Consider the following 110,288-nt stretch of genomic DNA (forward strand, 5'->3'; position numbering starts at 1 on the left):
GCGCGGCTTCTCATCGAGGGCCGGGCGCCAGTGATGCGTGCCCATCGAGAGCCCGAATACATTGGCGCAAGCCCACTTTGTCAATGTCGTAGATCCACGTTGCAAAAGCCAGGCTGACCATACATTTCGTATGCATGGGGCAGACCCCGCTTTTTATATGTGGGGCCGCACTGCGTGCGGTCCGGCCGCTCGCAGGCTCGCGTCGTTCGTCACCCCTTGCAGCTTCGCTGCAAAAGCTCGGGGTGACTCACCCCCATGCGACTACCCTGTCGGGAACAGGGGAGAACCGCCGCAGGCGGGCCTTGAGGAACGAAGGGCGAGTCTCAGGGATGAGACGAGTAGAAACATTGTTACCTTGGTGGCGTCATCCGGCAGTCTTCAGGGGCAGAGCGGCGGCCTGGGCGGGCGCAGTAGATCAGAAGGTCGGCCCGTCCGTCAGGTATCGATTCAAAAGAAGGCCCAATTCCGAGAGGAGTTGGGCCTTCTTTTGTGTAAAGAGTCGTACCCGCGCCACCGGTGAGCGCCATCGCCTGGACGTTTGCGTGCCGGATGCGCTGCACCCGGGACAGGGCTACCTCGATAGCCTGTTCGCCATCAGCCCCTAGCTGTGAGGGGGCGACGGCTAACTGCCGCCGCGGATTGAGCGGTGCATCAACGACTATCAGGCACGACTTGTACAGGCCTGTCTTCCCAGTTCGTGCTGTTTGGCGGCGAGGACCAGGGCAGTGTGGGGTGGCCAGCAGCATGTCTAGTCATCGAGCAGCTAAGCCATCGCTATCACCGGAATCTTCCACCAGAAGGGGAGAGTCGGCGACCGACAAACTTGATTTAGGCTTGTGCGATACGCGGGTTGAAGCACGGCGGCTGGACCTCCATCTTGTACAAGCACGTGACAGATAGAGTCGATTGTCTAATTTATCGATCCATGGAGGATGTCATGACGCAGCAAGTGGAAGGCAAACGTGTCGCGATTCTCGCCACCCACGGTTTCGAGGAGTCGGAGCTGGCGGTACCCAAGGCGAAGCTTCAGCAGCAGGGCATCGTGGTGCACGTGGTCTCCCCGGAGGCCAAGGGCATCAAGGCCTGGGCAGAAAACGACTGGGGCGACACCTACGACGTCGACGTGGCCCTGGATGATGTCAGCGAACATGACTATCACGCCTTGGTGTTGCCTGGCGGCCTGTTCAATCCCGACGCCCTGCGCCAGGACGAGAAGGCCTTGAGCTTCGTCAATGCTTTCTTCCAGGCACACAAGCCGGTGGCAGCGATCTGCCACGCCCCCTGGATCCTGATCAACGCCGGAGTGGTGGAAGGTCGCAGGCTGACCTCCTACCCGAGTGTCGAACAGGATCTGCGCAATGCAGGCGCCGACTGGGTCGACGAGCAGGTGGTGGTGGATAACGGCCTGGTGACCAGCCGCAAGCCCGATGACCTGGATATCTTCTGCCATAAGCTGGTCGAGGAGATCCACGAAGGGCGCCACGAGAAGCAGCACGCCTGATTTCGCTCAGCACGGCAAGCTGGCCGAAGAAAAGAGGCCCCCGGCGATATGGTCGCCGGGGGCCTGTTGCGTGTCGAGGTGGTGTTGGCTGGTGATGTAGCCGAGCCAGTTCGACGGGCTAGTTCGAAGGGCTGGTTCGATGGGCCTATTTGACGGTGGAAGAAGCGTTCATTGATGGAGTGACCGAATCGGTCTGTTCCTCGCCAGTGGGCTCGATGCGCTTTACGCCGAACCAGCCGGTCCAGGGCCCGATCATCGCCAGCAGGATCGAGAAGACGATGCCCAGGTAGTTGAACAGCGCCCAGGGAGCGTAGTCGAGGGTGGCGACACCCAGGGTGCCAGCCATATAGACCGCGGAGACGGTCCAGGGGGCCAGCGGCTCGGGAATCATGCCGCCGTCTTCCATGCTGCGCGACAGGTTGAGCTGATGCAGACCTCGCTTGCGATACTGCTCGGCGAACAGCTCACGGGTCAGGAAGAAGGTTACATAGCTGTTGCCGGTGGCCAGGATGATGGTGCTGCTGGCCGCCAATGAGGCCAGGATGGTGCCGCGGGCGGAGCGCACGTAGGCCAGGCTGCGATCAAGCACGACCTTGAGGATGCCGGCGGCCTCCAGCGCCGAGGCAAAGAAGAAGGCACACAGCGCGAACAGCACTGCCCCGTGCATGCTGTAGAGCCCGCCACGGTTCAGCAGGCTGACCAGTGCCGGGGGCAGGGTGGCGACGTCCAGGCCCGGGTTGAAGCCGGCCAGCAGGCTGACGTTGAAGCCCGAGACTGCGGCCTTGGCCACCGCCTCGGGACTGGCGCCCTGGAGCAGTATCGCCAGCAGGGCGGCGCAGGCCGAGGCCAGGAACAGTACCACCAGGGTCGGTTTCTTGCGCACCGAGCCGAACAGCACGATGGCCACCGGCAGCAGCAACAGGAAATTCAGCTGATAGAGCCCACCGATGGTCTCGGCGCTGGCGGCGATGGCCTCGGGGGTGCCCTCTGCCAGGTCCATGTTGAGACCGAGGATCAGGTAGACCACCGCGGCCACCACGCTGGCGGGCAGCGAGGTGTACATCAGGTGACGGATGTGTCGGTACAGGTCCTCGCCCACCACCATGGAGGCCATGATGGTGGTGTCCGATAGGGGCGATAGCTTGTCGCCGAAATAGGCGCCTGAGAGCACCGCGCCGGCGGTGATCGCCAGGTTGATGTCCATGGCCGCAGCGATGCCCATGATGGCCACCCCCAGGGTCCCGGCGGAGCCCCAGGAGGTGCCAGTGAAGGTGGAGACGATGGCGGTGCCGAAGAACGCCATGACGTAGAGGTAACGGGGGTCGATCAGCTCGAGACCATGGTAGATGAAGTAGGGAATGGTGCCCGAGATCATCCAGGTGCCGATGATGATGCCGATGCTGTAGAGCACCAGCAGGGCGGACAGGGCGGTGCGGACCTTGTTGCCCATGATGTCCATGACACCATCCCAGGTCCCGCCGTGCAGCAGGCTGAACAGGGTGGCGGCAGCGCCCAGGGTGATCAGCACAAGTTCGGTGGGAAGGCCCGCCACCACGATGCCGTAGACGATGGCAAAGGCGATGGCGGTCAGCAGTATCAGGGATGGAACAAGACCAGGTTGTCGTTGTGTCGCTGGCATGGGATGTCCTCCTCGTGGTGATCAGCGGTCGAGCGCGGCGAACCCCCGCTCGAGATCGGCGATGATGTCGTCGATGTCTTCAAGCCCGATGGCCAGACGAATCAGCGGCTGGCCGCTGCCGTCGGGGCGCATGGGAGACAGTGCGAGACTCTCGTAGCCGCCCCAGCTGACGCCGATGCGCATCAGTTTGAGGGCGTCGATGAACCCCGCGATGCGCGGGTAGCTGGGCTGGTGAAGTGCAAAGCTGAGCAGGCCAGAATGTCCGCGCAGCTGGCGGGTGGCCCAGTCGGCGGCGACGCCTTCGGCGAGGCTTGGGTGATGCACCGCTGCGACCTGCGGATGGTCAGCGAGAAAACGTGCGACCGTCAGGGCATTGCGCTGATGCTCGGCCATGCGCACCGGCAAGGTGCGTAGACCGCGCAGGATCAGCGAGGCGCTGTGGGGCGACAGGGCCGCACCGAGCAACTGGTGGCCGTTGGCGAAGAGGCGGTCGATCAACTCGGCGTCGGCGATGACTGCGCCGCCGACCACGTCGCTGTGCCCGCCGATGTACTTCGACAGCGAATGCACCACCACATCGATGCCGTGGGTGAGCGGCTTCTGGAACAGCGGGGTGGCCCAGGTGTTGTCGATCAGCGTGAGGATGCCGCGTTCCCGGGCGATGGCGGAGATGGCCTCGAGGTCGGCCAGCTCCATGCGCAGCGATGACGGACTCTCGATGTAGATCAGGCGGGTCTCTGGCCGAAGATGATCGCTCACGTCCTGATCACCGCCAATGCCTTCGTGGCTGACGCCGTAGCGGGCCATATGGTCGAGCAGTTCGACGCTGGGGCCGTAGGTCTGGTTGATGCGCAGAACGTGGTCGCCGTGCTTCAACAGCGAGAATAGCGTGGCGGAGATGGCGCCCATGCCGGAGGCAAAGGCCTTGCAGGCCTGGCCGCGTTCCAGCGCCGCCAGCTTGTCTTCCAGAAGCTTGATGGTGGGATTGAGCCCGCGGCTGTAGATGAAATTTTCGCGCTCGGCCAGCTGGGCACGGCTGAAGCTCTCGAGGTTCGGGAAGGTGAAGATGCTGGTCTGGTAGACGGGAGGTGCCACGGCGCCGTGATGATCCTGGCGCTGTTCGAAGGCGTGACTACAGATATGGCGATCCTGTGGGTCCACGGTGCGGTCTCCGCAAGCAGGGTGGATTGAGCTATCAGCCTGTCTGATAGCTAAGCTAGCACGGCCCTGCCGGCCCCACAATTGATCCAGAAGAGGTTTGCCGTTACCGTCGATCAAGCCCCAAGACGCCTTTCCTGCCTGGATGCCAACGTCATGAAACGACTCTACTTATCGGACACCGTCGCCGGAGAGATCAGCGCCTATATCGCCAAGGAGCAGTTGGCGCCGGGGGCGCGCCTACCTTCGGTGGGGGAGTGGATGGAGCGCCTTGAGGTAGGCCGATCTACCCTCCGGGAGGGCCTCAAGAAGCTCCAGGCCGAGGGCATCATCGAGGTGGTCAACGGCAAGGGGATCTTCGTCAGCGAGCAGCGGACCTTTCAACTGCTGGCGAGTCTTGGCATCCACGACGCCAGGGCGCATCTGCTGGAGATGCTCGAGGTTCGCCAGGCGCTGGAGGCCCAGGCCATCCTGCTGGCCGTGAGGCACGCCGAAGAGGCCGCCTTCGAGGCCATGGCCGGCCACCTGGATGACTATCGACGCGCGCGGGAAAAGGAGGACTTCCTCGCGGTCAGCGAGGCCGACGCGGCTTTTCACCTGGCGATCTATCAGGCCTGCGGCAATCGCGTACTGGTCGGACTGATCCAGATGATGCACGACGAGCTGTACCTGTCCTGGGACTCGCCGGACGATCGTCATGGAGTGTTTGACGCAAGCTTTGCCCACCACGAAGACCTGCTCGAGGCCATGCGTAGGGGGGATGAAGCGGCCGCCCTGGCTGCCTTCGAGAACCTGATCGGTGCCACGCGCAAGAGCGTCGAAGCCATGGTGTCCTGAGAGCGCCGGCCTGGTGGCTGGTTCGTTGCGCTTGCAGCAATAGCGTACAGGGCGGGCTTCGCCAATCAGCTCTTGCTGCTTCGATGCAGCGAGCGCCAAGCAGTGGTCGGTCAGCAGGCCGCCGGCATTGGCGTTGTGGACGACTTTCGAGACCAGGCTCGGGCATTTCCACGTGGCGCCATTCGAACAGAGTGGCGGAAGCTTGCATGGTGCCTTTTTCCTGTTGCTCGCCACCGCCCGCCGGTGCTCGTAACACCTGGAGGAGTTGCTCAGAGGCACACCCACAGGAGTGTTGCAGGCGCGTGGATTTCCGGCGACAGGCGACATTCGATAGACTATGCCCTTTTCCCGTGGAAGGGGCGAGGGATGACCATTGGTGAGCTGATCCGGCTGTTGAGTGACGGTGAGTTCCACTCCGGCCAGCAGCTGGGGGAAAAGCTGGGCGTGTCGCGGGCAGCGGTGTGGAAACAGCTGCGCAAGCTGGAGGATCTCGGCATTCCCATGGAGGCGGTCAAGGGACAGGGATATCGTCTGGCCGAACCCCTTGAGCTGCTCGATGGGCCCTCGGTGGTGGCCGCGCTGTCACGCGAGTCGCGTCGGCACCTCTCGCGCCTCTTCGTGGAAGATACCTTGCCCTCGAGCAACGAGTTCCTGCGCGAGCGTTTTCGTCAGGGAGCGGGGCACGCTGAGGCCTGCCTGGTCGAGCAGCAGAGCGCCGGCCGTGGCCGGCGCGGGCGTACCTGGACGACCCCCTGGGGGCGCACGCTGATGTGCTCCGTGGGCTGGCGCTTCGATGCGGGTGTCGCTGCCCTGGAAGGGCTTAGCCTGGCCATCGGCGTGGTGCTGGCCCAGGTGCTGGAGCGCCATGGACTCAAGCCTGGGTTGAAGTGGCCCAACGACGTGCTGTTGCCCTTGGGGCCGCAAGGATCGGCTCAGCAGGGATTGGATGAGCAGGGGGTGGGTCAGCAGGGCTTTGGCAAGCTGGCCGGTATTCTGGTCGAGATGAGCGGTGACGCCGCCGGTCCCTGCGAGGTGGTGCTCGGCATGGGCATCAACGTGGATTTGCCGGAGAGCTTCCGGGCGAAGATCGATCAGCCGGTCGCTTGTGTGCATGATCAGGCTCCTGGACTATCCCGTAACGTGCTGGCGGCCGAATTGCTGGACGGCCTGCTGGCCATGCTGGCAGGTTTCGAGGAGCAGGGGTTCGATGCCTGGCGCGACGCCTGGAACGCACGTCACGCCTTTGCCGGTTGGGACATCGAAATCATTCGAGGGGAGCAGCGCGAGCTGGCTCGGGCAGGAGATGTGGATGGCAGTGGCAATCTCTGGGTGCGCAAGGGGGCTGACGGAGAGCGGCAAGAGCGTCTGGTGGGAGGAGAGATCAGCGTGCGGGCTCGCCCATGATTCTTGATCTGGATATCGGCAATACCCTGTCCAAGTGGCGCCTCAAGGACGCTGACAGCAGCGAGATTCGCTCCCGGGGCGCGGTGTGGACCCGGGAGGAGTGGAAGCCCGGGTCGGACATTCCCGACCTCGACGTGGTCGAGACGGTGCGCATTTCCAGCGTGGCCAGGCGTTCGGTGCTGGCGCAGACCGAGTCGCTGCTCAAGGACCGGGTGCGTTCCGTGCACGTGGCGCGCTCCTGCCACGAAGCGCTGGGTGTCACCAACGGCTATCACGAGCCGGGTCGACTGGGCGTGGATCGCTGGATGGGGGTACTGGCCGGCTATCAGCTCGCCGGTGCCAGTTGCACGGTGGACTGTGGCAGCGCCATCACCATCGACTTCGTGCTGCCAGGCGGGCGTCATCTCGGGGGGTACATCCTGCCGGGGCTGCGTCTGATGAAAGAAAGCCTGAAGCTGGGCACCCGCAACGTGGCCATCGACCCGGACAGCGAGGCAGACGAGCTGCTGGCTCCTGGACGGCGCACGGTGGAGGCGGTCAATCACGGTATCTACATGGCCGCTGTCAGCGCGGTCAATCGGATCTATAGCGAGGTCTGCGACCGTGAAGGGGTAGCGCTGCCGATGCTGGTCACCGGCGGTGATGCCAGGGTGGTGTCTCGTGGTATTCGCGTACCCCACGCGATCTGGCCGGACATGGTCTACGCAGGCCTGGAAGCGTGCTTTCCGCTGACCGCGGCCGAACGTGCCGGCAAGATGGCGGGGGCGCCGGTGCCGCCGGCGCCCGTAGCGCTGGAAAAGATCCGCGCGGGTTTGGCGTTTTCGATGCTGCTGTAGGGCTCGGCTTGGCATGGTCAGGCTGGCTGGCGCATGGCTCTGCTGGAAGCGGCTCTCTGTCCCGACCCTGACCGCGGCGGAGCGTGCCGGCAAGATGGCGGGGGCGCCGGTGCCGCCGGCGCCCGTAGCGCTGGAAAAGATCCGCGCGGACCTGGCTTTCTCGATGCTGCTGTAAGGCTCGGCTTGGCATGGCCAAGCTGGCTGGCGGCATGACCGTGCTGGAGGCGGCGCTCTTTTCCGGCCCTGACCGCGGTAGAACGTGCCGGCAAGATGGCGGGGGCGCCGGTGCCGCCGGCGCCCGTAGCGCTGGAAAAGATCCGCGCGGGTTTGGCGTTGTCGATGCTGCTGTGACCATGGTTTTCCGGTGCGTAGGAAAAAAAGCCTATGGAAGCCTTGCGTTATCCATTCTGCTTTGACACAATGCGCCGCGTTCCGAGGTACAGCGACCCACGGGTTGCAGGCTGCCGTCGAGACAGGTTGCAAGAATTTCGCGTACAGCTTGATTCTTTTAAAACAACCACTTGACTTCTCGGAGCAGGGCGATAAAATACGTCGCCAGTTGGAGGGGTTCCCGAGTGGCCAAAGGGAGCAGACTGTAAATCTGCCGCGAAAGCTTCGAAGGTTCGAATCCTTCCCCCTCCACCAGATTTTGATCGATCAGAGATGTGGTTTCTGGTTGATATGGAGCAGGCGGTCGGACGCTGCCAGGCTGGTTTGGGTTCGGTGGGCTTTGCTTCAGCAAAGAAGGTTTAGTACCGATTTTGCGGGCATAGTTCAATGGTAGAACCTCAGCCTTCCAAGCTGATGATGCGGGTTCGATCCCCGCTGCCCGCTCCAGAGTTCAGGCAATGTGAAGTAGTTGGATTGCCGAAGAGTGCGCTCATGTAGCTCAGGGGTAGAGCACACCCTTGGTAAGGGTGAGGTCGACGGTTCAAATCCGTCCATGAGCTCCATCTAAGAAAAGCGAGCCTAGGCTCGCTTTTTCTTTCTCCGCCGCGTCTGCAGGGCGGAGGGGGTTGCCAGGCGAGATCCGTTTCGCTATCATGGCGCCCGCTGTTGCAGAGGCTGCCCGCAAAGGGTGGTTTGCATCGAGTACAGGCCAGTAGCTCAATTGGCAGAGCAGCGGTCTCCAAAACCGCAGGTTGGGGGTTCGATTCCCTCCTGGCCTGCCAGTCTTCCCCAGGCTGGCAGTTTTTTATATACTTTCGTGTTTCGATTGCCGCGCCCTGAGGAGTCTCGTTTTCATGAAGCATAACGCCGAGGTGCAGGAGTCGCGCCACGACGGGCTCAAGTGGGCGGTTGTCGTCGTTCTTCTGGTGCTGGCCGTCGTTGGCAACACCTACTTTGCCGACCAGCCGCTTCTGTATCGTGTTCTGGGCGTTGTTGCCCTGTCTGTCGTTGCTGCCCTGGTCGCATTGACCACCACCAAGGGGCGTGAATTGGTGGAGCTGGCGCAGAGCGCCAGGAAGGAAATTCAACGTGTCGTCTGGCCGACGCGCCCCGAGACCATCCAGACCACCGCCATCGTGCTGGTGGCTGTGCTGGTGGTCGGGCTGCTGCTCTGGTTGATCGACACGCTGCTCAGCTGGGCGATGTCCGGCGTCATCGGTTAGGAGTCTTCATGTCCAAGCGTTGGTACGTCGTCCACGCCTACTCCGGCTTCGAGAAGCACGTCATGCGCTCGCTGATCGAGCGTGTGAAGATGCACGGCATGGAAGATCTCTTTGGTGAGATTCTGGTGCCGACCGAAGAAGTCGTCGAGATGCGTGACGGCAAGCGCCGCAAGAGTGAGCGCAAGTTCTATCCCGGCTATGTGCTGGTCGAGATGGAAATGGTCGACGAGACCTGGCACCTGGTCAACGAGACGCCCCGTGTCATGGGCTTTATCGGCGGGACCAAGGAGAAGCCGGCGGCGATCACTCAGCGCGAGGCCGACGCCATTCTCAGTCGCGTCAGGGATGGGGCCGAAAAGCCGCGTCCCAAGACCATGTTCGAGCCCGGTCAGTCGGTGCGCGTCATCGATGGCCCCTTCGCCGATTTCAACGGCGTGGTCGAAGAGGTCAACTACGACAAGAGTCGTCTGCAGGTCAGCGTGCTGATCTTCGGGCGCGCCACTCCCGTCGAGCTGGAGTTTTCCCAGGTCGAGAAGGAGTAGGTCGACAAGTTTCTTACGGTGGGTCTGCTCAGGCAGGCCCGCCGTCATGTGCTGAAAGTTTTCAGTGCGTAGGGGTCGCCTCGAGAGGCGGCCGTTTTGTCCGGGGAGCCGCAAGGCGCTACTACCCAACTGGAGTCCATCATGGCCAAGAAAGTACAGGCTTACATCAAGCTGCAGGTTGCAGCTGGTAAGGCCAACCCGAGTCCCCCCGTGGGTCCCGCGCTGGGTCAGCACGGTGTCAACATCATGGAATTCTGCAAGGCGTTCAACGCCGAGACGCAGAACATCGAGCCGGGTCTCCCGACTCCCGTGGTCATCACCGTCTACTCCGACCGCAGCTTCACCTTCGTCACCAAGACACCGCCCGCCGCGGTGCTGCTGAAGAAGGCCGCTGGCATCAAGTCCGGCTCTGGTGAGCCGAACAAGAAGAAGGTCGGTACCGTGACCCGCGAGCAGCTCGAAGAGATCGCCAAGACCAAGGAGCCGGACATGACGGCTGCCGATCTCGACGCCGCGGTGCGTACCATTGCCGGTAGCGCCCGCAGCATGGGCCTCAACGTGGAGGGTCTCTGATCATGGCAAAGCTTACCAAGCGCGCAAAGCAGATTCGCGACAAGGTTGACGCCACCAAGGTCTACTCCATCGACGAGGCCGTGGCTCTGCTCTCCGAGCTGTCCACCGTCAAGTTCAAGGAGTCGCTGGACGTCGCCATCAACCTGGGCGTCGATCCGCGTAAATCCGACCAGGTGGTGCGCGGTGCGACCGTGATGCCCAACGGTACCGGCAAGGACGTGCGCGTTGCCGTCTTTACCCAGGGTGCCAACGAAGAAGCCGCCAAGGAAGCCGGTGCCGACATCGTCGGTATGGACGACCTGGCCGAGCAGGTCAAGAAAGGCCAGCTCGACTTCGACGTGGTCATCGCCTCGCCGGACGCCATGCGTGTCGTCGGCCAGCTGGGTCAGATCCTGGGTCCGCGTGGCCTGATGCCGAACCCCAAGGTCGGCACCGTGACCCCCGACGTCGCTACCGCCGTCAAGAACGCCAAGGCCGGTCAGGTGCGCTTCCGTACCGACAAGAACGGCATCATCCACACCACCCTGGGCAAGGTCGATTTCGAAGCCGACGCCATCAAGGGCAACCTGGATGCGCTGCTCGCCGACCTGAAGAAGCTCAAGCCGAGCACTTCCAAGGGCGTGTACTTCAAGAAGATGACCCTGTCCACCACCATGGGCCCGGGTCTGACCGTCGATCACTCCGCGCTGGTGTGATGCGACACAACAGGCAAGACACTTTGCGGTCCCCGTGCCGGGTGATTCACCCGGCCGGCGGGGCACCGTCAAAGACCGCAGGCGCCGCCGCCTGACCTTCGGGTCTGCCGGCGGCTTAATCGCCCCCGGGCACCTGCGCAGATGGTGTTGCCGCCAGGCATCTGGTGAGCACCATCATTGAAGCCCCTCTTCTACGGAAGGGGAGATGGTAACCATCGGAGCCCTCGGGTTCCGGCACGAAGGAGTGATCACAGTGGCACTAGCACTCGAAGGCAAGAAGGCAATTGTTGCCGAGGTCAGTGAAGTCGCCAAGGATGCACTCTCCGTCGTAGTTGCCGACTCTCGCGGCGTCGCGGTCCACAAGATGACCGAACTGCGCAAGCAGGCTCGCGAGAATGGCGTCCAGGTGCGTGTTGTGCGCAACACCCTGGCACGCCGCGCCCTGACCGGTACTCCCTGGGAGTGCCTGTCAGAGACCTTCGTTGGTCCGACTCTGCTGGCCTTCTCCAACGAACATCCGGGCGCTGCCGCTCGTCTGTTCAAGGAGTTCGCCAAGGATGAGAAGAACTTCGAAGTCAAGGCGCTGGCCTATGAAGGTGAGCTGATCCCGGCAAGCGATATCGACCGTCTGGCGACCCTGCCGACCTACGATGAGGCGATCGCCAAGCTGATGTCCGTCATGAAGGAAGCTTCTGCCGGCAAGCTGGTTCGTACTCTCGCTGCGCTGCGCGACCAGAAGCAGGAAGAAGCCGCTTAAGGCGTCGTCCTGTCGACCGACCACGATCCATTTCGCGTTCTCGGGTAACCGAGACGCCCGCAAAGTTAGGAATCTAGACAATGGCACTGACCAAAGAAGATATCATCAACGCCGTCTCCGACATGTCCGTCATGGAAGTCGTCGAGCTGATCGAAGCCATGGAAGAGAAGTTCGGCGTTAGCGCCGCTGCTGCTGTCGTGGCTGGCCCGGGCGCTGGTGGCGAAGCCGCCGCTGCCGAAGAGCAGACCGAGTTCGACCTGGTGCTGACCTCCGCTGGCGACAAGAAGGTCAACGTCATCAAGGCCGTCCGCGAGATCACTGGTCTCGGCCTGAAGGAAGCCAAGGGTGCCGTCGACGGCGCGCCGGCGACCATCAAGGAAGCGATGAGCAAGGACGACGCGGAAGAAGCCAAGAAGAAGCTGGAAGAAGCCGGCGCGTCCGTGGAGCTCAAGTAATCCTTGTGCCCATGGCTTTACGCGCTGCGTAAGCTTCCACGGCTGGTGGCGGGACGCCCGCTACCGGCCTTTTTCTGTTGTCACTAGCTGCCTGCCCCCAAGGGCCTGTAGCTTGCAGAATTCCGACGGCGAGTCACTCATCCGAGGACTTGCCGTCAGCGCCTGACGGAGACCGTCCGTCGGGTGGCGCCGACACGCATCGGTCACCCATGGTGAACAAGCTGGGGAATACAGATGGCTTACTCATACACTGAGAAAAAACGCATCCGCAAGGATTTCGGCAAACTGCCCCAAGTGATGGATGTGCCTTACCTGCTGGCCATCCAGCTTGATTCCTACTACGACTTTCTCCAGCAGGACCGCTCTCCCGAAGAGCGCATGGAAGTCGGCCTGCACGCCGCCTTCAGGTCCGTGTTCCCGATCGAGAGCTTCTCCGGCAACGCTGCGCTCGAGTACGTCAGCTATCGTTTCGGCACTCCGGCCTTCGACGTCAAGGAATGCCAGCTGCGCGGCGTCACCTACTCCGCTCCTCTGCGTGTCAAGGTTCGCCTGATCATCTACGACAAGGAGTCGTCGAACAAGGCCATCAAGGACATCAAGGAGCAGGAAGTCTACATGGGGGAAATCCCCCTGATGACCGAGAACGGTACCTTCGTGGTGAACGGTACCGAGCGCGTCATCGTGTCTCAGCTTCACCGTAGTCCCGGCGTGTTCTTCGATCACGACAAGGGCAAGAGCCACAGCTCCGGTAAGCTTCTGTACTCCGCTCGCGTGATTCCTTACCGCGGCTCCTGGCTGGACTTCGAGTTCGACCCGAAGGACAACGTCTTCGTGCGTATCGACCGTCGCCGCAAGCTGCCGGCGTCCGTGCTGCTGCGCGCGCTGGGCATGAGCGCCGAGGAGATCCTCGACGAGTTCTTCGACACCAGCACCTTCCACATCGAGAAGTCCGGCTTCTCGGTGGAGCTGGTGCCATCTCGCCTGCGCGGCGAGACCGCGACCTTTGACATCAAGGGCGCCGACGGTGAGGTCATCGTCGAAGAGGGTCGTCGTGTCACCCAGAAGCATATCCGCCAGCTGGAGAAGGCGGGTCTTGAGCGTCTGGAAGTGCCGATGGATTACCTGTTCGGCAAGACCCTGGCCAAGGACCAGATCAACCCCGCCACCGGCGAGCTGATCTGCCCCTGCAACTCCGAGATCACCCCGGAGCTGCTCGAGGCCCTCGGTCAGGCCGGCATCACCACCATCGAGACGCTCTACACCAACGATCTGGACTGCGGTCCCTTCGTCTCCGACACCCTCAAGCTGGACACCACCGGTTCCCAGCTCGAGGCGCTGGTCGAGATCTACCGCATGATGCGCCCCGGCGAGCCGCCCACCAAGGAAGCCGCCGAGACGCTGTTCAACAATCTGTTCTTCAGCGAAGACCGCTACGACCTGTCCGGCGTCGGCCGGATGAAGTTCAACCGTCGTCTGCGTCGTGATGCCGACACCGGCTCCGGTGTGTTGGATCGTGCCGACATCCTCGACGTGCTGCGCGAGCTGATCAACATCCGTAACGGCTTCGGCGATGTCGATGATATCGACCACCTGGGCAACCGCCGCATTCGCTGCGTCGGCGAAATGGCAGAAAACCAGTTCCGTGTCGGCCTGGTGCGCGTCGAGCGCGCGGTCAAGGAACGTCTGTCCATGGCCGAGAGCGAAGGCCTGATGCCTCAGGACCTGATCAACGCCAAGCCGGTGGCCGCTGCGGTGAAGGAGTTCTTCGGCTCCTCCCAGCTGTCCCAGTTCATGGACCAGAACAACCCGTTGTCCGAGGTGACCCACAAGCGTCGTGTGTCCGCTCTCGGCCCGGGTGGTCTGACTCGTGAGCGCGCCGGCTTCGAGGTGCGTGACGTTCACGCCACCCACTACGGCCGTCTGTGCCCGATCGAGACGCCGGAAGGTCCGAACATCGGCCTGATCAACTCGCTGGCGACCTACAGCCACACCAACAGCTACGGCTTCCTCGAGACACCGTATCGTAAGGTCGTGGATGGCGTGGTCACCGACGAGGTGGTGCATCTGTCGGCCATCGAGGAAGGTGACTTCGTCATCGCCCAGGCCTCGGCCACCGTCAACGCCGACAAGAAGCTGGTCGACGACCTCGTTCAGGTGCGTCACCGCGGCGAGACCACCTTCATGCGTCCCGAACAGGTGACGCTGATGGACGTGTCTCCGCGTCAGGTGGTGTCCGTCGCCGCCGCACTGATTCCGTTCCTCGAGCACGATGACGCCAACCGCGCCCTGATGGGTGCCAACATGCAGCGTCAGGCGGTGCCGACCCTGCGTGCCGACAAGCCGCTGGTCGGTACCGGCATGGAGCGCTTCGTCGCCCGTGACTCCGGTGTCTGTGCCGTGGCCCGTCGTGGCGGCGTGATCGACTCGGTCGACGCCAAGCGCATCGTGGTGCGGGTCAATGAAGACGAGATCATCGGCGGTGAGGCCGGTGTCGACATTTACAACCTGACCAAGTACCTGCGTTCGAACCAGAACACCTGCCAGAACCAGCGTCCGATCGTTCGCCCCGGCGACAACGTCGCGCGCGGTGACATCCTGGCCGACGGTCCGTCCGTCGACATGGGTGACCTGGCGCTTGGCCAGAACATGCGCATCGCCTTCATGCCGTGGAACGGCTACAACTTCGAGGACTCCATCCTGCTGTCCGAGCGGGTGGTCCAGGAAGACCGTTTCACCACCATCCATATCCAGGAACTGACCTGTGTGTCCCGTGACACCAAGCTGGGGCCGGAGGAGATCACCTCCGATATTCCCAACGTCGGTGAATCGGCACTGGGCAAGCTGGATGAGGCCGGTGTGGTGTACATCGGTGCCGAGGTCGGTGCCGGCGACATCCTGGTCGGCAAGGTCACGCCCAAGGGCGAGACCCAGCTGACCCCGGAAGAGAAGCTGCTGCGTGCGATCTTCGGTGAGAAGGCGTCCGACGTGAAGGACACCTCCCTGCGTGCCCCCACCGGCATGAAGGGCACCGTCATCGACGTTCAGGTGTTCACCCGCGACGGCGTCGAGAAGGACTCGCGCGCTCTGTCCATCGAGCAGATGCAGCTCGACGAGGTGCGCAAGGACCTGCAGGAGACCTACCGCATCGCCGAGGACGCCACCTTCGAGCGTCTCAAGCGCACCCTGTCCGGTCAGCCGGTCAACGGTGGTCCGCGCCTGTCCAAGGATGATGTGCTGTCCGAGGACTATCTCGAGGAGCTGCCGCGTCAGCAGTGGTTCAAGCTGCGCATGCAGGACGAGAAGCTCAATGAACTGCTGGCTCAGGCCGACGAGCAGCTCGAGAACCGTCGCAAGGAAATGGACGAGCGTTTCGAAGACAAGAAGCGCAAGCTCACCCAGGGCGACGATCTGGCGCCGGGCGTGCTCAAGATCGTCAAGGTCTACCTGGCGATCAAGCGTCGCCTGCAGCCGGGTGACAAGATGGCCGGCCGTCACGGTAACAAGGGTGTCATCTCGGCCATCATGCCGATCGAGGACATGCCGTTCGACGACAACGGTGAGCCCATCGACGTGGTGCTGAACCCGCTGGGTGTACCGTCGCGGATGAACGTCGGTCAGATCCTCGAGACCCACCTGGGCATGGCGGCCCGCGGTCTCGGCGTGAAGATCGAACACATGCTGCGTGACGCCCGCGAGCAGCAGCTCACTCAGCTGCGCGAGTTCCTCGGTGAGGTCTACAACTCCACCCAGGGTACCCGCGTCGAGGAGATCGAGTCGCTGTCCGATGACGAGATCATCGCGCTGGCCAAGAACCTGAAGAAGGGCGTGCCGATGGCGACGCCGGTGTTCGACGGTGCCAAGGAGCACGAGATCAAGCACCTGCTGAAGCTGGCCGATCTGCCGGATTCCGGCCAGATGACCCTGTACGACGGGCGTACCGGCGAGTCGTTCGATCGTCCGGTGACGGTGGGCTACATGTACATGCTGAAGCTCAACCACCTGGTCGACGACAAGATGCACGCGCGTTCCACCGGCTCCTACTCGCTGGTCACCCAGCAGCCGCTGGGCGGCAAGGCGCAGTTCGGTGGTCAGCGCTTTGGTGAGATGGAGGTCTGGGCCCTGGAGGCCTACGGCGCCGCTTACACTCTGCAGGAAATGCTCACGGTCAAGTCCGATGACGTGGAAGGTCGTACCAAGATGTACAAGAGCATCGTGGATGGCGATCACACCATGCAGGCGGGCATGCCGGAATCCTTCAACGTATTGGTGAAGGAAATCCGCTCGCTGGGCATCGATATCGAACTGGAGAGCTGAGGCGGCCCGAAAGGCGCTTCAATGAATGACGGTCCGCGGGGAGCAATAGCTCCCCGCCCATGACAACTCCGCAACGGAGCCGACCTAATGAAAGATTTGGTGAAAGTCCTCAAATCGCAGTCACAGTCCGACGAGTTCGACGCGATCAAGATCACGCTCGCGTCGCCGGACATGATCCGCTCCTGGTCCTTTGGCGAGGTCAAGAAGCCGGAGACCATCAACTACCGGACTTTCAAGCCCGAGCGTGATGGCCTGTTCTGCGCCAAGATCTTCGGTCCGGTGAAGGACTACGAGTGCCTGTGCGGCAAGTACAAGCGCATGAAGCACCGCGGCATCATCTGCGAAAAGTGCGGCGTCGAAGTCACCAAGGCCGCCGTGCGCCGCGAGCGCATGGGGCACATCGAGCTGGCTAGCCCGGTCGCCCACATCTGGTTTCTGAAGTCGCTGCCGTCTCGCATCGGCATGCTGATGGACATGACCCTGCGCGACATCGAGCGCGTGCTCTATTTCGAGAGCTTCATGGTCGTCGATCCCGGCATGACCACCCTCGAGCGTGGCCAGCTGCTCAACGACGAGCAGTACTTCGAGGCCCTCGAGGAGTTCGGCGATGACTTCGACGCCCGCATGGGTGCCGAGGCCGTCCAGGCGATGCTCAAGGATATCGATCTCGAGGAAGAGATCGAGCGTCTGCGCGAAGAGATCCCGCAGACCAACTCCGAGACCAAGATCAAGAAGCTGTCCAAGCGTCTGAAGCTGCTCGAAGCCTTCCAGGGCTCCGGCAACGATCCGGCGTGGATGGTGATGGAAGTGCTGCCCGTGCTGCCGCCGGACCTGCGTCCGCTGGTACCGCTGGATGGCGGCCGCTTCGCGACCTCGGATCTCAACGATCTGTACCGTCGCGTGATCAACCGCAACAACCGCTTGAAGCGTCTGCTCGACCTCAACGCACCGGACATCATCGTGCGCAACGAGAAGCGCATGCTGCAGGAGTCCGTCGATGCGCTGCTCGACAACGGTCGTCGCGGTCGCGCCATCACCGGCTCCAACAAGCGTCCGTTGAAGTCGCTGGCCGACATGATCAAGGGCAAGCAGGGGCGTTTCCGTCAGAACCTGCTGGGTAAGCGCGTCGACTACTCCGGCCGCTCGGTCATCACCGTGGGCCCAACCCTGCGTCTGCACCAGTGCGGTCTGCCCAAGAAGATGGCGCTTGAGCTGTTCAAGCCGTTCATCTACTCCAAGCTGCAGGCCAGCGGCCAGGCGTCCACCATCAAGGCCGCCAAGAAGATGGTCGAGCGCGAGCTGCCGGAGGTGTGGGACATCCTCGCCGACGTCATCCGCGAGCACCCGGTGCTTTTGAACCGCGCCCCGACCCTGCACCGTCTCGGTATCCAGGCGTTCGAGCCGCTGTTGATCGAAGGCAAGGCGATCCAGCTGCACCCGCTGGTGTGTGCCGCCTACAACGCCGACTTCGACGGTGACCAGATGGCCGTGCACGTGCCGCTGACGCTGGAAGCCCAGCTCGAAGCGCGCGCGCTGATGATGGCCACCAACAACGTGCTGTCACCGGCCAACGGCGAGCCGATCATCGTGCCGTCCCAGGACGTGGTGCTGGGTCTGTACTACATGACCCGCGAGCGCATCAACGCCAAGGGCGAGGGCATGGTGTTCTCCGACCTCAACGAGGTCGAGCGCGCCTTCGGCACCCAGAACGTGTCGCTGCACGCCCGCGTCAAGGTGCGCCTGGACGAGGTCGACATCGACGAAGAGACCGGCGAGCGCTCCGAGCACCGCCGTTTGCGTGACACCACCGTCGGCCGTGCGCTGCTGTTCCGCATCCTGCCGCAAGGGGTGCCCTTCGATCTGGTCGACCAGGCCATGAAGAAGAAGGCCATCTCCAAGCTGATCAACGAAGTGTATCGTCGCGCCGGTCTCAAGGCCGCGGTCATCTTCGCCGACCAGCTGATGTACACCGGCTTCCGTCTGGCCACCTGGTCCGGCGCCTCCATCGGCGTCAACGACTTCGTCATCCCGGACGCCAAGGCCGAGATCGTCGAGGCGGCCGAGGAAGAGGTCAAGGAAATCGAAGACCAGTTCTCCTCCGGTCTGGTGACCGCGGGCGAGAAGTACAACAAGGTCATCGATATCTGGGCGCGTGCCAACGACCAGGTCGCCAAGGCGATGATGGCGGGCATCTCCAAGGAGACCGTGATCGACCGCGAAGGCAAGGAAGTCGAACAGGACTCCTTCAACAGCGTGTTCATCATGGCCGACTCCGGTGCCCGTGGTAGCGCCGCCCAGATCCGCCAGCTGGCGGGTATGCGTGGTCTGATGGCCAAGCCGGATGGCTCGATCATCGAGACCCCGATCGTCGCCAACTTCCGTGAAGGTCTGAACGTACTCCAGTACTTCATCTCGACCCACGGTGCGCGTAAGGGTCTGGCGGATACCGCCCTGAAGACCGCCAACTCCGGTTACCTGACTCGTCGTCTGGTCGACGTCGCCCAGGACGTGGTCATCACCGAGGTCGACTGTGGCACCGAGCGTGGCCTGACCCTGCACCCGGTCATCGAAGGCGGCGATATCATCGTCTCGCTGGCCCAGCGTGTACTCGGCCGTGTGGTCGCTCAGGACGTCATCGACCCGAGCACCGACGAAGTGCTGATTCCGCGTGGCACCCTGCTGGACGAGGCCTGGTGCGAACAGCTCGACACCATGGGCGTCGACGAGATCATCGTGCGCAGCACCATCACCTGTGAAACCAGTCACGGTGTGTGTTCGTCCTGTTACGGCCGCGATCTGGCCCGTGGCCACCAGGTCAACATCGGTGAGTCGGCCGGCGTCATCGCCGCCCAGTCCATCGGTGAGCCGGGTACCCAGCTGACCATGCGTACCTTCCACATCGGTGGTGCCGCCTCGCGGGCCTCTGCAGTGGACAGCGTCCAGGTCAAGCATGGCGGCAAGGTGCGCCTGCACAACATCAAGTACGTGGAACGCGCCGACGGCAAGCTGGTCGTGGTGTCGCGCTCCAGCGCCCTGGCGGTGGCCGACGAGCATGGCCGCGAGCGTGAGTACTACAAGCTGCCTTACGGTGCCGAGCTTTCGGTGCGTGACGGTGATGCGGTCGATCCCGGCCAGGCCGTGGCCAAGTGGGATCCGCACACCCACCCGATCGTCGCCGAAGCGGAAGGCCAGGTGCACTACGTCGACATGGACGAAGGCCTGACCATGCACCGCAGCGTCGACGAGATGACCGGTCTGTCCTCGATCGAGATCATCGAGTCCGCGGCGCGGCCGATGGCCGGTCGCGACAAGCGCCCGATGATCATGCTCAACGACGCCGCCGGCAAGCCGGTGACCGTCTCCGGCAGCGACACTCCGGTGCAGTACCCGCTGCCCGGCAAGGCGATCGTCACCGTCGACAATGGCTCGTCCATCGGCATCGGTGAGATCGTCGCGCGTATCCCGGTGGAGGCGTCCGGCAACAAGGACATCACCGGTGGTCTGCCGCGCGTCGCCGACCTGTTCGAGGCGCGCAAGCCGAAGGAGCCGTCCATCCTGGCCGAGATCAGCGGTGTGATCAGCTTCGGCAAGGAAACCAAGGGCAAGCGTCGTCTGACCATCACCCCGTCCGAAGGCGACCCCTTCGAGATGCTGATTCCCAAGTGGCGTCAGATCGCGGTGTTCGAGGGCGAGACGGTCGAGAAGGGCGAGGTGATCTCGGATGGTCCAAGCAACCCGCACGACATCCTGCGACTGCTCGGCATCGCCGAGCTGGCCAAGTACATCGTGGCCGAGGTGCAGGACGTCTATCGTCTGCAGGGCGTTGGCATCAACGACAAGCACATCGAAGTGATCGTGCGTCAGATGCTGCGCAAGGTCGAGATCACCGACGCCGGTGACTCCGACTTCATTCCGGGTGATCAGGTCGAGCTGGTCCGTGTGCTGGAGCAGAATGCCGTGCTCCAGGCCAATGACAAGTTCCCGGCCAAGTACCAGCGCCTGCTGCTGGGTATCACCAAGGCCAGCCTGGCCACCGAGTCGTTCATCTCTGCGGCCTCCTTCCAGGAGACGACCCGCGTGCTGACCGAAGCGGCGGTCACCGGCAAGCGCGACTACCTGCGCGGCCTGAAGGAAAACGTGGTGGTGGGACGTCTGATCCCGGCCGGTACCGGTCTGACCCACCACGAGGAGCGTCGTCGCAAGCGTGAAGACACCGAGCGACTGCTCCAGCCGTCGGCCTACGACGTCGAGCAGGAGCTGGGCGCCCAGCTCACCGCGCTGGACTCGGACGACGACGAGATCTGATGTCGGCAAAAGCCTGGAGCCTTTGCGGCTCCGGGCTTGACGCGCCTTGGCATCAGCCAGTAGAATGCGCAGCCTTTAACAGTGGGGTGGGTGTATCCGCGCCACTGTGAAAAGGCTTAGGCAACCCATTGGAGTCAGCTAACAGCTATGGCAACGATTAATCAGCTCGTGCGCAAGCCGCGCAAGCGTCAGGCCGCGAAGACCGACGTGCCTGCGCTTCAGGCCTGCCCGCAGAAGCGCGGCGTCTGCACCCGCGTCTACACCACCACCCCGAAGAAGCCGAACTCCGCACTGCGGAAGGTCTGCCGTGTGCGCCTGACCAACGGCTACGAGGTGTCCTCTTACATCGGCGGTGAAGGCCACAACCTCCAGGAGCACTCTGTGGTCCTGATTCGTGGCGGTCGAGTAAAGGACCTTCCGGGTGTGCGTTATCACACCGTTCGCGGCGCTCTCGACACCTCCGGTGTCCAGAATCGTCGTCAGGGCCGTTCCAAGTACGGCACCAAGCGTCCGAAGTCCTAAGGGCTGCGTCGCTTTCCATTACCAAGTTTGACCCGGTCTGATAAGAGTAAGGTCGAGCCGCCAAGCGCGAGTCTCGGGTTTACCTGAAGGACCCTTCAACCGAGGGCTTATCATGCCTAGAAGAAGAGTTGCGGCCAAGCGCGAGATTCTGCCGGATCCCAAGTTCGGATCCGAGCGTCTGGCCAAGTTCATGAACCACCTGATGATCAGCGGCAAGAAGTCCGTAGCTGAGCGTATCGTCTATGGTGCGCTGGACAGGGTTGCCGAGCGTTCCAATGAAGAGCCGCTGGAAATCTTCGACAAGGCGCTGGAAACCATCCAGCCCATGGTCGAGGTGAAGTCTCGCCGCGTCGGCGGTGCGACCTATCAGGTGCCGGTCGAAGTCCGTCCGTCCCGCCGCCAGGCGCTTGCCATGCGCTGGCTGGTGGACGCCGCTCGCCGTCGTGGCGAGAAGACCATGGTGCAGCGTCTGGCTGGCGAAATGCTGGATGCAGCCGAAGGCAAGGGTTCGGCAGTCAAGAAGCGTGAAGACGTGCATCGCATGGCAGAAGCCAACAAGGCCTTCTCTCACTACCGCTTCTAAAGCGCATCGCCAACCAACGGGAGTTACATCGTGGCTCGCAAGACTCCGCTTAAGCGTTACCGCAATATCGGTATCGTGGCCCACGTCGACGCCGGTAAGACGACTACTACCGAGCGTGTCCTGTTCTATACCGGTCTGTCCCACAAGGTCGGTGAGGTCCATGAGGGCGCCGCCACCATGGACTGGATGGAGCAGGAGCAGGAGCGTGGTATCACCATCACCTCCGCGGCGACCACCTGCTTCTGGCAGGGCATGAACAAGCAGTTCGATGAGCACCGCATCAACATCATCGACACCCCTGGACACGTTGACTTCACCATCGAAGTCGAGCGTTCCCTGCGTGTGCTTGACGGTGCCGTCGTCGTGCTGTGTGGCTCCTCCGGTGTGCAGCCGCAGACCGAGACCGTCTGGCGCCAGGCCAACAAGTACGAAGTTCCGCGCATGGTGTTCGTCAACAAGATGGACCGCAGCGGCGCTGACTTCTTCATGGTCGTCAACCAGCTGAAGGATCGTCTCGGCGCCAACGTCGTGCCGATCCAGATCAACTGGGGCTCCGAGGACGAGTTCAAGGGCGTCATCGACCTCATCCAGATGAAGGCCATCCTGTGGGATGAAGACAACTTCGGGATGAACTACGACCTCGTCGATATCCCGGCGGAGCTCCAGGAGACCGCCGAAGAGTATCGCGAGCAGATGGTCGAGGCCGCCGCCGAGGCGTCCGAAGAGCTGATGGACAAGTACCTCGAAGAGGGCGAGCTGACCAACGACGAGATCAAGGCTGGTCTGCGTCGTCGTACCCTCGACAACGAGATCGTGCTGGTCACTTGTGGCTCTGCGTTCAAGAACAAGGGCGTTCAGGCCGTTCTCGATGGCGTCATCGAGTACATGCCGTCTCCCACCGAGGTCAAGGCGATCGAAGGTGAGCTCGACGACAAGGACGGCACCATCGCGACCCGTGAGGCCGATGACAGTGCGCCTTTCGCCGCGCTGGCGTTCAAGATCGCGACCGACCCCTTCGTTGGCACCCTGACCTTCATCCGCGTCTACTCCGGCGTGCTGAAGTCAGGCGACAGCGTCTACAACTCCGTCAAGCAGAAGAAGGAGCGCGTCGGTCGTATCGTCCAGATGCACTCCAACTCGCGCGAGGAGATCAAGGAAGTTCTGGCCGGCGACATCGCCGCCTGTATCGGCCTGAAGGACGTGACCACCGGTGATACCCTGTGCGACCTGAACGACAAGATCGTTCTCGAGCGCATGGAGTTTCCGGATCCGGTTATCTCCGTGGCCGTGGAGCCGAAGTCCAAGGCTGACCAGGAAAAGATGGGTATTGCACTGGGCAAGCTGGCCCAGGAAGATCCGTCCTTCCAGGTCAAGACCGACGAAGAGACTGGCCAGACCATCATCTCCGGCATGGGCGAGCTTCACCTCGACATCATCGTTGACCGCATGCGTCGCGAGTTCAAGGTCGAGGCGAACATCGGCAAGCCGCAGGTGGCCTACCGTGAGACGATTCGTCAGAGCGTCGAGCAGGAAGGCAAGTTCGTTCGTCAGTCCGGTGGTCGCGGTCAGTACGGTCACGTACACCTGCGCATCGAGCCGTTGACGGCCGAAGACAAGGGCGACGACGAAGAGATGCACTTCAAGTTCGCTTCCGAGATCGTCGGCGGCGTGGTTCCGAAGGAATACGTGCCGGCCGTCGAGAAAGGGGCCTATGAGCAGCTCCAGAACGGTGTCATCGCGGGCTACCCGATGATCGACGTCAAGGTAACGCTGTTCGACGGTTCCTACCACGACGTGGACTCCAACGAGACCGCGTTCAAGGTCGCCTCTTCCATGGCGATCAAGCAAGGCGCTCCCAAGGCCAAGGCAGTTCTGCTCGAGCCGGTGATGAAGGTCGAGGTCGTGACCCCTGAAGAATTCATGGGTGACGTCATGGGCGACCTGAACCGCCGCCGGGGCCTGGTCCAGGGTATGGATGACTCTTCCTCCGGCAAGGTCATTCGCGCCACCGTGCCGCTGGCTGAGATGTTCGGTTACGCAACCGACCTGCGCTCTCAGACCCAGGGCCGCGCAAGCTACACCATGGAGTTTGCGGACTACGAAGAGGCGCCGTCCAGCGTCGTTGAAGCCGTCATCAACCAGAACGGTTAACCGTTAGCTAACGAAAGAGGTCATAGCAGTGGCTAAGGAAAAATTCGAACGTTCCAAACCGCACGTCAACGTCGGCACCATCGGTCACGTCGACCACGGCAAGACTACCCTGACGGCGGCCCTGACTCGCGTTTCTGCCGAGGTGTTCGGCGGTGACTGGCGTGAGTTCGACACCATCGACAATGCTCCGGAAGAGCGTGAGCGTGGTATCACCATCGCCACCTCTCACGTCGAGTATCAGTCCGAGGAGCGTCACTACGCTCACGTCGACTGCCCGGGACACGCTGACTACGTCAAGAACATGATCACCGGTGCTGCCCAGATGGACGGCGCTATCCTGGTCTGTTCCGCTGCTGACGGCCCCATGCCGCAGACTCGCGAGCACATCCTGCTGTCTCGTCAGGTTGGCGTTCCGTTCATCGTCGTGTTCCTGAACAAGGCCGACATGGTCGACGACGAAGAGCTGCTCGAGCTGGTCGAGATGGAAGTTCGTGAACTTCTGTCCGAGTACGACTTCCCGGGCGACGACACTCCGATCATCACCGGCTCTGCCCTGATGGCTCTGGAAGGCAAGGACGACAACGGCATGGGTACTACCGCCGTTGCCAACCTGATCAAGGCTCTGGATGCTTATATCCCCGAGCCGGAGCGTGCTGTCGACCAGCCGTTCCTGATGCCGATCGAAGACGTGTTCTCCATCTCTGGTCGCGGTACCGTTGTGACCGGTCGTGTCGAGCGCGGCATCGTCAAGCCGGGCGAAGAGATCGAGATCGTTGGTATCAAGGACACCACCAAGACTACCGTTACCGGTGTCGAGATGTTCCGTAAGCTGCTCGACGAAGGTCGTGCTGGCGAGAACGTCGGTGCCCTGCTGCGTGGTACCAAGCGTGACGAAGTCGAGCGTGGTCAGGTTCTGGCCAAGCCGGGCACCATCACTCCGCACACCCAGTTCGAGGCGGAAGTGTACGTGCTGAGCAAGGACGAGGGTGGTCGTCACACTCCGTTCTTCAAGGGCTACCGTCCGCAGTTCTACTTCCGTACCACCGACATCACCGGTACCTGTGAACTGCCGGAAGGCGTCGAGATGGTCATGCCGGGCGACAACGTCCAGATGGTCGTCAACCTGATCGCTCCGATCGCCATGGACGAAGGTCTGCGCTTCGCCATCCGCGAAGGCGGCCGTACCGTCGGCGCTGGCGTCGTGGCCAAGATCCTGGTCTAAATCAGACCGGTGATCACCGAAGGGGGCTCCGCAAGGAGCCCCCTTTTCTGCGCATCGTCATTGAGGGTTTGACTCTCGATGGCGCGGCGCATATAATGCGCATCCTTTGAATGCGTGGGTTGACGGCTCGCGCCGTCAAGTTCCATTGGAGTTAGGGCAAATGCAGAACCAGAAGATTCGCATTCGGTTGAAGGCTTTCGACCATCGCCTGATCGACCAGTCCGCCGCGGAGATTGTTGAAACCGCCAAGCGTACCGGCGCCCAGGTTCGTGGTCCGATCCCTCTGCCGACCAATCGCGAGCGTTACACCGTGCTGGTTTCCCCGCACGTGAACAAGGACGCCCGTGATCAGTACGAGATTCGTACCCACAAGCGTGTGCTCGACATCGTCGAGCCGACCGAGAAGACCGTTGATGCCCTGATGAAGCTCGACCTCGCCGCTGGCGTGGACGTGCAAATCAAGCTCGACTGATATCACTAGACACTCGCGGCCCAGCGTCCCTCTCATCCAGTAGAGGTTCAGCAGCCGCCACGCCGGGATGGCGTTACACAACGTGCTAGTGGAATGCTCTGGAAAGGGCAGCCATAGCGGGTGATAGCCCCGTACACTAAAGGAGACTAAGCATGACTATCGGTTTGGTCGGTAGGAAGGCCGGCATGACCCGTGTCTTCACCGAAGACGGCGCGTCTGTGCCCGTAACCGTTATCGAGGTTGATCCCAACCGCGTGACCTGCGTGAAGTCTGTCGAATCCGACGGCTACGCCGCGGTCCAGGTGACAACCGGCTCCCGCAAAGCCAAGCATCTGTCCAAGGCCCAAGCTGGCCTGTACGCCAAGGCAGGTGTCGAGGCTGGTCGTTCCCTGATGGAGTTCCGCCTGAGCGAAGGCGACGAAGCTCCGGAAGTGGGCGGCGAACTCACCGTATCCCTCTTCGAAGCTGGTCAAAGCGTTGACGTGACCGGCACCTCCAAGGGTAAGGGCTTCCAGGGCGCAGTGAAGCGCTGGAACTTCCGTACCCAGGACAACAGCCACGGTAACTCTCTGTCCCACCGTGCTCCGGGTTCCATCGGCATGTGCCAGACCCCGGGTCGCGTGTTCAAGGGCAAGAAGATGGCCGGCCAGATGGGCAACGCACGTTGCACCGTTCAGAGCCTGGAAATCGTCCGTGTCGATGCCGAGCGCAACCTGCTGCTGATCAAAGGCGCCGTTCCTGGTGCTACCGGCAGTGATGTCATCGTGCGCAGCGCCGTCAAAGCTGGCTGAAGGGGAACTTTCCAATGAATCTGAATCTTGCAGGTGCAAGCGCCGGGACCGTTGAGCTGTCCGACGCTACCTTTGGCAAAGAATTCAACGAAGCGCTCGTGCACCAGGTCGTCACCGCCTATCTGGCCGGTGGTCGTCAGGGTACCCGCGCCCAGAAGAACCGCTCCGACGTCCGTGGCGGCGGCAAGAAGCCGTGGCGCCAGAAGGGCACCGGTCGCGCTCGCGCCGGTACCATTCGCTCGCCGATCTGGCGCAGCGGTGGTGTGACCTTCGCGGCCCGTCCGCAGGACCACTCCCAGAAGGTCAACCGCAAGATGTACCGTGCGGCCATGCGCTCGATTCTGTCCGAGCTGGTCCGTCAGGAGCGTCTTGTTGCCGTTGATGCCTTCTCTGTCGAGTCACCCAAAACCAAGCAGCTGGTCGCCAAGCTTTCCGACCTGGGCCTGGAGAAGGTGCTGATCGTCACCGAAGAAGTCGACGAGAACCTGTACCTGGCAGCCCGCAACATCCCCAACGTGGATGTGGTGGACGTCGCCGCCGCCGACCCGGTCAGCCTGGTCGCCTTCGACAAGGTCCTGGCTACCGTCTCCGCACTGCGCAAATTCGAGGAGAAGCTGGCATGAACCAGGAGCGTGTATTCAAGGTTCTGCTTGGTCCGCACGTGACCGAGAAGGCCGCCATGGCCGCCGAGCGTAACCAGTACGTGTTCAAGGTGGCGAGTGACGCAACCAAGCCCGAGATCAAGGCTGCCGTCCAGGAGCTGTTCGGCAAGAAGGTCGATCGCGTTTCTGTTCTGAACGTGAAGGGCAAGACCAAGCGCACCGCGCATGGTGTTGGTATGCGCAAGGGTTATCGCAAGGCGTACGTGACACTGGCCGCCGGCGAGACGCTTGAAGACTTCTCTGGCGCCGAGTAAAGGCAGGAGTACGGATCATGGCAATCGTCAAGACAAAACCCACATCCGCCGGTCGTCGCCACGTCGTCAAGATTGTTGGTGAGGAACTGTACAAGGGCCGCGCTTACGCGCCGTTGCTCGAGAAGCAGTCCAAGTCCGGTGGTCGTAACAACCAGGGTCGCATCACCACTCGCCACGTCGGCGGTGGTCATCGCAACCACTATCGGATCATCGACTTCAAGCGCACCAAGGATGGCGTTCCGGCCATCGTCGAGCGCCTGGAGCATGACCCGAACCGTAGCGCCCACATCGCGCTGCTGAAGTACATCGACGGTGAGCGTCGCTACATCATCGCCCCCAAGGGCGTGAGTGCCGGTGATCGCCTCGAGTCCGGCGTCAATGCGCCGATCAAGAAGGGCAACGCACTGCCGCTGCGCAACATCCCGCTGGGTTCCACGGTGCACTGCATCGAACTGAAGCCTGGCAAGGGTGCTCAGATCGCACGCAGCGCCGGTACCAGCGCCCAGCTGGTGGCTCGTGAAGGCAACTACGCCACCCTGCGTCTGCGCTCCGGCGAGATGCGCAAGGTGCTGGCCGAGTGCCGCGCGACCCTGGGTGAGGTGAGCAATTCCGAGCACAGCCTGCGTCAACTTGGCAAGGCCGGTGCAAAGCGCTGGAGAGGTGTGCGCCCGACTGTTCGCGGTGTCGCGATGAACCCGGTGGATCACCCGCACGGTGGTGGTGAAGGCCGCACCAGCGGTGGTCGTCATCCGGTGTCCCCGTGGGGTATGCCCACCAAGGGCCACAAGACCCGCAAGAACAAGCGCACCGACAAGCTGATCGTCCGCCGCCGCAAGGCTCGCGGTTAAGATCCCACGCCAAGACATTAAGAGGTAACGGCTGTGCCACGTTCACTGAAGAAAGGTCCTTTTGTAGACCTTCATCTGCTGAAAAAGGTTGAGACTGCAGCGGAAAAGAACGATCGCAAACCGATCAAGACCTGGTCGCGTCGTTCAATGGTCCTGCCCAACATGGTCGGGCTCACCATTGCAGTCCATAACGGTCGCCAACACGTCCCGGTGCACGTCTCCGAGGAAATGGTTGGCCACAAGCTGGGCGAATTCGCTGCTACCCGCACCTATCGCGGCCATGCGGCGGATAAGAAAGCCAAACGGTAAGCCAGAGAGGATTAAGAGATGGAAGTCACAGCAAAGCTGCGTGGCGCCAGTTTATCCGCCCAGAAGGCCCGTTTGGTGGCTGATCAGGTGCGCGGTAAGCCTGTCGCCGAAGCAATCGACCTGCTGACCTTCTCACCGAAGAAGGCGGCCAAGCTGGTCAAGAAGGTGCTGCAGTCCGCCATCGCGAATGCGGAAGAAAACAACGGCATGGACATCGACGAGCTGCGCGTCTCGACCATCTGTGTCGATGAGGGTACGACGCTCAAGCGCATCCGTCCGCGCGCCAAAGGCCGTGCGGATCGCATTTTGAAGCGCACTTGCCACATCACCGTCAAGGTAGCCGAGAAGTAGGAGTCGACCAGATGGGTCAGAAAGTCAATCCGACAGGCATCCGACTGGGTATCGTCAAAGACCATACCTCTGTCTGGTACGCCGAGCGCGGCGCCTATGCCGATAAGCTCAACAACGACCTCGCGGTGCGTAGCTTCCTGGAAGAGCGTCTGAAAAACGCCTCCGTTAGCAAGATCACCATCGAGCGTCCCGCGAACAACGCGCGCATCACCATTCACACTGCCCGTCCGGGCATCGTGATTGGCAAGAAGGGCGAAGATGTCGATCGCCTGCGTCGCGACGTCACCGAGATGATGGGCGTGCCTGTTCACGTCAACATCGAGGAAGTTCGCAAGCCCGAGCTGGATGCTCAGCTCGTCGCACAGAACATTGCCGGCCAGCTCGAGCGCCGTGTGATGTTCCGTCGCGCCATGAAGCGCGCTGTCCAGAACGCCATGCGTCTGGGCGCTGGCGGCATCAAGGTGCAGCTCTCCGGTCGCCTCGGCGGCGCGGAAATTGCCCGCACCGAGTGGTACCGCGAAGGTCGTGTTCCGCTGCATACCCTGCGTGCGGACATCGATTACGCCACCTACGAAGCCAAGACCACCTACGGCATCATCGGTGTCAAGGTCTGGGTCTTCAAGGGTGAAATCCTCGGGGGCATCGAGGAGGTCCGCGCCAAGGCGAAGCAGAGCCAGGCAGCGCCCTCCAAGAAGAAAGGTTCCAGGTAAGGGGAGAGCGATTCGATGTTACAACCCAAGCGTACAAAATTCCGTAAGGTGCAGAAGGGCCGCAACCGTGGCCTGGCGCATCGCGGAAGCAAAGTGAGCTTCGGCGAGTTCGGCCTCAAGGCCACCGGCCGCGGTCGTGTCACCGCCCGTCAGATCGAAGCTGGCCGTCGTGCCATCACCCGTCACGTCAAGCGTGGCGGCAAGATCTGGATCCGTGTCTTCCCGGACAAGCCGATTTCCAAGAAGCCCCTGGAAGTCCGGATGGGTAAAGGTAAGGGCTCCGTCGAGTACTGGGTCGCACAGATCCAGCCCGGTCGTGTCCTTTACGAGATCGAAGGCGTTTCCGAGGAACTGGCCCGCGAAGCTTTCGCACTGGCCGCCCAGAAATTCCCGGTCTCCACCACCTTTGTGAAACGGACGGTGATGTGATGAAAGCCCAGGAAATTCGTGAAAAGTCCGCCGAGCAGCTCAATGAGCAGCTCCTCGAACTCCTCCGCGAGCAGTTCAACCTGCGCATGCAGAAGGCCACCGGCCAGCTGAGCCAGACTCATCTGCTCAAGCAGGTTCGTCGGGATATCGCCCGCGTGAAGACTGTGCTCAACGAGAAGGCAGGTGTCTGAGATGGCCGAAGAGAAAAAAGCCCGTACGCTCACCGGCAAGGTGGTGAGCGACAAGATGGACAAGTCCATCGTTGTAATGATCGAGCGTCGTGAGCGCCACCCGATCTACGGCAAATACGTTAAGCGCTCCACCAAGCTGCACGCCCACGACGAGACCAACCAGGCCAAGGCCGGTGACACGGTATCCATCCAGGAATGCCGTCCGCTGTCCAAGAAAAAGGCCTGGACCCTGGTCGAGGTTGTCGAACAGGCCAAGGGTTAAGGCCACGGCCTTAACCTCGTGCAGTCAGTTTAGGTTTGGAGAAAACCGATGATTCAGACTCAGACAATGCTGGATGTCGCCGACAACAGCGGAGCGCGCCGGGTGCAGTGCATCAAGGTGCTGGGTGGTTCACACCGCCGCTACGCTCGCGTTGGTGACGTCATCAAGGTCACGGTGAAGGAAGCTATTCCGCGCGGCAAGGTCAAGAAAGGCCAGGTGCTGAAAGCGGTAGTTGTCCGGACCCGCAGTGGCGTCCGTCGCAGCGACGGTTCGCTGATTCGCTTCGATGGAAATGCGGCCGTCTTGTTGAACAACACCAACGAGCAGCCGATCGGTACCCGTATCTTCGGGCCGGTGACGCGTGAACTTCGCAACGAGAAGTTCATGAAGATCATTTCCTTAGCGCCTGAAGTGCTGTAAGGGAGCGAGGCGACATGCAAAAGATCAAACGTGATGATGAAGTGATCGTCATCGCCGGCAAGGACAAGGGTAAGCGCGGTACCGTGAAGCGCGTCCTCAAGGACGAGCGGTTCGTGGTAGCGGGTGTGAACATGATCAAGCGTCACACCAAGCCGAACCCCATGGCCGGCAATCAGGGCGGTATCGTCGAGCGCGAGGCTCCGATTCACGCGTCCAACGTAGCCATCTTCAATCAGGAGACCGGTAAGGCGGATCGCGTCGGCTTCCAGATCAAGGAAGACGGTACCAAGGTACGTATCTACAAGTCGACGCAAGCGCAGATCGACGCCTAACGCGAGTCGGGTAGCAAAATGGCGAACTTGAAAGAACGTTATCAAAACGAGGTGGTGGCTCAACTGAAAGAGCAGTTCAGCTACGCCAACGTTATGCAGGTACCCCGGATCACCAAGGTGACTCTGAACATGGGTATCGGCGAAGCGACCAGCGATAAAAAGCTGATCGACGCTGCCGTCGGCGACCTGGAGAAGCTCTCCGGTCAGAAGCCGATGGTGACCAAGGCACGTAAGTCCATCGCGGGCTTCAAGGTGCGTGAAGGCTGGCCGATCGGCGTGAAGGTCACACTGCGCAGTGAGCGCATGTGGGACTTCCTCGATCGCCTGGTGAATATCGCGATCCCCCGCGTTCGTGACTTCCGTGGTCTCAACCCGAAGTCCTTCGACGGTCGTGGCAACTACAGCATGGGGGTGCGTGAGCAGATCATCTTCCCGGAGATCGAGTATGATAAGATCGACCGGATTCGTGGTCTGGATGTCACCATCACCACCACTGCCAACACCGATGACGAAGGTCGTGCGCTCTTGAGTGCACTGAACTTCCCGTTCAAGAAATAGGGGTGGGATCATGGCAAAGAAGAGCATGATTGAGCGTGAGCTGAAGCGCACGCAACTGGTTGAGAAGTATGCTGCCAAGCGTGCCGAGCTCAAGGCGATCATCCAGGACGTGAACAGCTCCGATGAGGAGCGCTTCGATGCGCAGCTGAAGTTGCAGTCGCTGCCGCGTGACTCCAGCCCCGTGCGTCAGCGTAACCGCTGCCGCGTGACTGGCCGTCCGCACGGCTACTACAACAAGTTCGGCCTCGGTCGTAACAAGCTGCGTGAAGCCGCCATGCGTGGCGACGTGCCCGGACTGAAGAAGTCCAGCTGGTAACGCCACGTAGAATCATCAGGAGCGCAAGTTAAATGAGCATGCAAGACACTCTGGCGGATATGTTTACCCGTATCCGCAATGCGCAGCAGGCCACCAAGGAGACGGTCACCATGCCGTCCTCCAAAATCAAGGTTGAAGTGGCCCGCGTGCTGAAAGAAGAGGGTTACATCACTGACTTCGCCGTGAGCGAATCAGCCAAGCCCGAGCTGACCGTCAGCCTCAAGTACTTCGAAGGCAAGCCGGTCATCGAGCATCTGCAGCGGGTTTCCAAGCCGTCCCTGCGTAGTTACAAGGGCAAGGATGCGCTGCCGAAGGTCGCCGATGGCCTGGGTGTCGCGATCGTCACCACCTCCAAGGGTGTGATGACCGATCGTGCCGCGCGTCAGGCTGGTGTCGGCGGCGAAGTCCTCTGCACCGTATTCTAGGAGTTTGGAATGTCCCGCGTAGCCAAATATCCGGTTAAAGTGCCCGCTGGCGTCGAGGTCAAGATCGACGGCGCCACGCTGACCGCCAAAGGCGGTCAGGGCACCCTCTCCATGCCCGTTCACGACGATGTCGTGGTCGCGCAGGAAGATGGCCAGCTGACCTTCCAGCCGAGCAAATCTGCTAAGAGCTGGGCCATGGTCGGCACCACCCGTGCCCTGGTTCAGAACCTGGTCACCGGCGTGTCCGAGGGCTTTACCAAGTCTCTCGAAATCATCGGCGTCGGTTATCGCGCTCAAGCGAAAGGCCAGACGCTCAACCTGACACTGGGCTTCTCTCACCCGGTCGACTATCAACTGCCTGAAGGTGTCACGGCGGAAACGCCGAAGAACACCGTCATCGTGCTGAAGAGCGCGGACAAGCAGAAGCTCGGCCAGGTCGCAGCGGAAATCCGCGCTTTCCGTCCGCCTGAACCCTACAAGGGCAAGGGTGTGCGTTACGCGGATGAGCAGGTCCGCCGTAAAGAAGCCAAGAAGAAGTAAGGCAGGGTTATGAACGCGAAGAAAGAATCTCGTCTCCGTCGTGCCCGCCGCGCTCGCGCGAAGATCCGCGAGCTGGGCGTGTCTCGCCTGTGCGTCAATCGTACCCCCCGTCACATCTACGCGCAGATTATCTCGCCGGATGGTGGCAAGGTCCTGGCCAGCGCTTCCACGCTGGACAAGAGCCTGCGCGAGGGTTCGACCGGCAATGCAGACGCCGCAGCCAAAGTTGGTGCGCTGATCGCTGAACGCGCCAAGGAAGCGGGCATCACCCAGGTGGCCTTCGATCGCGCTGGCTTCAAGTACCACGGTCGTGTGAAGGCCCTGGCCGACGCCGCACGTGAAGGCGGCCTGGAATTCTAAAGGGTTTTACGATGGCGAAGAACGAACAGCAAAACGGCGATCTGCAGGAAAAGCTCGTGCAGGTCAACCGTGTCGCCAAGGTGGTCAAGGGTGGCCGTATTTTCGGCTTCACCGCTCTGACTGTCGTGGGCGACGGTAACGGTCGCGTCGGCTTCGGTCGTGGCAAGGCACGTGAAGTGCCGGTCGCGATTCAGAAGGCGATGGACCAGGCGCGCCGCAACATGATCAAGGTGAACCTGGTCGGCGGTACCCTCCAGTATCCGGTCAAGGCTCGTCATGGCGCCTCCAAGGTGTACATGCAGCCGGCCTCTGACGGTACTGGTATCATCGCCGGCGGCGCCATGCGCTCCGTGCTGGAATTGGCCGGCGTGCACAACGTCCTGGCCAAGTGCTATGGCTCCACCAATCCGGTGAACGTGGTCCGTGCGACCGTGAATGGCCTGGCTTCCATGCAGTCGCCGGAAGACGTGGCCGCCAAGCGCGGTCTCTCAGTCGAAGCGATCACGGGGTAATACACCATGGCAGCTACGATCAAGGTTACCCAGACCCGCAGCACCATCGGCACGTTGGCCAAGCACAAGGCCACCATGAAGGGCCTCGGCCTGCGCCGCATCGGTCACACGGTTGAACTGGAAGACACCCCTGCCGTTCGCGGCATGATCCACAAGGTCAACTACCTTGTGCGTGTTGAGGGAGAGTAATCCATGAAACTTAACAGCCTGAGCCCGGCACCGGGCTCCAAACACGCTGAAAAGCGCGTCGGTCGTGGCATCGGTTCCGGTCTGGGCAAGACCGGCGGCCGTGGCCACAAGGGCCAGAAGTCGCGCAGCGGTGGCAGCGTGAAGCCCGGCTTCGAGGGCGGTCAGATGCCCCTGCAGCGTCGTCTGCCGAAGTTTGGTTTCACCTCCGCCAAGTCTTTGGTTTCCGAGGAAGTCCGCCTGGCCGAGCTGGCCAAGGTCGCGGGTGACGAAGTCACCCTGGAAAGCCTCAAGGAAGCCAATGTGCTGAAGGATTCCACGCAGCATGCGAAGGTGATCCTTTCCGGCGATCTGAACAAGGCGGTCACCGTTCGCGGTCTGCGGGTCACCAAGGGTGCCCGCGCAGCGATCGAAGCCGCCGGTGGCAAGGTAGAGGACTAAATGGCCAAGTCAGGAAACATGCCGGCGATGGGCAGCGGTCTGAGTGAACTGTGGGCGCGTCTGCGCTTCGTGCTCCTCGCCATCGTGGTCTACCGTATCGGTGCCCACATACCCGTTCCCGGTATCAATCCTGACCAGCTTGCTGCCTTGTTCAGGGAGCAGCAGGGCACCATCCTGGGCATGTTCAACATGTTCTCGGGCGGTGCCCTGGAGCGCATGAGTATCCTCGCCCTCGGCATCATGCCGTACATCTCGGCGTCGATCATCATGCAGCTCCTGACCGCCGTCTCGCCCCACCTCGAGCAGTTGAAGAAGGAGGGCGAGAGCGGCCGCCGCAAGATCAGCCAGTACACGCGCTACGGCACGGTGGTGCTGGCCCTGGTTCAGGCCACCGGCATGTCCGTGGGTCTGGCCAGCCAAGGCATTGCCTATACGGCCGATCTCAGCTTCTATTTCACCGCGATCATCACCTTCGTGAGTGGCGCGGTGTTCTTGATGTGGCTGGGTGAGCAGATCACCGAGAAGGGCATCGGCAACGGCATTTCGCTGCTGATCTTCGCGGGTATCGTCGCCGGCCTGCCCGGAGCTGTGGCTCAAGCCTTCGAGCTTGCCCGCAACGAGGGCGCGTGGAATGTGTTGCCGCTGTTGGCGCTTAGCCTTCTGGGTATCGCCACCGTGGCGTTCGTCGTGTTCATCGAACGCGGCCAGCGCCGGATCACGGTGAACTACCCGCGCCGCCAGGTAGGCAACAAGATGTATGCAGGGCAGAGCAGCTACCTGCCGCTCAAGGTCAACATGGCGGGTGTCATTCCGGCCATCTTTGCCTCGAGCATCCTGTTGTTCCCCGCCTCACTCGGTCAGTGGGTAGGTGCGGGCGACGGCATGGAATGGTTGCAGCGCGCGTCCCAGGCGTTGGCCCCAGGTCAGCCCCTTTATATCTTGCTTTTCGCGGCGGCGGTGGTATTCTTCTGCTTCTTTTACACAGCGCTGGTCTTCAACCCCAAGGATGTGGCCGACAACCTCAAGAAGTCGGGTGCCTTCCTGCCGGGGATTCGTCCTGGCGAGCAGACCGCTCGTTATGTCGACAAGGTCATGACTCGTCTGACCCTGTTCGGCGCTCTCTACATCACTGCGGTTTCCCTGATGCCCCAGTTCCTGATCGTAGCGTGGAACGTGCCGTTCTTCTTTGGCGGTACCTCGCTGCTGATCGTGGTCGTGGTCATCATGGACTTCATGGCCCAGGTGCAGTCGCACCTCATGTCGCACCAGTATGAGTCGGTGATGAAGAAGTCCAACCTGAAAGGCTACGGTAGCGGCGGCATCATGCGCTAAGGCGCCGCAGGCCGATTTGGCACGCCGCAAGCCGATTTTGGAGAGAACGATGAAAGTTCGAGCTTCCGTGAAGAAAATGTGCCGCAATTGCAAGATCATTCGTCGCAATGGCGCTGTTCGCGTCATCTGCACCGAGCCGCGGCACAAGCAGCGCCAGGGTTAATCCTGGCCTGAATTGAACCGGGTGCTGGCATACCCCTTGCCCTAATGACGGGAAGGGGGTATGCTATTGCGCCTTTTGTAGTTGATTAACCGAGCAAGCCGCTCAAACTTCGGAGTAAGCTGATGGCCCGTATTGCAGGCGTCAATATCCCGGACAACAAGCATGCGGCGATCTCGCTGACCTACATCTTCGGGATTGGCCGTACTCGCGCACAGGAAATCTGTGAAGCGACCGGCATCGCGCCGACCACCAAGATCCAGGATCTGTCATCTGAAGAGATCGACAGCCTGCGTAGTGAAGTCGGCAAGTATACCGTTGAAGGCGACCTTCGTCGTGATGTGACGCTGAACATCAAGCGTCTCATGGACTTGGGTTGCTACCGTGGTCTGCGTCATCGTCGTGGTCTTCCGATGCGCGGTCAGCGCACCAAGACCAACGCGCGTACCCGTAAGGGACCGCGTAAGCCGATCCGCAAATAACACGCACGTTCTGGCGTAAAGACAGGAATTGACATCAACATGGCTAACCCGCGTAGCAACCGTAAAAAGGTTAAAAAGCAGGTAGTGGATGCCGTTGCGCATATCCATGCCTCTTTTAACAACACGATCATTACGATCACAGACCGCCAGGGCAACGCTCTTTCCTGGGCGACAGCCGGTGGTTCGGGTTTTCGTGGTTCTCGCAAGAGCACCCCGTTCGCTGCTCAAGTGGCAAGCGAGCGTGCAGCAACTGCTGCAGCCGAGTATGGTGTGAAAAACGTCGACGTGCTGGTCAAGGGCCCCGGTCCTGGCCGTGAATCCGCCGTGCGTGCACTCAACGCCGCCGGCTTCCGCGTGCAAAGCATCACCGACGCGACGCCCATTCCCCACAATGGCTGCCGTCCGCCGAAGAAACGCCGCGTTTAAGGAGACAGATTCATGGCTCGTTACATTGGACCGAAGTGCAAACTGTCTCGCCGGGAAGGTACCGACCTCTTCCTCAAGAGCGGTGTCACTCCCTTCGAGAAAAAGTGCAAATCCGAACAGATTCCGGGTGTGCACGGCCAGCGCCGTCAGCGTCTTTCCGACTACGGCTTGCAGCTTCGCGAGAAGCAGAAAGTACGTCGCATGTACGGCGTACTCGAAAAGCAGTTCCGCAACTACTACAAGGAAGCCGCCCGCCTGAAGGGTGCGACCGGTGAGTTGTTGCTGCAGCTGCTTGAGTCCCGACTGGACAACGTCGTCTACCGCATGGGCTTTGGCGCCACTCGCTCCGAGGCTCGTCAGCTGGTAAGCCACAAGGCGATTGCCGTCAACGGCAAGACCGTCAACGTGGCCTCCTACCAGGTCAAGCCCGGCGACGTGGTATCCGTTCGTGAAAAGGCCAAGCAACAGGCGCGTATCCAGAACGCCCTAAGCATCGCCGCCAACCGTGGCGACGTGGCCTGGATCGAACTCGACGCCAAGAAGATGGAAGGCACCTTCAAGGCCCTGCCTGAGCGCGGTGACCTGACTGCCGACATCAACGAGCAACTGATCGTCGAGCTGTACTCGAAGTAAGCGGTCCGTCCGCGCCGCCCTCCTCCGGGAGGGCGGCGGTTATTACCGAGTATTCGTTTGGCAGCCTGAAAGGTGTTCATATGCAGCGTTCAGTGACAGAGTTTCTCCGTCCTCGCGACATCAAGGTCGAAGAGATCAGCGCACACCACGCAAAGATCGTGCTCGAGCCGTTCGAGCGTGGCTTCGGCCACACGTTGGGCAATGCTCTGCGTCGTATCCTGCTCTCGTCCATGCCCGGCTGCGCCGTGGTGGAGACCGAGATCGCCGGCGTCGACCATGAGTACAGCGCGATCGAGGGTGTCCAGGAAGATGTCATCGAAATCCTCCTGAACCTCAAGGACGTGGCGATCAAGATGCACAGCCGCGACGAGGCGATGCTCTCGCTGAACAAGCAGGGCCCGGCCGTCGTCACCGCTGGTGACATCGCCGTCGATCACGACGTCGAAGTGGTCAACCCCGAGCACGTCATCGCCCACGTCAATGAAGGCGCCGAGCTCAAGATGCAGCTGAAGGTGGCCCGTGGTCGCGGCTATGAGCCTGCGGATGTCCGCAGCGAAGCCGACGACGAGACACGCGCCATCGGCCGTCTGCAGCTGGATGCGACCTTCAGCCCCGTGCGCCGCGTTTCCTACAGCGTCGAAGCCGCCCGCGTCGAACAGCGCACCGACCTCGACAAGCTGATCATCAACCTGGAAACCGACGGCACCCTGGATCCGGAAGAGGCGATCCGTCGCAGCGCGACCATCCTGCAAGAGCAGCTGGCAGCGTTCGTCGACCTGGAAGCCGACAAGGAACAGGAAGTGGTCGAGGAAGAGGATCATATCGATCCCATCCTGCTGCGCCCCGTAGACGATCTCGAGTTGACCGTTCGTAGCGCCAACTGCCTGAAAGCCGAGAATATCTACTACATCGGCGATCTGATTCAGCGCACCGAGGTGGAGCTGTTGAAGACCCCGAACCTCGGCAAGAAGTCCTTGAACGAGATCAAGGACGTGTTGGCTGCTCGTGGTCTGTCCCTTGGCATGCGGCTTGAAAATTGGCCGCCGGCTAGCCTGAAGGACGACAAGGCCACCGCCTAAGCGTCGGCTCGAGTCCCAGTTTGGTAAGGAATCACAACCATGCGTCATCGTAAGAGTGGTCGTCACCTCAATCGTACCAGCTCGCACCGCCAGGCCATGTTTCGCAACATGAGCGTGTCGCTGGTCGAGCACGAAGTGATCAAGACAACCCTTCCCAAGGCCAAGGAGCTGCGTCGTCATATCGAGCCGCTCATCACCCTGGCCAAGGAAGACAGCGTCGCCAACCGGCGTCTGGCCTTCAGCCGTACCCGCTCGAAGGAAGCGGTCGGCAAGCTCTTCAATGAGCTGGGTCCGCGTTACGTCGAGCGTCCGGGCGGTTACGTCCGTATTCTCAAGTGCGGTTTCCGCACCGGCGATAACGCCCCTATGGCCTACGTCGAGCTGGTCGATCGCCCCGTCGTTGAAGAAGAGGCCGTCGGCGAGGAGTAATCCTTTCGACAGCGCTTCGACACGACGCGAAACCGACACCTCCGGGTGTCGGTTTTTTTATGTCTGTCATTTGTCGGCGGGGCCTCCGCTCTTCATCCTGAGCAGTGACGGCCAAAGGGCGTCGGTGTGTCTACGCCTTCAAGTGTGTCGGCACCGTTGGCATGGCGGCGGGTGGAGATGGGCGCGAATACTACTGCTTGGAGATATCTTCCACGCCGATTTCGTAGGTCTGCTGGGTGCGGCCGATATGGGCGTCCAGCAGCGAGCGCAGGGCTGCGGTATCGCTGACCTGGACGGCGTCGACGATCTCGGTGTGCTCCTTGAGCGATAGCCGGGTATGGTCCGGGCGGGTGGCCAGGTGGGTGCGCAGTGCGGCGATCTTGCCGGCGTACTGTTCGTAGGAGCTCTTCAGGTAGGCGTTGCCACAATGGTTGAAGAAGGCCATGTGGAAAACCGAATCCAGGTCCAGGTAGTCGGTGATGCGCCCGGAGCCGTGGGCTACCTGCATCTGGCTTTCGACCTGCCGAAGTTCCTGGTAGAGCCCTGGCTGGTCGAACTCGATCGCCAGCTCAAGCGCGGCCGGCTCCAGGGTGCGGCGGAAGGTACAGATGTTGCCGACCTCGCGAGCGCTGAGGGTGAAGACCTGGGCGCCCGACTGCGGCTTGATGATCACCAGGCCCTCGTGCTTGAGTCGGGTCAAGGCTTCGCGGACCGGGGTCTTGGAGACGTTCAACAGCGCCGATATGCCGCGTTCGGAGATGGCTTCGCCCAGGGCCAACTCGCCCCGTATGATCATGTTGCGCACGTGATCGGTGACCAGGGCGCCGAGGGAAGGGGGGCGTTCAAAGTCCTGCATCTCGATCCTTTGGACTGGCGGTGTGAGGCCTGAGGCGGGCCATGGGAACTTGCCACAGGGTAGCACAGTCGACTGGAATACCAGATGCCCGCGGCATAAGGGAAACCTGGCCCGAAGCCAAGACCGGTCCTTCACCCCGAGCGGCAGTTCCTGGCAGTGCGTATGAGCCCGATGTGCGTGCCCTGTGTCAGTAGGGCCGTATCAGTAGGGCCGCGCGTGTTCGTGAAGGAAGTCCCTGTCGATGGTAAAGCCGAGACCCTCGCCTGTGGGGACGCTTACCCAGCCATCGCTCTGAGTGACCGGTGTGGTGACCAGCTCGGAGCGGAAGGGATGGCTCGAGGTGTCGTACTCAAAGATCGGGCCGCTGGCCGATAGGGTGGGATTGACCAGTGGCGTCGCCGCGATGGCATGCAGTGAGGCGTACTGGCCGATGGCAGTCCCCCACACATGCGGATTCACCTGGATGCCGTTGGCGAGCGCCAGGGTGGTGATATGCGCCATGGCGGTCAGACCGCCGGCCATGGCCACATCGGGCTGGGCAATATCGATGCAGCGCCCGGCCAGCAGGTCACGGAAACCGTAGAGGGTGAATTCCGCCTCACCACCGGCAAGAGGAATCAGTGTCTTCTGTTTCAACAGGCGGTAGCCTTCCTTGTCATCTGGATTGACCGGCTCCTCGAACCAGCGTAGGCCGAAGTCCTTGAGACCTTCTGCCAGCAGCGCCGCCTCGCTGGTGGTGTAGGCGTGGTTGGCGTCGATCATCAGTTCGATGTCATCGCCCAGGGCGTCGCGTATATCGGTCATGACCTTGATGTCGTTGGCCACACCGAAGCCCAGCTTGATCTTCATGCTGGCAAAGCCCGCGTCACGGTGGCGGCAAGCTTCCTCGACCAGGCCGTCGGTATCGGCGCCAAGCTCAGTGCGAAAGAAGCCGGTGGCGTAGGCGGGGAGGCGCTCTCGAAAACCGCCGCCAAGCAGCTCAAAAACCGGGCGCTGGGTGGCCTTGCCCTTGAGATCCCAGAGCGCGATATCGAGGGCGCTGATGGCTGCGATCACTACCCCCTTGCGCCCGTAATCTCGGGTGTGGTTGTAGAGCTCGTGCCAGATGACCTCGCTATCGAACACCGAGCGGCCGACGACCAACGGCGTGATCACGTGCTTGAGGACCGCAGCGGCCAGCTCGGGTTCCAGCAGCCCAGCGCAAAGCGCCTCGCCCCAGCCACTCTGGCCATCCTGAGTTACCACCTCGACCAGCGTCGCGGAGCGCCGGGTGACCCATTGCTGGGAGAAGGCGAAGGGGCGGGGCAGCTCGGACGCCATGGTGTAGACATTGATGCGCTCGATGATCATCGATGGGCTCCAGTGGGGCAGAAGGTATTGGGGGCTGAGCGTCGTGCCGCCTATGGGGTGGCGGTCGCCGCCCAGTCGGCGTGAGCCTCGATAAATGCCCGGGCTCGTCTGGCGACTTCGGCAGGACCGAAACCCGGTTGATAGAGCGCGCCACCGAGGCCGAATCCACGCGCTCCTGCATCAAGGTAGCCCGCCATGCTGGCCGGTGTGATGCCACCCACCGGCAATAGAGGCGTCGTCTCGGGCAGAACGGCGCGCATGGCCTTTACCGCCGCGGGTGAGATCGCCTCGGCAGGGAACAACTTGAGAAAGGCGGCGCCGGCCTCGATGGCCGCGAAGGCTTCACTGACGGTGCCCACGCCGGGGCCGTAGACCAAGCTCCGCGCCGAGGCTTCCCGGGCGATCCGGGTATCCAGATTGGGCGCGATGATCAGGCGTCCACCGGCCTGTTCGACCTCAGCTACGCGATCGGTTGCGGTGACCGTACCCGCCCCCACCAAGGCATCTTCGCCCACATGGGCTGCCAGGCGCCGAAGGCTTGTCAGCGGGTCGGGAGAATTGAGCGGCACTTCGATCAGCCGGAAGCCTGCCTCAAGCAGCGCATCGGCCATTGGCACCACCTCATCGGGCGTAATGCCGCGCAGGATGGCGACAAAGGGGCAGGCACCGAAGGCCTGTTGCCAGTTCAGCATGGGATCAGCTCCGCAGCGCGTGCGATGGCCAGCTGCCCGTGGCGTGACAGGCCGGGCGTGGCCAGGGTGGAGGGTAGCGACAGAAGGTCGGTGGCAATGCGATAACGTTCGGCCAGATCAGGGCGACCGATGATGGTGACCTGCTCCGGCGTCGGCCCCTGGCGCAACTGACCGAGGCATTCCTCGCCGATCAGCAGGCCCGAGAGGTAGTCGGCGCTCTGCTCCGGGGACAGCTGATCGAACAGGTGGAGAGAGCGTGTGGTGAACAGGGTCGCCAGCAGCTCTCCTGGATGGCGGCGGGCGGTCTCTACTCCGCGTACAAAGGCCTCGGGGGAGAGCTCGCCCTGGCGCATGGTGCGACCGAGCAGCGAGTGCTCACGCAGCAGCGCGTAGAGCTCGCCGGTCATGCAGGTGACAAACCGGGTGATCCTGCCCTGCTCGACCGTCAGCCACTTGTTGTGGGTGCCGGGCAACAGGAAGGTGCCATCGCTGACCCCCTGGGTGGCCAGATAGCCGAAGACCTCGGTTTCCTCGCCGCGAATCACGTCAGGGCGCTCGCCCTCGGGCGACTGCACCGCGCCGGTGACAAAGTGTACCTGGCCGAGGTCTGGGACATCTTCGCTGACCAGCGCGCCGGCCAGTTCCTCGATCCCCAGGGGAAGCGGCTGGTAAGGGGTCTCGACCCAGCCATTGCGACTGGTGATCATGCCCGAGGCCAGAATTGGCAGGCCAGGATGGGCGTCCAGCCAGTCATGGATGGTATGGCGGAGAAAACCGGCAAAGTCCCTGTCGGGAACCGCAAGAATCCCGTGGGGGCTCTCGCGGCTTTCGAGGGCCTCGCCGTGGCGATCGACGAGGCTTGCACGAAACGATGAGGTCCCCCAGTCGATGCCGATCATCAGGGGAGACGGCATCCTAGATCCTCCCGAACTCGGCCAGCAGGTCCTCGACGGTCTTGCCCTGCTGAACCCATGCGCGGGTGGCTTCCTCGCGCTCGGCCTGCTCCAGTGCCAGCTCGACCACCTCGGCGGCCCTGGCCAGCGGAATGACGGTCACGCCCATCACGTCGGCGACGATAAAGTCACCGGGATTGACCGGCACCCCGCCGCAGGCGATGGGCACGTTGATCGACAGCTCTTCCTTGCGCTCGGAGAACATGGTGTGGGTACCGCGCGGAGTAATGGCGCGGGTCCAGATCGGCCAATGTATGTCTTCCAGTTCATCGGTATCGCGGCCGGCGCCATCCACTACCATGGCGCGAATGCCACGATTCTTGGCCAGCGCTCCCATCAGGCCGCCACACACCGAGGTATTGGGGTCACCGCCAGCGTCGACCACGATGATGTCGCCGGGTTGGCCCATCTCCAGCGCCTTGAGCGGGTCGACCAGGTCGCCCTTGGACAGCTGCACGGTGATTGCCTGGCCACAGACCTTGGCGCGGAAGGCCGGCTTGATGCCGCTGTCCATCACCCCGGTGCGGTATTGGGAATCGGCGAAGACCGCCGTGGCGGAGTAGTAGGACAGCACCTTGTCGAATTTCTCGAGCAGTGCCGCGTCGCGCTTGAAGTCGTTGAATTGCTTGAGCATGGATAGGTTCCTCTGGTCGGTGTGGTGGCGTGGTTCAGTGAGACGGCGTGTTGACGGGATTGAGGGGCGCCTGGCCGGACAGCACCCGGGCAACTTCCTGGGCGGCGATGGTGCGGGCCGCGCGCAGGGATTCCTCCGAGTAGTAGGCGGCGTGGGGCGTCACGATGACGTTGGGCAGCGAGAACAGCGGGTTGTCGTCGGGAGACCAGTGCTTGCGCTTGGCCGGCTCCTCCTCGGGGTCATCGAGGCCCGCGCCGGCGATCCAGCCTTGCGACAACGCCTGGTAGAGCGCGCGGTTGTCGATGGTGGGGCCGCGACCGGTACACACCACCAGGGCGTTGGGCTTCATCGAGCGAAACTCCTTTTCGCCCAGGAAGTGACGGGTCTGCGCCGTCATCGGCACCTGCATCATGACCACGTCGGATTCGGCGACCAGGGTGTCCTTGTCCACCGCCGCCACCTGATGGGCGGCGATGGTGGCATCGTCGACGTAGGGGTCGTGGATGATCACCTGGGCGCCGAAGGCCTTGGCGCGTTGGGCAATGGCCTGGCCGATGGCACCAAAGGAGACGATGCCGACGGTCTGGCCACGCAGGCGATGCAGGGGGGCAGCACTCTGCCAGCGCCATTCGCCTCGATGGGTGGCCCGGTCGTAGGGGAACAGACCGCGGGCCAGGGCCAGCCACAGGCTGATGGCGTGATCGGCGACCTCTTCGGTGCAGTAATTGCGCACGTTGGTGACCTGAATGCCCTTGGCGGTGGCCGCCGCGACGTCGACGATGTCGGTGCCGACGCCGTAGCGGGCAATAACCTGGCAACGTTGCATGGCAGCGATGGTGGTGGCGCCGATGTAGGCGTACTGGTTGATCATGGCGGCGCAGTCAGATGCGTGGTCCAGCAGGTCCTGCTCCGACTTGGCCTGCAGCGCCACCACCTCCGCTCCTGCCTGCTCGAGAATGTCTCGCTCAAGCTCGACATCGGCGAAGTCGTGATCGGTGATGATCACCTTCGGTCTGGTGGACATGGCACTTCCTCGTGGTGATTCATTGTCGTGTTTTTGTTCAACTGGTGTACCAGGCACCAGATAGGTTGGAATATACAAGCTGACGTCACGCTGTCAAAGATGATTGATCGCCACCGTTATTAGACATTGGTCTTGCTTGGTGTCGTAACTATTGCGCCGAATCAGCCACCGAACGGCCTTGTGTCGAACCCTGCTTGTTTCTTTCTGAGTTTCTTATAAGCATTTAAAAACAGACATATAAGTCTAGAAGATAGTGGCGGAGTCGGGATCGCTTCGGCGGCAGGGAATGATGGCGGAAAGCAAGGGTGGGCGTGGCCGAGTGCGAGAGAGCCTTGGCGCTTTCTTGACAGATCCTTTTGGCATCAATCAATCTTCAAGTCGAAATCTGGAATACCAGTTGATGGAAGCCCCTCTCCTCCATCAACACTGTCTTCAACAACAACAGCGAGAATTTGACATGACCAAGAAATGGCTACTTCTCGGCATGCTGGTCGCCGCCGCGCCGGCTCAGGCCGCCACCGTCATCAAGCTGGGACACGGCGCCAACGAAAACTTCCACATGTCGCGGGCGATGGTGGAGTTCGAGCGTCTGGTGGAAGAAGGTTCCGATGGCGAGATCGACGTGCAGATCTTTCCGTCGTCCCAGATGGGCCCCGACCGGGCCATGATCGAAGGAGTGCAGACCGGTATCCTGGAAATGGCGGTGTCGCCGTCGTCGTTCTTCAACAACTGGGATCCCGCCTTCGGCGTGGTCGAGCTGGCCTACATCTACCCGGACAAGGACACCGCCCTGGACGTGCTCGATGGCCCCGAGGGCGATGCTCTGCTGGAACGGCTCGATCGGCTTGGCCTGAAGGGGCTTGGCTGGGTCGAGAGCGGCATGCGCCATCTGACCAACAATGTGCGCCCGATCGGCTCACCGGAGGACCTCGACGGGATCAAGCTGCGCACCATGAAGGTGCCGGCCCACGTCGACACCTTCAAGGCGCTGGGGGCCAACCCGACGCCGATGAACTTTGGTGAGGTCTATTCCGCCCTGCAGCAGGGGGTCATCGACGGCCAGGAAAACCCGCTTTCGCTGATCGACACCCAGCGCTTCCACGAGGTGCAGAAGTACCTGACCCTGTCGGGACACATCTTCACCGTCTACACGCCGGTCATCTCCAAGGCCTTCTTCGAGTCCCTGCCCGAAGACCAGCAGCAACTGATCCAGCAGTCGATGGACCAGGCTATCGCCTACGACCGCGAGTTGGTGGCCGCGGAAGATGCCGACCACCTGGCGCGTATCCAGGAGCAGGGTGTCGAGGTATCCGAACTGTCCGATGAGCAGTACCAGGCCTTCGCCGCCATCGCCGAAGACGTCAACGCCCAGTATCGCGAGCGTATCGGCGCGGATGTCTTCGATGGCTGGATGGCCGCCATCGACAGCGCCGCCGCCCAGTGATCAAGCACAAGACCGGCACGCTGACCGCGCCGGGGACGCCGCCATGGCGGCTGTCTCCCGGCTGGCGCCCGAAGCCGGCTAGCCGAGGACACGCCGATGATTCGTTGGCTGAATGAAAGACTGGAAGAGTGTCTGTCAGTGGTGCTGCTGGCGCTGATCGTTGCTCTGGTGTGTGCCAATGTGCTGGCGCGCTATGTGCTGAACGCGTCCCTGTCCTGGGGCGAGGAACTGGTGGGCTGGCTATTTATCTGGTTTATCTGGATCGCAGTGAGCTATGTCTTTCGCCAGGACAAGCACATCGAGATCGCCTTCCTGAAGGAGCGCTTGCCCGAGGCGGCCCAGCGCCGCCTGACCCTGGTGGTCCGGCTGACCGTGGTGGCGTTTCTGGTCACCATCAGCATCCACTGCATCGAACTGATGCTCAACCCCATGGTGCGAAGCCAGGTGTCGGTGGTGCTGCAGATGCCGGTGCCGCTGTACTACGCCTCGGCCCCGGCCGGTGCCCTGCTGTCGGCGTTTCGCATCCTGCAACACTGCTGGTCGTCGTGGCAGTCGCCTCGCACCAGCGTTGAAGGAGGTGCCCTATGATCGCCGTTTCCCTGATCGGCATGCTGTTCGCCTTTATCGCCATCAGCATGCCGGTGGCCATGGCCATGGGGCTCGCCACCCTGCTGGTGATGCTGCTGGTCGATGGTGCGCCGCCGGTGGTGCTGCTGGCGCGTTCGCTGGTGACCGCGGCAGACTCCTTTCCGCTGATCGCGGTGCCGCTGTTCGTGCTGGCCGGCGACCTGATGCAGATGGGCGGCATGTCGCGGCGAATCGTCGGCTTCGCCCACTCGCTGGTGGGGCACGTCAAGGGTGGTCTGGCCTACGTCAATGTGCTGGCTTGCTGCTTCTTTGCGGCGATTTCCGGCTCGTCTCCGGCCACCGTGGCGGCGATCGGTTCGAACATGGTGCCGGAGATGGAAAAGGTCGGCTATCCACGTCGCTTCTCGTCTGCGCTGACCGCCGCCGGCGGCATGGTGGGGGTGATGATTCCGCCGTCGATCCCCTTCATCATCTATGGCGTCTCGGCCGAGGTCTCGATCGGCAAGCTGTTCATGGCGGGGATCGTACCCGGCGTCATGTTCGGCCTCGCCTACATGCTGACGGCGCGCCTGATGCTCAGGCACAACCGCAAGCTGCTGGAAGACCGTACCCGCTTCTCCGGCAAGGCGGTGGCCACCTCACTGCGTGAGTCGATCTGGGCGCTGCTGGTGCCTGTCATCATCCTGGGAGGCATCTACGGAGGGATCTTTACGCCCACCGAGGCCGGCGGTGTGGCGGTGATCTACTCGATCATCGTCGGGGTCTTCGTCTACGGCGATATCCGGCTGTCGGAGCTGCCCAAGGTGTTTGCGCGCAGTGCCTCGACCAGCGGTCAGATCCTGATCCTGGTGGTGGTGGCCGGTGGCTTCGGCCAGCTTTTGACCATTGCCCAGGTGCCCAATGACCTGGCCGCCGCCATCACCGACTTCTCCACCAACCCGCTGGTGCTGCTGCTGATGGTCAACCTGCTGTTGCTGATCGTCGGCATGTTCATGGAGACCATTGCGGCGATCATCATTTTGACCCCGCTGCTGCTGCCGGTGGCCGCCGCCGCCGGGGTCGATCCGATCCACTTCGGGGTGATCATGACCGTCAACCTGGCCATCGGTTTCTGTACTCCGCCCTTGGGCGTCAACCTGTTCGTTGCCTCGTCGGTGGCCGGGGTGAAGATCATGGAGGTGTCGGCGGCGATCATTCCCTACTTCGTGGCGATGATCGCGCTGCTTCTGGCCATCACCTACCTGCCGGGCATCTCGCTGTTCCTCACCGGCGGCTAGGCATATTTACCCGCGATCACACGTGCACTATCGCGCGTAGCATCGATCGGCGCTTCGATCCCGTATCGCAGCGCCGGTTTCTCGTGTCTGGTGGCTGGCGCCTCCCCTATGCTGTCAGTCAGGGACAAGGTATCGGGGGAAAGGCATGCAAAGGACGTGGCAGAGGCTGTTGTCGATGCTGGTGCTATCGCCACTCATCGCCGTGGCGCAGACGCCGGGCGATCCAGAAGAAGCGGGCAAGGAGGCTGCCCAGGCGTCATCATTGGCCGAGGTGGGGGGCAGTGCGGCGCCCACGGTCGACGCCGCCGAGGTGCGCGACTGCTTTGTACAGATGGGCCAGGGGGCGGTGGGTGACTGCATCGGACTCGCCGCCGACGCCTGCCAGCAGAGCCCGGGCGGGGCTACGACCCTGGGCATCGTCGATTGCCTGGCCCAGGAGACCCGGGTCTGGGATGAACTGCTCAACGCCCAGTATCAGGAGCTGCGCGCGCTGATGCGCGAGCAGGACGAGGGGAATCCTGACGTGGGTATCTCCCGGGTGGACGCGCTAAGAGACGTGCAGCGTGCCTGGATCACCTTCCGCGACGCCGAGTGCGGCTACGCCTACGCCCGCTACCAGGATGGCACCATCCGCAGCGTCTTCGCCGCCGCCTGTCAGCTTGAACAGACCGCCCGGCGGGCGCTTGCCTTGAAGGGCATCCTGCACGAGAGCAGTCTTTAGGTAGGGTGTGGCTGACGCTGCTGTGTCCTCGCGCTTCTGTGTGAAATAAAGCGCGAACCATCAGGAACAGAAAAGGGGAAGGCCTTGGCCTTCCCCTTTCGCTGCTTCTTTCATCAGTGTTTTCGATTGTCGCTGCGGCTACACGCGTTCCACCCGCGGGCCTCAGGCGGTCGCGGTTTCCTTGTCGCCCTTGCGCGAGGTGGGGGCGGCGCGTTTGAGCAGCGGCTTGAGGAAGCGCCCGGTGTGGGAGACCGCCATCTCGGCAAGCTGTTCCGGGGTGCCCTCGGCGATGATGCGTCCACCGCCGGACCCGCCCTCCGGGCCCAGGTCGATCAGCCAGTCGGCGGTCTTGATCACGTCAAGGTTGTGCTCGATGACCACCACGGTGTTGCCGTGGTCGCGCAGCCGGTGCAGGACCGTCAGCAGCTGGCGGATGTCCTCGAAGTGCAGGCCGGTGGTGGGCTCGTCGAGGATGTACAGGGTCTTGCCGGTATCGCGCTTGGCCAGCTCCCGGGCCAGCTTGACCCGCTGGGCCTCGCCGCCGGACAGGGTGGTGGCGCTCTGGCCCAGGCGGATGTAGGTCAGGCCCACGTCGACCAGGGTCTGCAGACGACGGGCGATGGCGGGCACCGGGCTGAAGAACTCCAGCGCCTCCTCCACGGTCATCTCCAGCACCTCATCGATGGTCTTGCCCTTGTAGTGGATATCCAGGGTCTCGCGGTTGTAGCGCTTGCCCTTGCACACGTCGCAGGGCACATAGATATCCGGCAGGAAGTGCATCTCGACCTTGATCATGCCCTCGCCCTGACACGCCTCGCAGCGCCCGCCCTTGACGTTGAACGAGAAGCGGCCGGGCTTGTAGCCGCGTGAGCGCGCCTCCTGGGTGCCGGCGAACAGTTCACGAATGGGGGTGAAGATGCCGGTGTAGGTCGCCGGGTTGGAGCGCGGCGTGCGGCCGATCGGGCTCTGGTCGATGTCGATGATCTTGTCGAGCTGATCGAGCCCCTCGATGCCGGTGTAGGGTGACGGCGTCAGGGTAGTGGCCTTGTTCAGCTCGCGCGCGGCGATCGGCATCAGGGTCGAGTTGATCAAGGTCGACTTGCCCGAGCCGGACACCCCGGTAACGCACACGAACAGCCCGAGCGGCAGCTCCAGGGTGACGTCCTGGAGGTTGTTGCCCGAGGCGCCGGTGAGCTTGAGCATCTTTTCCGGGTTGCCGGGGATGCGCCAGGGCGGTACCTCGATGGCGCGGGTACCGGACAGGTACTGACCGGTCAGCGAGGCCGGGTTGGCCATGACCTCCTCCGGGGTGCCTTCGGCGACGATCTCGCCGCCATGGACACCGGCGCCGGGGCCGATGTCGAGCACGTGGTCGGCGGCACGGATCGCGTCCTCGTCGTGTTCGACCACGATCACCGTGTTACCCAGGTCGCGCAGGCGTTCCAGGGTCTGCAGCAGGCGGTCGTTGTCGCGCTGGTGCAGGCCGATGGAGGGCTCATCGAGGATGTACATCACGCCCACCAGGCCGGCACCGATCTGGCTGGCCAGGCGGATGCGCTGGGCCTCGCCACCGGACAGGGTCTCGGCGCTGCGCTCCAGGTTGAGGTAGTCGAGGCCGACGTTGACCAGAAACTCGAGTCTGGCCGAGATCTCGTTGAGGATCTTCTCGGCGATCTCGCCGCGCCGACCAGGCAGGCTCAGTTCACTGAAGTAGCGCTGGGCGTCGCCGATCGGCAGGCGCACCACCTCGGGCAGGGTGGTGTCGTCGACGAACACGTGGCGGGCTTCCTTGCGCAGGCGCGAGCCCTCGCAGGTGCGGCAGGGCTGCACCGCGATGTAGCGGGCGAGTTCCTCGCGGACCATGCTCGACTCGGTCTCGCGGTAGCGGCGCTGCATGTTCGGCAGCACGCCCTCGAAGGGATGCTCGCGGGTGACCTTCTTGCCGCGATCATTGACGTAGCTGAAGGCGATGTCGTCCTTGCCGCTGCCGTTGAGGATCACCTCGCGCTCGTGACGGGCCAGATCCTGCCACGGGGTCTCGAGGGTGAAGCGGTAGTGCTCGGCCACCGACTTCAGCTGGTTGAAGTAGTAGACGCTGCGCCGGTCCCAGCCCTTGATCACGCCTTCCGCCAGGGACAGCTCCGGGTGGCTGATCAGCTTTTCCGGGTCGAAGAACTGCTGCACCCCCAGGCCGTCGCAGGTGGGGCAGGCGCCGGCCGGGTTGTTGAACGAGAACATCCGCGGTTCGAGTTCGGCGATGGAGTAGCCGCAGACCGGACAGGCGAAGCGTGCCGAGAACGCCATGTCGTCCTGTTCACCGTCCATGAAGTGGACCATGGCGGTACCGTCGGCCAGACCCAGGGCGGTCTCGAAGGATTCCGCCAGGCGCTGCTCGAGGCCTTCGCGTACCTTGATGCGGTCCACCACCACGCTGATGTCGTGCTTGCGGTTCTTGTCCAGCGGGCGCACGTCGTCGAGTTCCAGCACCTGGCCGTCGACCATGGCGCGTACAAAGCCCTGGGAGCGCAGCTCTGCCAGCAGCTGCAGGTGCTCGCCCTTGCGACCGCTGACCACCGGGGCCAGCAGCATCAGCTTGCTGCCTTCCGGCAGCGCCATCACCTGGTCGACCATCTGCGAGATGGTCTGGGCCTCGAGGTCCTCGCCGTGTTCCGGGCAGCGCGGGGTGCCGGCACGGGCGAACAGCAGGCGCAGGTAATCGTAGATCTCGGTGATGGTGCCGACGGTGGAGCGCGGGTTGTGGGAGGTGGACTTCTGCTCGATGGAGATCGCCGGCGACAGCCCCTCGATATGGTCCACGTCGGGCTTTTCCATCATCGACAGGAACTGGCGCGCATAGGTGGACAGCGACTCCACGTAGCGGCGCTGCCCCTCGGCGTAGAGGGTATCGAAGGCCAGCGACGACTTGCCGGAGCCAGACAGCCCGGTGACCACGATCAGCTTGTCACGGGGTAGTTCGACGTCGATCTGCTTGAGGTTGTGGGTGCGGGCACCCCTGACCAGAATCTTGTCCATTCCCACCTCGAAGACGCGGCAAAAGGTCGATTATACGTGGCCGGTCGCCCGGCCGGCAAAGCCACCGGTGAAAAGACGCTTGTGAAATGACTCGAGTGTCGGCATTTTCTGGATCGCCCCCAGGCGCTAGAATATGCGGTCCACCTTCGGGGCTCTCTCCCCGCTCTCAAGCCGGAATTCGTTCATGTCCAAGGCCAGACTCTTGTTAGCCTCCGAGCGGCGCGCCATCGTCGGTCTGGCGGGGCTCTACGCCACACGCATGCTCGGGCTGTTCATGGTGTTGCCCGTACTCGCCCTCAACGCCGACCACCTGGTCGGGGCCACCCCTCTGCTGGTGGGGCTGGCGCTCGGCGTCTATGGCCTGACCCAGGCGGTACTGCAGATTCCCTTCGGTCTGCTGTCGGATCGCATCGGGCGCAAGCCGGTGATTGCCGCCGGACTGGGGCTGTTTCTGATCGGTAGCGTGATCGCCGCCCAGGCGGACTCCATCGCCATGATGATTGTTGGCCGCAGTCTACAGGGCAGCGGTGCGGTGGCCGCCGCCATCATGGCGCTTCTGGCCGACCAGACCCGCGAGCAGGTTCGCACCGCCGCCATGGCGACCATCGGTCTGTCGATCGGCGTGGCCTTTGGCGTCGCCATGGTGCTCGGCCCGCTGGTGGCCAGCCACTTTGGCCTGGCCGGGGTGTTCTACTTCACCGCCCTGCTGGCGGCGCTGGGGATGCTGGTGCTGTGGAAGCTGGTGCCGCCGGCGCCGCGCCGGCGCGGCCATCGTGACGTCGGCCTCGACCGCGGGCAGCTCGCCAGTATCCTAGGGCGCATGGACCTGTGGCGCATGGACGCCTCCATCTTTAGCCTGCACCTGATCCTGATGGCGATCTTCACCGCCGTGCCGTTCAAGCTGGTCGATGCCGGCGTCGTCGAAGCCCGCCATGGCCTGGTCTACCTGGTGGTGATGGGACTGTCCTTCGTCGCCATGGTGCCGCTGGTGATCGTGGCCGAGAAGAAGCGCAAGATGAAGCTGATGTGCCTGGGTGCCATCGCTACCATCACTCTGAGTCTGGTCGGGCTGGGCCTCGCCGGTTCGGGCCTGGTAGCCCTGGGCGCCTGGCTGCTGGCCTTCTTTACCGCCTTCAACCTGCTCGAGGCCACCCTGCCGTCGATGATCAGCAAGCTGGCGCCGGCCGGGGCCAAGGGTACGGCCATGGGGGTCTATTCCACCAGCCAGTTCCTGGGGGCCTTCCTCGGTGGCGTGATGGGCGGCTTCCTGGCCCAGCAGTTCGGGCTGTCGGCGGTGTTCCTGGGAGCAGCGCTGCTGGGGCTTGGCTGGTTCGTGCTGATGCTCGGCATGCGCGCGCCGCGCCACCTGTCCAGCGAGGTGGTGGCCCTGGCCGACGAGCACGAGAGCGACACCCTGGACAACCTGATGGCGCGCTTTGCCGCCGTCGCCGGGGTCGAGGACGTGCTGGTGGTGCCAGAAGAGCGGCTGGCTTACTTGAAGGTGGATCGCGCCACCCTGGACACCGAGGCGCTGGCGCGGCTGACCCGTTCGTCGACCCAGCGCTCCTAGGTAGCGGTAGATAGTTACGGTAGATAGCCGCGGTAGATAGTCGCGGCGCCTGGTGTCGGCACCTTGTCGCGACATCAGGTCGCAGCACCACGTCGCAGCACACTGTCTGCGCTCGAGTGCCGAGCCGTTCTTCACGGCGGCGAATCGTCTCGATCTCGCGTATAGTAGCGACATCCGCTTTTGTGGCGTCGACCGATCGACGCCGACCGATTGTCACCGGGGGCGTGGCAGCTATCCTGCCCGCCGGCCCGGCACCCATTGTCTGCATCAAGGAGTCAACCATGGCCCGTGGCGTCAACAAGGTCATCCTCATCGGCAACCTCGGCCAGGATCCGGAGGTACGCTTTACACCGTCCGGCACCGCCGTGGCCAACCTGAACCTCGCGACCACCGATACCTGGATGGACCGCCAGAGCGGCCAGCGCCAGGAACGCACCGAATGGCACCGGGTGGTGATGTTCAACAAGCTGGCCGAGATTTCCCAGCAGTACCTCAAGAAGGGCTCGAAGCTGTACATCGAAGGCCGCCTGCAGACCCGCAAGTGGCAGGACCAGAACGGCCAGGATCGCTATTCTACCGAGATCGTCGCCAACGACATGCAGATGCTCGATGGTCGCGGTGAAGGCGGCCAGGGTGGCGGCTTCGGCGGCGGCCCTCAGGGCGGCGGCAACTTCGGCGGTGGTCAGCCCCAGCAGGGCGGTGGCAACTTCGGTGGTGGTCAGCCCCAGCAGGGTGGCAACTTCGGTGGTGGCCAGCCCCAGCAGGGCGGCAACTTCGGTGGCGGCCAGCCCCAGCAGGGCGGCAACTTTGGCGGCGGTCAGCAGGGTGGCGCTCAGCAGAACCGTCCGCCCCAGCAGGCGCCCAACCAGGGCGGTGGTCAGAAGGGCGGCTTCGGCGCACCGGACCCGGGCAACTTCGACGATTTCGACGACGAGATCCCGTTCTAAATCCCGTTGTGGATGCCATCAAATGGCGTCATTAGCAAACCAAGGAGGCCCTGCATCGGCAGGGCCTCCTTGCGTTCCGGGTCTTCTTTTTTGGTCAGCGCCTTTTCAGTGCAGTGCCTCTTCTCGCCCAGTGCCTCTTTCTCTTGCAGCGTCTCTCTTCGGCCAAGGCGCTTCGCCTCAAGTGCCCGGGGTATCAGGGCGTCCTGGGCATGGCACGCTTGTGGGCGGTGCGGCGCCAGGTGGCGATGATGCGCTCGGCGTCCTCGGGGGCGACACTCTCGCCGGTGAGGAAGCGGTCGATGGCGGCATAGCTGACGCCGAGGGCTTCCTCGTCGCTCAATTGCGGGCGCAGTGACTCCAGGTCCGCCGTCGGCACCTTGTTGACCAGGGTATCCGGGGCGCCCAGTTGTGCAGCCATGTCGCGGACCTGGCCCTTGGTCAGGCCGGCCAGGGGCACCAGGTCGCAGGCGCCGTCACCGTGCTTGGTGTAGAAGCCCATCACTGCCTCGGCGGCCTGGTCGGTGCCGATGACCAGGCCACCTTGAGCGCCGGCCACGGCGTACTGGGCGATCATCCGCTGGCGCGCCTTGATATTGCCCATCACGAAGTCGCGATGGGCCTGGTCGCGAAACTCAAGGCCTGCCTGCTCCAGCGCTTCCAGCATGGCGTCGCTGGCCGGCTTGATATTGACCGTCAGGCACTCGTCCGGCTGGATGGCGTCCAGCGCCTGCCTGGCGTCGTCATCATCCTGCTGCTCGCCATAGGGCAGGCGCATGGCGATGAAGCGTGCTTCGGGCAGTCGCTCCCGCGCTGCCTCGACCGCCCGCTGGGCCAGCAGGCCGGCGCTGGTCGAGTCCACGCCGCCACTGATGCCGAGCACCAGGCAGTGCTGGCCGGTGGTGTGAAGCTGGTCGATCAGAAACGCCTGGCGCCGCTGAATTTCATCCCTGATGTCCGCCCCGGGCTGGACTTCGAGTTCACGCGCGATGATGCGCTGCAACTGGTCGATATCGTCGTGGGTCATCCGTGCCTCCTTGCGGGATTGGGGTGTCAGTCGTGCTCACGCCAGTAGGGCGCGAGCTTGCCGTCGCGAATGTCGCGGTGCCAGTCACACACCCGTTTGAGGGCATGATGGGCCGCCGCCAGGCGGACCTCGTTGCGATCCCCGTCGAAATGCTCGGTGGTGGTGACCACGTAGATCTTGTCCTCGTAGCGAAAACCCCAGCCCAGGCACACCGTGCCCTTGGGCGGTCCATCCTCGGGTTCGCCTGGGCCGGCGATGCCGGTGTTGGCGATCGCCAGCTTGGCGTTGGAGTTGTTCAGGGTGCCCAGCACCATCTCCCGGGTGATCTCCTCGCCGGTCAGGCCGTAGCGCGAGATGGTCTCGAAGGGGATCCCCAGGTAGCGGTTCTTGGCCTCGGGCGAGTAGACGGCCAGTCCGCTGTCGATGACCTGGCCGCTGCCAGGTACGCGGGCCAGTTCCGAGGCGATCAGACCGGCGGTGCAGGACTCCGCGGTGGCCAGCTTGATGTCATGCTCGGTCAGGTAGTCGACAAGATCTTCCAGCCATTCCATGGCGTGCTCTCCTGCGAAGGTGAGAGTAGAAAATGCTCGTTCTGGCAAATTCAGCATAGGGGCTGAAGGCCGGGTCTTCCAACCCACTCCTTGCGAGACGGATGCCTCTCTATCTCCACTGATGTCTTATGTTGCCGTGCAGCCAGACAGGCTAAAGTGATAAGCAGACAAATAATTTTAGTGGTGATCCAGAGGGAGCGGCGGATGCAGGATCTGTTGTGGTACCAGTACGCGTTGATCGGGCTGATCTTCTGCTGGAGCAGGTTGCGCGGGTCAACCAGATTGTCTTCCAGCGCATCAATGACGCCGCTGCGATCGAGGGTTTCGCGGAGCAGCAGCGCGCCGCTATCGCTCGTGGTTCGCTGGCCGCTCGGCACGAGACGGACAGAGTGGTTGCAGGAGATAATCCAGGAGGATCGTCTTTCACCCATGGCGAGTGGTCCTCTTGAATCGTGTTCTGGCTGGAACATCTTGATTCTACGAGAGATAACCACTCGTCATCTTCATTTTCTGTCCTGTCTCATGAATAAACCAGGTCAATCGCTATCGGTTTTTTTAAGGGAACGCAGAGGTGTTTTTTGGGCGATACGCCGAAGAAGGCCGTGGGCTATTGCTGCGCTTGTCGGCATGTAAATCACGAAAATATAGTTCCAGTAGAGTTCGTTGTCATTTGCTGGGCTGATATGTGGGTCTGTGTAGAAAAGACTCATCAACGCTGGAAAGGGATAAGGCGCGACAAAAAGAAAGAAGACCGACAGGATGGTGATGTGAAGCAGGATAAAAGCGATAGCAAGCATGAGGCTTCTTGCCACAAAGATTGACCAGTGGGCTATTTTTGATAGGTTCGAGATGGGGGCGGCGATAGTGCTGGCTGGTGGTGATTGGTCAGTTGGCAAGCGGTCGAGCAAGGCGGGTTGAGCTAGACTTTCTTCTTTACTCTGTATGGCGTTGAAAATTTTTTTGTAGATATGCCGGCCGAACCATGCGGAGGCCAGTATGCAAGGGCAGAAATAAACGACAAAGATATAAGAAAAATAATACTGGCTAAATGTTTCACCCTCGTACTTTTTTCCGTTGAACAGTATTTCCTCAACGATTAGGTAGAGTTGAGGTGCTGGCCAGTACGCGAGTGCTAGCCACAGTCCGATAGCCAGGAAGAAGGAAATCACGGCTAAAATGCTGCCGGTCAGCACCTTGACTATTTTAGCTCCCAAAATAGTACCTCGCCATCCCCTTGCTTGATCTTTTGGAGTTTTCAGAAAGCTCTGTTGTGGTTTTTTCTTAAGCACGTCGTAGACCTTTTTGAAGATTGTTGTCGATATTATGATGCTGAGGATGGGGTAGATGGTGAGTAGATAAGTCAAGACATTCTTCGCATGCCTTTCCCCCTCATATTTTTTTCCATCCAGAATAAGTGTTTCAAATATCGGATAGAGGTGTGGGGCAATTAGGGTTGCTAGGGCAAAGAATATGCCGATGGATAATGCTGTAAAAAATAGGAAGAGTATGATTGCATAGGCAATTTTCTTGATCATATTATGTTAGTTCCCAGAATAAAACCTCACTTGGTCGTTTGAGATCTGATACATCAAAAGGCTCTAGTATCCTTGGGGTATTCAGCCTGAAAAAAGTAAAAATGGCTCCTTCGCTTGCCAACTCATTACCATCCCAGAGATCGATATGGTCGCCTGTGAGGGCCTGCTGGTTTCCCCTGCGCCAGTAGTCCTTGAAGAAAACGATGCCGGTACGCCCCCAGATGGCATCTTCGAACTCTTCTCCGGTCAACATCTGTGTCTGTGGACACTGGGAAAAGGGGCGCCTTTTGAGATAGTCCGCAAGCTCCTGGGCACGAATGGCGTGGATGCCTTTTCCACGTTCAGGCGTTGGGCATGACCAACGCCGTGTGCCACGAAAAGAGGCGAGTTCAACTCCGCAACTGGTTTGCGATCCGTTAACGGCAACGGGTTGGCCATTGATGCAGTAAGTTGGCTCTCCGGTCATGATCGTTTGAAGCCCGTGCACCTGACAGGCGGTCTTGTCACCTACTACCGCCACTGGGCGTCCATACGAATAGCAGTTTTCCTGGCCCGTAAGGATGTGGTCCATGTAGTGTTGGTTTTGAATCCTGCCTATGTCCGCAGCACCCCATGGAAGAGTCTTTCCGGAGAGGAATAGAGGTAGGAGACAACCAGTATGGCGAAGGCAATCAAGGTCCCGATAAACGAGAAGATAAATACGACAATAATTGAAAGAATTCGCCTCTTCTTTCCTGTCGGTCTAGCTGGGCTAGCGTCCAAGGGGCTTCCTCGCAGGGTGTCTGAGATCGGGCATTGATACGATCGTTTACTCTATGCGATGACGTCTATTTAGAAAAAGGCGAAACTGCTCCAATTTGGGCAGAAGGGACGTCGATGTGACGTGTACCCCCGCAGTAATGTGAAGGGGCAGAGGATCTTGATTGGGGAAATCCTGCCCGAGGGCCAGGGGGGGCTTCCAACCCACTCCTTGCGAGACGGATGCCTCTCCATCTCCACTGATGTCTTATGTTGCTGTGCAGCCAGACAGGCTAAAGTGATAAGCAGACAAATCATTTAGTGGTAATCCAGAAGGAGCGGCGGATGCAGGATCTGTTGTGGTACCAGTACGCGTTGATCGGGCTGATCTTCTGTTGGAGCGGCTTCGTGCGCTCCAGTCTGGGGTTCGGTGGGGCGGTGCTGGCGCTGCCCTTCCTGCTGCTGGTGCTCGATGAGCCACTGGTGTTCCTGCCGCTGGTGGCGGTGCATCTGTTGATCTTCTCGAGCTGGATCGCCTGGCGCGGCCATCGTCAGATCCAGCAGACCGGCAATACCGGAGACAGCAATATCGACTGGCGCTACTTGAAGCGCGCGCTGGCGATCATGATCGTGCCCAAGCTGATCGGCGTGGTTGGCCTCTTGACCCTGCCGGCTGAGCTGATGACGGCGGTGATCTTCGTGATCGTGATCGTCTACGGCGCCAGCTACGCCCTCAATCGCCCCTTTCGTAGCCGCAGCAAGACGGTGGACGTGGTGCTGCTGGCGCTGGGCGGCTACGTCAGTGGAGCATCGCTGATCGGCGCTCCGCTGATCGTCGCGGTATTCGCTTCCCATGTGGCCAAGCACCAGTTGCGCGACACCCTGTTTGTGCTGTGGTTCATCCTGGTGGTGATCAAGATGGTGTCCTTCATCATCGCCGGAGTGGACCTGCAGCTCGAGCATCACCTGTGGCTGTTGCCCTGCGCCATGGTGGGCCATGTACTCGGCGAGCGAGTCCACCAGGCGCTGCTCGGTGCTCGCTCCGAGGTGTTCTTCCGGGTGCTCGGGGTGGTGCTGGTGGCGGTCAGCCTGGTGGGGCTTGCGACCAGCGTCGGCTGATCGCGCCAACCGGCAGCCAGACGTTTCCACCTCGATGGATGGCGAGAGTCTGCTACCTCCAAGAGGGGCGCTGATCGATGAGCAGTTGGTGTAGAATATGGCCCTTTGGTGTCCTCGGGCGTGATGTGCGAGTGGTGGTTCTCGCCGCTATTCTTGTCGCAGCGTCTGGACACCGGCCGTAACGCCAGGGCGTCGTACGAGTCTCGTGCGGCGCTCTCATGGACGAGGAGTCGTCGTGAAGCTGCTGATTCTGGACGCCGGGCATTGTCTGTCCCTGGCCCTGGCGCGGGAAAGCAATCGGCGCGGTGATACCGAGCTGGTGATCGATCCCGCGACCCGCGTGGATCCTGAAGCGCTGCGTACGCTGGCGCCGGACGCGCTGATCATTCCCCCCTTGTCGCGCCCCTTCAGCGTGCCGCCCGCTGCGGTGGTCGAACACGCCGAGGCGGTCGAGGCCTGCATGGAGGCGTGCCGTGACGTTGGCATACCGCTGGTGTGGTGCGTCTGTGACCAGCTCTACGAGGATGGCCACGATTCGCCCATCGACGAGCACGTGATTCCGGCCCCCCGGGATGAGGGGCTGCGCCGGCTGGTGGCGACGGGCGACCGCATCCGTGCCGAGTGCCCCGAGCACCTGATCGTGCGGGTCGGTCCCATGTTCGCCCTGGAGGGTAGCCACGCCTGGCTCGGCGAACTGCTCGATACCCTGATCGATGGCGGCACCGTGCCCGCCGAGACCGACGTGACCCTGTGCCCGACGTCCGCTGATGCCGTGGCCATGGCGCTGATCGGCATGCTGCAGCAGCAGTCCTGCGGCGCCAATGCCTGGGGCAGCTACCATCTGGCCGGGGTAGAGCCGGTCAGCGCCTATACCTTCGTGTGCATGGTGCGCACCCAGTTGGGCACGCGTCTGGAAGGCCAGGGCGAAAACATCGCGCTGGGCGAGGTGAAGGCGCTCAGCCACCACCATGATCAGCCGCTGCGCCGGGTACTCAACTGTCGCCGGGTGCTGGAAGTGTTCGGGGTACACCAGAAACCCTGGCGGCTCGAGGTGGGTCGCATGCTCGACACCTGGTGTCGAGCGCGGGAAGACGTGGCCTGCCAGGCGACGAGTCAGGGGAAGGACGCATGAATCTGCTGCGCAGCGTGATCTTCTATATTGGCTATTTTGCCGCGATGCTGGTGTGTGGCTTGCTGTTTCTGCCGCCGGCGCCGCTGCTGCCACTGCGCTCGCGCTATCGGCTGCTCAACCTCTACAACCACTTCATCATCGCCTGGTTCAGCCTGGTGTGCGGGGTGCGCTACGAGATGAAGGGGCGTGAAAAACTGCCCGATGGGCCGGTGGTCATCCTGTCCAATCACCAGTGCGAGTGGGAAACCGTCTACCTGCAGTTGCTCAAGCCTCCGGTGTGCACGGTGCTCAAGAAGGAACTGTTGAACTTTCCGATCTTTGGCTGGGGGCTGCGCCTGTTGCACCCCATCGCCCTGGACCGCTCCAAGCCTGCCCGGGCCATGCGCCAGGTACTGAGCCAGGGAGGCCAGCGGCTCAAGGAGGGGTTGTCGGTGCTGATCTTTCCCGAGGGAACCCGGGTAGAGCCAGGCAAGCGTCGCCGCTACAACAAGAGTGGGGCGGTGATCGCCTGTCGCGCCGGGGTGCCGGTGGTGCCGGTGGCCCACAACGCCGGCGAATGCTGGCCGGGGCGTGACTGGATCAAGCGGCCTGGCCGCATCTCGCTGGTGGTGGGCGAGCCCATCGCCACCGAAGGACGCACCCCTGAAGAGGTGCTGGTCGAGACCGAAGCCTGGATCGAGGCGCGCCTGGAAGAGATCTCCAGCGTGCCGAGGCCCGCGCCCGAAGAACTGGCGCGCAGTGTCAGTCGCTGAACGCGATCCGGCCCCACTGGGGCCGGTCTTGGGGCGCTCGGCATCATCGCCGATCGCCGAAAGAAAAGGCGGTCAAGCCGTCGCTTCGGTGGTGTTTTCCATCTCCTGATAGCCTGTCCGCTGTCTTTCGGCAACGCTCAGGTCATGTACACGCTCTCGCATGCCGTGGACGTCCTTGATGCCGGGAATAAGTTGTTGCGGATGGGTCCGGTCTGCCGTCAGCAGTATCAGGTTGCCCAAACCAAAGAGCCTGAGCAGCAAAGGCTCTGATGTCGACAGGTCGCGGATGCGTGCGATCTCCAACTGATCCACGCGGCGATTCAAGACGCCGTGATAGTAGTAGACTCGGCGCGGTGTGATATCAAACTTGGTGTTGGCCAAGCCAATGATCTTGCAGATGGGAATAATAAGACAGATCGCCCAAAGCGCAATAACAACATGTGATTCTTTCAGAGGAAACAATGGGTCCCCGTAGTATATGCCGATGTATATCTCATAAAAAAATCGCCAGATTTGCTTTGCGAATAACGTTCCAATCGATGCGAGCAACAATCCAACTATCAGCGAACCCACTCCCGCCAGAATCGAAGGCTTCAGCGTTGCGATAACGCTTTCATTCGAGGTGCTGTCGCTCATGGTCTTCTCCTTTTGTCATTGGTGCGGGCCAAGCGAGTGTGGCAGCTCCGAGCATGCAAGGGCTGAAGCTGCCACCTATCGCCAGTCCTAGCCGTTGGCCAGGCGCTCGCGGATATTGTCGGCGCGTTCCTTGGAGCCCGGGTGTGACGACATCAGGCTGCTTTCACCGCCAGTGAGCTCGGCGAACTTCTGGAAGCCGGTCATCAGGCCCTCACGCGGGATGTCTCGCTCGGTCAGTAGATCAAAGGAGAAGTTGTCGGCGTCGCTTTCCTGACTCTGGGAGAACTGGGCGTTGATGAACTTCTCGCTCAGATCACCCAGTTGAGAGTCTGACAGGGTCGCCATCGCGCTGTTGCCGGATGCCGCCATGGCGTCTCTGGCGATCGAGGTAGCGTAGGCCGTCTGCATGGCCTTGCGGCTATGCCCCAGGGCCACGTGACCCAGCTCGTGACCCAGCACACCCTCGATCTCGTTGTCGTTCATCATGTCCATCAGCCCGCTGTAGACACGCACGCAGCCGTTGGCCATGGCCCAGGCGTTGATGTCGTCGGTCATGTAGACCTTGTAGTTGACCGGGGTGCCTTCGATCTGGTGGCCCAGGCGGTCGGCAATGCGTTCCAGGCGCTGTGCATACTCAGAGTCAGGCGACGCCAGGACGGATTGGCTGTCCATCTGCTGGCAGCTCTGGTCTGACATGGCCTTGACCTCGGCGTCGCTGATGGTGGCGGCGTTGAAGCCGGCGAGCCCGGTGTTGATCATGCTGTCGGTGGACATGTTCTCGCAGCCGGTCAGCAGGGTGGTGCAGCCAAGCACGGCGACAGAAAGCGTAAGGCGTAGGTTCATGCTCATCATCCTTGATGAAAGAGGGAGTCGGGAAGGTTCCTGCAGGACAAGGTCCTGATCGGCGGTTGCGCGCGCAGGATCGCGAGGGGAGTTTCTGGAGCGCAAGCTGACCGTGTTCGGAGTTGTAGCACGCGCTATTGCAGCGCAACAAACCTACCCATTTTTCGTGTTTTTCAGACAACACTTTGTCAGCAATATCGTCTTGCTCTCCCTGGCAGTGCGAATAGCGCTATCCACAAACAACGACGGCGCCCCGAGGGGCGCCGTCGTGTTACTACCTGGCCGGGCTGGTTCAGTCGTTGAAGCGCTGCAGCACCAGACAGGCATTGGTACCGCCGAAGCCGAAGCTGTTGGACAGTACGCGATCCAGCTTCACGCCATCACGGCGGCTGGTGACGATATCGAAGCCCTGGGCCTCGTCGTCCAGGTCGCTGACGTTGGCCGAGGCGGCGATGAAGTCGTTCTCCATCATCAGCAGCGAGTAGATCGCTTCCTGCACGCCGGTGGCGCCCAGGGAATGCCCGGTCAGAGACTTGGTGGAACTCATCGCCGGGGTGCTGTCACCGAAGACCTCGCGCACCGCCTTGAGTTCGGCCACATCGCCCACCGGCGTGGAGGTGCCGTGGGTGTTGATGTAGTCGATGTCGCCGTCGACGCTGGCCATGGCCTGGCGCATGCAGCGAATGGCGCCTTCACCTGACGGCGCGACCATGTCCTTGCCGTCGGAGGTTGCGCCGTAGCCGACCACCTCGGCGTAGATCTTGGCGCCGCGAGCCTTGGCGTGCTCGAGCTCTTCAAGCACCAGCATGCCGCCGCCGCCGGCGATGACGAAGCCGTCGCGGCTCTTGTCGTAGGGGCGAGAGGCGGTCTGCGGGTCGTCGTTGTAGCTGGTCGACAGCGCACCCATGGCGTCGAACAGACACGACAGCGTCCAGTGCTCCTCCTCGCCGCCGCCGGCGAATACCACGTCCTGCTTGCCGAGCTGGATCTGTTCCATGGCGGAACCGATACAGTGGGCAGAGGTGGCGCAGGCAGAAGAGATGGAGTAGTTCACGCCCTTGATCTTGAACGGGGTCGCCAGACAGGCCGAGACGGTGCTGCCCATGGTGCGGGTGACCCGGTAGGGGCCCACACGGCGCAGACCCTTCTCGCGCATCACGTCGGCGGCCTCCACCTGGTTGGCGCTGGAGGCGCCGCCGGACCCGGCGATCAAGCCGGTACGTTCGTTGGACACCTGCTCGGGCGTGAGGCCGGAATCCTCGATGGCCTGGGCCATGGAGACATAGGCGTAGGCCGCAGCGTCACCCATGAAGCGGCGCAGCTTGCGGTCCACCAGTTCGTCCAGGTCGATGTCGACCACGCCGGCGACGTGGCTGCGGAAGCCGCGCTCGGCGTATTCTTCCTTGAAACGAATGCCGGACTGGCCGTTCTTGAGTGCCTCGAGTACCTGTTGCCGGTCATTGCCCAGGCACGACACGATGCCCAGACCGGTGACTACCACTCGTCGCATGGGAGCCTCCTGATCAGAAATTCGCGGTGGAGGTGAACAGGCCGACACGCAGGTCGTTGGCCTGATAGATATCGCGGCCATCGACGGAAACGGTGCCGTCCGCCATGCCCAGAATCAGGCGGCGGGTGATGACGCGCTTGATATTGATGCGGTAGGTGACCTTCTGGGCGTCAGGCATGATCTGCCCGCTGAACTTGACCTCGCCGCAGCCCAGCGCCCGGCCGCGTCCGGGGTGACCGAGCCAACCGAGGTAGAAGCCCACCAGCTGCCACATGGCATCGAGGCCGAGGCAGCCGGGCATGACGGGGTCGCCCGGAAAGTGGCAATCGAAGAACCACAGGTCAGGGCGGATATCGAGCTCGGCGATCAGTTCGCCCTTTCCGTACTCGCCACCCTCTTCGTAAATGCGCGTGATGCGGTCGAGCATCAGCATGTTGGGGGCCGGCAGCTGGGCATTGCCCGGGCCGAACAGCTCACCGCGGCTGCAAGCCAGCAGTTCATCGCGATCAAAAGAGTGTTGCTTGGTCACTGGAGCGTTCCGAGAGTCGAAGTGATGTACGCCGCGCACGGCAATCTGCCGCCATGCGGCCTGCCTAGTCTACTGTTCGTGGGGGCTGAATGCACCCCGTGGGCCTTCGATCATGGTCGTGGTAGACAGAAAGTCTGCTTTGACACTACAGATTCCGGGCAAAGCGCCGATAACGACAGCACACTTTTTTCGCGTTCTCTATCGCGGGAGTCCAATTCGACCATGTGGCCTCGGTTATCTTTCAATCGCCCGCTGATCTGGCTCGGGCTCTCGGCGATGTCAGCCGTCCTGTGGCTGCCGAGCGTCTCGCTCAGGCTCGGTGCGCTGTTGCTGATGGCGGTGGCCATGTGGGACGGCTGGCGTCAGGTGAAGCTCGAGCAGCGTCGCTCGCGGTTGACCGAGCAGGTGATGCGACAGTCGGGTGAGGCGGTGATGATCACCGACGATCAGCACCGTATCCAGGCGGTCAACCCGGCGTTTACCGAGCTCTCGGGGTTCGAGCTGTCCGAGGTGGCCGGCCTCAGCGCCAGCAACCTGGCGGCGGCGCGCCATGACAGCGCCTTCTTCGAGCGCTTCTGGCAGGCGCTGATCAGCGCCGGTCGCTGGGAAGGCGAGCTGTGGCAGCGACGCAAGGATGGCAGCGAGTACCCCATGTGGCTGGAGGTCCAGGTGATCACCGACCCCCATGGCCGCGCCGAGCACCATATCGCCACCTTTACCGATATCTCGCTGCGCAAGGCCCGGGAGCAGGACCTCAGGCGGATCGGTCGGGAAGACCCGCTGACCGGGCTTCCCAACCGTTTCCGTCTTCATGAATTGCTGGCCTCGCGTCTGCGTCATCTGCGTGCCGGTGAGTGTCTGGATCTGGCGCTGATCGATATCGATGGTTTCAAGGAGATCAACGACGGCCTCGGTGTCAGCGCCGGTGATCGATTGCTGGCACGTTTCGGCAAGCGCCTGGCCGGGCATGTGGCCGGCGGTGTGGTCGGGCGGCTGGGCGGGGACGAATTCATGGTCCTGCGTACCACTACCTACGACGATCACGAGCGCTGGGTCGAGGGCTTGAGGAGCCATCTGGGGGAGCCGTTCGAGATCGACGGCAGCACCTTGAGGCTCGGCATTACCATCGGCAGCTGTCGTGCCCCGGAAGACGGCAACGATGATGGCGTGCTGTTTCAGCGCATGGAGGCGGCGCTGGCGTCCGCCCGCCGCCATGGCGGTAATTGCTGCCAGCGCTTTCGGCCTGCCCTGGACGTCGGTGACGGTCCCAATCTGACGCTGCTCAATGACCTGCGGGAAGCCCTGGCCCAGGGAGGACAGCTGGAGCTTCACTACCAGCCGCAACATCGCCTCGCCGATGACGCCATGATCGGCATGGAGGCCTTGCTGCGCTGGCGACATCCCCGCGACGGGATGATCTCCCCGGCGGAGTTCATCCCCCTGGCGGAGCGTCATGGACTGATGGCGCCGCTGGGTGACTGGGTGATTCATCAGGCCTTGACCCAGCTCGCCCACTGGCGCTCGCGGGGGCTATCGCCGCTGCCGGTGTGGATCAACATCTCGGCGATGCAGCTGTTCCAGGGCGACCTGGAGAAGACCCTGGCCGCCGGCCGCGCGCGCCATGACGTGGCGTCCCAGTGGCTGGGGCTCGAGCTGACCGAGTCGGTGCTGCTGGACGATCGTGGCGGCGATATCGTGCCGCGACTGGAGCGATTGCGTGACCTGGGCCATCGCATCGCCCTCGACGACTTCGGTACCGGCTATTCGTCGCTGGGCTATCTCAAGGAGTTGCCGCTGGACAAGCTCAAGCTGGATCGTGCCTTCATCAAGGCGCTGCCGGGTGACAGTGCCGATGCGGCCATCGTCAACGCGGTCACGGCGATGGCCCGAGGGTTGTCACTGGAGATACTGGCCGAGGGCGTCGAAACCGCAGAACAGCGCGACTACCTGCGCCAGGCCGGTTGTGATGAGGTGCAGGGGTACTTCTACGCCCGGCCGATGCCGGCCCACGAGCTCGAAGCCCTGTGGCGGGAAAGCGCTACCCGTCAAGAGGCCAATACCCGTCAGGCGGTGGCCTGATGGCGCCTTCCGCCCTTGTTCAGCCTGAGCGTCGACGCAGGCCGATGCCGATGACCAGGCACAGCGAGGCCCAGATCAGCGCCTGGGTCGGCAGCAGCCAGTCGGCCAGCTCGACGCCCGCCAGTGCCGCGCCGCCCAGATAGGACGAGGGGCCGCCGATCAGGCCGCCGAGGGCGGCGAGCCAGGGGCGCGCCCATAGCCACTCCAGCGAGTGATGAATCAGGGTGGCGAACAGCGGCCACAGCCACAGTAGCCACAACGCCAGCGGACCGAGGCTCGGGTTCTGCGGGTCGAAGCGATAGCCGCCCAACGCCGCCAGTGAGCCATCGATTACGACCCCAGCCAGCAGAAACCCCAGCAACCAGCGCCATTCTCCGGGCTTGGCCAACCAGCGCAGGTGCGCCACGATCACCGCCAGGGCAATGGCTCCGCCGGCCCAGGCGCCCATCAGCACACAGCCGAACCAGCCCAGCTGGAAGCCCGCCACATTGAGCAGCGAGGCCTGCCAGCGGGGGGGCATCGGTCCCCTGATCATGGCTTGCCGAGCCGAGTTCGCGGCCGCGCATCGGGCTTGGCCAGCAACAGGTGGCAGGTGCTGATGGTGCGCTCCGCGAAACCCGCCTCGCAGTAGCACAGATAGTAGCGCCACATCCGCACAAAGCGCTCGTCGTAGCCCAGCTTGCCGACCTGATCGAGGCTCGCCTCGAAACGCTGGCGCCACTCACGCAGGGTGCGGGCGTAGTGCGGGCCGATATCATCCAGATCGACCAGGTTCAACGAGGTGTGTTTCGTCAGGTTCTGCAGCAGTACCGTGGGCGATGGCAGAAACCCACCGGGGAAGATGTAGCGCTTGATGAAGTCCATCTCTCTGCGCGCGGCTTCATAGCGCTGATCACGTACGGTGATGGCCTGCAGCAACGCCAGCCCCTGGGGCGCCAGCAACTGGTCCAGGGTCTTGAGGTAGCGCGGCAGGTAGTCGGCGCCGACCGCCTCCACCATTTCCACCGAAATCAGCCGGTCGTAGCGCCCGCTAAGTTCGCGGTAGTCCTCGTTGAGCAGGGTGACCTGATCCTCGAGTCCCTCCTCGGCCAGGCGGCGAGCGGTATGCTCGTATTGCTCGCGGGAGATGGTGGTGGTGGTCACCCGGCAGCCGCGGGTACGGGCGGCATGGATCGCGAGCCCGCCCCAGCCGGTGCCGATCTCCAGCAGGTGGTGGTGAGACCTGACGTCCAGCTTGTCGAGCATGACATCGAGCTTGTGGGTCGAGGCCTGCTCGAGGGTAGCCTCCGGGGAGGGGAAGATGGCACTGGAGTACATCCAGTGTTCACGGTCCAGAAAGGTCGCGAACAGGTCATTGCCGATGTCGTAGTGGGCCGCAATATGGCGCCGGGAGCCCTTGCGGGTATTGCGCTGCAGACGCAGCAGCGTGGACAACAGGGCGCGTCCCAGGCCGGCCAGGCCGCCTTCCACATCGTCATTGACCCGGTCGATGTTGCGCGCAAACAGACGCACCAGTCCGACCAGATCGTCCACGTCCCAGTCGCCGTCCATGTAGGCTTCTGCCGCCCCCAGGGTGCCGCCCAGCGCCATGCGCTTCCACACCCGACTGCGGCGTACCACCAGGGTTACGCTCAGTTCCCCCTGTTCCCCAAGCTGATGGCGCTCATGGCCGTCGACAAGGGTGATGCTGCCGTGGCGCAGTTGGCCCAATTGCGCCAGCACCCGAGGCTTGAGCCAGTGGCTGAGCCTGTCGCCGCGTCGGCTGATGGTGACGCCTTGTTCGCTCCTGAGTGTGGTCAAGACGGAGTCTCCTCGGATCTGGATGAGAGGCCTTCGGCCGGCGGTGGGTGATCGTGCAGCGGGACGCCCTTGAGCCACAGCCTGATTGCCTCCCAGTGGATGGCCGCCAGGGTCTTGGTGGCCATCCAGGGTTGCCGCGCAAGGCCGGCGAGCAGCGCCGGTCGGGTAGCCGGCCGGCCTGCCAGGGTCAGGGTGGCATCGAAGTGGCGCTGGCCATCCCGCCAGGTCTCCATGTGCATGGCGAGCTCACGCCCCGGGCTGTTGAAGCGCCAGTGGTAAGTCATGCCCATGGGCAGAAAGGGCGATACGTGCAGGTCCTTGTCGAACTCAGCGCGGTGGCTGTGACGCTCGGGGTCTACCGCGGCAGCGTAACGGGTGCGCTCGCGCCAGGGGGTATTGGTGACTTCACCGAGTATCGCGCCCAGACGCTCGCGTCCCTCGCCGTCGGGTTCGTGGTAGAGGTAGTAGAGCGAGATGGGATTGAACGACACCCAGGGAGAGCCAAGCTGGGTCAGCAGGCAGACGCGGCCCTGGGGCACCTCGCCCAGGCGCTCGCGGACCTCGGCCCGGGCGGCGTCGGCCAGGGCTATCTCGCTGCCCCGTGCCGGCAGGTAATTCTCGCGCCTGAAGCGGGCCAGCGCCGGCCTGCGGGCACTGAAGCCGGGCACCCGGTCGAACAGTTCGGGCAGCTCCTCCAGGTCGAGCCAGGCCATCCATACGCGATAGGCAAACTCGTGGGGGCGCGGCAGAAAGCGCCGATGGCGCAGGGTGCCGCGGTAGATCCGCGAACGCGGCTTGGCGATCATGGTGCCACCGCCTCCAGCCGCTCATGGTCGCTTTCCTCGCAGCCCAGCGCCTTTGCCACCCGCAGCGCGCTCCACACGCCATCCTCGTGAAAGCCGTTGCGCCAGTAGGCGCCGCAGAAGTGAGTACGCAGCGTCGCAGAGGAGATCTCGGCATGACGCGCCTGGGCCAGGCTACCCTGGGCCGTGAACTGGGGATGGGCGTAGCGAAAGCGCCCGAGCACCTTGGCCGGGTCGATGCTGTCGGCGTCGTTCAGGGTCACGCAGAAGGTGTGCGGCGCGCTCAGGCGCTGGAGGATATTCATGTCGTAGGTGACCGAGACCCGGTCAGCGTCGCGGCGGCCGTCGAGGCGATAGTTCCAGCTGGCCCAGGCGCGCCGACGGCGCGGCAGCAGGCGAGTATCGGTGTGCAGTACCACCTCGTTGTCGGCGTAGGGCAACGCCGACAGCACCTCGCGTTCGGCGTGGCTGGGGTCATCGAGCAGCCCGAGCGCCTGATCGGCGTGGCAGGCCAGCACCAGTTGGTCGAAGCGTTCCTCGCCGGCATCGGTGCGCAGCATCACGCCGTCGTGTTCCCGACGAATACCGCGCACCGGCGTCGCCAGGCGGATGGCGTCGGCGTAGGGCGCCACCATGGCATCGATATAGCCGCGCGATCCCCCTTCCACGGTGTACCACTGGGGCCTGTCGTTGACCGACAGCAGCCCATGGTGGTGGAAGAAGCGCAGGAAGAAACGCGTGGGAAAGGCGCGGATATCGGCCAGGCTGGCCGACCAGATGGCGCCCCCCATGGGCAGCAGGTAGTGGCGCTGAAAGTCGTCGCTGAAGCCATGGCCATCGAGATAGTCGCCAAGGGGCATCAGCAGGGCATCGCTGGACGTATCCTGGCCCGGTCGCGCCAGATCGGCGATGGCCAGTCGGTTGAAGCGCAGGATCTCTCCCAGCAGGCGGTAGAACGCAGGGCGCAGCAGGTTGCGACGCTGGGCAAACAGCGAGGTCAGGGTGTGGCCGTTGTACTCGAAGTCGCGGTCGGTGCGATGCACCGAGAAACTCATCTCGGTGGCCTGAGCGTTTACCCCGAGGTGTGCCAGCAGGCGCTGGAAGTGCGGATAGGTGCGGTCGTTGAAGACGATGAAGCCGGTGTCGATGGCGTAGTCCCGTCCGTCCAGGCTGACATCCACGGTAGCGGTGTGTCCCCCCAGCCGGTCGGCGGCCTCGAACAGCGTCACCCGGTGACGCGCGCTCAAGTAGCGGGCGGCGGCCAGGCCGCTGATACCCCCACCGATCACCGCGATGCGCTGGGCCTCGAACGGCGGTTGAAGGCGAGTCATTGGTTGCGTTCCTTGTGGGGGGTGGAAGCGTCATCGTCTTCGCGCCTGACCAGGCGCTTGCCCAGGGCGATCCTCAGCCGCAGGGGCAGGATGCCCATGAACTTGACCAGGTAGGTGAAGCGCCGCGGGAAGTGGATGTCCCGTCGGCGTGCCGACAGTCCTTCGAAGATCGCCTTGGCCGCCTGTTCCGGCGTGACCGCCATGGGCATGGGGAAGTCGTTGCGTTCGGTCAACGGCGTCTTGACGAAGCCGGGGTGGATGACGCTGACGTCGATGCCTTGATGGGCCAGGTCGAGTCGCAGCGACTCGAGAAAGTAGCTCAGTGCCGCCTTGGACGCGCCGTAGGCTTCGGCACGCGGAAGCGCCAGATAGGCCGAAGCACTGGACGTCGCCACGATCTGCGGGCGGGCACCCTGGCGTCGGGCCTTGTGCAACAGCGGCAGAGCCACCTCGATGCCATGGATGGTGCCGAAGAAGTTGGGTTCGAAGTTGTCGCGAACCAGGGTGGTGTCGACGCGGCCGCCGTCGAGGTAGACGCAGGTCCCGGCGTTGAAGATCACCATGTCGAGGCCGTCGAAGGCCTCGTCGATGCGTGCGGCGGCGTCCTGCATCGACGCGCGGTCGGTGATGTCGGCGGGGACCGGCATGGCATTCTCGTGATCCTTGGCCAGTCGTTCGAGGCCAGCCTTGCCGCGCGAAGTCAGGGCGACGCGATGGCCATCGTCGAGCAGGCGTCGTGCCAGTGCCTCGCCGATGCCGGAGGTGGCGCCGGTCAGCCAGATGCGCTGAGGGTTGGGGTCGCGTGCCATCTACTGTCGCTCCTTTTGCGGTGCGGCCTTGCTGTCTGAGCTTGCTGTGGGCTCGATTCAAGCTCGCTGCGATTCACGCTTGTCGAGATTCACTCTTGTTGTACAAGGTCGGATCAGAATTCTGGGCCTGCTGTCAGCTACGTATCGGCGCCGTCCATGGTTTCAGCCGACGGTGCGTATATTTACCGAAGGCGCGGGCATTGGCCGGCGCTGCCAGCCTCAACCGGCGGCGTATCGCTTGATGCTGCGTATCACCGCGCCGAGCAACGGCAGGCGCTCGTAGAGCAGCGCACCGGCGTCGAAGTGGTCCTGGTGGTGGACCACCTTGCCGCCGTCTGGTGAGGCGAAGCGCAATACCGAGCAGCCTTCTACGTCGATCTGGCGGCCTTTGCAAAGGCGCCGGTGGCGCAGCGCCATGGTCCAGCACACGAAGCCCCGGTCGCCGTCCCGCAGGCCATGGTGAAAGCGGAAGCGGCAGTCGATCACGTTGGCGTATAGGGCGTCGAAGTCGCGCTTCAGTGCCTCTATGCCTTCCACCCGATGCAATGGGTCGATAAAGACGATGTCACTAGAATATATACTGTATAGCTTTTCTGTACAGGTATTGTCTAGTTTATTGAAGGTGTCGCAAAAGGTCGCCAGCACAGGGTCCTGGATCATGGGGTGCTCCTTGTCGGTGTTGTTGTCGTCGGCAGATCGGACTGAGGTGGATCGGGCTTAGGTGGATCGGGCTTAGGTGGATCGGTCTGAGGTGGTCAGGGCTTAGGTGGTTCGGGCTTAGGTGGTCAGGGTTTAGAGGGTTCGGGCTGGTGCGGATCAGCAAAGGGACCTCAGAATGACTCTGGCTTGTGCCGGGCTATCTCACGCCAGGCCAAGCCAGACAGTGTCCTTATCCCGCGTCCTTCGACAGGCTCTTGAAGGCGTCGAGTGCGCGCTCGCGGGCGGCGCGGTGGTCGACGATGGGGGCGGGGTAGTCGAGGTCGGTGAGCAGATCCCGGGTCGGGGCATGTCGCTTCTTCGGCGCCAGTGACGCAAGCTCCGGCACCCAGCGCGCGATGAACTCGCCTTCGGGATCGAAGCGTTCGGATTGGGTGGTGGGGTTGAAGATGCGGAAGTAGGGCGCGGCGTCGGTACCGGTGGACGCCGCCCACTGCCAGCCGCCGTTGTTGGCGGCGAATTCACCGTCGACCAGGTGCTCGAGGAAGAATCGCTCTCCACGTCGCCAGTCGATCAACAGATGCTTGGACAGGAACATGGCGGTCACCATGCGCAGGCGATTGTGCATCCAGCCGGTGGCGACCAGCTGGCGCATGGCGGCATCGACCAGCGGATAGCCGGTGCGTCCTTCGCACCAGGCGGCAAAATCCTCGGGGGCATCGCGCCAGTCCAGGGCCTCGGTGTGGCGTTGAAAGGCCCGATGGCGGCATACCCTGGGGAAGCCTGTGGCCACGTGCTGGTAGAACTCTCGCCACACCAGTTCGCTGACCCAGGCGGTCAGGCCGGCGTCGCCGTCGCTCAAGCTACCGTCGTTGACCGCCATCACCGCCTGCATGCACTGACGCCAGGAGATCATGCCCAGCGCCAGATAGGGCGATAGCTCGCTGGTGCCGCGTCTGGCCGGGAAGTCCCGCTGCTCCTTGTAGCGCTTCGCCGGGCTGTCAGGGAAACCTCGCAGAAAGCGCGACAGGCGGTCACTGGCGGCCTCCTCGCCGGCCGGCCAGTGGCGACCATCCACGCTCTTGTTCGGATAGTCGGGGCGCTGGCTGGCGCTGGAGGACAGCTCCAGCGGCGCCTGGCGCTCCGGTGGGTCCAGCACCTCGAGTCGCTCGGCGCTGATGGCCTTGTGCCAGGCCTTGGCGAAGGGGGTGAAGACGCCGTAGTAGTCGCCCTTGCCGGTGAGCAGCTCGCCGGGACTGAAGGCCACGGCGTCGCGCAGGGCACGCGCCTCGAGGCCGCTGTGCTCGGCCTGCGCCAGCACCGCCTGGTCGCGCTTGACCTCATCGAGGGGGTACTCGCGATTGAAATAGAGGGCGTCGGCGCCGAGCTCCTCGGCCAGCGCCATCAGTGCCTGGGGGGCGTCATCGAAGCGCGGCACCTGACGCTGGATCAACGGGATATTGCGCTCGGCCAGGGCTTCGCCCAGGGCCTCCACGCCACGACACAGAAAGTCGAGCTTGTTGTCGCCGTGGCCGTGTTCGCGCCACTGCTGCTCGGCGTGCAGAAAGACCCCGATGACCGGGCCGCGTCGGGCGGCGTGGTAAAGCGCAGTATTGTCGTGAATACGCAGATCGCTGCGAAACCAGACCAGAGTGACAGGCATGGGGAGCTCCCGCGAATCGTGTCGTGGTTAGAGGGGGCATCGCGCCGCGACGGGGATGATCAGGCTGTCTTGTCGTGGCTCAGTGCTGGCGAATCAGTGGCCTCAGCCGGTCCAGCGCCATGGGGATGTCGTCACCGAGCACCTCGATCTGGCTGTCGGCCAGTTCGGCGGCGCGGATGCGTGCCACCGGGCCGCACAGCGCCAGCGGAGTGTCGAGCTGTTCGGCCAGGCGAGGCAGCAGTCGACGGACCACGTCGGAGCGTTCAGCCTTGCCGCTGCACAGCACCACCGCACCGGGGCGCAGGCGCTCCAGCGCCAGCGGCAGATCGGTGAACGGCAGCGGCGCATCCATCAGGGCGATGCGGTAGCCGCGTTCACTGGCGGCGAGCGCCAGCATCAGGGTCCACAGCGAACCATCATCGTCTGGCAGGGTGTCCAGCAGCAGGGTGGAACCACGGGCGGTGCGATTGGCGTGAAACAGGCGAATACCGATGCGCGTGCGCAGGAAGCTCTCCAGACTGCGTCGCTGCAAGGCCGCGCCAAGCTGCCCTTCCCAGCGCTCCTCGAGTTCCTGGACCACCGGCTGCCATAGCTCACTGATGCAGGTGCCGACCGGGTAGAGGGCCAGGGACTGCTGGTACAGGCCGTCCAGATGATCCATGTCGAGGGCATCCACCGCGCCCAGCATCTGGCGGCGCTGCGAGGTCCAGTCACCGGCGGCGGGCGGTGCCGTCTCGGCGGGCTCGGGCTGGGTCAACAGGTCCTTGACCTGACTGACCGGGACACCGCGGTTGAGCCATTGCAGAATACGCTCGACCCGCTCGATGTCTTCCCGAGCGTAGAGGCGATGCCCCTTGGGCGTGCGGCGCGGCTCGATCAGTCCGTAGCGCCTCTCCCAGGCACGCAGGGTCACCGAATTGACCCCGGTGAGCCGCGACACTTCGCGGATGGGGTAGAGAGGAGATTCGGTGGGGGGCGCCGTATGACTCATGAGGGCCTCGATGCGTGTCCTGGTGCGATTGTGAAGGCGCAAGCTGCGCCCTGTCCCTGGAAGTTGTCGATGGCGTAGGTGACTCGACGTTTCCGTAGCTGTACAGACGCTACAAAGTGTACAACAGTTTTACCGCTTTTCGCTCACGCTGATTGAACGTCTAGGCTTAGTCTGAAAAGTCGGCGAGCGAAGGTTAGACAAGGCAAAAATCGGTGAGACAGCGCAGTTTACGGGGTGTAAATGAGCATGTTGATCCGATTTTTAACGCCGTATTACCGAGCGTAGGCACTTTTCAGACAAGCCCTAGGGGGCTGATCAGGGGGCGGGTGACAGCGTCTCGCCGACCTGGTCGGCCACTGCGCTTGCCAGCGCCTCGACGAACACGGGGTGTTCTCCTACCGGCGCCAGCAGCGTCAGCTCGAGCCCCGGGTGTTCGCTGCGCAGGGCGTCGATCTGGGCAGGCACATCCTTGCGCAGATGACGACCGGCGGCGAAGAACAGCGGCAGCACCTCGATGCGGGTAGCACCGGCTGCGCTCAGTTCGGCCACGGTGGACTCCAGCGACGGCTCGCACAGCTCCATGTAGGACAGCCGGATCGGCGTGCCAAGGCGTGGCGCCAGGGCGTCGCGGAAGTGCTCGAAGGGCGCCCGCCAGTTGGGATCGCTGGAGCCGTGTGCAAGTAGTACCAGTGCGTATGACATGTTCGGTTTCCTGATGACCTGAAAATGGGTAAGCCTGCGACTGGCGCCCGCTTCAGGCGTCGGTGGCAGTACGATGCAGGGCCTCGGCGACGTGCACGCCCGACAGCCAGGCATCCTCGATACGTCCGCCGCGCAGACCGTCACCGGCCAGTGCCAGGCCATCCTCGCCGAGACGGTGATCGGGCGCCGCCAGCGTAAGGTCCGCGGTGGCGTAGCGCCAGCGATGGGCACCGCTGGCCGTGATCTGGGGCAGAGAGGAACCTGTCGGCAACCGGGTTGCGAGGGCCTTCTGCAGGGCTGCCGTCAGCCTGCTGGCCACGTCCTCGGCGTCGTCCTCGAGATGGCGCTGACTCCATTCGTCCCGGGCCAGCAGCGAAAGCGTCTCGCTCTGGTGCTCGCGCCCGGGCTTGCGATTGTGGCGAACCGCCAGGCGCAGCGGCCCCTGGTCAAAGCGTACCACTGGCCAGTCGGCGTCGATGCCCTCGAGCGTCAGCGCTGTGTCGAAGCGCACCCAGGCACTCCAGCAGGGCAGCATGCGGATCTCACGACAGGCCTTCGCCAGCGCCTCGTCGTGGGGGCGCAGCAGGGGTTCGGCCTGGGCCGCCGGCGCGGTCACCACCACCCGGTCGAAGGGGCCGTAGCTGTCGCCCTGCGGGTCCTCTAGCCACCAGCCGTCCAGGCGATCGGTCAAGCGGGTGACGCGAGTCGCCGCAAACAGCTCATGGGGGGCGGCCAGGTGGCGGGTGATGGCGCTCATGCGTGGAGTGCCGCAGTAACGATGTTGATCGTCGCCTTCCTCATGCCAGGCGCCCGAGGCGTCGACCCGATAGCTGGAGGGCGGCCAGGGCGTGGCCACCCCTGCGGCTTCCCAGCGGTCGACCTCGGCGGCGAAGGCAGCGTCACGCACGCTGAAGTATTGAGCACCCAGGTCGAGGGATTCGTCTCCCTCCCGGCGAGAACTGGCGCGCCCACCGGGTCCTCGGCCCTTGTCGAACAGCACCGCACGGTGACCGTGTCGGCGGAGCTGGCCGGCGCAAGCCAGGCCGCTGAACCCCGCTCCAATGATGGCGACCTGCAGCATCGACGGAAGCCCTCCTCGAGTCTGTGGTGTCAGTATCTTGGATGTAGCGTATAAGTGATGTACAACTTGAGTCAAATGAAGTCCTAGGCTCTGTCCGAAAAGTCGACGAGCGAAGGTTAGACAAGGCAAAAATCGGTGAGAAAGCGCAGTTTACGGGGTGTAAATGAGCATTTTGACCGGGCTGGCGCACCAGCCGATTTTTAACGCCGTATTACCGAGCGCAGGCACTTTTCAGACAAGCCGTAGACCGGCCAGCGCACAACCGACTAGGCTGAAATCAGGCTGGTCGCACGCTGCGGTGGTCGCTGCCGTCAGAGAGGGCCGACGGTATGTGGTCGGGGCCAGGGATCGTTGTGTATTGCGAGAGGACAAGCTATGCGAGTACTGATCACCGGTGGCAGTGGCTTTGTGGGCCAGCGTCTGTGTCGACGCTTGGTGGACGCCGGTCACCGCGTACAGGTGGTCTCCCGCTCACCGGCGCAGGCGGCGAAGGTGCTGCCCGAAGGAGCGGATGTACGGGTCAGCGCGCTGGACTTCGTCGACGCGCCGCCGGGGGTGCTGGTCAACCTGGCAGGCGAGCCCATTGCCGACAAGCGCTGGAGTGACACTCAGAAGGAAAGACTTATCGATTCGCGCATCAACGCCACCAGGGAACTGGTGATGCTGTGCGAACAGCTGTCGCAGACCGCCAAGGCCCCCAGGGTGCTGGTCAGTGGTTCGGCCATGGGCTTCTACGGCGATCAAGGCGGGGGCGAGGATGCGCCGACGGTAACCGAGCAGACAGCGCCCCATGATGAATTTGCCCACCGCCTGTGCAAGCGCTGGGAACAGGCCGCCGCTGGAGTGAAGGACTTCGGCGTGCGCCTGGCGATCCTGCGCACCGGCCTGGTGCTGGATGAAGGCGGCGGCATGCTCAAGAAGCTGCTGCCACCGTTCAAGCTGGGGCTGGGGGGGCGGCTCGGCAAGGGCGATCAGTATATGCCCTGGATCCATCGCGAGGATCTGGTGGAAATGATCCTGTGGTTGATCGAGAAGGAGCACCTGAGCGGGCCCTTCAACGGCAGTGCCCCGGAGCCCGTCACCAACCGCGAGTTCACCGAAGCGATCGGGCGTCACCTGAAGCGCCCGACGCCCTTTCCGGTGCCGGCGATGGTGCTGGAGACCGCCTTCGGCGAGATGTCGCGGCTGCTGCTGACCGGCGCGCGCATGGTGCCGCAGCGCTTCGAGGAGGAGGGCTTCAGCTTTCGCTACCCGACCCTGGACAAGGCGCTGGACGACATTCTTTAAGACGGCGCGAGTTCCGCTGTTCGACACCGGCGGTCGCTACTGCCGGTCGATACCCCAGGCGACTCACGTTACGCCAAGGCCTTGCACCGGACACATCTCGCAAACAGCAGGAGCCCCGCGCTGTCGGTCGCAGCGCGGGGCCACCCTTAGCGGCTGTCGTCGTCGATGGTCACGATCACACGCACGGCGTCCAGGCGCAGGCGGGTGCCTTCGATGGCCTGGTCCAGCGCCTGGCGCTCGTCGCGCAGGGCGGTGATCTCGTCCTCGCGTACCGACGGGTTGCGCTGTGCCAGGGCCTCGAGTCGGGTCAGCTCGTTGTCCAGCGTCTGGCGCATGCGCACCTGGGCGGCCTCGACGATCGTCGGCAGCTCTCGCTGGGCCTCGGCCTCGGCGCTGTCGAGCAGGTCTCGCAGCTGGTCGTGACGACTCTTGATCAGGTCCCGCGCCACCGCCTTCTTGACCTTCTTGAGGTTCTTCGAAAGACCGGTGAAAGACACCTTGTCGGTGAGGTTGGCGCCGGACTCGTCGAGCAGCACCCGCACCGCGGTGGGCGGCAGGAAGCGATTGAGGTGCAGGCGCTTCGGTGCCGGACAGTGGGTGCGGAACACCAGCTCCGCCATCAGCCGGCCGGCAGGGATCGCCGGATGCTTGAGCAGGGCAAGGGCGGTGTTGCCCATGTTGCCGTCGAGGATGCGGCCCATCATCTCGCGCAGCAGCGGGTGTTCCCAGGACAGCCGCTGGACGTCGTCCCGGGCCAGCGCGCGGGAGCGCGAGGTGGTCACGGTGAAGCCTTCCTCGCCCTTCACCAGCCCTGGCAGGCCGTCGAGCATGTGCGAGCCCGGTGACAGCAGGGTCAGGTCGTTGCCAAGTTCGCGACTGTCGACGCCGAAGATGTCCAGCGCCTGGTCGAGGTAGCGTGGCAGGGCGCGGTCCTCGTCGAGTTCGACGATCCCCTGCTTGACCGACTCGACCCGCTCGGGACGGCAGGCGTTGAGCTCCAGCAGGCGATTGCGACCGGCGTCGCGTTCCGCCAGCTTGGCGTCGAACAGCGCGCGGGTCTCGCCGATGACTTCTTCCAGGGCCTCGTCGTCGAGCAGGCTCTCGGCCAGGTCGTCGCCGAAGGCGTCGAACAGGTCATTGCCGATACCGTGCGGCGCACTGAAGGCGTCCATCCCCTCCTGATACCAGCGCAGCAGTTTCTCGCCGGGGCTGCCTTCGAACACCGGCACATGGATCTCGATGGCGTGGCGCTGGCCGATGCGATCGAGACGGCCGATGCGCTGCTCGAGCTGGTCCGGGTGGAGCGGCAGGTCGAACATCACCAGATGACGACAGAACTGGAAGTTGCGGCCTTCGGAGCCGATCTCGGAACACACCAGCACCTGGCAGCCGTCCTCGTCATCGGCGAAGGCGGCGGCGGCACGGTCGCGCTCGACCAGCGACAGGTCCTCGTGGAACACCGGCGCCTGTACTCCGCCGAGCACGCGCAGGCCGTCGGACAGCCCCTGGGCGGTCTCGCGGTCGTGGGCGATCACCAGTACCTTGTCGTCGCCCATCTCGGTCAGCCGTTCAAGCAGCCAGGTCACCCGGGGGTCGAACTGCCACCAGGGTTCGGCGTTGAGAGGGTCCTCGGTCAGGGCGCTGTACATGCCGTCCAGATAGACCATCACCTCGGGGTGGTCGAGGCCGGTCTCGATCAGCAGCTCGTCGAGGTAGTCCTCGTCCCGCGCCAGGCGACGCAGCACTCGGCGATAGGACGACGGCAGCTCCAGCTTGTCGACGTGCAGGCGACGTTCAGGGAAGCCGCCTACGTGGCGACGGCTGTTGCGGAACATCACCCGGCCGGTGCCGTGGCGGTCGAGCAGCTGGTCTCGCAGCTGGGCGCTGGCCTGCTGGCGCTGTTCCAGGCTGCATTCGGGGTTGGACAGGGTCGCCAGCAGCGCCTGGCTGTCGCCGTCGTCGGCGACCGCGCCGATGGTGTCCCGGGCGCCGGCATCCAGCGGCCCGTCGACATCGCCCAGGGCGTCGATGGCCTCGGCCACCGCCACATAGCCCTGCTCTTCGGCGCGGAAGGCCTCCAGGTCCGAGTAGCGTTCGCGATCGAGCAGGCGCAGCCTGGCAAAGTGGCTGGCCAGCCCCATCTGTTCCGGCGTCGCGGTCAGCAGCAGCACGCCGTCGGTGGCGCCGGCCAGGCGCTCGACGCAGGCGTAGCCGGGGCCGACCTCGTCCTCGCTCCACTCCAGGTGGTGGGCTTCGTCGACGATCAGCAGGTCCCACTCGCAGGCTTCGGCCTGTTGCTGACGGTGGGTGTTGGCGAACAGCCAGTCCTGGCTTGCCAGCACCAGCTGGCCGGCCTCGAAGGGATTGGCATCGCCATGGGCCTGGCTCTGCTGTTCGTCGAGCAGGGTCACCGACAGCGAGAAGCGTCGCAGCAATTCCACCAGCCACTGGTGAGTCAGGCTCGCCGGCACCAGGATCAGCGCGCGCTCGACCCGCCCGGTCAGCAGCAGGCGATGCAGGATCAGTCCGGCTTCGATGGTCTTGCCGAGGCCGACTTCATCGGCCAGCAGCACGCGAGGCGCCTGACGCGAGGAGACCTCGTCGGCGATGTACAGCTGATGGGGGATCAGATCGATGCGTGGGCCGGCCAGACCCAGCGCCGGGTTCTGCTCGATGCGATGGTAGTGATGCAGGGTGCGAAAGCGCAGGTCGAACCAGTCGTTGCGATCGACCTGGCCGGTCAGCAGACGATCTCGGGCCTGGTCGAACTGCATGCTGTCGGCCAGCCGGGCCTCCGGCAATTCGCACAGCTCGCCCTTGTCGTCTTCGCCGATATAGACGATCAGGCCATCGATTTCCTTGGTGTCGTCCACCGTCATCTGCCAGCCCTCGGCGGACTGGATGCGATCACCACTGCCGAAGGCGACTCGGGTCAACGGGGCAAGACGGGTACTGTAGGTGCGGGTTTCCTGGCTGGCGCCGAAGAGCACGGTGACGCTGCGCGCGTCGCAGTTCAGGATAGTGCCCAGGCCGAGTTCGGCCTCGCCGTCGCTGATCCAGCGCTGGCCGGGAGAGAAGTCGCTCATGATGCCTCGGGAGATGCGTCGTTACGGTTCGTGGTCGCGGGCCAGGCCCGCCGCCGACAGGGCGCGGTATCTTACAGCAATCTTCAGTCTGGCTTAAGCGCCATCGTCATGCCCGTGATCAGATGTCGCATGGCGGCTGAAACCTTCGCATCGAGGCGTTCCCGAAACGCCCCCGCGCTTGCCGCCGTGCCCGGGCCAGCGATGAGCTCGGCCGTGAGGTGGGGGATTCAGGCTACGTCAGTGCAGGAAAAGACAGGTTGGGCGGGCCGAGGCGGGGTGTCCCCCTCGGCCCTGAGACTGCGGGTGCGGTTCACCTGCAGTATGTGCTCAGGTTGGCAAAGTTTCAGCGCGCCAGCCAGTCGTCCAGCAGAGGCAGGGTCAGCTCCCCCACATGGCGCTCGAGCAGCTTCCCTTCGGCGTCGAACAGCAGTGTCGTGGGTAGCCCGGGAGATTGACTCGCTGCCAGCAGTTGCTGGCGCGGGTCGAGCAGGGGGTAGCGAAAGTCCAGGCCGGCCTCGTCCAGGTAGCGCGCGACCTGAACCAGCGGCTCGCCCTGATTGGCCACGACCACGGTGACGTCGTCGCGTTGGTCGATGTCGGCCAACAACGGCATCTCGCGCCGGCAAGGCGGGCACCAGGTAGCCCATAGATTGATGATCAGCGGCTTGCCGGTGGGGCCGCCTGCCAGCGAGGCCAGTTCGATGGGGGCGCCATCGACGTCTTCCAGGGTCAGCTCTGGCACGCGTTGTGGCGCCGGACTTGCCGACAGCGGCGCCCAGCTGACCAGCGCCAGCCAGGCAAGCGAGGCGACCAGCGTCAGACCCAGGGCACCGAGCAGGGCGCCGAGGCGATCACGCAGTGACCACAGGGTCCACAGGGCGGCGGCGACCAGCCCCCAGACCCCGCTGTAGCCGGGCAGCCACAGTTTGATGATATCCAGCCAGTTGTCCTGATAGGCGGCCCAGTGCGGCAGCACGTGCCCGAGGCGAGCGCCGACCAGCCAGGCCAGCATCAGGCCGTTGAACCAGCGACCGTGGCGGCGGCGGGGCAGGCCCATCAGGAAGGCGCTGGCGGCCAGCAGCAGCAGGGTGACGACGAGGGCGTAGAGACGCGGCAGGCTCACTAGCACCGGACCGATGGCGATGGCATCCATGGATGGGGCGAACTCCATTGGGGAAACGCGAAAGCACGAAAATGCGCAGGCGAGCAGGTACACTTGGTGGGCTCGATCCGGCAAGGCTACTGCGCCCGATGCGCGCTGTCATCTCGAGCCGCCTGCCGGGCCATCGGTTTTCGAGCCATCTCTCTGATCAGGATCTGTGATGTCACCACCCAAGACCTTCGACCCCCTGCGCGCCCTGGCCATCGGCAGCCAGGCCCTCGGCTTCGTGATGATCTTTGTGCTCGGCACCACCCTGGACCACCCGCGCCCGTGGCAGGGGCTCACCCTGGGGCTGATGCTGGTGGTGGCGTTGGTAGTAGCGATCGTCCGGCGCTACCGCAACAACCGCCTGCAGAAGTTCCGTGACGAACGGCGCCAGCGGCTGTTGGGTGATGATGAGGGCGATGACGAGGGGGACGAGGGACATGACTGACCAACAGCGTCAGGCCCGGACCTCTCGGGTCGATGAGGCGCAGCGGGCCGGATCGATGGCGGTAAGCCTCAGCCAGTGCCCCTCCGGCATCCGGCACAGCACCACCCGAAAGGCGCACTGACGCGAGGTGCTGTTGTCTCCCTCCCAGCTCTGTACAAAGCCGCACTCGTGTCCGCAGTCTTCCAGGCGTCGACGCAGCGCAGGAAAGCTGGCGGCGTCGACCTCGAGATTCAGTGTTCTCGGCGGCGTCGGGGTGTGGCTCGCCAGCAACATCAGCACCTGGGTGTTCTCGCCGCCCCCCAATTCCAGGGTCACCCCAGTGTCGCTGGCGACCAGCACCCGAAGGCCCAGTGTCGTCTCGAAGAACCGACGCATTCCCGCCAGGTCGCTGACCTCCAGGGCGCCCGGCTCCAGACTGAGATGCTGCATGACATGCCTCCGTGGGATCATGTGTCGGATTCAGTCTGGCGCCGAAGCCGCCGGTTTTCCCTTCAAGCCTTTTTATGGCCTCTATCGCCTGGCGCTATGGGCGTGGCGATTGGCCGCTTGCGGGTGCCTCCTTGCAGCCCTTTCCAGGGCGTCTTGTCCAACTTCCTTTTCGTACAAGTGGACGACGTCTTCGTCGACAGGTCGCCCTGCCTGAGTATGACGAATCGGCGGCAATGACGTGACCGCTGCATGACAGCCAACCCCAACTCCTTGTTTTTTATACCTCTGGCGAGGTAATGCCGGAGCGCTTGCTCCGTGTGCAGGGAAATTTGTCATCTCAATGACATTGTCTAGACAACTGGCCTTCATCTTTGATGTCCAGACTGGCGCCATTCCTAGAGGAGAGGCGTCATGTCCATTCCCACCATCATCGTCGAGCGGCTCAACAAGAACTTCGGCCATAGCCGAGTGCTCGAGGATGTCAGTTTCGAGATCACCCCGGGGGAGATCGTTGCGCTGATCGGCCCATCCGGCTCCGGCAAGTCCACCCTGATGCGTCATCTGGTCGGACTGACCTGCTGCAACCGTGATCGCGGTGGCCGAGTCAGCCTGCTGGGGCGCGAGATCCAGGCCAGCGGTCGCCTTCGCCGGGCCAGCCGTGGCCAGCGCTGCCGGGTCGGCTACATCTTCCAGCAGTTCAACCTGGTCAATCGCCTCAGCGTGCTGACCAATGTGCTGATTGGCCAGCTCGGGCGCATGCCGCGGGCGCGGGCGCTGCTCGGTCGTTTCAGCGACGAGGAACGCCAACGGGCCCTCAAGTGCCTGGCTCGGGTCGGCCTCGAGGGCATGGCCTACCAGCGTGCCAACACCCTTTCCGGCGGTCAGCAGCAGCGGGTGGCCATCGCCCGGGTGCTGATGCAGGACGCCGACGTCATCCTCGCCGACGAGCCCATCGCCTCGCTGGACCCGCGCAGCGCCCGGGAGGTGATGGAGATCCTCGAGCGGATTCACGCCGAGGATGGCCGCACCGTGGTCATCACCCTGCATCAGGTCGATATCGCCCGGCGCTACTGCCACCGGGCCATCGCGCTCAAGGATGGGCGCCTGTACTTCGACGGCAAGACCTCCGAGCTGACCGACGCACGCCTCAAGACCCTGTACGAGAACGCCGGCCTCGACGAGCTGCGTGCCGGCAGTCAACCCGACCTGCCGTCACCGCTGCGTGAGCCGAGCTACACCCAGGCCCAGACGGCTGTGTCGGCGCAGGTCGTCCATAGCTGAGCCACCACATCCTGCGACACCTGTTCCCACAACGACCGATAACCTTCAGGAGAATCCCATGTCTCTCGCATCCTTTCGTCGCCTGTCGCTGCCATTGATCGCCGGTATCGGCCTCGCCGCCAGTGCCCAGCTGGCCGCCGCCGAGACCGAGACCCTCAAGTTCGGCATCATCTCCACCGAGGCCAGCCAGAATCTGGCGCCGCTGTGGGACCCGTTCCTGGCCGATATGTCCGAGCAGATCGGCATGGAGGTCGAGCCCTTCTTCGCCACCGACTACGCCGCGGTGATCCAGGCCATGCGCTTTGATCAGATCGACCTGGCCTGGTACGGCAACAAGTCGGCCATGGAAGCCGTCGATCGTGCCGACGGCGAGATCTTCGCCCAGACCGTGGCGGCCAACGGAGCCCCGGGCTACTGGAGTCTGATGATCACCCACAAGGACAGCGACATCGAAAGCGTCGATGACGTCCTGGCCAACGCCTCCGAGCTGGTGTTCGGCAACGGCGATCCCAACTCCACCTCCGGCTATCTGGTGCCGGGCTACTACGTCTTCGCCAAGAACGGTGTCGACGCCTCGTCAGCCTTCAAGCGCACCCTGAACTCCAGCCACGAGACCAACGCCCTGGCGGTGGCCAATCAGCAGGTCGACGTGGCCACCTTCAATACCGAAGGCATGGAGCGTCTGGAAGTGACCGCGCCGGACAAGGCCGAGCAGCTGCGGGTGATCTGGAAGTCGCCGCTGATCCCGTCCGACCCGCTGGTGTGGCGCGGCGACCTGGACGACGCCACCAAGGAAAAGCTGCGTGAGTTCTTCCTGAACTACGGCGATGACGCCGAAGAGCAGCAGATTCTCGAGCCGCTGCAGTGGTCTGGCTTCGATGCCTCCGACAACGACCAGCTGTTGCCGATCCGTCAGCTGGCGCTGTTCAAGGAGCGCTCCGAGGTGGCAAAGGACGAAAGCCTGGACGAAGGCGATCGCGAGGCCCGACTGGCCGAGATCGACAGCCAGCTCGACGATCTCGATGCGCGCATGAAGGAAGTGCAGGCCGCCGAGGCGATGCCCGAGGATGCCGCCACCAACGCCGGCTGATGTGACGCCAGGCCGCGCCGGGACGAAGGCCCGGCGCGGCCTGGACCGCTCACGCTGTCACCGCTTTCTCAAGTTCCCCCAGGAAAACGCATGACCACCCAGACACAACTTTCCGGCATCAGCCTGCCGCCCAAGCGTAGCTGGACCACCCTGGCGCTGTGGGGCGTCGGCCTGGCGGTGCTGGCCTGGTCCTGGCAGGGCGTCGAGATGCGCCCGAGCCTGCTGGTGACCAACGCCGACAATATGGCGACCCTGGCCGGCGACTTCTTTCCCCCGGCCTTCGGCAACCTCGGCCACTACATCGAGCAGATGCTGGTGACCATCCAGATCGCCATCTGGGGCACCCTGCTGGCCATCCTGGTCGCCATTCCTGCGAGCCTTCTGTGCTCCGAGAATCTGGTGCCCTGGTGGGTCTACCAGCCGGTGCGCCGACTGATGGACGCCACCCGTGCCATCAACGAGCTGGTATTCGCCATGCTGTTCGTGGTGGCGGTGGGGCTTGGGCCTTTCGCCGGGACCCTGGCGCTGTTCATCCACACCACCGGGGTGCTGGCCAAGCTGTTTTCCGAAGCGGTGGAAGCCGCCGAGGCCGGGCCCATGGAAGGCATTCGGGTCACCGGAGCAGGGCGCATCGAGGAGATCGTGTTCGGTCTGATTCCCCAGGTGCTGCCGCTGTGGATCTCGGTGAGCCTGTATCGCTTCGAGTCCAACATCCGCTCGGCCACGGTGCTCGGCATGGTCGGTGGCGGCGGTATCGGGGTGGCGCTGTGGGAGACCATGCGCGGATTCCAGTACGCCGAGACGGCCACCATCATGCTGGTGATCATCATCGCCGTGACGGCGCTGGACATGGCCTCGCAGTTCGTACGCAAGCGCTTCATCTAGGCTGACACAGCAGAGCCGAGTAAGCAGACCAGAACGGCTGGTCTGCCGGTGGCTTCGGCCACCACCCGATACCTCTTTTTTTTGGAGCGAAGATGTCTAGACAAGTGACCGAGGCAGGCAGCACGCCGCGCTATCGCCAGTTGGCCGATGTCCTCTCGCGCGAAGTCCGGGCGCAGTACTCTCCCGGCGATCTGCTGCCCAGCGAAGCGGCGCTGTCCAGGCGCTTCGGCGTCAACCGCCACACCGTACGCCGGGCGTTGGACGAACTGGTGGCCGCCGGCATGGTGACCCGTCACCAGGGCCGTGGCACCCAGGTGGTGGACCGCCGCCTGGACTATGCGGTCAACGCCGCCAGCAAGGTCACCCACAACCTGGCGGAACTGGGCCTGGCCACCGAGACCTGCTGCCTGACCCAGGGCCTGGCGGTGCCGCCGGAGGCCATCGCCCAGCGCTTTGCGCGTGGGCCGGGCGAGAGCCTTCTGTGTGTCGACACCATGCGCCATGTCGACCGGGCCCCGCTGTTGCGGCTGCGCCACTGGTTCGACCCCGAACGGGTGCCGGGCTGGCTAGATCGCTATCGCGGTGGTTCGACCCGGGCGCTGCTGGACCAGCACTACGGGCTGCGCCTGAGGCGCTCCCGGGTGCGCCTGGAAGCGGTCCAGGCCGACGCCGACGACAGCCGCATGCTGCAGTGCGCCCGCCTGGCGCCGCTGGTGGTGCTGACCAGTGACAACGTCGACGCCGATGGTCGTCTGGTGGAGATCTCCGTCAGTCGGGCACGGGCCGATCGGCTGGCCTATCACTTCGACTTTCCCGCGGACGAGCGTCCGCAGTCCCACGACGACGAGGGCTTCTCATGACACCGACCATGACCCCGACGCAGCGTCATCGCCTGCTCGCGTTGACTCCTTTCGACCGTCTTGCGCAAGGCTGGCAGTCCCTGGGCATCCAGGCGAGCCACCGCTGCGTGCGTGGCCCCGAGACCGGCATGGCGATGGTCCGTGGCCGCATGGGCGGCAGTGGATCGGCCTTCAACCTGGGCGAGATGACCCTGACCCGGGCCAGCGTCGCCCTCGATGACGGCACGCTTGGCCATGGCTGGGTGCGTGGTCGCGACAAGGCCCACGCCGAGCTGATCGCCCTGGTCGACGCCTGCGCTCACCACGACCACTGGGCCAGGCGTATCGACAGCGAACTGATGGCACCGCTCGAGCAGGCACTCGATGAGCAGCGCAACCAGGCCTCGCAGACCGCCGCCGCCACCCGCGTCGACTTCTTCACCATGGTAAGGGGCGAATGAACATGACTCAGCAGACCTCCGAGGCCGTCCGGCCCCACGACTGGCCGGGACTCGCCGATCCCGTTCACGACAGCCAGCGGCTGTTTCGTCAGCTGCTCGGCGCCATGTCCGAGCCCGGCACCCTGACCGAGCTTGTCTTGCCGGAGCTGCCGGCCGGCGCGGCGATCTCGCCCGCCGCCTGGGGCGCGCTGCTGGCGCTGTGCGACCTCGACACCCGGGTGTGGGTGGACGAGGGGCTGGCTGGCGCCAACCTCGCCGCCGCCCTGGCCTTCCACACCGGGGCGCGACTGACCGACGACCCGGCCCAGGCCGACTTCGCCCTGGTGACCCCTGACACCCTGTCCCGCGAGGACGGCTTCGCGCTGGGCTCGGACGCCTGGCCCGATCGCAGCACCACCCTGATCGTGATGGTCGAGGCGCTGGCGCAGGGCGAGGACTGGTGGTTATCCGGTCCCGGGGTACCCGGTCAGCGCGGCCTTGCGCTGGGTAACGCCGAGCGCGTGCTGCCGTTGATGCGTGTGCTCGCCGCCAATCGTGCCCACTTCCCCCGGGGGCTGGACGCCTTTATCAGCAGCGGGACGCGACTCACTGCCATCGCCCGTAGTACCCGTCTGTCGGGAGCTGGCTTGTCCGGCGCAGGATTGTCCGGCGCAGGATTGGCGGGAACAGACGACGCCGAGCATCAAGAGGAGACCGCCTGATGTATGTCGCCGTGAAAGGAGGCGAGAAGGCCATCGCCAATGCCCACCGCTGGATGGCCGATCGTCGTCGTGGAGAGCGCGACCAGCGCGAACTCGAGGTATCCCAGATCCAGCAACAGCTGGGGCTGGCGGTGGACCGGGTGATGGCCGAGGCCTCGCTGTACGATCCCGAGCTCGCCGCCCTGGCGCTCAAGCAGGCCAGCGGCGACACCGTCGAGGCGGTGTTTCTGCTGCGCGCCTATCGCACCACCTTGCCGAGGCTGGCCGAGACCCTGCCGGTGGATACCGGCGCCATGCGCATCGAGCGTCGCATCAGCGCCACCTTCAAGGACGTGCCCGGCGGCCAGGTGCTGGGTCCGACCTACGACTACACCCACCGGCTGCTCGACTTCATGCTGCTGGCCGGCGTGGAGACCGAGACCGATACATCGGCGCCGCAGCGTGCCGAGGAAGGTCTCGAGGCCTGCCCCCAGATCCTCGACTGTCTCAACCATGAAGGCCTGATCGAGCGGGAAGAGGACGACGGCAGCGAGCCCTACGACATCACCCGCGATCCCCCCGACTTTCCGGTGGATCGCGCCACCCGGCTGCAGATGCTGGCGCGTGGCGACGAGGGCTACCTGCTGGCGCTGGGCTATTCGACCCAGCGGGGCTACGGGCGCAATCACCCCTTCGCCGGCGAGATCCGCCAGGGTGCGGTGGAGGTCGAGATCGAGGTCGAGGGCTTCGACGGGCCGGTGTGCGTCGGCGAGATCGCCATGAGCGAGTGCCAGATGATCAACCAGTTCGCCGGCAGCGGTGACACCGCCCCCCAGTTCACCCGTGGCTACGGCCTGGCCTTCGGCCGCAACGAGCGCAAGACCATGGCCATGGCGCTGGTCGACCGCGCCCTGCGCGCCGAGGAGCTTGGCGAGCCGATCCAGAGCCCGGCCCAGCAGGCCGAGTTCGTGCTGGCCCACGCCGACAGCGTCGAGGCCTCGGGCTTCGTCTCGCACCTGAAGCTGCCGCACTACGTCGACTTCCAGTCGGAGCTTGAGCTGATTCGCCGCCTGCGTCGTGAGCACGCCGAGCGTACCGCCGCCACGGCCGAGGCCGTGTCCGACACCCAAGCCGCCAGCGCACGTCCTGCACCAGGCGATGGCGACAAGGCCGATCCCGAAAAGGCCCAGGCCAAGAACGTCCAGGAGAACGTCCGATGAACACCGCCATCGACAGCGGCTACAACTTCGCCTACCTGGACGAGCAGACCAAGCGCATGATCCGTCGCGCCCTGCTCAAGGCGGTGGCGATCCCCGGCTACCAGGTGCCCTTTGGCGGGCGCGAGATGCCGATGCCCTACGGCTGGGGCACCGGCGGCATGCAGCTGACCGCCAGCGTGCTGGGCGCCGACGACACCCTCAAGGTGATCGACCAGGGCGCCGACGACACCACCAACGCGGTCAGCATCCGCGCCTTCTTCGAGCGCGTCGCCGGGGTCGAGACCACCACCGCCACGGCACAGGCCAGCGTGATCCAGACCCGTCACCGGATTCCCGAGAAGACCCTGCGCGCCGACCAGATCCTGATCTTCCAGGTGCCGATCCCCGAGCCGCTGCGCTTTATCGAGCCCAGCGAGGAGGAGACCCGGGTCATGCACGCCCTCGAAGAGTACGGGGTGATGCACGTCAAGCTCTACGAGGACATCGCCCACCACGGCCATATCGCCACCACCTACGCCTACCCGGTGAAGGTCGACGGGCGCTACGTGATGGACCCCTCGCCGATTCCCAAGTTCGACAACCCCAAGCTGCACATGAGCGAGGCGCTGATGCTGTTCGGCGCCGGCCGCGAGAAGCGCCTCTACGCGATTCCGCCGCACACCCGGGTGGAGAGCCTCGACTTCGAGGATCACCCCTTCGAGATCCAGGCCTGGGACGAGCCCTGCGCCATCTGCGGGGCCACCGACAGCTACCTGGACGAGGTCATCATCGATGATCAGGGCGCACGCATGTTCGTGTGCTCGGATACCGACTACTGCAACTCCCGCAGCGAGGAGAAGGCATGAAGCGCCCACAGCTTGAACGACCCGCCCTGCTCGAGGCCCGCGCTATCCAGCGCCTGTACGGCCCCGGCAAGGGCTGCGAGGAGATCGACTTCACCCTGCACCAGGGCGAGGTGCTGGGTATCGTCGGCGAGTCCGGCTCGGGCAAGTCGACCCTGTTGCGGGTGCTCTCCGGGCTCGAGGCGCCGGATCGCGGCCAGGTGGTCTATCACGCCGGGGAGGCCGGCTCGGTCGGCGGCTCCCCCGGCAAGGACGAGGCGCTCGACCTCTACGCCATCAGCGAGGCACGCCGCCGCGCCCTGCTGCGCATGGAGTGGGGCCTGGTCCATCAGAACCCCCGGGACGGCCTGCGCCTGGGGGTCTCCGCCGGGGCCAACGTCGGCGAGCGGCTGATGGCGCTGGGCCAGCGCCACTACGGCGAGCTGCGCGCCGCCGGCCAGGACTGGATGGGCCGGGTCGAGCTCGACCCGGCGCGCATCGACGACGCGCCCCAGACCTTTTCCGGCGGCATGCAGCAGCGCCTGCAGATCGCCCGCACACTGGTGACCCAGCCCAGGCTGGTGTTCATGGACGAGCCCACCGGCGGCCTCGACGTCTCGGTCCAGGCGCGGCTTCTGGACATGCTGCGCACCCTGACCCGGGAGCTAGGCCTGTCGGTGATCCTGGTCACCCACGACCTGGCGGTGGCCAGGCTGCTGGCCCACCGCCTGATGGTGATGCGCCGGGGCAGGGTGGTGGAGGCCGGGCTGACCGATCAGATCCTCGACGATCCGCAGCATCCCTACACCCAGCTGCTGGTGTCCTCGGTGCTGACGCCATGAATTCGCTTTCTCAGGAGTCCAAGATGACGTCCCCCTTTCTTACCGCTCGGCGGCTCGACAAGACCTTCGTGCTGCACGCCCAGGGCGGCCAGGCGCTGCCGGTGATGCGCGGTCTCGATCTGTCCCTGTCGCCGGGCGAGTGCCTGGTGCTGGCCGGGCGCAGCGGCATCGGCAAGAGCACCCTGTTGAAGATGGTCAACGGCAACTACCGGGTCAGCGGCGGGCAGCTGACGCTGCACTTCGAAGATGGCGAGCTGGAGCTGTCGGCGCTGCCGGCCCACGCCTGGCACCTGCTGCGGCGCGACGTGATCGGCTACGTCAGCCAGTTCCTGCGGGTGGTGCCCCGGGTCTCGGCCCGGGAGGTGGTGATGGAGCCGCTGCTGGCCCGGGGCTGCGACGTGTCCGAGGCCCGCACCCGTGCCGAGGCCCTGCTGGCGCGGCTCAACCTGCCCGAGCGGCTGTGGGAGCTGGCGCCGGGGACCTTCTCCGGCGGTGAGCAGCAGCGGGTCAATATCGCCCGTGGCTTTATCGCCGAGCACCCGCTGTTGCTGCTCGACGAGCCCACGGCGTCGCTGGACGCCGCCAACCGCGAGGTGGTGGTGCAGTTGATCGAGGAGGCCAAGGCCCGTGGCACCGCCATGCTCGGCATCTTCCACGACGAGGAGGTGCGCGAGCGGGTCGCCGATCGCCTGCTGGAGCTGGAAGGGCATATGCTGCTTGGTGGCACCGACGCTGACCGCACCGCTTCCGACCAGACCTCATTTTGTCAGACCGACTCCGGGGAGTCCCTTTCATGAATCAGGATCAGATTCTGACCAACGCCAGGCTGGTGCTCGACGACGAGGTGGTGCACGGCAGCCTGGTGATCAAGGACGGCGTGATCAAGGCGCTGGAACGCGGCCCGGTGTCGCTGCCGGGGGTGATCGACTGCCAGGGCGATATCCTGATGCCCGGCATGATCGAGCTGCACACCGACAATATGGAAAAGTACTTCCAGCCAAGGCCCAAGGTGTCCTGGCCGGGTCGCCAGGCGGCGCTGGCCCACGACGCCCAGATGGCCGCCAGCGGCATCACCACGGTGTTCGACGCGGTGTCGATCGGTGACGTCGACGAGCAGAGCATGCGCCACGGGGCCCTCGACGAGATGGTCTCCTCGCTGGCTGATATCAACGACAACGGCATGGCCCGGGTCGACCACCGTCTGCACCTGCGCTGCGAGGTGTGCCACCCGGATACCCTGGCGCGTTTCAAGAGCTTCATGGACTCGCCGCTGCTGGGGCTGGTGTCGCTGATGGATCACTCGCCGGGCCAGCGCCAGTTCGCCAGCCTCGACGCCTACCGCGTCTACTACCAGGGCAAGTACGGCCTGGACGATGCCAGCCTCGAGGCCTTTATCGAGAAGCAGCTGGCCAACAGCGCCGCCTATTCCAGCGCCCACCGTCGCGCCATCGCCGAGCTGTGCAGCGGGCGCGGCCTGGCCCTGGCCAGCCATGACGACGCCACTGTGGCCCACGTGGCGGAAAGCCTCGAGTACGGCACCCGGGTAGCGGAGTTCCCCACCACCCGGGAGGCCGCCGAGGCCTCCCATCGTCACGGCATGGCGGTGATGATGGGCGCCCCCAACGTAGTCCGCGGCGGCTCCCACTCCGGCAATATCGCCGCGGCAGAACTGGTGCGCCTGGGCGTGCTCGACATCCTGTCTTCCGACTACTACCCGGCGGCGCTGCTCGATGCAGTATTCCGTATCGCCGCCATGGAGGACGGCTACGACCTGCCCCGTGCGGTGGCCACGGCCTCGCGCAGGCCGGCCGAGGCCGTGGGCCTTGATGATCGCGGACGCATCGCTCAGGGGCTGCGCGCCGATCTGGTGAGGGTGCGCGAGGTCGATGGCCATCCGCTGGTCCAGCGCGTGTGGTGCGCGGGCAGGCAGGTGCACTGATGCTGGTCTACCTGATCGGCGCCAGCGGCGTGGGCAAGGACAGCCTGCTCGACGCCGTGCGAAAGCGGCGCCCGGACCTGCTGGTGGCGCATCGCTACATCACCCGGCCAAGCGGCGTCGGCGAGGACTCGGTGGCGCTGTCGCCGGCCGAGTTCGAGGCCCGGCGGGCACGTGGCCTGTTCTGCCTGCACTGGGTCGCCCACGGCCTTCACTACGGCGTTGGCATCGAGGTGGAGGCCTGGCTCACGGCGGGGGCCACGGTACTGCTCAACGGCAGTCGTCGTGAGCTGGCGGCCGCCAGCGCGCGCTTCGGCGAGCGCCTTACGCCGGTGGTGGTGACCGCCCCGCCCGAGGTGCTGCGTGAGCGGCTCGCCAGGCGCGGGCGCGAGAGCGTCGATCAGATCGAGGCGCGCCTGGCGCGCCACGCCGAGGTGGAGGCCGAACTCGAGCGCTGCCATCCGGCGCTGGATCGCGTCGACAACGGTGGCAGCCTGGACGAGAGCGTCCGGGCGCTGGAGGCGATCATCGCCTCCCGCCACTGACGGAGCCGGCGTCGAGTCTGTCGACGCCGGCCTTGTGTCGATCGCCGACTACAGCGGCAGTGCGTACCACCTCATCAGCGCAAGCGGCTTGTGCCCCTTGCTTCAGCTCGGAGACTTCCATGGAGTTTCGCTTCAACGGCACCGGAGACAGCGCCCAGGTGCCTCGCTTCGGCTGCGACTGTCGCGCCTGCACTCGGGCCAGGGTGTTCACCAGCCATCAGCGTGGCCCCTGCTGCGCCGAGCTGAGCGTGGACGGCCGGCGCTACCTGCTCGACGCCGGGCGCATGGACCTGGCCCATAGCTGCGAGCTGGAGCGTCCCGCCGCCTTCTTCGTCACCCACTACCACGCCGACCATGTGCAGGGGCTGTTTCACCTGCGCTGGGGGACCGGCACGTCGATCCCGGTATACGGCCCCAAGGATCCCAACGGCTGCGCCGATCTCTATCGCAACAGCGGCATCCTTGACTTCCAGCCGGGGCTCAAGCCGTTCAAGTCGCTGGACTTCGACGGGCTGACGGTGACCCCGGTGCCGCTCAATCACAGCAAGCCGACCCTCGGTTACTGCCTGGATGATGGCGGCACCCGTCTGGCCTACCTGACCGACACCCAGGGCCTGCCCGGCGCCACCGAGCGTTTTCTGCGCCAGTGGGACGCCGACGTCGTCGTGCTCGACGCCTGCCACCCGGCCAGCCAGCTCGAGACGCGCAACCACAACAGCATCACCCAGGCGCTGGAGATCATCACCCGGCTCGACCCGCCCCGGGCCTATCTCACCCACATCAGCCATGAACTGGACGCCGAGCGTCTGGACCAGCCGACCCCCTTGCCGCCCAAGGTGCGCATCGCCCGGGATGGCGAGACGCTGGAGGATTGGGATCGCTTGGACGCCGTCTGCTAGCCAGTTGCGGCCTTGGCTTCCTTCATGCTGACTTATCTGCGAGAGCACCCCTGATCATGTCCGATATCCCCACGCCGTCTGTGTCTGACGGCTCCTTATCTTGTGACTCGCCCAGTGGCTCACCCAGAGACTCATCCAGCGCGCTGGACCAGCCGACGTCCCCGCGTCTTTCCGAGCGGCCCAACGTCGCCGCCGACGCTCGCCTGCACCACAGTGAGCTTGGGCGCTTCACCGAGGTCGGCAGTCGCTGCGTGTTCAACCATGTCAGTCTCGGCGACTACAGCTATATCGAGCGTGACGGCGACGTCATGTTCGCTACCATCGGCAAGTTCACCTCCATCGCCGCCAGTGTGCGCATCAACCCGAGCAACCACCCTTGGTGGCGGCCGACCCTGCACCACTTCAGCTATCGCCCCGGCAAGTTCGGCTTCAGCGACGAGGCCCTCGACGGCGAAGTATTCGCCTGGCGCGAGGCCGATCGGGTGGTCATCGGCCACGACGTCTGGATCGGCCACGGCGCCATCGTGCTGCCCGGCGTGACCATCGGTCATGGCGCCATCGTCGGCGCCGGCAGCGTGGTGACCAGAGACGTGCCGGCCTACCACATCGTGGTGGGCAACCCCGCCCGGGTGCTGAGGCCAAGGTTCGACGACCCCACCATCGCCGAGCGCCTCGAGCGCCTGGCCTGGTGGGACTGGCCGGAGGAGCGTATCAAGGCCCATCTGAAGGGCTTTCAAGGCAACGTCGAGGACTTTCTGGCCGAGGCGGAGCGGGGGACATCCAGGTAGGGACAAGAGGGGCTGGCGGTGTGGGGGAGGCTTCATGACCCCTAGTCGGTTGGACATTGACGTTATAGGGCGCCGACATACGCCAGCGCCTTTGCTGAATTGAAACGATTGATGACGCTTTGATGGCAGCGTTGTGAATCGCCGCCTAGCTTTCCTGAATCGTCGGGGGGAGCGCTCGAGCAGTGGCCAGGGCTCGCGGGTTCTCTCCGGCTCTGTCGGCGACCGACCCTGCTCAGGAGTGCCCCTTTTGATCCACCGCCTCTTTTCCCCAGTGCAGCGCCCCCCGACCCTGACGGAGGCGCTGGTATCGCTGATCGCCCTGGTGGTCGGCATCGGCGTATCCATCGTCGTCTACGGCCTCGACCCGCAGATCCCCATGTTGCTCGGGGTGATCGTGGCAAGCCTGGTGGCGCTGCGCTGCGGCTACCGCTGGGACGATATCCAGGAAGGCATGGTGCGAGGCATCCACAACGCCCTGCCGGCGCTGATAATCCTGATGGTGGTAGGGGTACTGATCGGGGTGTGGATTCAGGCCGGGGTGGTGCCGACGCTGATTTCCTATGGCCTCAAGCTGCTGTCGCCGACGATCTTCCTGCCGGCGGCGGTGGTCATCTGCGCCATCTCGTCGCTGGCGACCGGGTCGAGCTGGGGCACCTCCGGCACCCTGGGGGTGGCGCTGATGGGGATCGGCGGCTCGCTGGGGATTCCGCTGCCGCTGGTGGCCGGGGCGGTGCTGTCCGGGGCCTACTTCGGCGACAAGATGTCGCCTCTGTCGGATACCACCAACCTGGCACCGGCCATGGCCGGTACCGACCTGTTCACCCATATCAAGCACATGTCCTACACCACCGGGGTCAGCATTGGCCTGACCCTGGTGATCGAGATGGCGCTGAGTCTTTACTACTCGGGCACGTCCGGCGGGCTCGAGCGGGTCGAGGTGATGCAGCAGACCCTGGCGGCGCACTACGTCATCAACCCGGTGCTGCTGCTGCCGCCCTTGCTGGTGCTATTCGTGTCCTACAAGCGTCTGCCGGCGATACCCGGCATCACCCTGGGAGTCATCGCCGGTGGTCTCTGTGCACTGGGCATGCAGGGGGCCGACTACGCGGAACTGATGCAGGTGGCCTTTGGTGGCGTGACCTCCGATACCGGCGTCGAGGCGGTGGACAGCCTGCTTAGCCGCGGCGGCCTGAATTCGATGTTCTACACCATCAGTCTGGTCATTGTGGCGATGATGTTCGGCGGGGTCATGGAGCGCACCCAGCAGCTCAGGACCATCGCCGAGACCATTCTGAAGGCGGCAAGGACCCGGGGCTCGCTGATCCTGTCCACGGTGCTGACGTCGATCGGCGCCAATGTGGTGCTGTGCGATCAGTACATGGCCATCGTCATGGGCGCACGCACCTACGCCGAGGCCTACCGAGAGCGGGGACTGGCGCCGGAGAACCTGTCCCGGGCGGTGGAGGATTCGGCCACCGTCACCGCCAATCTGGTGCCCTGGAACTCCGGCGGCGCCTACCAGGCGGCGACGCTGGGGGTCGCGACGATTGCCTATCTGCCGTTCAACTTCTTCTGCTGGCTGTCGCCGCTGGTCACCGTGCTCTACGGCTACACCGGCTGGACGATCAAGCCGCTGGCACCACCCGAGCATGACGCTACACCAGAGGTACCAGGCGCCAAGGAGTGAAGATAGCGCCAAGGGGGCGGTAGCGCGGCCGCCCGGCGTCGAGGGAAGGCGGCTCCGGTATACCCGGTGACCGCCTCCATTGCTGCCAGCACATCCAGGGTCAGTGGCTGATCATCCAGGGGCGCGCAGACGGAAAGGTCTTGTGACCGTCGGCGGTGTAGAGCAGCCAGGTGGGTTTGGTTTTATAGACTTTAAAGGTGATGGTGATATTTTATTGGATATCATGGGGTAATAGTATGATAAATGCAGGAAGTATCACAGGTTCGAAATCTTCAGGTGTACCGTGGAAGCCCTGCTATGCTGAGCGCATGCGTGGGGTGCAGGCATCTGAAATACGAGAACTTCTTAAGATTGTTGAACAGCCTGGCATGATCTCCTTTGCGGGCGGCATCCCCGATCCAACGTTTTTTCCAACAGAACAAATCAAGGCCGCCTATAATGCTATCTTGAGTGATAGTACAGAGGCCAGCAAAGCCCTGCAGTATTCGGTTAGCGAAGGCGACGCCGAGCTTAGGTCATGGATCGCCGGTCATATGCGAAGCAAGGGTATACTTTGTGATGTAGAGCACATATTGATTACCAACGGATCGCAACAGGCGCTGGAGTTTTTAGGTAAACTGTTCATTTCGCCAGGAGATCGAGTGGCTGTCACTGCGCCTACTTATCTTGGCGCGCTACAGGCTTTTTCACCGAGCCAGCCCGAGTATGCGACATTGCATATTTCCGAAGACGGTAGCGTTGCCCTCGAGGGAGGAGACACGGATTCAGAAGACATACATGATGCCCTCGTCTATGTTGTCCCTGATTTTGCGAACCCTACTGGCGAGACCCTTAGCGAGGTAGAGCGTCGAGGAATCCTTGAGTTGGCAGCCGAGCGTGGCATGCTTGTGATCGAAGATAGCCCATACGAGATGCTTCGCTTTGACGGAATCCCTGAATTGCCGTTACAAGCACTGGACATCGATGGCTCCGGAGGTATCGACGCATCTCGCGTCGTCTACTGCGGTTCATTCTCCAAGGTGTTTGTACCAGGCCTTCGGGTCGGCTGGGTCTGCGCCTCGCGCGAAATAATTAGCCGTCTGACGCTGATCAAACAGAGCAGTGACCTGAGTTCGCCTGCCATAAACCAGCGTGTCATGCTACATTTGGCTCGCACGATCTATGACGAACAAGTAGTGCGAGCTTGCAGTACCTACCGAAAGAAACGTGATGTAATGCTGTCGCTGATTGGCGAGGTAATGCCTGCAGATAGTCGATGGACACATCCAGACGGTGGTATGTTCATATGGGTGAAATTAGCCAGCGAAATCGACACTAGAGAACTGCTGGAGGTGGCCGCAAGAGATTTTGGAGTGGCGTTCGTACCTGGACAGGCTTTTTATGTTAATAATAAGGGGCGGGATATGCTGAGACTAAGCTATACACTTCCGTCAACTGATGAAATTGAAATTGGCTTGCAACGCCTTGGTAAGGCTATCCTTGCAATGTCATAGTTCGGATGTTGTGCAATATTCGAAAAAGTTAAGTGATGATTGGTCAAGCTGTGTTTTCGTGTTGGACTTGGCAAGTCTCGGTCGTTCTTGATCAGTTTGGCAGCGTCTCTGAAATCTGGTTTTCTATCGAAGCCGTTGAAGCCCCACTGGCTGTCGCCAAAGGCACCGATGTCGAGGATGTCGACCACCAGCAGGTCGCCGGGCTCGGCCCCTTCGACGCCCACCGGACCCGACAGAAAGTGCACCTGGGAAAGGTCCACATCGCGCACGTCCTCGGCGCTGTCGTCGTTGTGGATCTGGCCTCCGGTCCAGTCGTGACACTCGATGATGAAGTCGTCGCCAGGCTTGACCATGGCGGCCATGGGGATGTCCGGATGCCAGTGGTTGTGTACCTGGGCGTTGTCGTAGGGGGATTGGTGCAGATCGATCTTGATAAGAGTATCGGCCATAAGGCGGCAAGGACCCGGGGCTCGCTGATCCTGTCCACGGTGCTGACGTCGATCGGCGCCAATGTGGTGCTGTGCGATCAGTACATGGCCATCGTCATGGGCGCACGCACTTACGCCGAGGCCTACCGAGAGCGGGGACTGGCGCCGGAGAACCTGTCCCGGGCGGTGGAGGATTCGGCCACCGTCACCGCCAATCTGGTGCCCTGGAACTCCGGCGGCGCCTACCAGGCGGCGACGCTGGGGGTCGCGACGATTGCCTATCTGCCGTTCAACTTCTTCTGCTGGTTGTCGCCGCTGGTCACCGTGCTCTACGGCTACACCGGCTGGACGATCAAGCCGTTGGCAGCACCCGAGGACGACGCCACGCCAGCGGCACCTGACGCCAAGGAGTGAAGACGGCGCCAAGGGGGCGGTAGCGCGGCCGCCCGGCGTCAAGGGAAGGCGGCTCCGGTTTACCCGGTGACCGCCTCCATTGCCGCCGGTAGGTCAAGGGTCAGTGGCTGATCATCCAGGGGCGCGCAGACGGAAAGGTCTTGTGACCGTCGGCGGTGTAGAACAGCCTGGGCTTGTCGCGCGGTCGATGCCGGCAGCCGCCGTCCTGCTCGCTTGCGTGGTTGCCGTGGCGGGGCTCATGGGCCGCGCGTTCATTTCTGTCCATGGCCTGGCGACGCTCCGGCGCCATGTCGAGCAGCCCCGGTGACACCAGCAACACCCTTGGTGCCAGGTCGCCGCACTCTGGGCAGGGCCGGGTATTGCCGCTGGCATCCATCGCGACCAGTTCATGAAACAGACCGTGCTCAGGGCACTTGTAGTCGTAGACGGGCATCTGTCAGCTCCTCCTCAATGGTCCTTGTCCGATGTCTGGTCCGAGGCCTTGTCGGGCGCCAGCGGCAGGTCCTTGCCGTCGACCTGCTTGGTCGGGCCATCGGCACCGGGCTTGATGTCGAAGTCGAAGATATCGGTAGGTAGCCAGAGCGTGGCGCAGGCGTTGGGCACGTCCACCACGCCGCTGATGTGACCCTGGGCCGGTGCGCAGCCGAGCAGCGAATAGGCCTGGGAGCGGCTGTAGCCGAACTTGGTCAGGTATTCGATTGCGTTGAGGCAGGCCTGACGGTAGGCGATGTGAACGTCGAAGTAGTGCTGCTTGCCCTGCTCGTCGACGGAGATTCCCTCGAAGATCAGGTAGTCGTCGTAGCGCGGAGCGATCTTCGACGGCTTGAAGATGGGGTTCTTGATACCGTACTTGGCCATGCCGTCCTTGATCAGCTTGACCCTCAGGTGGATCCAGCCGGCCATCTCGATGGCGCCGCAGAAGGTGATTTCTCCATCACCCTGGCTGAAGTGCAAATCGCCCACCGACAGACCCGCATCCTTGACGTAGACCGGGAAGTACACCGTCGAGCCGCGAGACAGGTCCTTGATATCGCAGTTGCCGCCGTGCTCGCGTGGCGGCACCGTGCGGGCACCCTCGGCGGCGGCGCGGTCGCGGGCATCACCGTTTAGCTTTCCCATATGGGCGGTGTCGGCGTAGGGCAGGTTGACCAGGCCCGGCACACGGTCAGGGTCGCTGTCGTAGAGCGTCTTTTCGCGTCGGTTCCACTCCTCGAGCAGGGGCCGGGACGGCAGGGTGCCGATCAGGCCGGGATGGATGAGTCCGGCGAACTCGACGCCAGGAATGTGGCGAGAAGAGGTCATCATGCCGTTGAAGTCCCAGATCGACTTCTGGGCCTGGGGGAAGTGCTCGGTCAGGAAACCGCCGCCGTTCTGCTTGGAGAAGAAGCCGTTGAAGCCCCACTGGCTGTCGCCAAAGGCACCGATGTCGAGGATGTCGACCACCAGCAGGTCGCCCGGCTCGGCCCCTTCGACGCCCACCGGACCCGACAGAAAGTGCACCTGGGAAAGGTCCACATCGCGCACGTCCTCGGCGCTGTCGTCGTTGTGGATCTGCCCTCCGGTCCAGTCGTGACACTCGATGATGAAGTCGTCGCCAGGCTTGACCATGGTGGCCATGGGGATGTCCGGATGCCAGCGGTTGTGCACCTGGGCGTTGTCGTAGGGGGATTGGTGCAGATCGATCTTGATAAGAGTATCGGCCATGATGCGCGTGCTCCCGTGAAGACGATAAACGAGTGACCCCGTGGTCGACCCGTGACTTCACTATCGGAAACATTTGCTCGACTCACCATGAGGTGGGCCAGGTGATGCCTGGATTGTCACGTCTGTGGCTTCGGGAGGTATGCCGGAAAGCGATCCCACAGCTCGATCTGCGCCTTGGGCATGGCAGGCTGGAGACGAATGGCACCGAACTGGCAGGGCAGGTCGCGTCAAGGCGACACAGGTCAGGAGCTAGACAGGAGCTACACCGGAAAGTCGTGCTGGCTGCCATCCGCCAGCTCGATGGTCAGGCTGACCTTTCCACCGATGGCTTCGACATAGCGCTTGATGGAGCTCAAACGCACGTCCTGGCCGCCTTTTTCCAGTCCTGCGATGGTGGGTTGCTTGACGCCCAGCGCGTCCGCCATCTCACGCTGGGTCATCTCCGCCAGTTTGCGAATGTCAGCGATTCTGAGCTCGAGCAGCATGGCGTCGGCTTTCTTCCTGGCTCTTTCGACGAGCGCTGGATCTTCGCGGGAGATCAGCGTCTCCAACTCTGTGGCCATGGGGTTGCCTCTCTGAGGACTGACCAGATGGTCATGGTGCGCGTGCGACTTTGTGGTCGCCCCGAAGCTTTACTATCGGAAACGTTTGCCCCGTGGGCCATAACACAGGCCATTTGCGCCTAGATTGTCAGACCCTGTGCCAAGACACCTGACGCAAGAAGCGAAAAAAAGCGCCACCGGCGGTGAACCGCAGGTGGCGCCTTTGGTCAGGTCTGATCGACGATCAGCCCGTCAAGAGATCAGCGATGGCAGCGTCGGTCTGCCGGTCTACTGATCCCACTTCGGTGCGAAATCGGGGCTGGCGACACGCTCGCCCCGATCCAGCTTGGCGATGGCGTCCATGTCCTCCTGGGACAGCTCGAGCTTCAGCGCCTCGAGATTGCTCTTGAGGTTCTGCTCCTTGGTCGAGGAGGGGAAGGTCGGGATACCGAGCTGGTTGAGCCAGGCGATGGCGACCTGGGCCGGATTGGCGCCATGCTTCTCGGCGATGGTCTTCAGCGTCTCGTCCTCGAGCACCTTGCCCACGGCCAGCGGCATGAAGGCGGTGGGGATGATGCCGTGGCGTTCGCAGTGGGCGATCAGTTCGCGGTTCTGCAGGAAGGGGTGGACCTCGATCTGGTTGGTCAGGATCTCGCCCTTGCCGAGGATATCCACCGCCTGATCGATGTGCGCCTTGGTGAAGTTGGACACCCCAATGTGGCGCGCCTTGCCGGCGTCCTTCACTTCCTTGAGGGCGGTCAGGTAGTCGCGCATGGGGACTTCATCGTCCGGCGACGGCCAGTGAATCAGCAGCAGGTCGACGTAGCCGGTGCCCAGCTTGGACAGGCTCTCCTCGACGCTTGCCTTGAGTGATACCGGATCCAGACGATCCCACCACACCTTGGTGGTCAGGAAGATCTCGTCGCGGGGGACCGAACTCGCTTCGATGGCGGAGCCGACCTCGGCTTCGTTGCCGTAGAACTGGGCGGTATCGATATGCCGATAGCCAAGCTTCAGCGCGGTGGTGACCGCGTGACGCAGGGTGTCGCCCGTCAGGCGAAAGGTACCGAGACCGGGGTTGGGGATAGGCTGAGACATCTTGGCTCCATTGTCGTGGCGAGGCCCGCACAGCGGGACCCTGGATTCCTTTGTCACCGGCAGGCCGGTGCTTTGCCGATACGTGCTTCGATGTGTCGTTAATGACATGCGGGGAGACCCTTGCGACTTCAAGGGGGCGTCAAAAAGATTTAGCAGGCGAAACAATGATGCGACAGCCACGAGGCTTTCTCGTTCGCTCGGTGGCTGTCGCGGGACGCGGGTCGTGGGTCGCGGGCTTCAGACGCTGGCCAGGCGAGCGGCGCGACGCTGATCGAGCTTGCCGGACAGCCGGGTCAGCACCAGCGCCACCAGCACGATGATGGCGCCGATCCAGGCGGTGTCGGTCAGTGCGAGGTGCGTGACCACCTGGCCTCCGACCACCGAGCCCAGCGCGATGCCGATATTGAAGGCAGCGATATTGAGCCCCGAGGCCACGTCCACCGCTTCGGGCACATAGCGCTCGGCCAGCTTGACCACGTAGACCTGCAGCCCCGGCACGTTACCGAAGGCGAAGGCGCCCCACACCAGAATCGTCAGCACCGCGGCGACCGGGTGGACGGCGCTGACGCTGAGCACCAGCAGGATGGCGACGAGGCCGGCAAAGATCAGTGTCAGGGCGGGGATGGGGCCGAGACGGTCGGCCAGCCTGCCGCCATAAAGGTTTCCGATGGCCACCGAGGCGCCGTAGACCAGCATGATCAGGCTGACCATGGACGGCGCGAAGCCGGTGGTCTGCTCGAGGATCGGGGCGAGGAAGGTGAAGGCGGTGAAGGTGCCGCCGTAGCCCAGGATGGTGATGGCGTAGACCAGCAGCAGTCGCGGATGGGTCAGTACCTTGAGTTGCTGGCCCAGGGGCGCGGGAGCCGAGCGCTTGAGGTTGGCAGGAATCAGGAGGGCGCTTCCGATCAGGGCGAGCAGGCCGAGCGCCGAGACCACCAGGAAGGTCGCGCGCCAGCCGAAGGTCTGGCCGATCCAGGTGCCCAGCGGCACGCCGGTGACCAGTGCCACGGTCAGGCCGGTGAACATGATGGCGATGGCACTGGCTTCCTTGTCCTTGGCGACCAGGCTGGTGGCAATGGTGGAGCCGATCGAGAAGAACACGCCGTGGGCGAGGCCGGTCAGTATGCGGGCGGTGATCAGCGAACCATACCCGGGGGCCTGCCAGGCCAGTAGATTGCCGGCGATGAACAGCGTCATCAGACCGAGCAGGACCCACTTGCGATTGAAGTGGCCGGTCAAGGCGGTCAGTACCGGTGCCCCTACCGCGACACCGGCGGCGTAGAGGCTGACCAGCAGTCCCGCAGAGGGCAGGCTGACGCCCAGGTCCTGGGCGATGGTGGGCACCAGACCGACGATGACGAACTCGGTGGTACCGATGGCGAAGGCGCTGAGGGTCAGCGCAAATAACGCGATGGGCATCTGTTTCTCCTTTCGAGATGGCGTCGTCTCGGAGACGACTTGACGACGCGGAGTCTGGCGGAGGAGACTTTTGCGATAAACGCGCCCAATCGAGAAACACCTTTGTCGCTATCGAGACAATTGCGCGCTAAACAGAAACGAGATACACAGAGACGCACCGAATAGCGCCGAACTTTCCAGCGCCAAAAAAAGCAGCGCCGAACCGAACAGGAACCGCAACGATGAAGACCCGCTCAGAAGATCTGGAACTGCTGCTGGCGGTGGTCGATAGCGGCGGCTTCAGCGCCGCGGCGTCGCGCCTGGACGTCCCGGTGGCGCGGGTCTCCCGGGCGGTGCAGCGTCTGGAGCAACGCCTCGAGGTGCCGCTGTTAAACCGCACCACGCGAAGCGTCGCCCTGACCGATGAAGGCTGTCGCTTTATCGAGCAGGTGCGCGTCGGGCTCGAGCGCTTGATCGCCGCCGAAGAGTCGCTGGCACTGGGGCGCGGCGAGCCCCGCGGGCGGCTGCGAGTGGACGCTGCCAGCCCCTTCGTGCTGCATCAGCTGGTGCCTCTGGTGGGAGAATTCCGTCGTCGCTATCCCGGTATCGAGCTGGAGCTCTCCGCCAGCGACGGCATCATCAACCTGCTTGAGCAACGTGCCGACGTGGCCATTCGCATCGGTGCCCTGGCGGACTCCACCCTGCATGCCCGGTTGCTGGGGCGCTCGCGACTGTATCTGGTGGCGAGCCCCGCCTATCTCGAGCGGGCCGGACGGCCAGCCTCGGTGGCGGAGCTGGCCGATCATCAGCTGATTGGCTTTCTCGCCCCGACGGCGCTTAATCGCTGGCCGGTGGAGGGCCTGGACGAGGAGATCACGCCCACGCTTGCGACCTCCAGCGGCGAGGTAATGCGAAACCTGTGCCTGGCCGGGGAGGGCATCGCCTGCCATTCGAACTTCATGGTGGGCGATGATATCGCCAGCGGACGCCTCGAGGTCATCTTGCCTGACGCCATGCGCCACGGCGGTCCCCGGGAACTGGTGCAGGCGGTGTACTACCGCAACACCGCCCTGTCTGCCCGTATTCAGGCGTTTCTCGATGTCATCCAGCCCAGACTGCGGCTGTAACGGGCGGTCCTTGCCACCGGGTTAGCCCAGCGGGTTCTTGCGCCGGGCCGTTTCCCGGCGCTATTGCGAAGAGCTATTTCCCACCGCTATTGCCAAGGGCTATTGCGAAGGGCTATTGCTTCGCTTCTGCCTGCACCTCGGCAAACCGATGACGAAAGCGCTGAACAAACTCCTCGGCCAGCCGCGACAGCGGCTGGTCCCGGGGTGTCAGCAGGTAGAAGGTCTCGGTCAGGGGCTCTTGCAGCGGTAGCGCAATGCTGTCGCTGCCGCCCATGGCGCGGGCGTTGAGGGCGTCGACGATGGCGATGCCGGCGCCCTGGCCAACCAGCCGGGTTGCCTGCAGCGCCAGCGACACCTCCAGCCGCGAGCGCGGCGCGACGCCTCGCTCGGCCAGGGCACGCTCCAGCGTCTGGCGGCTGGGGTCTCCCGGTTCATAGTGGATCAGCGTCTGGCCGTCGAGGTCCTCAAGGGCGGTGCTCTCGCGCCTTGCCAGTGGATGATCCCGGGGCAGCAGGCAGACGCTATCGAGGGTGAAGGCTGACGCACCGAGGCGTTCGTCCTGGCCTCCCAGCAGGGAAAAACCGATCTCCGAGCGCTGGGTGACCACGTCTTCCACCACCTGCTCGGAGCGGTAGGTGGACAACCGCAGGTGCTGGTCCGGGTGATCCTTGGCCATCCCGGCGATGACGTCCGGGACAAAGGTCAGGCCGAGCAGCGGCATGGCGCTGATGCCGAGCCCGCCAAGCTCGCGCTGGCGAATCCGCCGGGCGCTGTCTCTGAGGTGTTCCAGTCCCTGCCACAGGCGCTGCTGTTCGCGATAGAACAGGCGCGCCTCCGGCGTCGGTACCAGACGTCCCTTGATCCGCGAGAACAGCGCAAAGCCGAGGTCGTGTTCGAGCTGCTTCAACAGCCGAGTGACGCCTGGCTGGGCGATGCGCATGCGGCTGGCGGCGGCGGTGACGCTGCCGCTGTCCATGGTGTGCTGAAAGGCCTGCAACTGGCGGTCACTGAGCCGGGGGCTGTCCATCGCTGTCCTCCATCGAAACCTCCACTGAACCCACCCATCAGCCCTGCATCGAAAGGCCCATAACATCAGGATATGGGTTTGCCATTGATTGGTATTGGATCGTATGGGATGTGACTTCTATCGTCGAGTCATCGGCAATCGACGGCTAGGGTTTCGAGGCTTCCATGGCACACGAGGTGATGATCGTTGGCGGGGGTGTGGTTGGCATGGCGGTGGCCTACGGGCTTGCGCGCCGTGGCCGTCGCGTCTGCGTTCTCGATGAACACGATACCGCGCTCAAGGCCTCCCGGGGCAACGCGGGCCTGGTCTGGGTCCAGGGCAAGGGTACCGGTATGCCCGCCTACGCGGCGATGTCGCTGGCCTCGAGTCGAGCCTGGCCGAGATTCGCCGGCGAGCTTGGCAAGCGCACCGGGGTGGATCTGGAGTTCGAGCAGCCCGGAGGCGTCGATCTGTGTCTCGACGACGACGAGGTGCGTAAGCGTTGCGCCGAGTACCAGGCACTGTACGACGCGCCCTGGGCCCGTGAGGCCGGCGTGCGCTGGGAGTACCTGGAGGGCACGCGGCTTGAGCGACTGCTGCCGGGCCTTGGCGGCGACGTCCCGGGGGGCATCTGGACACCCCACGACGGCCACTGCAATCCGCTGTTTCTGCTGCGCGCACTCTACAGCGCCTGCCAGGCGCTTGGCGTGGACGTACGGCCTCATCATCCGGTCGCCTCGATCGACCCCGGCGAGGCGGGCTTTGTTGCCCACACCGCCCGTGGCGTCGTGCGTGCCGAACGGCTGGTACTGGCCTGCGGACTGGGGGCGGCGCGGTTGGCACCGCCGCTGGGTCTCTGCGGTCGGGTCACGCCGGTGCGCGGCCAGGTGCTGGTCAGCGAGCGCCTGCCCGCCGCCGGCCGCCTGCCGACACCGCAGATCCGCCAGACGGCGAGCGGCGGCTACCTGATCGGCGACGTGCTCGAGCACGTTGGCCACGACACCCGGGTCACCCTCGATACCCTGCACGCCCTGGCGCGGCGGGCGGTGACCATCTATCCCGATCTGGCGTCGGCGCGCCTGGTGCGCAGCTGGGCGGCGCTGAGGATCATGACGCCGGACGGCTGCCCCGTCTACGAGGCCTCGCAGCGCTATCCCGGGGCCTACAACCTGAGCTGCCACAGCGGCATCACCCTGGCCGCCTTTCACGCCGATGAGCTGGCCGCAGCGCTGGACGATGATCGGCTCACCGAGCGCTATCCGCTCTTCTCGGGAGGACGCTTCGATGTTCAAGCGGCATGAAAGGGCCACGGCCACACCCGAGGTCACCATCACCATCGACGGCGCACCATACCAGGTGCCCTCGACGCTTAGCGTGGCGGCCGCGGTGCTGATGCACCAGGGCGCTGCTGGCTACCGCCGCCACGCCGCCGGTGGCCATCGCGCGCCGCTGTGCATGATGGGGGTGTGCCACGACTGCCTGATTACCATCGACGATGCCCCCAATCGGCAGGGCTGTCTGGTCACGGTGGAGCAGGGCATGCGGGTACGCCGTCAGCTCGACGAAGAGACAGCGACGGCTTCCCGGTTGGACACCACCAACCATGCCAGTGGTGACGACCTAAGGGGGCGCGACGATGCAGACCTGTGAGCCGAAGGAAACCGACGTCACCGACGCCACCGACGGCAGCAAGGACCGCGCCCGAGTGGTGGTGCTCGGCGCCGGCCCTGCCGGCATGGCGGCGGCCCTGAGACTGGCCGAGGCCGGCCTGCGCGCGCTGGTACTGGATCAGGCCAGGGCGCCGGGCGGGCAGATCTATCGCGATCTCGACCAGCCCCAGCTCGACGCCGCCGTCATGGGCAAGGACTACCATCGCGGTCGGGCCCTGGTCGGCGCCTTCCTGGATGCCGCCAGGCGGGGCGAGATCGACTATCGCCCGGGCACGCGGGTGTGGTGGATCGAGGCGCTGGACGATGCCCTGAACGACGCCCATCGGCTGGGCGTGCGGGGGCACGATGGCATCAGCCGGGAACTCTACGCTGAGCGTCTGATCATCGCCACCGGTGCCATGGAGCGGGGCTGGCCCTTCCCCGGCTGGCAGCTACCTGGGGTGATGCAGGCCGGCGCCGCCCAGATCCTGATGAAGCAGGGCGCGCTGCTGACCGAGGAGCCGCCGGTGCTGGCGGGCAACGGGCCACTGCTGTACCTGCTGGCCTGGCAGTACCTCAACGCCGGCTGCCCGCCCCGGATGATCCTCGATACGGCGCCGAACCTGGGACTGGCGCGGACCCTGCGCCATCCGCTCAGGGCCTGGCGGGCGCGCGGCTACCTCGCCAAGGGCACTCGCATGCTGGCGACGTTGAGGCGCGCTGGGGTGCCGGTCGTACGTGGCGTCCAGTCGCTGGCTGCCGAGGGTGACCAGCGCTTGACCGGGGTGCGCTATCGCCGGCGTGGAGATGACCAAGAGCACAAGCTCAAGACCGATTGGCTGTTGACCCATATGGGGGTGGTGCCCGAGCCGCAGCTCCCCCGAGGGCTGGGCATCGAGCACCGCTGGCAGGAGGCGCAGCAGGCGTTCGTGCCCGATCGTCGCGACGACCTGTCGGTGCGCCCGGGCGTGTGGCTGGCCGGTGACGGCGGTGGCATCGGCGGCGCCGCGAATGCCGAGCGCGAAGGGCGACTGGCGGCGCTGTCCGTGCTGGATGAGCTGATGGCTGACCTGATGGATAAGCCGCAGGACACGACAGCCAACGCGAAAGGCGCCGCGGCGCCGATACCAGACGCCGATAATCGCCGGGCGATCGCCAGGGAGAGCGCCAGGGAAAGCGCCAGGGAAAGCGCCGCGCTGAGGCGTCGACGCCGCCAGGATCTGTCCGGTCGACGTCTGCTGGATGCGCTGTTCACCCCACCGGCTGACTGGGTCGAGCGACAACCCGACGAGACCCTGATCTGTCGCTGCGAAGGGGTGAGCCGGGCCCAGCTCAAGGCGGCGCTGGGAGCGGGGCCCGCCGGGCCCAACCAGCTCAAGGCCTTCACCCGCTGTGGCATGGGCCCCTGCCAGGGACGGCTATGCGGCACCAATGTGTCGCGGTTGATGGCCCGCGAGCAGGGCCGCGACATGGACGAGGTCGGCTACTACCGCATTCGCCCACCGTTGACCTCCATCACTTTGGGCGAGCTGGCACTGGCGCCCTCCGATCACCTGACCACACAATCACAATAGAGCGAGAAACGACCATGAAAATTAACGCTTTGCTGTCTGCCTCCCTTGGCCTGGCGATGGCCCTTGCTGGCGCCGGCGCCGCTGTTGCCACCACCGCCCAGGCCGACGATCGTCCGCTGCGCATCGGTGTCGACGTGCCCTATCCGCCGTACCAGGAAAAGCTGCCCGACGGCAGCCTGACCGGCTTCGAGGTCGAGCTGGTCGAGGCCGCCTGCGAGCGCATGCAGCGCCAGTGCGAGTGGGTCGAGCAGGGCTGGGACGGCATCATCCCGGGGCTGCTGGCGCGCAAGTATGATCTGATCGCCTCGGCCATGAACATCACCGACGAACGCGCGAAACAGGTGCTGTTCTCCGATCCCTACTATCAGGTGCCCTCGGTGTGGGTCGGTCAGGCCGACGCGGAGATCGATCCCAAAGGCGACCTGTCTGAGATGACCATCGGTGTGCAGCAGGGCACCATCCAGGACGAGTACGTGACCACCTACCACGGCGAGGCGGACATTCGTCGCTATTCGGACTCCGGCGGCGTGGTCAACGACATGTTCACCGGTCGGCTGGACCTGGTCTTTACCGCCTTCCCGTTGGCCCAGGAGCGACTGATCAGCGATGAGCGCTTTGCGCGCAAGGGCGAGCTGGTGACCGGCCCCGAATCGATCTACGGGCCCGGCGTCGGCGCCGCCTTCCGCCAGCGCGATCGGGAACTGGCCATCGCGTTCAGCGAGGCCATCCAGGGGCTCAAGGACGACGGCGACTACCAGGCGCTGTGGGCCCGCTACTTCGAGAAATAGCACCGGCGGAGCCGACCTCCCGCGGGGGGAAGACGAGAGGCGTGACAGCCCGCTATGCGACGAGCCCATCATGCGACGAGCCCACCATGCAACGAGCCCTCCATCGGAGGGCTCGTTGGTGTCGGGGGTTCGGCCATTTACGCCGTCGGCGGCACGGTGCAATAGGCGGCTAGGCGCTGTCCGAAAAGTCGACGAGCGAAGGTTAGACAAGGCAAAAATCGGTGAGAAAGCGCAGTTTACGTGGTGTAAATGAGCATTTTGATCCGATTTTTAACGCCGTATTACCGAGCGCAGGCACTTTTCAG

The 110,288-nt window shown here is 63.6% G+C and carries 114 protein-coding genes, 4 tRNA genes and 4 pseudogenes; 84 read left to right on the forward strand and 38 right to left on the reverse strand.

The features are described from left to right. The first annotated feature begins 937 nt into the window (after nt 1–937). Nucleotides 938–1,501 carry a type 1 glutamine amidotransferase domain-containing protein gene (locus tag C9F12_RS13030; RefSeq protein ID WP_108449166.1) on the forward strand — a complete coding sequence of 188 codons (564 nt, stop codon included), beginning with the start codon at nt 938–940 and terminating at the stop codon, nt 1,499–1,501. 145 nt (nt 1,502–1,646) lie between these two features. On the opposite strand, the gene nhaC (C9F12_RS13035) is transcribed toward C9F12_RS13030, so the two are convergent. Together nhaC (C9F12_RS13035) and C9F12_RS13040 are read right to left on the reverse strand one after the other, a co-directional pair. Continuing rightward, the gene (gene nhaC, locus C9F12_RS13035) at nt 1,647–3,140 is read right to left on the reverse strand and encodes a Na+/H+ antiporter NhaC (protein ID WP_108449167.1); all 1,494 of its coding nucleotides are present in this window, start codon (nt 3,138–3,140) and stop codon (nt 1,647–1,649) included. Between the two features lie 21 nt (nt 3,141–3,161). After that, complete coding sequence (locus tag C9F12_RS13040; RefSeq protein WP_108449168.1) at nt 3,162–4,301, reverse strand: aminotransferase class I/II-fold pyridoxal phosphate-dependent enzyme; 1,140 nt, start codon at nt 4,299–4,301, stop codon at nt 3,162–3,164. 153 nt (nt 4,302–4,454) lie between these two features. On the opposite strand from C9F12_RS13040, the gene C9F12_RS13045 reads away from it, so the two are divergent. The 49 genes and pseudogenes from C9F12_RS13045 to rplQ all read left to right on the forward strand — a co-directional run bounded on the left by C9F12_RS13045 (nt 4,455) and on the right by rplQ (nt 39,017). Further along, the gene (locus C9F12_RS13045) at nt 4,455–5,135 is read left to right on the forward strand and encodes an FCD domain-containing protein (protein ID WP_108449169.1); all 681 of its coding nucleotides are present in this window, start codon (nt 4,455–4,457) and stop codon (nt 5,133–5,135) included. A gap of 366 nt (nt 5,136–5,501) precedes the next feature. Beyond that, nucleotides 5,502–6,539: a biotin--[acetyl-CoA-carboxylase] ligase gene (locus C9F12_RS13050; protein ID WP_108449170.1), complete on the forward strand. Its 1,038-nt coding sequence runs from the start codon at nt 5,502–5,504 to the stop codon at nt 6,537–6,539. Then, nucleotides 6,536–7,375, forward strand: a complete 840-nt coding sequence (locus C9F12_RS13055) for a type III pantothenate kinase (protein WP_045990874.1) — start codon at nt 6,536–6,538, stop codon at nt 7,373–7,375. Before C9F12_RS13050 ends, C9F12_RS13055 begins: the two co-directional genes overlap by 4 nt. Nucleotides 7,376–7,442: 67 nt before the next feature. Beyond that, a pseudogene (locus C9F12_RS23100) lies at nt 7,443–7,550 on the forward strand (type III pantothenate kinase); the annotation flags it as partial. A 59-nt stretch (nt 7,551–7,609) separates the two neighbouring features. Then, nucleotides 7,610–7,726 (forward strand): annotated as a pseudogene (locus C9F12_RS23105) (type III pantothenate kinase); the annotation flags it as partial. Nucleotides 7,727–7,936: 210 nt separating this feature from the next. Beyond that, nucleotides 7,937–8,020 (forward strand) — tRNA-Tyr (locus tag C9F12_RS13070). 118 nt (nt 8,021–8,138) lie between these two features. Then, a tRNA-Gly gene (locus tag C9F12_RS13075) sits at nt 8,139–8,212 on the forward strand. Between the two features lie 41 nt (nt 8,213–8,253). Then, nucleotides 8,254–8,328 (forward strand) — tRNA-Thr (locus C9F12_RS13080). A 143-nt stretch (nt 8,329–8,471) separates the two neighbouring features. Continuing rightward, nucleotides 8,472–8,547 (forward strand) — tRNA-Trp (locus C9F12_RS13085). 72 nt (nt 8,548–8,619) lie between these two features. After that, nucleotides 8,620–8,988 (forward strand): preprotein translocase subunit SecE, encoded by a 369-nt coding sequence (gene secE / locus C9F12_RS13090; RefSeq protein ID WP_045990873.1) that lies wholly within the window; start codon nt 8,620–8,622, stop codon nt 8,986–8,988. An 8-nt stretch (nt 8,989–8,996) separates the two neighbouring features. After that, complete coding sequence (nusG, locus tag C9F12_RS13095; protein ID WP_045990872.1) at nt 8,997–9,530, forward strand: transcription termination/antitermination protein NusG; 534 nt, start codon at nt 8,997–8,999, stop codon at nt 9,528–9,530. Nucleotides 9,531–9,671: 141 nt separating this feature from the next. Beyond that, nucleotides 9,672–10,103: a 50S ribosomal protein L11 gene (gene rplK, locus C9F12_RS13100; protein ID WP_045990871.1), complete on the forward strand. Its 432-nt coding sequence runs from the start codon at nt 9,672–9,674 to the stop codon at nt 10,101–10,103. Nucleotides 10,104–10,105: 2 nt separating this feature from the next. Beyond that, the gene (gene rplA / locus C9F12_RS13105; RefSeq protein ID WP_045990870.1) at nt 10,106–10,798 is read left to right on the forward strand and encodes a 50S ribosomal protein L1; all 693 of its coding nucleotides are present in this window, start codon (nt 10,106–10,108) and stop codon (nt 10,796–10,798) included. Nucleotides 10,799–11,051: 253 nt separating this feature from the next. Next, the gene (gene rplJ, locus C9F12_RS13110; RefSeq protein WP_045990869.1) at nt 11,052–11,555 is read left to right on the forward strand and encodes a 50S ribosomal protein L10; all 504 of its coding nucleotides are present in this window, start codon (nt 11,052–11,054) and stop codon (nt 11,553–11,555) included. An 80-nt stretch (nt 11,556–11,635) separates the two neighbouring features. Further along, nucleotides 11,636–12,010 carry a 50S ribosomal protein L7/L12 gene (rplL, locus tag C9F12_RS13115; protein WP_108133877.1) on the forward strand — a complete coding sequence of 125 codons (375 nt, stop codon included), beginning with the start codon at nt 11,636–11,638 and terminating at the stop codon, nt 12,008–12,010. Between the two features lie 234 nt (nt 12,011–12,244). Beyond that, nucleotides 12,245–16,324: a DNA-directed RNA polymerase subunit beta gene (gene rpoB, locus C9F12_RS13120; RefSeq protein WP_108449171.1), complete on the forward strand. Its 4,080-nt coding sequence runs from the start codon at nt 12,245–12,247 to the stop codon at nt 16,322–16,324. Nucleotides 16,325–16,411: 87 nt separating this feature from the next. After that, entirely contained in the window at nt 16,412–20,629 is a 4,218-nt protein-coding gene (rpoC, locus tag C9F12_RS13125; RefSeq protein ID WP_045990866.1) for a DNA-directed RNA polymerase subunit beta', read from the forward strand. 147 nt (nt 20,630–20,776) lie between these two features. Next, nucleotides 20,777–21,151, forward strand: coding sequence for a 30S ribosomal protein S12 (gene rpsL / locus C9F12_RS13130; RefSeq protein WP_045990865.1), 375 nt, complete (start codon nt 20,777–20,779; stop codon nt 21,149–21,151). Nucleotides 21,152–21,263: 112 nt separating this feature from the next. Next, entirely contained in the window at nt 21,264–21,734 is a 471-nt protein-coding gene (rpsG, locus tag C9F12_RS13135) for a 30S ribosomal protein S7 (protein WP_023007554.1), read from the forward strand. 30 nt (nt 21,735–21,764) lie between these two features. After that, nucleotides 21,765–23,885: an elongation factor G gene (fusA, locus tag C9F12_RS13140; RefSeq protein WP_045990864.1), complete on the forward strand. Its 2,121-nt coding sequence runs from the start codon at nt 21,765–21,767 to the stop codon at nt 23,883–23,885. Nucleotides 23,886–23,913: 28 nt separating this feature from the next. Next, the gene (gene tuf, locus C9F12_RS13145) at nt 23,914–25,107 is read left to right on the forward strand and encodes an elongation factor Tu (protein ID WP_045990863.1); all 1,194 of its coding nucleotides are present in this window, start codon (nt 23,914–23,916) and stop codon (nt 25,105–25,107) included. Between the two features lie 160 nt (nt 25,108–25,267). Further along, a complete protein-coding gene (rpsJ, locus tag C9F12_RS13150) occupies nt 25,268–25,579 on the forward strand; it encodes a 30S ribosomal protein S10 (RefSeq protein ID WP_045990862.1) in 312 nt (103 codons plus the stop codon). Nucleotides 25,580–25,731: 152 nt separating this feature from the next. Next, complete coding sequence (gene rplC / locus C9F12_RS13155; RefSeq protein ID WP_045990861.1) at nt 25,732–26,370, forward strand: 50S ribosomal protein L3; 639 nt, start codon at nt 25,732–25,734, stop codon at nt 26,368–26,370. Nucleotides 26,371–26,384: 14 nt separating this feature from the next. Beyond that, nucleotides 26,385–26,993 carry a 50S ribosomal protein L4 gene (gene rplD / locus C9F12_RS13160; RefSeq protein ID WP_045990860.1) on the forward strand — a complete coding sequence of 203 codons (609 nt, stop codon included), beginning with the start codon at nt 26,385–26,387 and terminating at the stop codon, nt 26,991–26,993. Further along, nucleotides 26,990–27,286 (forward strand): 50S ribosomal protein L23, encoded by a 297-nt coding sequence (gene rplW / locus C9F12_RS13165; protein WP_045990859.1) that lies wholly within the window; start codon nt 26,990–26,992, stop codon nt 27,284–27,286. The genes rplD and rplW overlap by 4 nt, the downstream gene beginning before the upstream one ends. 17 nt (nt 27,287–27,303) lie before the next feature. After that, nucleotides 27,304–28,134, forward strand: a complete 831-nt coding sequence (gene rplB, locus C9F12_RS13170) for a 50S ribosomal protein L2 (RefSeq protein WP_108133879.1) — start codon at nt 27,304–27,306, stop codon at nt 28,132–28,134. 33 nt (nt 28,135–28,167) lie between these two features. Beyond that, nucleotides 28,168–28,443: a 30S ribosomal protein S19 gene (gene rpsS / locus C9F12_RS13175; RefSeq protein WP_045990857.1), complete on the forward strand. Its 276-nt coding sequence runs from the start codon at nt 28,168–28,170 to the stop codon at nt 28,441–28,443. Between the two features lie 18 nt (nt 28,444–28,461). Beyond that, nucleotides 28,462–28,794, forward strand: coding sequence for a 50S ribosomal protein L22 (gene rplV, locus C9F12_RS13180; RefSeq protein ID WP_045990856.1), 333 nt, complete (start codon nt 28,462–28,464; stop codon nt 28,792–28,794). Nucleotides 28,795–28,805: 11 nt separating this feature from the next. Continuing rightward, nucleotides 28,806–29,504 (forward strand): 30S ribosomal protein S3, encoded by a 699-nt coding sequence (gene rpsC / locus C9F12_RS13185; RefSeq protein ID WP_045990855.1) that lies wholly within the window; start codon nt 28,806–28,808, stop codon nt 29,502–29,504. 15 nt (nt 29,505–29,519) lie between these two features. After that, a complete protein-coding gene (gene rplP / locus C9F12_RS13190) occupies nt 29,520–29,933 on the forward strand; it encodes a 50S ribosomal protein L16 (protein ID WP_045990854.1) in 414 nt (137 codons plus the stop codon). Then, entirely contained in the window at nt 29,933–30,124 is a 192-nt protein-coding gene (rpmC, locus tag C9F12_RS13195) for a 50S ribosomal protein L29 (RefSeq protein ID WP_045990853.1), read from the forward strand. Before rplP ends, rpmC begins: the two co-directional genes overlap by 1 nt. 1 nt (nt 30,125) lies before the next feature. Then, a complete protein-coding gene (gene rpsQ / locus C9F12_RS13200) occupies nt 30,126–30,386 on the forward strand; it encodes a 30S ribosomal protein S17 (protein ID WP_045990852.1) in 261 nt (86 codons plus the stop codon). A 48-nt stretch (nt 30,387–30,434) separates the two neighbouring features. Next, the gene (gene rplN, locus C9F12_RS13205) at nt 30,435–30,806 is read left to right on the forward strand and encodes a 50S ribosomal protein L14 (RefSeq protein WP_009723896.1); all 372 of its coding nucleotides are present in this window, start codon (nt 30,435–30,437) and stop codon (nt 30,804–30,806) included. Between the two features lie 14 nt (nt 30,807–30,820). Then, complete coding sequence (gene rplX, locus C9F12_RS13210; RefSeq protein WP_045990851.1) at nt 30,821–31,138, forward strand: 50S ribosomal protein L24; 318 nt, start codon at nt 30,821–30,823, stop codon at nt 31,136–31,138. Between the two features lie 18 nt (nt 31,139–31,156). Beyond that, entirely contained in the window at nt 31,157–31,696 is a 540-nt protein-coding gene (rplE, locus tag C9F12_RS13215) for a 50S ribosomal protein L5 (RefSeq protein WP_045990850.1), read from the forward strand. Between the two features lie 10 nt (nt 31,697–31,706). Continuing rightward, nucleotides 31,707–32,012: a 30S ribosomal protein S14 gene (gene rpsN / locus C9F12_RS13220; RefSeq protein ID WP_045990849.1), complete on the forward strand. Its 306-nt coding sequence runs from the start codon at nt 31,707–31,709 to the stop codon at nt 32,010–32,012. Nucleotides 32,013–32,044: 32 nt separating this feature from the next. Next, complete coding sequence (rpsH, locus tag C9F12_RS13225; protein WP_045990848.1) at nt 32,045–32,437, forward strand: 30S ribosomal protein S8; 393 nt, start codon at nt 32,045–32,047, stop codon at nt 32,435–32,437. A 9-nt stretch (nt 32,438–32,446) separates the two neighbouring features. Further along, nucleotides 32,447–32,977, forward strand: coding sequence for a 50S ribosomal protein L6 (gene rplF / locus C9F12_RS13230; protein WP_045990847.1), 531 nt, complete (start codon nt 32,447–32,449; stop codon nt 32,975–32,977). A 9-nt stretch (nt 32,978–32,986) separates the two neighbouring features. Next, nucleotides 32,987–33,337: a 50S ribosomal protein L18 gene (gene rplR, locus C9F12_RS13235; protein WP_045990846.1), complete on the forward strand. Its 351-nt coding sequence runs from the start codon at nt 32,987–32,989 to the stop codon at nt 33,335–33,337. Nucleotides 33,338–33,348: 11 nt separating this feature from the next. Next, a complete protein-coding gene (rpsE, locus tag C9F12_RS13240; RefSeq protein WP_045990845.1) occupies nt 33,349–33,849 on the forward strand; it encodes a 30S ribosomal protein S5 in 501 nt (166 codons plus the stop codon). Nucleotides 33,850–33,855: 6 nt separating this feature from the next. Then, nucleotides 33,856–34,038 carry a 50S ribosomal protein L30 gene (gene rpmD / locus C9F12_RS13245; protein ID WP_045990844.1) on the forward strand — a complete coding sequence of 61 codons (183 nt, stop codon included), beginning with the start codon at nt 33,856–33,858 and terminating at the stop codon, nt 34,036–34,038. Nucleotides 34,039–34,041: 3 nt separating this feature from the next. After that, the gene (rplO, locus tag C9F12_RS13250) at nt 34,042–34,476 is read left to right on the forward strand and encodes a 50S ribosomal protein L15 (protein ID WP_045990843.1); all 435 of its coding nucleotides are present in this window, start codon (nt 34,042–34,044) and stop codon (nt 34,474–34,476) included. Next, on the forward strand, nt 34,477–35,808 hold the full coding sequence (secY, locus tag C9F12_RS13255; RefSeq protein ID WP_045990842.1) for a preprotein translocase subunit SecY: 1,332 nt from the start codon (nt 34,477–34,479) through the stop codon (nt 35,806–35,808). A 49-nt stretch (nt 35,809–35,857) separates the two neighbouring features. Then, nucleotides 35,858–35,971 carry a 50S ribosomal protein L36 gene (gene rpmJ / locus C9F12_RS13260; protein WP_031384759.1) on the forward strand — a complete coding sequence of 38 codons (114 nt, stop codon included), beginning with the start codon at nt 35,858–35,860 and terminating at the stop codon, nt 35,969–35,971. Nucleotides 35,972–36,093: 122 nt separating this feature from the next. Further along, complete coding sequence (gene rpsM / locus C9F12_RS13265; RefSeq protein WP_045990841.1) at nt 36,094–36,450, forward strand: 30S ribosomal protein S13; 357 nt, start codon at nt 36,094–36,096, stop codon at nt 36,448–36,450. 39 nt (nt 36,451–36,489) lie between these two features. Beyond that, complete coding sequence (gene rpsK, locus C9F12_RS13270) at nt 36,490–36,876, forward strand: 30S ribosomal protein S11 (RefSeq protein ID WP_013331014.1); 387 nt, start codon at nt 36,490–36,492, stop codon at nt 36,874–36,876. Nucleotides 36,877–36,888: 12 nt separating this feature from the next. Then, a complete protein-coding gene (rpsD, locus tag C9F12_RS13275) occupies nt 36,889–37,509 on the forward strand; it encodes a 30S ribosomal protein S4 (RefSeq protein WP_045990840.1) in 621 nt (206 codons plus the stop codon). 80 nt (nt 37,510–37,589) lie between these two features. Beyond that, nucleotides 37,590–38,588, forward strand: a complete 999-nt coding sequence (gene rpoA, locus C9F12_RS13280) for a DNA-directed RNA polymerase subunit alpha (RefSeq protein WP_108133880.1) — start codon at nt 37,590–37,592, stop codon at nt 38,586–38,588. Nucleotides 38,589–38,627: 39 nt separating this feature from the next. Further along, nucleotides 38,628–39,017: a 50S ribosomal protein L17 gene (rplQ, locus tag C9F12_RS13285; RefSeq protein WP_045990838.1), complete on the forward strand. Its 390-nt coding sequence runs from the start codon at nt 38,628–38,630 to the stop codon at nt 39,015–39,017. A gap of 190 nt (nt 39,018–39,207) precedes the next feature. On the opposite strand, the gene C9F12_RS13290 is transcribed toward rplQ, so the two are convergent. From C9F12_RS13290 to C9F12_RS13315, 6 genes are all read right to left on the reverse strand, one after another. Next, entirely contained in the window at nt 39,208–39,873 is a 666-nt protein-coding gene (locus C9F12_RS13290; RefSeq protein ID WP_108449172.1) for a GntR family transcriptional regulator, read from the reverse strand. A gap of 201 nt (nt 39,874–40,074) precedes the next feature. Then, nucleotides 40,075–41,223 carry a mandelate racemase/muconate lactonizing enzyme family protein gene (locus tag C9F12_RS13295; RefSeq protein ID WP_108449173.1) on the reverse strand — a complete coding sequence of 383 codons (1,149 nt, stop codon included), beginning with the start codon at nt 41,221–41,223 and terminating at the stop codon, nt 40,075–40,077. 50 nt (nt 41,224–41,273) lie between these two features. Then, nucleotides 41,274–41,915: a 2-dehydro-3-deoxy-6-phosphogalactonate aldolase gene (locus tag C9F12_RS13300; RefSeq protein WP_108449174.1), complete on the reverse strand. Its 642-nt coding sequence runs from the start codon at nt 41,913–41,915 to the stop codon at nt 41,274–41,276. Then, a complete protein-coding gene (locus C9F12_RS13305) occupies nt 41,909–42,829 on the reverse strand; it encodes a 2-dehydro-3-deoxygalactonokinase (RefSeq protein WP_108449175.1) in 921 nt (306 codons plus the stop codon). Before C9F12_RS13305 ends, C9F12_RS13300 begins: the two co-directional genes overlap by 7 nt. 1 nt (nt 42,830) lies before the next feature. Next, nucleotides 42,831–43,502, reverse strand: coding sequence for an RraA family protein (locus C9F12_RS13310; protein ID WP_108449176.1), 672 nt, complete (start codon nt 43,500–43,502; stop codon nt 42,831–42,833). A gap of 34 nt (nt 43,503–43,536) precedes the next feature. Then, entirely contained in the window at nt 43,537–44,526 is a 990-nt protein-coding gene (locus C9F12_RS13315; RefSeq protein ID WP_108449177.1) for a C-terminal binding protein, read from the reverse strand. 457 nt (nt 44,527–44,983) lie between these two features. Between C9F12_RS13315 and C9F12_RS13320 the strand changes: the two genes are divergently transcribed. From C9F12_RS13320 to C9F12_RS13335, 4 genes are all read left to right on the forward strand, one after another. Further along, the gene (locus C9F12_RS13320) at nt 44,984–45,970 is read left to right on the forward strand and encodes a TRAP transporter substrate-binding protein (protein ID WP_108449178.1); all 987 of its coding nucleotides are present in this window, start codon (nt 44,984–44,986) and stop codon (nt 45,968–45,970) included. 96 nt (nt 45,971–46,066) lie between these two features. Continuing rightward, nucleotides 46,067–46,558: a TRAP transporter small permease gene (locus C9F12_RS13325; RefSeq protein WP_108449179.1), complete on the forward strand. Its 492-nt coding sequence runs from the start codon at nt 46,067–46,069 to the stop codon at nt 46,556–46,558. Further along, entirely contained in the window at nt 46,555–47,835 is a 1,281-nt protein-coding gene (locus C9F12_RS13330; RefSeq protein WP_108449180.1) for a TRAP transporter large permease, read from the forward strand. The genes C9F12_RS13325 and C9F12_RS13330 overlap by 4 nt, the downstream gene beginning before the upstream one ends. A 145-nt stretch (nt 47,836–47,980) precedes the next feature. Beyond that, nucleotides 47,981–48,556 carry a lysozyme inhibitor LprI family protein gene (locus tag C9F12_RS13335; RefSeq protein WP_108449181.1) on the forward strand — a complete coding sequence of 192 codons (576 nt, stop codon included), beginning with the start codon at nt 47,981–47,983 and terminating at the stop codon, nt 48,554–48,556. 162 nt (nt 48,557–48,718) lie between these two features. Here C9F12_RS13335 and uvrA read toward each other — a convergent pair whose 3' ends face one another. Beyond that, nucleotides 48,719–51,589, reverse strand: coding sequence for an excinuclease ABC subunit UvrA (gene uvrA / locus C9F12_RS13340; RefSeq protein ID WP_108449182.1), 2,871 nt, complete (start codon nt 51,587–51,589; stop codon nt 48,719–48,721). Between the two features lie 184 nt (nt 51,590–51,773). Here uvrA and C9F12_RS13345 point away from each other — a divergent pair, with 184 nt between their 5' ends. Both C9F12_RS13345 and ssb read left to right on the forward strand, forming a co-directional pair. After that, complete coding sequence (locus tag C9F12_RS13345; RefSeq protein WP_108449183.1) at nt 51,774–53,159, forward strand: MFS transporter; 1,386 nt, start codon at nt 51,774–51,776, stop codon at nt 53,157–53,159. Between the two features lie 281 nt (nt 53,160–53,440). Continuing rightward, a complete protein-coding gene (gene ssb, locus C9F12_RS13350) occupies nt 53,441–54,106 on the forward strand; it encodes a single-stranded DNA-binding protein (protein ID WP_045990835.1) in 666 nt (221 codons plus the stop codon). Between the two features lie 193 nt (nt 54,107–54,299). Here the strand turns inward: ssb and nadE are convergent, their stop codons facing one another. The 5 genes and pseudogenes from nadE to C9F12_RS13375 all read right to left on the reverse strand — a co-directional run bounded on the left by nadE (nt 54,300) and on the right by C9F12_RS13375 (nt 57,787). Next, a complete protein-coding gene (nadE, locus tag C9F12_RS13355) occupies nt 54,300–55,130 on the reverse strand; it encodes an ammonia-dependent NAD(+) synthetase (RefSeq protein WP_108133425.1) in 831 nt (276 codons plus the stop codon). A 26-nt stretch (nt 55,131–55,156) separates the two neighbouring features. Further along, entirely contained in the window at nt 55,157–55,681 is a 525-nt protein-coding gene (locus C9F12_RS13360; protein WP_108449184.1) for a CinA family protein, read from the reverse strand. A 254-nt stretch (nt 55,682–55,935) separates the two neighbouring features. Then, a pseudogene (locus tag C9F12_RS13365) lies at nt 55,936–56,151 on the reverse strand (IS1380 family transposase); the annotation flags it as partial. Between the two features lie 66 nt (nt 56,152–56,217). After that, nucleotides 56,218–57,216 (reverse strand): hypothetical protein, encoded by a 999-nt coding sequence (locus C9F12_RS13370; RefSeq protein WP_108449185.1) that lies wholly within the window; start codon nt 57,214–57,216, stop codon nt 56,218–56,220. 1 nt (nt 57,217) lies between these two features. Beyond that, nucleotides 57,218–57,787, reverse strand: a complete 570-nt coding sequence (locus tag C9F12_RS13375; RefSeq protein WP_108449186.1) for a T6SS effector amidase Tae4 family protein — start codon at nt 57,785–57,787, stop codon at nt 57,218–57,220. A 512-nt stretch (nt 57,788–58,299) separates the two neighbouring features. Between C9F12_RS13375 and C9F12_RS13380 the strand changes: the two genes are divergently transcribed. The 3 genes from C9F12_RS13380 (at nt 58,300) to C9F12_RS13390 (ending at nt 60,957) form a co-directional block, all read left to right on the forward strand. Next, nucleotides 58,300–59,073: a sulfite exporter TauE/SafE family protein gene (locus C9F12_RS13380; RefSeq protein WP_045990832.1), complete on the forward strand. Its 774-nt coding sequence runs from the start codon at nt 58,300–58,302 to the stop codon at nt 59,071–59,073. Nucleotides 59,074–59,308: 235 nt separating this feature from the next. After that, the gene (locus C9F12_RS13385; protein ID WP_045990831.1) at nt 59,309–60,205 is read left to right on the forward strand and encodes a sugar nucleotide-binding protein; all 897 of its coding nucleotides are present in this window, start codon (nt 59,309–59,311) and stop codon (nt 60,203–60,205) included. After that, a complete protein-coding gene (locus C9F12_RS13390) occupies nt 60,202–60,957 on the forward strand; it encodes a lysophospholipid acyltransferase family protein (RefSeq protein WP_045990830.1) in 756 nt (251 codons plus the stop codon). Before C9F12_RS13385 ends, C9F12_RS13390 begins: the two co-directional genes overlap by 4 nt. A gap of 72 nt (nt 60,958–61,029) precedes the next feature. On the opposite strand, the gene C9F12_RS13395 is transcribed toward C9F12_RS13390, so the two are convergent. The 4 genes from C9F12_RS13395 to fabA form a co-directional block, all read right to left on the reverse strand. Beyond that, a complete protein-coding gene (locus tag C9F12_RS13395) occupies nt 61,030–61,593 on the reverse strand; it encodes a PH domain-containing protein (RefSeq protein ID WP_108133428.1) in 564 nt (187 codons plus the stop codon). A gap of 87 nt (nt 61,594–61,680) precedes the next feature. Beyond that, nucleotides 61,681–62,436 carry a M48 family metallopeptidase gene (locus C9F12_RS13400; RefSeq protein WP_108449187.1) on the reverse strand — a complete coding sequence of 252 codons (756 nt, stop codon included), beginning with the start codon at nt 62,434–62,436 and terminating at the stop codon, nt 61,681–61,683. 292 nt (nt 62,437–62,728) lie between these two features. Beyond that, complete coding sequence (gene fabB / locus C9F12_RS13405) at nt 62,729–63,946, reverse strand: beta-ketoacyl-ACP synthase I (protein WP_045990828.1); 1,218 nt, start codon at nt 63,944–63,946, stop codon at nt 62,729–62,731. Between the two features lie 13 nt (nt 63,947–63,959). Next, a complete protein-coding gene (gene fabA / locus C9F12_RS13410; RefSeq protein WP_045990827.1) occupies nt 63,960–64,475 on the reverse strand; it encodes a 3-hydroxyacyl-[acyl-carrier-protein] dehydratase FabA in 516 nt (171 codons plus the stop codon). 222 nt (nt 64,476–64,697) lie between these two features. Here fabA and C9F12_RS13415 point away from each other — a divergent pair, with 222 nt between their 5' ends. After that, on the forward strand, nt 64,698–66,554 hold the full coding sequence (locus C9F12_RS13415) for a GGDEF domain-containing phosphodiesterase (protein WP_108449188.1): 1,857 nt from the start codon (nt 64,698–64,700) through the stop codon (nt 66,552–66,554). 19 nt (nt 66,555–66,573) lie between these two features. Here the strand turns inward: C9F12_RS13415 and C9F12_RS13420 are convergent, their stop codons facing one another. The 10 genes from C9F12_RS13420 to C9F12_RS13465 form a co-directional block, all read right to left on the reverse strand. Beyond that, nucleotides 66,574–67,074 carry a DUF2878 family protein gene (locus C9F12_RS13420; protein WP_045990825.1) on the reverse strand — a complete coding sequence of 167 codons (501 nt, stop codon included), beginning with the start codon at nt 67,072–67,074 and terminating at the stop codon, nt 66,574–66,576. An 11-nt stretch (nt 67,075–67,085) separates the two neighbouring features. After that, a complete protein-coding gene (locus C9F12_RS13425) occupies nt 67,086–68,354 on the reverse strand; it encodes a cyclopropane-fatty-acyl-phospholipid synthase family protein (protein ID WP_108449189.1) in 1,269 nt (422 codons plus the stop codon). Continuing rightward, the gene (locus C9F12_RS13430; RefSeq protein ID WP_108449190.1) at nt 68,351–69,160 is read right to left on the reverse strand and encodes a DUF1365 domain-containing protein; all 810 of its coding nucleotides are present in this window, start codon (nt 69,158–69,160) and stop codon (nt 68,351–68,353) included. The genes C9F12_RS13425 and C9F12_RS13430 overlap by 4 nt, the downstream gene beginning before the upstream one ends. Continuing rightward, nucleotides 69,157–70,488, reverse strand: coding sequence for an FAD-dependent oxidoreductase (locus C9F12_RS13435; RefSeq protein WP_108449191.1), 1,332 nt, complete (start codon nt 70,486–70,488; stop codon nt 69,157–69,159). The genes C9F12_RS13430 and C9F12_RS13435 overlap by 4 nt, the downstream gene beginning before the upstream one ends. Beyond that, the gene (locus C9F12_RS13440; RefSeq protein ID WP_045990821.1) at nt 70,485–71,297 is read right to left on the reverse strand and encodes an SDR family NAD(P)-dependent oxidoreductase; all 813 of its coding nucleotides are present in this window, start codon (nt 71,295–71,297) and stop codon (nt 70,485–70,487) included. Before C9F12_RS13440 ends, C9F12_RS13435 begins: the two co-directional genes overlap by 4 nt. A gap of 219 nt (nt 71,298–71,516) precedes the next feature. Further along, the gene (locus C9F12_RS13445) at nt 71,517–71,957 is read right to left on the reverse strand and encodes a nuclear transport factor 2 family protein (RefSeq protein WP_045990820.1); all 441 of its coding nucleotides are present in this window, start codon (nt 71,955–71,957) and stop codon (nt 71,517–71,519) included. Nucleotides 71,958–72,186: 229 nt separating this feature from the next. Further along, nucleotides 72,187–73,617, reverse strand: a complete 1,431-nt coding sequence (gene phrB, locus C9F12_RS13450) for a deoxyribodipyrimidine photo-lyase (RefSeq protein ID WP_108449192.1) — start codon at nt 73,615–73,617, stop codon at nt 72,187–72,189. A 79-nt stretch (nt 73,618–73,696) separates the two neighbouring features. Then, nucleotides 73,697–74,608, reverse strand: a complete 912-nt coding sequence (locus C9F12_RS13455) for a MerR family transcriptional regulator (protein ID WP_045990818.1) — start codon at nt 74,606–74,608, stop codon at nt 73,697–73,699. A 315-nt stretch (nt 74,609–74,923) separates the two neighbouring features. After that, nucleotides 74,924–75,310: a CbiX/SirB N-terminal domain-containing protein gene (locus C9F12_RS13460; RefSeq protein WP_108449193.1), complete on the reverse strand. Its 387-nt coding sequence runs from the start codon at nt 75,308–75,310 to the stop codon at nt 74,924–74,926. 52 nt (nt 75,311–75,362) lie between these two features. Next, nucleotides 75,363–76,391: an FAD-dependent oxidoreductase gene (locus C9F12_RS13465; protein WP_108449194.1), complete on the reverse strand. Its 1,029-nt coding sequence runs from the start codon at nt 76,389–76,391 to the stop codon at nt 75,363–75,365. A 375-nt stretch (nt 76,392–76,766) separates the two neighbouring features. Here C9F12_RS13465 and C9F12_RS13470 point away from each other — a divergent pair, with 375 nt between their 5' ends. Further along, the gene (locus C9F12_RS13470; RefSeq protein WP_045994219.1) at nt 76,767–77,678 is read left to right on the forward strand and encodes a TIGR01777 family oxidoreductase; all 912 of its coding nucleotides are present in this window, start codon (nt 76,767–76,769) and stop codon (nt 77,676–77,678) included. A gap of 146 nt (nt 77,679–77,824) precedes the next feature. On the opposite strand, the gene rapA is transcribed toward C9F12_RS13470, so the two are convergent. Then, nucleotides 77,825–80,764, reverse strand: a complete 2,940-nt coding sequence (rapA, locus tag C9F12_RS13475; RefSeq protein WP_108449195.1) for an RNA polymerase-associated protein RapA — start codon at nt 80,762–80,764, stop codon at nt 77,825–77,827. Nucleotides 80,765–81,107: 343 nt separating this feature from the next. Continuing rightward, a complete protein-coding gene (locus C9F12_RS13480) occupies nt 81,108–81,917 on the reverse strand; it encodes a TlpA disulfide reductase family protein (RefSeq protein WP_045994221.1) in 810 nt (269 codons plus the stop codon). A gap of 169 nt (nt 81,918–82,086) precedes the next feature. On the opposite strand from C9F12_RS13480, the gene C9F12_RS13485 reads away from it, so the two are divergent. Then, complete coding sequence (locus C9F12_RS13485; protein ID WP_045994222.1) at nt 82,087–82,359, forward strand: hypothetical protein; 273 nt, start codon at nt 82,087–82,089, stop codon at nt 82,357–82,359. 9 nt (nt 82,360–82,368) lie between these two features. On the opposite strand, the gene C9F12_RS13490 is transcribed toward C9F12_RS13485, so the two are convergent. Continuing rightward, nucleotides 82,369–82,788, reverse strand: a complete 420-nt coding sequence (locus tag C9F12_RS13490) for a glyoxalase/bleomycin resistance/dioxygenase family protein (protein WP_045994223.1) — start codon at nt 82,786–82,788, stop codon at nt 82,369–82,371. A 411-nt stretch (nt 82,789–83,199) separates the two neighbouring features. On the opposite strand from C9F12_RS13490, the gene phnC reads away from it, so the two are divergent. The 16 genes from phnC to C9F12_RS13570 all read left to right on the forward strand — a co-directional run bounded on the left by phnC (nt 83,200) and on the right by C9F12_RS13570 (nt 98,255). Next, nucleotides 83,200–84,069, forward strand: a complete 870-nt coding sequence (gene phnC / locus C9F12_RS13495) for a phosphonate ABC transporter ATP-binding protein (protein WP_045994224.1) — start codon at nt 83,200–83,202, stop codon at nt 84,067–84,069. Between the two features lie 58 nt (nt 84,070–84,127). Then, entirely contained in the window at nt 84,128–85,159 is a 1,032-nt protein-coding gene (gene phnD / locus C9F12_RS13500; RefSeq protein WP_045994225.1) for a phosphonate ABC transporter substrate-binding protein, read from the forward strand. Between the two features lie 90 nt (nt 85,160–85,249). Then, nucleotides 85,250–86,044, forward strand: a complete 795-nt coding sequence (phnE, locus tag C9F12_RS13505; protein ID WP_045994226.1) for a phosphonate ABC transporter, permease protein PhnE — start codon at nt 85,250–85,252, stop codon at nt 86,042–86,044. Nucleotides 86,045–86,136: 92 nt separating this feature from the next. Beyond that, nucleotides 86,137–86,904 (forward strand): phosphonate metabolism transcriptional regulator PhnF, encoded by a 768-nt coding sequence (gene phnF, locus C9F12_RS13510; protein ID WP_108449196.1) that lies wholly within the window; start codon nt 86,137–86,139, stop codon nt 86,902–86,904. Beyond that, the gene (gene phnG / locus C9F12_RS13515) at nt 86,901–87,344 is read left to right on the forward strand and encodes a phosphonate C-P lyase system protein PhnG (protein WP_239452594.1); all 444 of its coding nucleotides are present in this window, start codon (nt 86,901–86,903) and stop codon (nt 87,342–87,344) included. The genes phnF and phnG overlap by 4 nt, the downstream gene beginning before the upstream one ends. A 2-nt stretch (nt 87,345–87,346) precedes the next feature. Then, complete coding sequence (gene phnH / locus C9F12_RS13520) at nt 87,347–88,045, forward strand: phosphonate C-P lyase system protein PhnH (protein ID WP_108449271.1); 699 nt, start codon at nt 87,347–87,349, stop codon at nt 88,043–88,045. Continuing rightward, nucleotides 88,045–89,244, forward strand: a complete 1,200-nt coding sequence (locus C9F12_RS13525) for a carbon-phosphorus lyase complex subunit PhnI (protein ID WP_108449197.1) — start codon at nt 88,045–88,047, stop codon at nt 89,242–89,244. Before phnH ends, C9F12_RS13525 begins: the two co-directional genes overlap by 1 nt. Further along, nucleotides 89,241–90,089 carry an alpha-D-ribose 1-methylphosphonate 5-phosphate C-P-lyase PhnJ gene (locus C9F12_RS13530; RefSeq protein ID WP_108133448.1) on the forward strand — a complete coding sequence of 283 codons (849 nt, stop codon included), beginning with the start codon at nt 89,241–89,243 and terminating at the stop codon, nt 90,087–90,089. The genes C9F12_RS13525 and C9F12_RS13530 overlap by 4 nt, the downstream gene beginning before the upstream one ends. Beyond that, nucleotides 90,086–90,907 (forward strand): phosphonate C-P lyase system protein PhnK, encoded by an 822-nt coding sequence (gene phnK / locus C9F12_RS13535; protein WP_045994228.1) that lies wholly within the window; start codon nt 90,086–90,088, stop codon nt 90,905–90,907. Before C9F12_RS13530 ends, phnK begins: the two co-directional genes overlap by 4 nt. A gap of 23 nt (nt 90,908–90,930) precedes the next feature. Continuing rightward, nucleotides 90,931–91,704, forward strand: coding sequence for a phosphonate C-P lyase system protein PhnL (gene phnL / locus C9F12_RS13540; protein ID WP_108449198.1), 774 nt, complete (start codon nt 90,931–90,933; stop codon nt 91,702–91,704). Next, nucleotides 91,701–92,846: an alpha-D-ribose 1-methylphosphonate 5-triphosphate diphosphatase gene (locus tag C9F12_RS13545; protein ID WP_108449199.1), complete on the forward strand. Its 1,146-nt coding sequence runs from the start codon at nt 91,701–91,703 to the stop codon at nt 92,844–92,846. Before phnL ends, C9F12_RS13545 begins: the two co-directional genes overlap by 4 nt. Next, the gene (phnN, locus tag C9F12_RS13550; protein ID WP_108449200.1) at nt 92,846–93,388 is read left to right on the forward strand and encodes a phosphonate metabolism protein/1,5-bisphosphokinase (PRPP-forming) PhnN; all 543 of its coding nucleotides are present in this window, start codon (nt 92,846–92,848) and stop codon (nt 93,386–93,388) included. Before C9F12_RS13545 ends, phnN begins: the two co-directional genes overlap by 1 nt. Before the next feature lie 119 nt (nt 93,389–93,507). Further along, complete coding sequence (gene phnP / locus C9F12_RS13555; RefSeq protein WP_108449201.1) at nt 93,508–94,287, forward strand: phosphonate metabolism protein PhnP; 780 nt, start codon at nt 93,508–93,510, stop codon at nt 94,285–94,287. A gap of 56 nt (nt 94,288–94,343) precedes the next feature. Next, on the forward strand, nt 94,344–95,075 hold the full coding sequence (locus C9F12_RS13560; RefSeq protein ID WP_108449202.1) for a DapH/DapD/GlmU-related protein: 732 nt from the start codon (nt 94,344–94,346) through the stop codon (nt 95,073–95,075). Between the two features lie 247 nt (nt 95,076–95,322). Further along, nucleotides 95,323–96,762: a Na+/H+ antiporter NhaC gene (nhaC, locus tag C9F12_RS13565; protein ID WP_205254687.1), complete on the forward strand. Its 1,440-nt coding sequence runs from the start codon at nt 95,323–95,325 to the stop codon at nt 96,760–96,762. A gap of 200 nt (nt 96,763–96,962) precedes the next feature. Continuing rightward, complete coding sequence (locus tag C9F12_RS13570) at nt 96,963–98,255, forward strand: PLP-dependent aminotransferase family protein (RefSeq protein ID WP_240184257.1); 1,293 nt, start codon at nt 96,963–96,965, stop codon at nt 98,253–98,255. A 128-nt stretch (nt 98,256–98,383) separates the two neighbouring features. Here C9F12_RS13570 and C9F12_RS13575 read toward each other — a convergent pair. Then, nucleotides 98,384–98,704: pseudogene (locus C9F12_RS13575) on the reverse strand (acetamidase/formamidase family protein); the annotation flags it as partial. Between C9F12_RS13575 and C9F12_RS13580 the strand changes: the two are divergent. Further along, on the forward strand, nt 98,630–99,097 hold the full coding sequence (locus C9F12_RS13580) for a Na+/H+ antiporter NhaC family protein (RefSeq protein ID WP_240184250.1): 468 nt from the start codon (nt 98,630–98,632) through the stop codon (nt 99,095–99,097). The pseudogene C9F12_RS13575 and the gene C9F12_RS13580 overlap by 75 nt on opposite strands. A gap of 100 nt (nt 99,098–99,197) precedes the next feature. Here C9F12_RS13580 and C9F12_RS13585 read toward each other — a convergent pair whose 3' ends face one another. The 5 genes from C9F12_RS13585 to C9F12_RS13605 form a co-directional block, all read right to left on the reverse strand. Next, nucleotides 99,198–99,530, reverse strand: coding sequence for a zinc ribbon domain-containing protein (locus C9F12_RS13585; RefSeq protein WP_108449204.1), 333 nt, complete (start codon nt 99,528–99,530; stop codon nt 99,198–99,200). Between the two features lie 14 nt (nt 99,531–99,544). Then, a complete protein-coding gene (fmdA, locus tag C9F12_RS13590) occupies nt 99,545–100,801 on the reverse strand; it encodes a formamidase (protein ID WP_108449205.1) in 1,257 nt (418 codons plus the stop codon). A 260-nt stretch (nt 100,802–101,061) separates the two neighbouring features. Beyond that, on the reverse strand, nt 101,062–101,364 hold the full coding sequence (locus tag C9F12_RS13595; protein ID WP_108449206.1) for a helix-turn-helix domain-containing protein: 303 nt from the start codon (nt 101,362–101,364) through the stop codon (nt 101,062–101,064). A gap of 267 nt (nt 101,365–101,631) precedes the next feature. Beyond that, entirely contained in the window at nt 101,632–102,441 is an 810-nt protein-coding gene (dkgB, locus tag C9F12_RS13600; RefSeq protein WP_108449207.1) for a 2,5-didehydrogluconate reductase DkgB, read from the reverse strand. A 237-nt stretch (nt 102,442–102,678) separates the two neighbouring features. Next, the gene (locus C9F12_RS13605) at nt 102,679–103,860 is read right to left on the reverse strand and encodes an MFS transporter (RefSeq protein WP_108449208.1); all 1,182 of its coding nucleotides are present in this window, start codon (nt 103,858–103,860) and stop codon (nt 102,679–102,681) included. Between the two features lie 221 nt (nt 103,861–104,081). Here C9F12_RS13605 and C9F12_RS13610 point away from each other — a divergent pair, with 221 nt between their 5' ends. Continuing rightward, a complete protein-coding gene (locus tag C9F12_RS13610; protein WP_045993670.1) occupies nt 104,082–104,966 on the forward strand; it encodes a LysR family transcriptional regulator in 885 nt (294 codons plus the stop codon). A 112-nt stretch (nt 104,967–105,078) separates the two neighbouring features. On the opposite strand, the gene C9F12_RS13615 is transcribed toward C9F12_RS13610, so the two are convergent. After that, complete coding sequence (locus C9F12_RS13615; protein WP_162816477.1) at nt 105,079–105,993, reverse strand: LysR substrate-binding domain-containing protein; 915 nt, start codon at nt 105,991–105,993, stop codon at nt 105,079–105,081. A gap of 164 nt (nt 105,994–106,157) precedes the next feature. On the opposite strand from C9F12_RS13615, the gene C9F12_RS13620 reads away from it, so the two are divergent. From C9F12_RS13620 to C9F12_RS13635, 4 genes are read left to right on the forward strand one after another with little or no spacing between them, the layout of a single operon-like run. Continuing rightward, nucleotides 106,158–107,273 carry an FAD-dependent oxidoreductase gene (locus tag C9F12_RS13620; protein ID WP_108449210.1) on the forward strand — a complete coding sequence of 372 codons (1,116 nt, stop codon included), beginning with the start codon at nt 106,158–106,160 and terminating at the stop codon, nt 107,271–107,273. Next, the gene (locus C9F12_RS13625; protein WP_108449211.1) at nt 107,257–107,622 is read left to right on the forward strand and encodes a (2Fe-2S)-binding protein; all 366 of its coding nucleotides are present in this window, start codon (nt 107,257–107,259) and stop codon (nt 107,620–107,622) included. The genes C9F12_RS13620 and C9F12_RS13625 overlap by 17 nt, the downstream gene beginning before the upstream one ends. After that, nucleotides 107,609–109,195 (forward strand): NAD(P)/FAD-dependent oxidoreductase, encoded by a 1,587-nt coding sequence (locus C9F12_RS13630; RefSeq protein WP_108449212.1) that lies wholly within the window; start codon nt 107,609–107,611, stop codon nt 109,193–109,195. The genes C9F12_RS13625 and C9F12_RS13630 overlap by 14 nt, the downstream gene beginning before the upstream one ends. Nucleotides 109,196–109,209: 14 nt before the next feature. Next, nucleotides 109,210–109,983, forward strand: a complete 774-nt coding sequence (locus tag C9F12_RS13635; RefSeq protein WP_205254690.1) for a transporter substrate-binding domain-containing protein — start codon at nt 109,210–109,212, stop codon at nt 109,981–109,983. The last annotated feature ends 305 nt before the right edge of the window (nt 109,984–110,288 follow it).

The organism is Halomonas sp. BN3-1 (genome assembly GCF_003056325.1).
In the GTDB taxonomy this organism is placed as follows: domain Bacteria; phylum Pseudomonadota; class Gammaproteobacteria; order Pseudomonadales; family Halomonadaceae; genus Halomonas; species Halomonas litopenaei.

Coding starts and splice junctions, on each gene's coding strand:
- C9F12_RS13030 (WP_108449166.1), top strand. CDS start 938: ATGACGCAGCAAGTGGAAGGCAAACGTGTCGCGATTCTCGCCACCCAC.
- nhaC (WP_108449167.1), bottom strand. CDS start 3,140: ATGCCAGCGACACAACGACAACCTGGTCTTGTTCCATCCCTGATACTG.
- C9F12_RS13045 (WP_108449169.1), top strand. CDS start 4,455: ATGAAACGACTCTACTTATCGGACACCGTCGCCGGAGAGATCAGCGCC.
- C9F12_RS13050 (WP_108449170.1), top strand. CDS start 5,502: ATGACCATTGGTGAGCTGATCCGGCTGTTGAGTGACGGTGAGTTCCAC.
- C9F12_RS13055 (WP_045990874.1), top strand. CDS start 6,536: ATGATTCTTGATCTGGATATCGGCAATACCCTGTCCAAGTGGCGCCTC.
- secE (WP_045990873.1), top strand. CDS start 8,620: ATGAAGCATAACGCCGAGGTGCAGGAGTCGCGCCACGACGGGCTCAAG.
- nusG (WP_045990872.1), top strand. CDS start 8,997: ATGTCCAAGCGTTGGTACGTCGTCCACGCCTACTCCGGCTTCGAGAAG.
- rplK (WP_045990871.1), top strand. CDS start 9,672: ATGGCCAAGAAAGTACAGGCTTACATCAAGCTGCAGGTTGCAGCTGGT.
- rplA (WP_045990870.1), top strand. CDS start 10,106: ATGGCAAAGCTTACCAAGCGCGCAAAGCAGATTCGCGACAAGGTTGAC.
- rplL (WP_108133877.1), top strand. CDS start 11,636: ATGGCACTGACCAAAGAAGATATCATCAACGCCGTCTCCGACATGTCC.
- rpoB (WP_108449171.1), top strand. CDS start 12,245: ATGGCTTACTCATACACTGAGAAAAAACGCATCCGCAAGGATTTCGGC.
- rpoC (WP_045990866.1), top strand. CDS start 16,412: ATGAAAGATTTGGTGAAAGTCCTCAAATCGCAGTCACAGTCCGACGAG.
- rpsL (WP_045990865.1), top strand. CDS start 20,777: ATGGCAACGATTAATCAGCTCGTGCGCAAGCCGCGCAAGCGTCAGGCC.
- rpsG (WP_023007554.1), top strand. CDS start 21,264: ATGCCTAGAAGAAGAGTTGCGGCCAAGCGCGAGATTCTGCCGGATCCC.
- rpsJ (WP_045990862.1), top strand. CDS start 25,268: ATGCAGAACCAGAAGATTCGCATTCGGTTGAAGGCTTTCGACCATCGC.
- rplC (WP_045990861.1), top strand. CDS start 25,732: ATGACTATCGGTTTGGTCGGTAGGAAGGCCGGCATGACCCGTGTCTTC.
- rplD (WP_045990860.1), top strand. CDS start 26,385: ATGAATCTGAATCTTGCAGGTGCAAGCGCCGGGACCGTTGAGCTGTCC.
- rplW (WP_045990859.1), top strand. CDS start 26,990: ATGAACCAGGAGCGTGTATTCAAGGTTCTGCTTGGTCCGCACGTGACC.
- rplB (WP_108133879.1), top strand. CDS start 27,304: ATGGCAATCGTCAAGACAAAACCCACATCCGCCGGTCGTCGCCACGTC.
- rplV (WP_045990856.1), top strand. CDS start 28,462: ATGGAAGTCACAGCAAAGCTGCGTGGCGCCAGTTTATCCGCCCAGAAG.
- rpsC (WP_045990855.1), top strand. CDS start 28,806: ATGGGTCAGAAAGTCAATCCGACAGGCATCCGACTGGGTATCGTCAAA.
- rplP (WP_045990854.1), top strand. CDS start 29,520: ATGTTACAACCCAAGCGTACAAAATTCCGTAAGGTGCAGAAGGGCCGC.
- rpmC (WP_045990853.1), top strand. CDS start 29,933: ATGAAAGCCCAGGAAATTCGTGAAAAGTCCGCCGAGCAGCTCAATGAG.
- rpsQ (WP_045990852.1), top strand. CDS start 30,126: ATGGCCGAAGAGAAAAAAGCCCGTACGCTCACCGGCAAGGTGGTGAGC.
- rplN (WP_009723896.1), top strand. CDS start 30,435: ATGATTCAGACTCAGACAATGCTGGATGTCGCCGACAACAGCGGAGCG.
- rplX (WP_045990851.1), top strand. CDS start 30,821: ATGCAAAAGATCAAACGTGATGATGAAGTGATCGTCATCGCCGGCAAG.
- rplE (WP_045990850.1), top strand. CDS start 31,157: ATGGCGAACTTGAAAGAACGTTATCAAAACGAGGTGGTGGCTCAACTG.
- rpsN (WP_045990849.1), top strand. CDS start 31,707: ATGGCAAAGAAGAGCATGATTGAGCGTGAGCTGAAGCGCACGCAACTG.
- rpsH (WP_045990848.1), top strand. CDS start 32,045: ATGAGCATGCAAGACACTCTGGCGGATATGTTTACCCGTATCCGCAAT.
- rplF (WP_045990847.1), top strand. CDS start 32,447: ATGTCCCGCGTAGCCAAATATCCGGTTAAAGTGCCCGCTGGCGTCGAG.
- rplR (WP_045990846.1), top strand. CDS start 32,987: ATGAACGCGAAGAAAGAATCTCGTCTCCGTCGTGCCCGCCGCGCTCGC.
- rpsE (WP_045990845.1), top strand. CDS start 33,349: ATGGCGAAGAACGAACAGCAAAACGGCGATCTGCAGGAAAAGCTCGTG.
- rpmD (WP_045990844.1), top strand. CDS start 33,856: ATGGCAGCTACGATCAAGGTTACCCAGACCCGCAGCACCATCGGCACG.
- rplO (WP_045990843.1), top strand. CDS start 34,042: ATGAAACTTAACAGCCTGAGCCCGGCACCGGGCTCCAAACACGCTGAA.
- secY (WP_045990842.1), top strand. CDS start 34,477: ATGGCCAAGTCAGGAAACATGCCGGCGATGGGCAGCGGTCTGAGTGAA.
- rpmJ (WP_031384759.1), top strand. CDS start 35,858: ATGAAAGTTCGAGCTTCCGTGAAGAAAATGTGCCGCAATTGCAAGATC.
- rpsM (WP_045990841.1), top strand. CDS start 36,094: ATGGCCCGTATTGCAGGCGTCAATATCCCGGACAACAAGCATGCGGCG.
- rpsK (WP_013331014.1), top strand. CDS start 36,490: ATGGCTAACCCGCGTAGCAACCGTAAAAAGGTTAAAAAGCAGGTAGTG.
- rpsD (WP_045990840.1), top strand. CDS start 36,889: ATGGCTCGTTACATTGGACCGAAGTGCAAACTGTCTCGCCGGGAAGGT.
- rpoA (WP_108133880.1), top strand. CDS start 37,590: ATGCAGCGTTCAGTGACAGAGTTTCTCCGTCCTCGCGACATCAAGGTC.
- rplQ (WP_045990838.1), top strand. CDS start 38,628: ATGCGTCATCGTAAGAGTGGTCGTCACCTCAATCGTACCAGCTCGCAC.
- C9F12_RS13290 (WP_108449172.1), bottom strand. CDS start 39,873: ATGCAGGACTTTGAACGCCCCCCTTCCCTCGGCGCCCTGGTCACCGAT.
- C9F12_RS13295 (WP_108449173.1), bottom strand. CDS start 41,223: ATGATCATCGAGCGCATCAATGTCTACACCATGGCGTCCGAGCTGCCC.
- C9F12_RS13300 (WP_108449174.1), bottom strand. CDS start 41,915: ATGCTGAACTGGCAACAGGCCTTCGGTGCCTGCCCCTTTGTCGCCATC.
- C9F12_RS13305 (WP_108449175.1), bottom strand. CDS start 42,829: ATGCCGTCTCCCCTGATGATCGGCATCGACTGGGGGACCTCATCGTTT.
- C9F12_RS13310 (WP_108449176.1), bottom strand. CDS start 43,502: ATGCTCAAGCAATTCAACGACTTCAAGCGCGACGCGGCACTGCTCGAG.
- C9F12_RS13315 (WP_108449177.1), bottom strand. CDS start 44,526: ATGTCCACCAGACCGAAGGTGATCATCACCGATCACGACTTCGCCGAT.
- C9F12_RS13320 (WP_108449178.1), top strand. CDS start 44,984: ATGACCAAGAAATGGCTACTTCTCGGCATGCTGGTCGCCGCCGCGCCG.
- C9F12_RS13325 (WP_108449179.1), top strand. CDS start 46,067: ATGATTCGTTGGCTGAATGAAAGACTGGAAGAGTGTCTGTCAGTGGTG.
- C9F12_RS13330 (WP_108449180.1), top strand. CDS start 46,555: ATGATCGCCGTTTCCCTGATCGGCATGCTGTTCGCCTTTATCGCCATC.
- C9F12_RS13335 (WP_108449181.1), top strand. CDS start 47,981: ATGCAAAGGACGTGGCAGAGGCTGTTGTCGATGCTGGTGCTATCGCCA.
- uvrA (WP_108449182.1), bottom strand. CDS start 51,589: ATGGACAAGATTCTGGTCAGGGGTGCCCGCACCCACAACCTCAAGCAG.
- C9F12_RS13345 (WP_108449183.1), top strand. CDS start 51,774: ATGTCCAAGGCCAGACTCTTGTTAGCCTCCGAGCGGCGCGCCATCGTC.
- ssb (WP_045990835.1), top strand. CDS start 53,441: ATGGCCCGTGGCGTCAACAAGGTCATCCTCATCGGCAACCTCGGCCAG.
- nadE (WP_108133425.1), bottom strand. CDS start 55,130: ATGACCCACGACGATATCGACCAGTTGCAGCGCATCATCGCGCGTGAA.
- C9F12_RS13360 (WP_108449184.1), bottom strand. CDS start 55,681: ATGGAATGGCTGGAAGATCTTGTCGACTACCTGACCGAGCATGACATC.
- C9F12_RS13370 (WP_108449185.1), bottom strand. CDS start 57,216: ATGATCAAGAAAATTGCCTATGCAATCATACTCTTCCTATTTTTTACA.
- C9F12_RS13375 (WP_108449186.1), bottom strand. CDS start 57,787: ATGGACCACATCCTTACGGGCCAGGAAAACTGCTATTCGTATGGACGC.
- C9F12_RS13380 (WP_045990832.1), top strand. CDS start 58,300: ATGCAGGATCTGTTGTGGTACCAGTACGCGTTGATCGGGCTGATCTTC.
- C9F12_RS13390 (WP_045990830.1), top strand. CDS start 60,202: ATGAATCTGCTGCGCAGCGTGATCTTCTATATTGGCTATTTTGCCGCG.
- C9F12_RS13395 (WP_108133428.1), bottom strand. CDS start 61,593: ATGAGCGACAGCACCTCGAATGAAAGCGTTATCGCAACGCTGAAGCCT.
- C9F12_RS13400 (WP_108449187.1), bottom strand. CDS start 62,436: ATGAACCTACGCCTTACGCTTTCTGTCGCCGTGCTTGGCTGCACCACC.
- fabB (WP_045990828.1), bottom strand. CDS start 63,946: ATGCGACGAGTGGTAGTCACCGGTCTGGGCATCGTGTCGTGCCTGGGC.
- C9F12_RS13415 (WP_108449188.1), top strand. CDS start 64,698: ATGTGGCCTCGGTTATCTTTCAATCGCCCGCTGATCTGGCTCGGGCTC.
- C9F12_RS13420 (WP_045990825.1), bottom strand. CDS start 67,074: ATGCCCCCCCGCTGGCAGGCCTCGCTGCTCAATGTGGCGGGCTTCCAG.
- C9F12_RS13430 (WP_108449190.1), bottom strand. CDS start 69,160: ATGATCGCCAAGCCGCGTTCGCGGATCTACCGCGGCACCCTGCGCCAT.
- C9F12_RS13435 (WP_108449191.1), bottom strand. CDS start 70,488: ATGACTCGCCTTCAACCGCCGTTCGAGGCCCAGCGCATCGCGGTGATC.
- C9F12_RS13440 (WP_045990821.1), bottom strand. CDS start 71,297: ATGGCACGCGACCCCAACCCTCAGCGCATCTGGCTGACCGGCGCCACC.
- C9F12_RS13445 (WP_045990820.1), bottom strand. CDS start 71,957: ATGATCCAGGACCCTGTGCTGGCGACCTTTTGCGACACCTTCAATAAA.
- phrB (WP_108449192.1), bottom strand. CDS start 73,617: ATGCCTGTCACTCTGGTCTGGTTTCGCAGCGATCTGCGTATTCACGAC.
- C9F12_RS13455 (WP_045990818.1), bottom strand. CDS start 74,608: ATGAGTCATACGGCGCCCCCCACCGAATCTCCTCTCTACCCCATCCGC.
- C9F12_RS13460 (WP_108449193.1), bottom strand. CDS start 75,310: ATGTCATACGCACTGGTACTACTTGCACACGGCTCCAGCGATCCCAAC.
- C9F12_RS13465 (WP_108449194.1), bottom strand. CDS start 76,391: ATGCTGCAGGTCGCCATCATTGGAGCGGGGTTCAGCGGCCTGGCTTGC.
- C9F12_RS13470 (WP_045994219.1), top strand. CDS start 76,767: ATGCGAGTACTGATCACCGGTGGCAGTGGCTTTGTGGGCCAGCGTCTG.
- rapA (WP_108449195.1), bottom strand. CDS start 80,764: ATGAGCGACTTCTCTCCCGGCCAGCGCTGGATCAGCGACGGCGAGGCC.
- C9F12_RS13480 (WP_045994221.1), bottom strand. CDS start 81,917: ATGGATGCCATCGCCATCGGTCCGGTGCTAGTGAGCCTGCCGCGTCTC.
- C9F12_RS13485 (WP_045994222.1), top strand. CDS start 82,087: ATGTCACCACCCAAGACCTTCGACCCCCTGCGCGCCCTGGCCATCGGC.
- C9F12_RS13490 (WP_045994223.1), bottom strand. CDS start 82,788: ATGCAGCATCTCAGTCTGGAGCCGGGCGCCCTGGAGGTCAGCGACCTG.
- phnC (WP_045994224.1), top strand. CDS start 83,200: ATGTCCATTCCCACCATCATCGTCGAGCGGCTCAACAAGAACTTCGGC.
- phnD (WP_045994225.1), top strand. CDS start 84,128: ATGTCTCTCGCATCCTTTCGTCGCCTGTCGCTGCCATTGATCGCCGGT.
- phnE (WP_045994226.1), top strand. CDS start 85,250: ATGACCACCCAGACACAACTTTCCGGCATCAGCCTGCCGCCCAAGCGT.
- phnF (WP_108449196.1), top strand. CDS start 86,137: ATGTCTAGACAAGTGACCGAGGCAGGCAGCACGCCGCGCTATCGCCAG.
- phnG (WP_239452594.1), top strand. CDS start 86,901: ATGACACCGACCATGACCCCGACGCAGCGTCATCGCCTGCTCGCGTTG.
- phnH (WP_108449271.1), top strand. CDS start 87,347: ATGACTCAGCAGACCTCCGAGGCCGTCCGGCCCCACGACTGGCCGGGA.
- C9F12_RS13525 (WP_108449197.1), top strand. CDS start 88,045: ATGTATGTCGCCGTGAAAGGAGGCGAGAAGGCCATCGCCAATGCCCAC.
- C9F12_RS13530 (WP_108133448.1), top strand. CDS start 89,241: ATGAACACCGCCATCGACAGCGGCTACAACTTCGCCTACCTGGACGAG.
- phnK (WP_045994228.1), top strand. CDS start 90,086: ATGAAGCGCCCACAGCTTGAACGACCCGCCCTGCTCGAGGCCCGCGCT.
- phnL (WP_108449198.1), top strand. CDS start 90,931: ATGACGTCCCCCTTTCTTACCGCTCGGCGGCTCGACAAGACCTTCGTG.
- C9F12_RS13545 (WP_108449199.1), top strand. CDS start 91,701: ATGAATCAGGATCAGATTCTGACCAACGCCAGGCTGGTGCTCGACGAC.
- phnN (WP_108449200.1), top strand. CDS start 92,846: ATGCTGGTCTACCTGATCGGCGCCAGCGGCGTGGGCAAGGACAGCCTG.
- phnP (WP_108449201.1), top strand. CDS start 93,508: ATGGAGTTTCGCTTCAACGGCACCGGAGACAGCGCCCAGGTGCCTCGC.
- C9F12_RS13560 (WP_108449202.1), top strand. CDS start 94,344: ATGTCCGATATCCCCACGCCGTCTGTGTCTGACGGCTCCTTATCTTGT.
- C9F12_RS13570 (WP_240184257.1), top strand. CDS start 96,963: ATGGTGATATTTTATTGGATATCATGGGGTAATAGTATGATAAATGCA.
- C9F12_RS13580 (WP_240184250.1), top strand. CDS start 98,630: ATGCCAGTGGTTGTGTACCTGGGCGTTGTCGTAGGGGGATTGGTGCAG.
- C9F12_RS13585 (WP_108449204.1), bottom strand. CDS start 99,530: ATGCCCGTCTACGACTACAAGTGCCCTGAGCACGGTCTGTTTCATGAA.
- fmdA (WP_108449205.1), bottom strand. CDS start 100,801: ATGGCCGATACTCTTATCAAGATCGATCTGCACCAATCCCCCTACGAC.
- C9F12_RS13595 (WP_108449206.1), bottom strand. CDS start 101,364: ATGGCCACAGAGTTGGAGACGCTGATCTCCCGCGAAGATCCAGCGCTC.
- dkgB (WP_108449207.1), bottom strand. CDS start 102,441: ATGTCTCAGCCTATCCCCAACCCCGGTCTCGGTACCTTTCGCCTGACG.
- C9F12_RS13605 (WP_108449208.1), bottom strand. CDS start 103,860: ATGCCCATCGCGTTATTTGCGCTGACCCTCAGCGCCTTCGCCATCGGT.
- C9F12_RS13610 (WP_045993670.1), top strand. CDS start 104,082: ATGAAGACCCGCTCAGAAGATCTGGAACTGCTGCTGGCGGTGGTCGAT.
- C9F12_RS13615 (WP_162816477.1), bottom strand. CDS start 105,993: ATGGACAGCCCCCGGCTCAGTGACCGCCAGTTGCAGGCCTTTCAGCAC.
- C9F12_RS13620 (WP_108449210.1), top strand. CDS start 106,158: ATGGCACACGAGGTGATGATCGTTGGCGGGGGTGTGGTTGGCATGGCG.
- C9F12_RS13625 (WP_108449211.1), top strand. CDS start 107,257: ATGTTCAAGCGGCATGAAAGGGCCACGGCCACACCCGAGGTCACCATC.
- C9F12_RS13630 (WP_108449212.1), top strand. CDS start 107,609: ATGCAGACCTGTGAGCCGAAGGAAACCGACGTCACCGACGCCACCGAC.
- C9F12_RS13635 (WP_205254690.1), top strand. CDS start 109,210: ATGAAAATTAACGCTTTGCTGTCTGCCTCCCTTGGCCTGGCGATGGCC.